The sequence below is a fragment of the Micromonospora sp. NPDC047134 genome (assembly GCF_040643455.1).
In the GTDB taxonomy this organism is placed as follows: Bacteria; Actinomycetota; Actinomycetes; order Mycobacteriales; family Micromonosporaceae; genus Micromonospora.
Genome location: NZ_JBEYUI010000024.1, coordinates 1 through 90664, shown reverse-complemented (window position 1 = coordinate 90664; position 90664 = coordinate 1). Strand labels below are relative to the sequence as shown.

Here is a 90664-nt window from a genome sequence, read left to right as displayed (position 1 = left end):
ACCGAGATCACCCGCAGCCTCAAACGCTACATAGCCCGCCAAATCTGGCGCACCCTCGAAGCCACCGCTTGACAAAAACCTTCACAGATCTTGCAGTTTTGGTCGCCGCATAAGGGGTGCATGCCGACAATTCGGCGACCGAAACTGCAAGATCGACGGGGCGGGCTGGTCCGGGCTGGTCCGGGCGAGGCGGGAGGGGGAGGGAGGGGGAGGGTGGGGGAGGGAGGGGGACGGACGTGGAAGGGCGCCCCCGGTGAACCGGGGGCGCCCTTCGTGGTGGGTCAGAGGCCCAGTTCGGCCTCGAAGTTGCCGGCCTCAAGCCGCTCCTTGACCGCGGTCAGGAAGCGGGCCGCGTCGGCGCCGTCGATGATGCGGTGGTCGTACGACATGGCCAGGTAGACCATCGAGCGGACCGCGATGACCTCGCCCAGCTCGGGGTCGTTGACCACGACCGGACGCTTGACCACGGCACCCGTGCCGAGCATCGCCGACTGCGGCGACGGCACGATCGGGGTGTCGAACAGCGCGCCCCGGCTGCCGGTGTTGGTCAGCGTGAAGGTCGCACCGGCGATCTCGTCCGGGCTGATCTTGTTGGTCCGGGTGCGCTCGGCCAGGTCGGCTACGCGCTTGGCGATGCCGCCCAGGTTCAGGTCACCGGCGTTGTGGATGACCGGCACCAGCAGGCCCCGCTCGGTGTCCACCGCGATGCCGAGGTTCTCGGCCTCCGGGTAGGTGATCGTGCCGGCTTCGAGGTCCATCTGGGCCTGCACGATCGGGTACGTCTGGAGGGCCTCGATGGCCGCCAGGGCGAAGAACGGCAGGAAGGACAGCTTGACCCCGTGCCGCTGGAGGAAGGAGTCCTTGGCCCGGGCCCGCAGCTTGGCGACCTTGGTGACGTCCACCTCGACGACCGTGGTCAGCTGCGCGGTCTCCTGAAGCGACTGGTGCATCCGCTTGGCGATGGCGGCCCGGATCCGGGGCAGCTTCTCGGTGGTGCCCCGCTTGGCGCTCGGCTGCGGCTTGGCGGCCGGCTTGGCCTGAGCGGCCGGGGCCGGGGCCGGCTGGGCTGCGGCCGGAGCAGGTGCGGCCTTGGCGGCACGGGCCTTCTCCGCCGCGTCCAGCACGTCCTGCTTGCGGATCCGGCCACCGACACCGGTGCCGTTGACCGTGGCCAGGTCGACCCCGTGCTCACTGGCCAGCTTGCGCACCAGCGGAGTCACGTAGCCGGCCGCCTCGCCGTTGGCGCTGGGCGCCGGGGTGGGCTGGGCGGTCGGGGCCGGGGGAGTGGCGGCCTGCTCGGCCTTGGCCGGCTCCGCCGAGGTCTCGGCCTCCGCGGCCGGCTCGTTGTAGGAGACACCGGGCGTCGGCTCGGAGACCTGGGACTCCGGCTCGGCCTTCGGCTCCGGCTTGGCTTCCGCCTGCGGCTTCGGCTCGGGCTTGGCCTCGGCCGGGGCGGCGCCGGCGGCACCGATGACGGCCAGGGTGGCGCCGACCTCGGCGGTCTCGTCCTCGGCGACCTTGATCTCCAGGACGGTGCCGGCCACCGGCGAGGGGATCTCCGTGTCGACCTTGTCGGTGGAGACCTCCAGCAGCGGCTCGTCCACCTCGACGGTCTCGCCGACCTGCTTGAGCCAGCGGGTGACCGTACCCTCGGTGACGCTCTCGCCCAGCGCGGGCATCTGCACCGGGGTGCCCTCGCCCGATCCGGCGGCGGCCGGGGCCGGCTGCTCGGCCGGCTCCTCGACGGCCGACTGCTCCGCCTCGGCCTGCGGCTGCGCGGCAGCCTCGGCGGCCTGCTCGGCGGGGGGTGACTCCTGGTGCTCGGCGGGGGCCTGCCGCTCGGAGGGGCCACCGGCCGACTCACCCTCGCCGGAGATCACCGCCAGTTCGCTGCCGACCTCCGCCGTCTCGTCCTCGCCCACCACGATGCGGGTCAGCACGCCGGCCGCCGGGGACGGGATCTCGGTGTCGACCTTGTCCGTGGACACCTCGAGCAGCGGCTCGTCGACCTCGACGGTGTCACCCTCCTGCTTGAGCCAGCGCGTGACGGTGCCCTCGGTGACGCTCTCGCCGAGCCGGGGCATGGTGACCGATACCGGCATGTTCTCCAGACTCCTTCATTTCCCTGGTGGGGGGATCATCGCCCGTCGCCGGACGCCGCGGATTACCTCGTGGTCAGGCGTGTGCGTGCAGCGGCTTGCCGGCGAGGGCCAGGTGCGCCTCGCCCAGAGCCTCATTCTGCGTCGGGTGGGCGTGCACCAGCTGCGCGACCTCACCCGGGTACGCCTCCCAGTTGTAGATCAGCTGCGCCTCGCCGACCAGCTCGCCGACCCGGGCGCCGACCATGTGCACGCCGACCACGGGACCGTCGGCGACCCGGACCAGCTTGACGAAGCCGGTCGTCTTGAGGATCTGGCTCTTGCCGTTGCCGCCGAGGTTGTAGTTGTAGGTCTTGATGTTGTCGGCGCCGTACTGCTCCTTGGCCTTCGCCTCGGTCAGGCCGACCGAGGCCAGCTCCGGGTCGCAGTAGGTGACGCGCGGGATGCCCGCCTCGTCGATCACCGCCGGGTTCTGCCCGGCGATCTGCTCGGCGACGAAGATGCCCTGCTGGAAGCCCCGGTGAGCGAGCTGGAGGCCGGGCACGATGTCGCCGACGGCGTAGACGTTCGGCACGCTGGTGCGCAGCCGCTCGTCGGTCAGCACGTAGCCGCGGTCCATCTTGACGCCCTGCTCCTCGTACCCGAGGTTGGCGGTGTTCGGGCCCCGGCCGACGGCGACCAGCAGCAGCTCGGCCTCGACGGTGTCGCCGCCGGCGATGGTCACCTTGACGCCGTTGTCGGTCTTCTCGACCTTCTCGAACGGCTTGCCGACCTTGAAGTTGATCTTCCGCTTGCGGAAGGCCCGCTCCAGGGCCTTCGAGGACTCCTCGTCCTCGGCGGCGACCAGGCGGGGCAGCGCCTCGATGATGGTGACGTCCACCCCGAAGGACTTCCACACGCTGGCGAACTCCACGCCGATCACGCCGCCGCCCAGCACGATCGCGGAGCTGGGTACCCGGTCCAGGACCAGGGCGTGGTCACTGGTGATCACGCGCTCGCCGTCGACCTCCAGGCCCGGCAGGCTCTTGGCGTACGACCCGGAGGCCAGCACGATGTTGCGGCCGGTGTACCGCTTGCCGTCGACCTCGACCGCGTTCGGCGCGACCAGCTTGCCGGCGCCCGCGACGAAGGTGATGGCCTTGTTGCCGGTGACCAGACCCTGCAGGCCCTTGTAGAGCCGGGAGATCACCCCGTCCTTGTACGAGTTGACCGCCGCCATGTCGATGCCCACCAGCTCGGCCTTCACACCGAACTGCTCGGACTCGCGGGTCTGGTCGGCGATCTCGGCGGCGTGCAGCAGCGCCTTGGTGGGGATGCAGCCGTTGTGCAGGCAGGTGCCGCCGAGCTTGCCCTTCTCCACCAGGGCCACCGACAGGCCCAGTTGGGCGGCGCGCAGCGCGGTCGCGTAGCCGCCGCTACCACCTCCGAGGATGACGATGTCGAAGGTTGCGTCGTTCGGCTCGCTCACGTTCAACTCCCAGGTCGCTTCGCTGCATCGGGGGTCACGGCGGGGTAACAGGGATACACCCCACCTCGGCCATCTTGTCACCACCGGGTCGAGAGCGCGTACCGAGGTGCCCAATGACACGTTGGTGCCACGTACCCTTGGCACTGCCTTCGATGACGCGGACAGGTGGGGAGACGGCTCAGTGGGACTGTTCCGGCGACGCAAGCGGGCACGAGCGGCCGAACCCGACCGTACGGCCAATCGCGCCGATCTGGAGCATCTTGAGAACTTTGTCCGCACCCGCAAAGGGGTCGAGGCGTACATCGAGCCGCGTACCACGGTTACCGAGACCACTGTCATCCTGATCGCCGACGACGGCGAGTGGACCCGGCGGCGGATCAACGGGCCGGACGGGGCGCGGCGCTTCGCCTACCGGCTGAGCATCCCGGTCTACGACGTGGCGCTGATGGGCTACCCGCAGCGCATGCGGGACTACAACGAGCGCCGCAAGCGCCGCCCGGAGCTGTACTGACCGACATGTGACAGGGCCCCCTGCCCGGCGCGATGCGTCGAGCAGGGGGCCCTTCTCGCAGCTCAGCCGTTGGCGGCGATGTCCTCGATCAGGTGCAGCAGGGTGCGCACCGGTACCCCGGTGCCGCCCTTGGTCCAGTAGCCGGTGGCCTCGCCGGAGTGGTAGGCCGGGCCGGCGATGTCGATGTGCGCCCACGCCACCTCGTCGGTGACGAACTCGCTGAGGAACACCCCGCCCTGCAACATGTGCCCGGCCCGCTCCATGCCCGCGTTGACCTGCGAGATGTCGGCTACATCGGAGTTCATGCCCTTGCGTACGTCCTCCGGCAGCGGCATCGGCCAGGCCGGCTCGCCGACGGTGTCGCCGGCGGTACGGACCCGCTCGCACAGCTCCGGGGTACCCATCACACCGGAGATCCGCTTGCCCAGCGAGACCACCTGCCCACCGGTCAGGGTCGAGGTCTCGAAGAGGTAGTCGGTGCCGTCCGCGCAGGCGCGGGCCATCGCGTCGCCGAGGATCATCCGGCCCTCGGCGTCGGTGTTGAGCACCTCCACCTTCTTGCCGTTGAACATGGTGATCACATCACCCGGCCGGTACGAGGTGCCCGAGGGCATGTTCTCCGCCATCGGCACGTACGCGGTCACCGCCACCGGCGGCTTCAGGTCGGCCACCGCCAGCATGGTCGCGGCCACCGCCGCCGCCCCGGCCATGTCGGACTTCATCTCCCACATGCCCTGAGCCGGCTTGATCGAGATGCCGCCGGTGTCGAAGGTGATGCCCTTGCCGACCAGCGCCACCCGCTTGCCGGTGCCACCCCCGGCGGGGGTGTAGGTCAGCTTCACCAGCCGAGGCGGAGCCTCCGAGCCCTGCCCGACCGCGATGATGCCGCCGTATCCCCCCTCGCGCAGCGCTACCTCGTCGAGCACCTCCACCCCCAGCCCGGCAGCCCGGGCGGCCTCGGCGACGGCCTCGGCGAAGACCGGCGGACGCTGATCGTTCGGGGCGGTGTTGACCCAGTCCCGGGTGACCCGCACCGCGTTGGTCACCGCCACGGACCGGTCCACCTCGGCCCGGGCACCGGCGTCCGCGGCGTCCGGCACGGCGATCAGCACCTCGGCCACCGGCTCCCGCCGGGCCGGCTGCGGCCGGGTCTTGTAGCCGGCGAACCGGTACCCACCCAGCAGCGCCCCCTCGGCGACGGCACGCACCGCGGCACACGCGTCGGCGTCGTCGGGCAGCGGCAGGGCCAGCGCCACCTTCGTCGCACCGGCCAGGGCCCGTACCGCCGCCCCCGCGGCCCGGCGCAAGGTCTCCGGGGCCGGCGCCGCACCGCTGGGCTCCGGGCCGAGGCCGACCGCGGCGATCACCGGGGCGGTGATGGTGCCCAGGGTCGCCAGCTTGATCACCTCACCCGGGCCGCCGGTCGTGCCGAGCAGCGCCAGGGTCTCGGTCAACTTGCCGTCGAAGGCGGCGGCGATGCTCTCCGCGCCGCTGGCGAGCAGCAGCCTGCCGGCGGGACCGGTGGTGGCGTCCTCGCCGGTCGTACTGTGCACACCGATCACGATCGCGTCGACGGCGAGTTCGGCGGGGTCGGTGTCGACCAGGCTCAGGGTGGTGCTGGACGATGTCACGGAAGCTGCTCCCGGGCAGGCCGGGCCGGTCGCATCGTGGCGTACCGGCGATGGAGTTGGCGGCGGATGGTCACCCGCCGGGCGTTCATGCTGCCCGCCGGATCATCCCCGGGGGTCCCGCCGATGCTAACCAGACCGGTGGTTCCCGGTAAGTTGCGACCCATGACCGACGTGACCACCGACGCCGTCGAGACCCGGCTGCGTCGTACCCCGCTGGCCGAGCGGCACACCGCCCTGGGCGCCAAGTTCGCCCCCTTCGGTGGCTGGGAGATGCCCCTGGAGTACGCCGGCGGCGGGGTGCTGCGGGAACACACCGCGGTACGGACCGAGGTCGGCGTGTTCGACGTGTCGCACCTGGGCAAGGTGCGGGTGACCGGCCCGGGGGCGGTGGAGTTCGTCAACTCCTGCCTCAGCAACGACCTGAACCGGATCGAGGCGGGCCGGGCGCAGTACACCCTCTGCTGCGACGAGGCCACCGGCGGGGTGGTGGACGACATCATCGCCTACCGGTACGCCGACGACCACGTCTTCCTGATCCCGAACGCCGCGAACACCGCCGAGGTGGTACGCCGACTGCGCGCCGCCGCCCCGCCGCAGATCACGATCGCCGACGAGCACGAGGCGTACGCCGTCCTGGCGGTCCAGGGACCCCGCTCGGCGGAGCTGCTGGAGGCCCTGGGCCTGCCCACCGGGCACGAGTACATGAGCTTCTCCCCGGCGACCCTGGACGGCGTAGAGCTGACGGTGTGCCGGACCGGCTACACCGGCGAGCGCGGCTACGAGCTGGTCATCCCGGCCGCCGACGCGGTAGCGGTCTGGGACGCCCTGTTCGCCGCCGAGCCGGCACCCCAGGCCTGCGGGCTGGCCGCCCGGGACACCCTGCGCACCGAGATGGGGTACCCCCTGCACGGGCAGGACCTGTCCTTGGAGATCACCCCGGTGCAGGCCCGCACCGGCTGGGCGGTGGGCTGGGACAAGCCGGCCTTCTGGGGCCGCGAGGCCCTGCTAGCGGAGAAGGCCGCCGGTCCCGGGCGTACGCTGCGCGGCCTGACCATCGCAGGTCGGGGCATTCCCCGCCCCGGCATGGCCGTCTTCCACGGCGACACCCAGGTAGGCACGGTCACCAGCGGCACCTTCAGCCCCACGAACAAGCAGGGCATCGCCCTGGCCCTGATCGACACCGCCCCGGCCCTGCCCGACGGCGCCGAACTCCAGGTGGACATCCGAGGCCGGCACACCCCCGCCCACCTGACCCGCCCCCCCTTCACCCACCCCTCCGTCAAATAACCCCGTCAGGGGGTGGGTTTCTCGCCGGCGTCCAGGACGGCCTGGGTCCAGCCGCCTTCGATGACGCCGGTGGAGTCGAGCAGGGCCCAGTCGACGATGTCGGTGGCTTCGATCACCACCGGGGAACCGATGCGTACGGTGGGGTCGGTGTTGGCGTCGCTGGCGCTGGCGCCGACCACCCGCTCCGGGGTGTCCCAGGAGGTCACCCCGGCCCAGACGTACTCGGGACCGTCCTCGCCGGGCAGCCCGTACTTGACCACCAGTTGGGTCTCCGGTGGCAGCCGGCCGGCGCGGAAGCGGGCCCGGATGTCGCGCAGGCCGGCGCGGGCGGTGGCGATCGCCCGGCTCATCGCGTCTCCGGAGCGGGCGTACCGCACATCGGGCTGGATGCCGGCGAAGAGGGTGGCGCAGGCGGCGGCGAAGTAGCGCCCGTCCGGGCCGGGGTGCCCGGCCGGTGGGCGCAGGCTGAGGAACGAGTCGGCCTCCGGATCCGTGGCCGGGTCCAGTTCCAGCCGCAGCAGCACCGGCGCGGTCGCCCCGTGCTGTTCCGGATTGCCGTACGCCACCGCGATGTCATGCCCGGTCACCGTGGCCAGTACGGGTAGCTGCACGAAGGCGGGTACCTCCTCGCCGCTGAGCCCGTCGGTCCAGTCGCGCAGCAGTCGGCGGGCGGCTCCGGTCATCACCGCGCCCCAGGCCCGGGTCAGATGGTCCGGTACCCCCTGGGTCTGCAACTCCAGCAGACCGAAACGGCGCAGCCCCTTGGTGGTGAACCACAGCCCCTCGGCGTCGGAGGAGTAGGGCACCAGCACCCAGTCGACCAGGCGGACCCGGCCCCGCTCGTCCGGCAACGACCGCAGCGCCGCCACCGGGTCCAGGAACTGCAACCCGAACACGTCGACCACGTCGCCGTCGACCGCCTCGGCGATCGCCGCGGCCACCGCCCGGGCCGCCCACTCGTGGGCCGGGGGCCACCCCGGTCGGTACTCGGCCTGCACCACCACCAGATGGGTGGCCGCGGCCAGCCGATCCAGCTGGGCCTGGCTGGCGCCGAAGGCGGTGAGCAGGTCCGGCGGTAGCTCCGGAAACTCGCTGATCGGGCGTACGTCGACACTCATCAGTGGACTGTCCAGCATCTGCTTGGCCAGCCCGTGCACCGGTTCGGCCAGCCGACCGGCCAGACCCCGTACCGCCGTGCGGGCGCTCACCGCCGGCAGCCCGGTCGTCGGCACCAGGTAGGTGGCGTTCAGCGACTCGGGGACCGGTACGGGCAGGAAGTCGTCGGTGATGAGCATGAGGTTCCCCTGCCAGGCGTGCCGGTGCTGTCGTGGGGAAACGCTACCCGCCACCGGTGGTCCGGCTCAGCCGGACAGCACCAGTCCCAGGTAGACCAGCGTGGTGACCAGTTCGACCTCGGCGCCGAGCACGTCGCCGGTGATCCCGCCGAGTCGGCGTACCACATGTCGCAGCACCGCTACCGCGACGGCGAGGGCGGTGAGCACGGCCAGCGGCCCCTGCCAGGGACGGTCCGGCACCGCGGCCACCGCCAGCAGGGTGACCCCGGCGATGCCGGCGGCCAGGGCTACCGGGCCGACCGTGCCGGCCACCAGCGCGCCGAGACCTTCCGGGCGGGCCGCCGGAACCCCCCGTCGGCAGGCGACCGTCACGCCCAGGCGACCGGCTGCGGTGGCGGTGACGATCGCCGCGAGCACGGCCGGGGCCTCGCCACCGGCCAACTCGGCCAGCGCCGCCGCCTGCACCAGCAGGACGAGCACCAGCGCGACCACCCCGAAGGGGCCGACGTCCGGCTTCTTCATGATCTCCAGGGCGGCCGGTCCCCGCCGGTACGACCCCAGGGCGTCCACCGTGTCGGCCAGCCCGTCCAGGTGCAGGCCCCGGGTGAGCAGGGCGCTGACCGCCACGGCCACCCCGGCGGCGACAAGGGGTGCGGTGAGCGCGCCGAGCAGCAGCAGAACCCCGGCGACCGGCAGTCCCAGCAGGGCGCCGACGGCCGGGGCTAGGGTCATCGCCGTACCCGCCGTGCGCCGGTCGACGCTGCCGGCGCGCACGGGTGCCACCGTGAGGGTGGTCAGGGCCAGCCGGACCCCGTCGCCGAGCAGCCGCAGGTCAGCCGGCACGCGAGCCGGAGTGGTCCGCCGAGGCGGCTGAGGTGCTGGTCGGCCCGGGCCCTTCCGGCTCCGGCTCCCGGAAGTCAGGCTCCTGGGAGTCCGGCTCGGGGAAGTCAAGCTCCTGGGAGTCGGGCTCGGGGGAGTCGGGCTCTACCGATTCGGTCGGGACCTCGGCGGCCGGGTCCGGGCGGGCCGGTAGCGCGGCGGCCAGCGTCAGCGCCGAGCGCAGCATCGGCAGTACGGTCAGCGCGTTCGCGCCCTCACCGAGGTCCAGCTTCAGCTCCGCCAGCGGGGTCAGGCCGAGCACGTCGGCTGCTAGCCGGATGCCGGGCTGCCCGCCGTGGTCGGCCAACAGGCACCAGTGCCGGGCCTGGCCGGCGAGATCCCGGCTGACCAGCCCGGCGGCCATGCCGACCGGCCCGTCCAGCAGCACCGGAGTGCGGCGGGCGGTGGCGCCCAGCAGGATCCCGGTGGCCACGGCGATGTCGCCACCGCCGACCTGGGCCAGCACGTCCTTGGCCTCCCGGGCCATCCCCCGGCAACGCTGAATGGCGTCCCGGATCGCCGCGCACCGGGCCATCCAGGCCGCATCGTCGTACTCGCCGCGGTTGATCACCCGGGCCAGCACGGCGGAGGGCTCCGCCCCGGCGGTCGCCGCCAGGACGGCAGCCGCCGCGGCCTCGGTGCCGGCGCCGCAAGCCGCCAGCACCAGCAGTTGTACGCCGGCGTCGACGGCCTCCTCGGCCAGCCGCCAGCCGTAGCGCAGCGCGGACTCGACCTGCTCGGCGGTCAGGGCCGGCCCGTCTTCGATCGGTGCGGCCGTCGGGGCCTCGATCACCTGGAGCGCCGCTCCACTCTCGGCGGCCAGCCGGGCGAGCACCCCCTGACCGGAACGGGCCTGCTCGGCGCGGCGAGCCGAATCACCGGACCGGGTACCGGCCGCCGAACCGCCCTCGTGGTCACCGTGCACCAGCAGCACCCGTACGGACTCCCAGGGTTGCGGGGTCGAAGTGCCCTGGGTGGTGGCGGCGAAGGCGACCACCTGCTCCAGCACGCCGAACCCACGGCCCGGCAGGTCCAGACCGGCCAGCCGCTCCAGGGCCTGCGGCCCGGCGTCCAGGTCGGGCATGGGCAGTTCCATCCCGGGCCCGATCTCCGGTCCATCGGCCGCCACCGGCAGCGACCCTCCGGGGATGATCGCCACAGCGGGCGCTGCGGGCCGTGCCTGCGGCGTCGTCACCGCCGGGGAGGCCGGCACACTGACATCGCCGACCGGCCCGGTCTGGGCGGGCACTCCCGCACCGGCCGGGTCGGCGGCGGGCACGGTGGCGGGCGGCTTGAGCTGGCACGGCTGGCCGGCGACCACCAGCAGCACGGTGTCGCAGACCTCCGCCACGGCCCGGTTGACCAGCCCCAGCGCATCCGTGAAGGCCCGGCCCAGCGGGGTCGTCGGCACCAGACTGAGCCCGACCTCAGGGCTGACCAGCACCAGTCGCGCCGCACACTCCCGGATGGCGGCGACCAGTTCCTCGATCGTGGTGGTGTCGTCGGCCGGCTGGTGGGCGGGGTCCAGCAGGACGGTCACCCAGCCACCCAGGTCGTCGACGAGCAGGGTCTCGTCCGCCCGGGCGGTGGCGATCACGTCGGCCAGCCGACGCGGGTCGCTCGCGGTCTCCTCGGTGCTCCAGCTTGCCGGTCGGCGATCGCGGTGCGCGGCCAGCCGGGCCGCCCACTCCGCGCCGTCGTCACCGGCTGCGGTGGCCACGTACCGCACCGTGGCCGCGTCGGCCACCAGGGATTCGGCGTACTGCGACTTGCCGGAGCGGATGCCGCCCAGCACCAGGACCCGGTTCCACCCGTCGAGGGACATGCTCGTACCTTACGACCAGCCGACCGGCTCGGTCGTCGCAGGTGCACCGCGCGGCCCCGGGCCCCTCACCGCCCGTCCGGGGGCCGGTAGTAGTAGTCGTTCGGGTTGACGTCGGCGGGTTTGGTGTCCTCCTGCCAGGCGCCCTCACCGGGCCGCGCGACCAGGGCGTCGATCAGTTCCTCCCGGTCCATGTCCCGGGCGCCCTCGATGCCGCCACGTACCGCGATGTCGCGTAGCTCCGCCGTGTCCATCTCCGGGATCGGCCTCGTCATCACCCCTCCTGTCCAGGTTCGGATGCTCAGCGACTTACCCGGCGGTGAGCAGGCGAATCGTCGGGGACCGGCATCCCCGGGTCCGGGTCCGGGGCCGCCTGCCGCCCACCGGTCGAAGGGCCGAGGCATCCACGGCCGACTACGCTGGCAAGGTCCGTCCGGGACATAGCGGTGAGGGGAGACGCGCAGATGGCGTGGAGCTGGCGGTACGAGGGCGCGAACGGCGAGACGGTCGAGGGGCCCGCCGAGTCGTTCAGCAGCCAGGCGGACGCCGAGTCCTGGATCGGTCAGACCTGGCGCGAACTCGCGGCCTCCGGGGTCACCTCGGTCACCCTTCTCGAGGACGACCGGGTGGAGTACCGGATGAGCCTGCTGCCCACGGCGCAGTGATGGCGGCCCGGGACGGCGAACCGCTGGTCCTGGGGGTGCCGCGGGCCGCCTTCCGGCCGTCCCCGATCTTCCTGGCTCTGGTCGCGCTGCTGATCGCCTGCGGGGTGTCGGCCTGGCACGGCATCGGCAGCGTCCGGCTCGCCGTCTTCGGGTTCGTGGTCACCGGCTGGGTGGTCTCGCTCTGCCTGCACGAGTACGCGCACGCGGTGGTGGCGTACCGGTTCGGCGACCGGGGGGTGGCCCATCGCGGCTACCTGACCCTGAACCCGCTGAAATACAGCCACCCCCTGCTGTCGATCGCCCTGCCGGTGGTGGTGGTACTGCTCGGCGGCATCGGCCTGCCGGGGGGTGCGGTCTGGGTGGATCGGCACGTCATCGCGGGGCGGCTGCGCCACACCCTGGTCAGCCTCGCCGGCCCGGCCACCAATGTGGTGTTCGCCCTGGTGCTGGTGGCGGTGCTGCGGATCGGTGCGCCCGGGGGTGGTCCGGTGGAGTTCTGGGCGGCCGTGGCCCTGCTCGGCTTCCTTCAGCTCACCGCCAGCGTGCTCAACCTGCTGCCGGTGCCCGGTCTGGACGGCGGCAACATGATCCAGCCCTGGCTGAACCCGCAGTGGCGGCGGATGTACGACCTGTTCGCCCCGTACGGCTTCATCCTGCTCTTCGCCCTGCTGTGGAACCCGCGGATCGGCGGCTGGTTCTTCTCCGCGGTCTTCGCGATCGCCGACTTCCTCGGCCTGCCACCGTGGCTCTACGCCACCGGCCTGGACCTGGTCCGCTTCTGGAGTTGACCCGACCGGGCCGGTCGACCGGACAGGTCGACCGGCCCGGCATCGGTCAGGGCCGCTCGGCCGGCGACTCGGTACGGGCCGGGTCGCGTTCGGTGATGGGGTCGACGATCTCGTCGATCGCCTTGAGCAGGTCGGCGTCGAGCTTGACCCCGGCCGCCTTGACGTTGTCGTGCACCTGCTCCGGGCGGGAGGCACCGATGATGGCCGAGGAGACGTTCCGGTTCTGCAACACCCAGGCGATGGCCAACTGGGCCATGCTCAGCCCGGCCTGGTCGGCCAGCGGGCGCAACTGCTGAACCCGGGTCAGCACGTCGTCGGTCAGCCACCTGGCGATGAAGTTCGCCCCGGACTTCTCGTCCGTGGCCCGGGAGCCGGCGGGCGGCGGCTGACCGGGCAGGTACTTGCCGGAGAGCGCCCCCTGGGCCATCGGCGACCAGACGATCTGCCCGACCCCAAGCTCCGCACTGGTGGGGATGACCTCGCTCTCGATGACCCGCCAGAGCATCGAGTACTGCGGCTGGTTGGAGACCAGCGGGATGCGCAGTTCACGGGCCAGTGCGTGGGCCTCGCGGATCTGCGAGGCCTTCCACTCGGAGACCCCGATGTAGTGGGCCTTGCCGGAGTGCACGACGTCGGCGAAAGCCTCCATCGTCTCCTCCAGCGGGGTGTGGTAGTCGTACCGGTGGGCCTGGTAGAGGTCCACATAGTCGGTGCGCAACCGCCGCAGCGAACCGTTGATCGACTCCATGATGTGCTTGCGGGACAGGCCCCGGTCGTTGCGGCCCGGACCGGTCGGCCAGTACACCTTGGTGAAGATCTCCAGACCTTCACGCCGTTGGCCCTCCAGGGCCCGACCGAGCACGTCCTCGGCCCGGGTGCCGGCGTAGACGTCCGCGGTGTCGAAGGTGGTGATGCCGGCGTCCAGGGCGGCTCGGACGCAGGCGAAGGCGGCGTCCTCCTCGACCTGTGAGCCATGGGTGATCCAGTTGCCGTACGAGATCTCACTGACCATCAGGCCGGAACGGCCCAGGTGTCGGAATTCCATTCCCTGAGCCTAATGCGCCCCGACCCAGGTCCGCCGGGTCGACCACCTCGCCAGGGCTCGCCGGTGGCGAACGCCTCCCCGGGTCAGAGCAGGGGAGTCGTGTCGGTGAGCAGCGCCTCGATCTCGGCGATGACTTCGTTCGGGTTGCCGAAAACCGGGTCGATCAGCGGCCCGCCCCGCCGGTCCAGGGCACCCCACCGGCCGATCCCGTTGGTGGCCAGGAAGGCCACCGGGTGGATGAGCAGCGCCGGATGGGCGGGGGTGACGATCACCTGGCCGGTCCGGTCCACCACACCCTTGCGCCCGGCCAGGTCGACCACGGCCAGGCCCTCATCGGTGAAGCCGTCGACGTACCGGCCGTCCGCGAGCAGGGTGTGGAAACCGTGGTACCGGGTCGGCACCACGATCTGGCCGGTCAGGTCGACGGCCCCCCAGCCCTCGCGGCGGACGGCCGCCACCCCCTTGCGGAAGGGCCGCACGTCCGCGAAACCAGGGGGTACGACCACCTCGCCGGTGGTGTCCACGGCCAGCCAACCGCTGTTGTCCCGTACCACCCAGGCCAGGCCGTCGGAGAACGGCCGGGCAGCCAGGTAGGTCGGCTCGACCACCACCTCCCCGGTCAGGTCGATCAACGACCAGTGCTCCGACTCCGGTCCACGCACCCAGGCCAGGCCCTCGGAGAAGGGCTGGGCCTCGGCGTACCGGGCCGGCACGACCAGGTCACCGGCGCCGTCCGCGTACCCCCACAGACCCTGATCGCCGTCGCGGGCCGGCACCGGACCGCGCTCCCGGTCCAGCACCTCGTCGGCACTGCGGGGGTACGGCCCGAAGCCCCGCAGGGCGGCTCGGGTCGCCACCGCGTCCAGTCCGATCCGGACCCGGGCGAGCAGTTCGGCGTCACCCTCCCCGCGCAGGTCGAGAGCCCGCTCGAAGTGGTGACAGGCCTCCATCAACCGGCCCTGGTCGTAGCAGCACCGCGCGGCGTGTTCGTGCAGGGCGGCCCGCAACCGGTCCGGCAGCTCTACCGAGTCAGCCTCCGCGAACAGCCGGTCGGCCTCGGCGAACTCGCCCCGCCAGCGCAGCACGTGCGCCAACCGGGCCTGGGCCAGCGCCACCCGACGCAACTCCCCGGTCGCCTCGGCGTAGGTCAGGGCCAGCCGACCGTCGTCCAGCGCATCGTCGAGGTCACCGAGCACCCGGGAGGCCACTGCCCGCAAACTCAGCAGCCGGGCGCGGGAGCGGTTGTCCAGGGCCGAGGCGAGCTTGTCGGTCAACCGGTCCCGTACCGTCCGCAGCTCCTGCGGGTCCTCCACGACCTCGCGCAGCTGCTCCGGGTCCAACTGCCAGCGGTACCCGGCCAGCACCTGCTCCGGGTCAGCCGGCGGCTCCGGCTCCTCGTCACCCGTCGACTCGGTCGCATCGTCGGCCGCTGATGCCTCGGCCACCAGGGCGTCGTCGTCCGGCGGTACGACGTCGGCTGGTGCTGCTTCGGCCGCCGAGGCGATGTCGGCAGCTGGTACATCGTCGGCCGATGGTGCGTCCTCAGCCGGTGGTGCGTCCTCAGCCGATGGTGCGTCCTCGGTCGCTGGCACGTCGTCGGCTGGCGGTATCACCTCGGCGGGAGGTACGTCGATCGCTGGTGGTGCCTCGGTGGCCGGTGCTGACGGGATCGGCGCTGCGGGTGGTGCGGGTGGTGCGGAGACCGGTGCGGTCGCGGCCGGTGTGACGGATTGCGGTGTGGCGGTGGCCGGCGGTCCGGAGACCGGTGCCATGGGGGGTGACGGCTGCTCCCAGGTGGCAGGCGGTGCGGAGACCGGTGTCGCTGCCAGCGGGGTGGGCTCCGAGGCGGAGGGTCGTTCGGGCTCGGGCGCCTCAGACGGTTCTGGTGCGTCGCCGGGCCGTGCTGTGAGCCAAGACGGCCCGGCAGGGGGTGCTGTGGGCGGTGGTGCTGCGGGCTCCCGGGTGGCAGGCGGAGTGGAATCCGGGATCGCGGGCAGAGTGGGATCGGGAGTCGCGGGCGGGATGGTCGCCGGTGTTGCCGCCGTCGGCAGACCCGCCACCGACGTGGAGGTGGCCGGCGGGGTGGCCGCAACCGACGGTGCGGAAGGCGGTGCCGATGCGGGTAGCGGTGGGATCAGGGGCGCGGAAGCCGAGGCGGGCGGCGCGGAGACCGGCGTGGTGGCGGGTGGCCCGGACACCGGCGGAACAGGCTGTGTCGGGCGGCCTGGTAGGTCCGTGCTCTCCCGGGCGACGGCAGGGCTGGGCGCGGGCGAGCCGAACCATGCCTGAGGGCCCTCCGGCGGCGAGTTGACCCCTGCGGAGGCGGCCGTCTCCGGGACATACCGGCCGGGCGGCGGGGTGACCGGCGGCCCGGAGACCGGGGTGGACCCAGGAGGGTCGTCGGTCGGGGCAGCCACGGGCGCGTCGAGGTGTTCGAATCGCGAGCCACCCAGCGGCCAGTGGCTAGGCGGCGCGGAGACCGGCCGCTGGGCGGATGGCGGGGTGACAGGTGGTGCGGAGACCGGCCGCTGGGCGGATGGCGGGGTGACAGGTGGCGCGGAGACCGGTCGGTGGCTGGGCGGTGTGGAGACCGGTCGGTAAGTGGGTGGTGGGGTGGCCGGGGGTGCTGAGGCGCCCGTCGGGGTGGGGACCGGGGGCGGGGTGGCCACCATCGGCTGGTCGTGCAGGGGTGCGGGCCGGACCTGATGGTCATGCAGCGGCGCCGGGCGTACCTCGTGCTGGTGCAGCGGTGCGGGCCGTACGGTCTCCCCGTGCGCGGCCCGGTCGGACCCGGAGGCGACGGGCCGCTCCTGGCTCGGCCGGGATGGCTGGTGCTGGTCGGGGCGCGGGAAGCCGGGGCGCTGCGAACTCGGGCCGGGGGTGCCCGGCCAGTCGGGTGCCGGGGCCGAGGGCCGGTCGGGGTGCGGGCGGAAGCTGTCGGGCCGGTCCTGGCCCGGGGCGGGGGAGACCGGACGGGCCCGCCCGGCGGCGGGGGAGACGGGGTGCTCGGGGGCCGGGGAGACCGGGCGGGCGGTCCGCTCGGGGGCAGGGGAGACGGGCTGTTCCGGCACCACGGACAGGTGCCGGCGGGACGGGTGGTCGGCGGCGGGAGAGACGGGGTGGTCGGCGTCCGGTCGCTGCGCGGCCGGGCGGTCCATGAACCGGTCCGGTCCGGGCCGCTCGGGGATGCGCCGGTCGTCGCGTCCGGGTTGGTCGCCGGGGCCCGGGGCCACCGGGCGCTGGTACTCCCGGTGGCCTCGACCGGTGCCGGGGCGCATCGGGCCGGGCTCCGGCCAGGGCAGGTCCCGGCGTGGCGGTTCAGGGTGCCGCTGCGGGTCCCGGGAAATCGGCTCGGTGCGGGACCGCTCCGGTGCGCGGGTCCACTCGTCGCGCGGCCCTCGGACCGGCTCGTCGTCGAGGTAGCCGTCCGGGTACGGGGCGGCCTCCGGGTCACCGACACCGAACTGCTCCCGGTAACCCTCCACGCGGGGCTCGTCCTCGTGGCCGGGGTGGCCGGGATGGCTGCTCCACTGGTAGCGGGGGCGTCGTGCGGGGTCGCCTGACCGGCGGTCGACCTCCTCGGCCGGCCGGTACGCGGCGGGACGCTGGCCTTCCTGACCCGGCTCGGGCACCCAGCCGCGCTCCGGCGGTCCGGCCGGCGACACGGGCGCGCCACGCCGGTACTGATCCCGATCCGGCGGCTCGGGCCGAGCCGGCCGTCGGGGGTATCGGTCGGGGTCCTGGTCGCGCCACTGTGGTTCGTGCTGCGGATACCGGTCCGGCTCTCGCCGGTCGGCCTGGCGCCGGTCGGGTTCGGGTTCACCTCGGGAGTACCGGTCGGGGCCGCGTCGCTCGTGCGAGGTGAAGCCGCCCCGATCCCGGCGGTCGTGGCGCGAGGGGTATCCCTCGGGCTGGGCGTACCGGTCGGGAGTGCGGTGGGTCGGCGCTCCGGTGCCACCGGTCGCCTGCGGACCCATGTCGGACCAGGTGACCCCGTCGCGGCCGCGTACCGGCTCGGCCGGTGCCGACCGTCGCTCCTCCGGTCGCCCCGGGTGCGGGAACCGGTCGTACGCGGGTGGGCTGTTGCCCCCGTCGGGACGGCGGTGACCGGCGGCCTCCTGCCGACCCGGCCAGCCCTCGGGCTCGTCCTCCCAGGACCGACCCACATAGGTACCGTCCGGTCTGGTCGGTGCCAGGGGTGGCACCTCGGCCCGCCCGATCGCGCTCGCCCGGCCCCTGGGCCGTGGCTGGTGATGGTCCGCGCCGTCGTCGCCCGGGTAGCGCTGGCCCGGGAACTGTGGCTGCCATTCGGTCGTCGGCTCGACCATCCAGGACGGCTCGGGGGGATCACCCCACCGGTCGTAGCCGCGACTCATCCGCCGAACCTGTCGTACCGGCCAGGACCTGGTCGGCGGGTCGGGTGACACTCGGCCACGGCCGGGCCCGGCTGCTCGGCGGCGGCCACGCGACGCCGGCGGGTCGGCGTCCGCTCACTCACGGCCGCGCCCCGATGGTCGGCTCGCGTCCGCTCGCTCACGGCGAATGTCACCTCGTCGGAAATGGTCGCTGGGCACCTGCCCGGAGTCGGCCAAACTTGCTCGTCCCGGCACCGAATGGCTGCGGATGGAGGGTAGCGGCGCGAGCTTGGTCAACGCCACTGTGGCGCTCGCGCCGGCCCCAAACGTTATCCAGTGGATCCGGGCATGTGGGTGCCTTCGGCCAGATCGGACCTAACAGGATGAGCCAGGCGGGCCCAGGCTCAGGGATGTTCCATGATCAGTACGACGAAGGTGCCCGGTTCGAGAGCCTCATAGCGGTGCGGGGTGTCCCCGGGAAAGGTGGCGTAGTCGCCCGGGCCGAGTTCCACCTGCTCGTGCTCCGGGCCGCAGAGCAGTCGGCCGGCCCCCACCACCAGGTGTTCCACCGTGCGTGGGGTGTGTGGCTCGGCGCTGCGGACCCGCCCCGGCTCCAGTTCGAGGAGGTAGACGTCCCGGCGGGCATGGGCCGCACCGGCGGTCAGCAGGGTGGCGGTGAAGTCGGCGTGCTCGGAGTGGACCCGGGGGCCGTCACCGGCCCGGATCACCCGTACGGCGTTCGCCGGTGGCTCGACCAGGCGGCTGAAGGGTATGTCGAGCGCCACACCCAGGGCCCACAGGGTCTCCACGCTCGGGTTGCCCAGCCCGGCCTCGAGTTGCGACAGGGTCGACTTGGCGATCCCGGCCCGGCGGGCCAGCTCGGTCAACGAGATGCCGACCCGCTGCCGTTCCTGGCGGAGAGCAGCGGCGATGGTGGCCAGCGGGGGCGAAGGATCCGCGGACATTGTTCGCTCCGTCGGTCAAGTTGTTCTATTTGACGAACATGAGGGGCGTGTTCATCATGATGGACTATGCGTACGTCAGAGCGAACAGCGGGGGCCGGGATGCTCCGCGACGTCGCGGCCATCGGGGCGGCGATGGTCGCCGTCGGCGCCTCGTTCGGGGCGGTGGCCGTGGCCGCGGGACTGCCGGTCTGGGCGGTCATCGCCATGTCCGTGCTGGTCTACGCCGGTGGTGCGCAGTTCATGGCGGTCGGGCTGGCGGCTGCCGGCAACCCGGTGGCCGCCGTACTGGCCGGGTTGCTGCTCAACGCCCGACACCTGCCCTTCGGGCTGGCCCTCGGCGACACCCTGGGCCGCCGACTGTGGCAACGGCTGCTCGGCAGTCACCTGATGACCGACGAGGCGACCGCCTTCACCCTCGCCCGTCCGGCCGGTGAACTGCGGCGCAAGGCGTTCTGGCTGGCCGGCATCCTGCTCTTCGTGGCCTGGAACGCCGGTACGGTGCTCGGCGCCCTGGCCGGTGGGGCGGCCGGAGACCCCGCCGCCCTCGGGCTGGACGCCGCCTTCCCGGCCGGTCTGATCGCCCTGCTGCTGCCCGCCCTGCGGGACCGGGACACCCGACGGGCGGCCGTGGGCGGGGCGGCCCTGGCGGTACTGACCACGCCGGTGCTGCCGGCCGGGCTGCCGGTCCTGCTGGCGCTGGCCGGCCCGGCGCTGCTGGCCGCGCACCGACTTCGGCGGCCTACGGCCACCCCGGAGGTCGTCGAGGAGTCCCCGGTCTCGCCCGAGCCGGTGCCGGCCGGTCGGAAGGAGTCGTCGTGCTGATCGCGGTGATCGTGGCGCTGGCCGTCGGGACGTACACCTTCCGGGTCGCCGGGGTGCTGCTGCGGGACCGGCTGGACCTGCCCACCTGGGCCCGGCAACTGCTGCCGGTCGCCGCGGCGACCCTGCTGGCGGCCCTGGCCGCGACCGCGACCCTGACCGAGTCCGGTGCCTTCTCCGGCTGGGCCCGGCCGACCGGGGTGCTGGTGGGCGTGCTGCTGGCCTGGCGGCGGGCGCCGTTCGTGCTCGTGGTGATCGCCGCGGCGGCCACCACCGCCCTGCTGCGCCTGCTCGGGGTGCCCTGAGGCGCAGCCCGGGCCGGTGGTTCCAGACCGGTCGGTGATTCTAGACCGGGTCGCCGATGGAGACCCGGGGCTCCGGGGTACGCAGCTTGCGGAAGGTGATCGCCCGCATGATCGCGTAGAGGTACAGCGACCCCATCCGCTGGGTGGACTGCGGGTAGCGGGTCCGGACCAGCTTCTTGATCTTGCGCGAGATGAAGACCGAGTCGATCACCACACCGAGGGCCAGAGCACCCCACAGCAGGTTGGCGGCCAACCGGATGCCCGGGGGCATCGCCTGGTTGGACCCGATCAGCACGATCAGCGCGCCACCGAAGAACCAGGTGCCGACGGTACGCCGGGAGTCGACCACGTTGCGGGCCAGCAGCCGCTCCGGGCCCCGGTCACGGGGGCCACCCTCACGCCGGAACTCCGCTGACGCCTCGGCCCGCCGCTGCCGCCGCAGGGCCTTGGCCTCCTCCTTGCTCAGCGGCTTGGTCGTACCCGGTGGGCGACGGCCACTGCTGGGGCGCTTCGGCGTCTCACGCCCCTTGCTGGGGGTGTAGTTGCGCGGACGACCGGCCTCGGACTCCTCTTCCTCGGCCGGGGTCAGCGGCTCGGAGGCGGGGTCGACGAGGTCGGCGGACTTACGACGAAACAGCGACGGCACGCGGCAAGGGTAGCCAACGCGCCGTGGTCGCCGCACATCGCGGGTGCGACGGCCACGGGCGTGGTGTGGCAGGGATTACGGCCGCTCGACGTGGGCGCCGAGGTCGGCCAGCTTGGCCTCGAAGTCCTCGTAGCCCCGGTTGATCAGGTCGACGCCGTACACCCGGGAGGTGCCCTCGGCGGCCAACGCCGCGATCAGGTGGCTGAAGCCGGCCCGCAGGTCCGGGATGACCAGGTCGGCCGCGTGCAGCTTGCTCGGCCCGGCGATCACCGCGGAGTGCTTGAAGTTGCGCCGGCCGAAGCGGCACGGGGTGCCGCCCAGGCAGTCCCGGTAGACCTGGATGTTGGCGCCCATCGAGTTGAGCGCCTCGGTGTAGCCCAGCCGTTGCTCGTAGACCGTCTCGTGCACGATCGACAGGCCCCGGGCCTGGGTCAGCGCCACCACCAGCGGCTGCTGCCAGTCGGTCATGAACCCCGGGTGCACGTCCGTCTCCAGCGCGGTGGCCTGGAGTTCGCCGCCGGGGTGCCAGAAGCGGATGCCGCCCTCCTGGCCCGGCTGCCCCGGGCGCGGCGGGCGGGTGTCGGTGACCTCGTACTCGCCGCCGATCGAGCGGAACACGTTCAGGAAGGTCATCATGTCGGCCTGCTCGGCGCCGAGCACCTCCACGTGACCACGGGTGGCCAGCGCCGCCGCCGCCCAGCTCGCCGCCTCGATCCGGTCCGGGATCGGCCGGTGGGTGTAACCGTGCAGCTTCGGTACGCCCTGGATCTCGATCACCCGGTCGGTGTGCACCTTGATGATCGCGCCCATCTTCTGCAGCACGCAGATCAGGTCGATGATCTCCGGCTCCACGGCGGCGTTGCGCAGCTCGGTGACCCCCTCGGCCATCACCGCGGTGAGCAGCACCTGCTCGGTGGCGCCCACACTCGGGTACGGCAGGGCGAACTTGGTGCCGTGCAGGCCGTTCGGCGCGGACAGGTGCAGCCCTTCCGGGGTCTTCTCGACCGTCGCGCCGAACTCGCGCAGCGCCTGAAGGTGGAAGTCGATCGGTCGCGGCCCGATGTGGCAGCCGCCCAGGTCCGGAATGAAGGCGTGGCCGAGGCGGTGCAGCAGCGGCCCGCAGAACAGGATCGGGATCCGGCTGGACCCGGCGTGCACGTTGATCTGGTCGGTGCTGGCGCTTTCCACGTTCGCCGGATCGAAGACCAGCTCGCCGTCCTCGACCCCGTCGCTGACCTTGACGCCGTGCAGCCCGAGCAGGCCCCGGACCACCTCCACATCACGGATCTTCGGCACGTCGAACAGCCGGCTGGGGCTGTCGCCGAGCAGGGCGGCGACCATCGCCTTGGAGACCAGGTTCTTCGCGCCGCGCACGCGGATCCGCCCCTGCAGGGGGGTGCCTCCGTGTACGACCAGGACGTCGTCGGTCAACGCAACCTCCAGCGCGTGCGTGCTGTCGTTTCGATGTGGGAACACCACGGGTCGCTACCCGGGCAACGGTCGCGCTCAAACTCACGCGGCACGTTTCTCGTCGCCCGGCAGCATAGCCCTCCGTGATGAGAATGGATCCCGTCACACCACATACGAGGGTATTTATCGGCGATCCGGCACTTTGGCGTACCAGGGTTGTTACTGAGGGTGATGGTGGTTCCGGGTCAGGCGCCGGGCAGGGCGAGCATCTGATCCAGGGCTGTACGGGCGTGGTGTGCGGTGTCGGGGTCGACCGTGATCTGGTTGACCACCCGGCCGGCGACCAGCTCCTCCAGCGCCCAGACCAGGTGCGGAAGATCGATGCGGTTCATCGTCGAGCAGTAGCAGACCGCCCGGTCCAGGAACATGATCTGCTTGTCCGGGTGGGCCAGGGCGAGCCGGCGTACCAGATTCAGTTCGGTGCCGATCGCCCACGCGGAACCGGCCGGCGCGGCCTCGACGGTCCGGATGATGTACTCGGTCGAACCGACCAGATCGGCGGCGTTGACCACCTCGTGCCGGCACTCCGGGTGCACCAGCACGTTGACCCCGGGGACCCGTTCCCGGACGTCGTTGACGCTCTCCAGGGTGAACCGCCCGTGCACCGAGCAGTGCCCCCGCCACAGGATCATGCGGGCGTCGCGGAGCTGCTCGGGGGTGAGCCCGCCGCCCGGCTTGTGCGGGTCGTAGAGCACACAGTCGTCCAGGGTGAAGCCCATCTCCAGTACGGCGGTGTTGCGGCCCAGGTGCTGGTCGGGCAGGAAGAGGACCTTCTCACCCTGCTGGTAGGCCCACTCCAGGGCCCGCTTGGCGTTCGACGAGGTGCAGACCACCCCGCCGTTGCGGCCGACGAAGCCCTTGATGTCGGCCGAGGAGTTCATGTAGGTCACCGGCACGGTCTGGGCCGCGATGCCCAGGTCGGTCAGCACCTCCCAGGCGCTCTCGACCTGGGGCAGCGCCGCCATGTCCGCCATCGAGCAGCCGGCCGCCAGGTCCGGCAGGACGACCCGCTGGGTGTCCGAGGTGAGGATGTCGGCGCTCTCGGCCATGAAGTGCACACCGCAGAAGACGATGTACTCCGCGTCCGGCCGGGCGGCGGCCTCGCGGGCCAGCTTGAACGAGTCGCCGGTCACATCGGCGAACTGGATCACCTCGTCGCGCTGGTAGTGGTGGCCCAGCACGAAGACCTTGTCGCCCAGGGCTGCCTTGGCCGCCCGGGCCCGCTCCACCAGGTCGGGGTCACTAGGTGCCGGAAGATCACCCGGACACTCCACGCCACGCTCGGTGGCGGGGTCGGCGCCGCGGCCCAGCAGCAGCAACGCGGTGGCGGTGTTCGAGGGCTCAACCCAGGTCGACGTCACGCCACCCATGGTCCCACAGCGGGACACGCGCGCAGCCCGCGCCGCTGTGGGCTGCCACACTGCCAGACATGCGCGTACTGCTCTGCCCGGACAAGTTCGCCGGCACCCTGCCCGCACCCCAGGTGGCCGCCGCCGTGGCCGACGGCTGGCGGCAGGTGGCCCCCGACGACGACCTGCTGGTCAGGCCGCTGGCCGACGGCGGCCCCGGCTTCCTCGACGTGCTCGCCGAGGCGCTGCCCGGGCGGCGGGTCCCGGTGGACACCCTCGACCCCCTGGGCCGTTCGACCGCCGGTGAGATCCTGCTCACCGACGAGGGCGCGACCGCCTGGCTGGAGAGCGCCCAGGCGTGCGGGCTGCACCTGCTGGACCCGACCGAACGCGACCCGAAGACGACCACCTCGTACGGGCTGGGGCTGCTGATCACCGCCGCGGTCGAGGCCGGGGCCCGCACGGTCGTGGTCGGGCTGGGCGGCTCGGGAACCAACGACGGGGGCGCGGGGATGCTCGCCGCGCTGGGGGCGGTGGCCCTGGACGACACCGGGGCCGCCCTGCCGTACGGGGGTGCCGCGCTGGCGGCGGTGGCCGCCCTCGACGGCACCCCCCGACTGCGCGAGGTACGCCTGATCGCCGCCACCGATGTCGACAACCCGCTGCTCGGCCTGCACGGGGCCAGCAACGTCTTCGGGCCGCAGAAGGGCGCAGACCGGGCCGACGTGCTGCTGCTCGACGCCGCGCTGCAACGCTGGGCCGAGGTGCTCCAGCAGCACCTGCCCGGCTGCCCCAGCGGATTGGGTGCGCTGCCCGGCGGGGGAGCGGCCGGGGGTATCGGGGCCGCCCTGCTGGCCCTCGGGGGCCGGTGCGAGTCCGGGATCGGGCTGGTCAGCCGGGCCGTCGACCTGAATGTCGCCCTCGACGAGGTGGATCTGGTCATCACCGGGGAAGGCAAGTTCGACCACCAGTCGCTGCGCGGCAAGGTGGTCGCCGGTGTCGCCGGTGCCGCCCGGGACCGGGGCGTACCGTGTGTCGTGCTCGCCGGTCAGGTGAGCACCGGGCGCCGGGAGGCGGCCTCGGTCGGGGTGACCGAGGCGTACAGCCTGGTGGAACACTTCGGCGGCGAGGAGCGCGGCGGCCTGGCCGCGGCGCTGGACCGCCCGGGGGAGGGGCTGCGGGCCCTGGGTGCCCGGTTGGCCCGCCAATGGAGCCGCTGACGGGTTCGGCACCGCTGCGGCTGGTCACGCCACCGGGTGGGCGGACCGCGAGCGGCCTACAATCGAAAACTGGACCACTGTGGGAATCGCTGACCGGCGACTGATGTTGGCCAGGGGAAGACCACACCTAACGCGCGCAGGGAGAATTCCACGTGACCACGCCAGCGCAGACCGAGTCGACCGAGGCCCAGGCCCCCACGTCCGTCGTCCTCACCGACGTCGCGGCGCAGAAGGTCAAGGCCCTGATCGAGCAGGAGGGCCGCGACGACCTGCGGCTCCGGGTCGCTGTGCAGCCGGGCGGCTGCTCCGGCCTGCGATACCAACTCTTCTTCGACGAGCGTTCCCTCGACGGTGACGTCGTCACCGACTACGACGGTGTAGAGGTCGTCGTCGACCGGATGAGCGCTCCCTACCTGGCCGGCGCCACGATCGACTTCGCCGACCGGATCGACGCCCAGGGCTTCACCATCGACAACCCCAACGCGGGCAACTCCTGCGCCTGCGGTGACTCCTTCAGCTGAGTCGATTTCACGACTGAGGGGGACGGTCCATCGGGCCGTCCCCCTCAGTCGTTCCTGGTCCCGGCGCAGGGCCGATGGCGAGGCTCCCGAGGATCTTGACCAGGGCCGGAGTCCGGGTCCGACGGAGTGGTCGGTCGGGGGCCGGAGGGCGATACGCTGTTCGGGCTCTGCCGCCGACCCTGAGGGCTGCCATGAAGATCGCCGTGACCGGCTCGATTGCCACCGATCACCTGATGAGTTTCCCGGGTCGGTTCGCCGATCAGCTCATCGCCGACCAGCTGCACAAGGTGTCGCTCTCCTTCCTGGTGGACGACCTGGTGCTGCGCCGGGGCGGGGTGGCGGCCAACATCGCGTTCGGCATGGGGCAGTTGGGTATGCGGCCGGTGCTGCTGGGTGCCGTCGGCGCCGACTTCGCCGACTACCGCTCCTGGCTGGAGCGGCACGGGGTGGACTGTGACTCCGTGCACGTCAGCGAGGTGGCCCACACGGCCCGTTTCGTCTGCACCACCGACACCGACATGTGTCAGATCGCCTCCTTCTACGCCGGCGCGATGAGTGAGGCGCGCAACATCGAGCTGCGGCCGGTCGCCGAGCGCCTGGGCGGTCTCGACCTGGTGCTGGTCGGCGCCAACGACCCGGCGGCGATGCTGCGTCACTCCGAGGAGTGCCGGGAGCGCGGCTACCCGTTCGTCGCCGACCCCTCACAGCAACTCGCCCGGATGGACGGCGAGGATGTGGTGGGGCTGATCGACGGCGCCGAGTACCTGATGACCAACGACTACGAGAAGTCCCTGCTGCAGAGCAAGGCCGGGCTGAGCGACGACCAACTGCTGGACCGGGTCCGGATCCGGGTCACCACCCTGGGCAAGCACGGGGTGGAGATCGCGGGGAGGGAGATCGACCCGATCCACGTGCCGATCGCCCGGGAGGCCCAGGCGGTCGACCCCACCGGGGTCGGGGACGGCTTCCGCGCCGGCTTCTTCACCGCACTGTCCTGGGGGGTGGGGCTGGAGCGCGCCGCCCAGGTCGGTTCGCTGCTAGCCGCCCTGGTGCTGGAGACCGTCGGCACCCAGGAGTACCAGGTACGGCGGGACCTGTTCGTCAAGCGCCTGGCCGAGTCGTACGGCGACGAGGCGGCCGACGAGGTCCGTCCGCACCTGCTGCCCTGACGGTTGCCGGCGCGCGTCCGGGGTGCGTTGGTCTTCAACGATCTGCACAACGATCGCGGCGTCCCGCTGGTGCAGACCTACGCCATGCCGCCCGCCACCACCTGGGATCAGGTCCGGTCCGGAGTCGCCGGTCAGCTCGACGGATGGAACGAGGTCGGGGACTGCACCGACACGGGCGAGCGGCAGGTCCAGTGCTCCTGGTCGGAGTCGACCCGCTGGTGGCCCCGCCTGGTGCGGATCGTCTTCCTCCGGCCACCCGCGCCGGGTGTCGCCGGTTCCCACCTGTGGCCCGACAACACCTTCCTGGTGATCGGCTCCGCCCGCGGCGCCAACCGCTGACAACGCGCCCTGTGGCGACGACCGCAGGCCGGATCAGCCGGCATCACGTTGTTAACAGGGGGCCCCGCCTATGCGCGAGGCGTTAATAAGGTGCCCTTCCTTTCACTGTCGGCGGCGGATGTGGTGGGCGGAGCCGGTGGTGCCGAGGAATTCCTGGTCGCGCATCCGGCACCAGGCCGGAATGTCCACCGCCGCCGCCGGGTCGTCGGCCAGCACCCGCAGCACCGCGCCGACCGGAAGCTGCGGCAGCCGGCGGGCCAGGGCGATCACCGGCAACGGGCAGCGCTGACCGAGACAGTCGAGGACCTCGTCGGGTTCGGTGGTCACAGCCCGACCACCCCGGCCTCGGCCCGCAGGTCGGCGACGATGCCGGGCAGTTCGGCGAGGAACCGTTCCACCTCAGCCTCGGTGCTGCCGGAGTGCAGCGAGACCCGGACGTTGCCGTGCGAGAGCACCCCCATCGCCTCCAGGACATGCGAGGGTCGCAGGGTCGAGGAGGTGCAGGAGGAGCCGGACGAGACCGCGAAGCCGCGGCGGTCCAACGCGTGCAGCAGCGCCTCACCGTCGACGTACAGGCAGGAGAAGGTCACCAGGTGCGGCAGCCGGTGCTCAGGATCACCGACCACCTCCACGTCCGGCACCTCGGCGGCCACCCGGGCCCGGATCCGGTCCACCAGGGGCGCCAGCCGGGCCGCCTGGGCCGCCGCGTCGGCCGCCGCCGCGCGCAGGCTGGCCGCTGCCGCGACCACCGCCGGCAGGTTAACCGTGCCGGGGGTACGCCCCGACTCCCGCTCGTCGGCCGGCCAGGGCGACTCCCACCGGGTGCCCTTGCGGATCACCAGCAGCCCCACCCCGGGCGGGCCACCCCACTTGCGGGCGCTCGCGGTCAACACCGACCAGCCCTGCGGTATCGGCAGCCGCCCCACCAGCTGAGCGGCGTCGATGTAGAGCGGCACCCCCGCCTCGCCGCAGGCCGCCGACGCCGCCTGGACCGGCTGGATGGTGCCCACCTCGTGACTGGCCGCGATCAGGGCGGCCAGCGCCACCCCGGGGCCGGTGACCGCCCTGGACCAGGTCTCCAGATCCAGTCGGCCCAGCCGGTCCACCGGCACCTCGACGGCGACCCCTCCGCCCGCCGTGTGGCGCTGCGCGGCGTGCAGCACGGCGGAGTGCTCGATCGCGGAGTGGACCAGCACCTCACCGGCCCGTCGCCGCCCCAACAGGCCCCCGAGCACGGCGGAGTGGGCCGCGGTCGTACCGCTGCTGGTGAAGGAGAGCTCGTCGGGGCGTACCCCCAGGGTCTGCGCGGCGGCCTCGCGGGCGGCGTCGAGCAACTGACGCGCCCGCCGGGCGGAGGTGTACAGGCGGTCGGGGTCGGCCCACCCGTCATCGAGGGCGGCAAGTAGCGCCTGCCGGGCGACCGGGTGCAGCGGCGCGGCGGTGGCCGCGTCCAGGTAGACCGGGGATGGAATCACATCTACCTACGCTATCGCCCCCGGCCGCGACAAGATCCCCCATCCGGGGGCGGACAGTGACCCCAACCGGGTCGAGCCCGTCATGGTCGAGTAATCTGCGACCGTCGGTGACGCCTTTGCCGCTGGTGTGGCGGCTCCGCTCGGCGGAGCCGGCCAGATCGAAAAAGACACCGCGGCGCGCTAGGGAGGCAGGACCAGGTGGTCGCAAGGAGTTCGGAGGTACGGCCGACGGCCGTACGGCGCAGCGCATCTCCGCCAGCCGGTGCGCGGCGGGGGCGTCGTGCCGGGCGTCTCGCCGGGCTCGGATTCGGTGGGGCGGCGCTGCTGGTCCTGCTCACGGGCTGTGATGTCGGAGCGGCGTTCGGGGGCTTCGGCTGGCCGCAGGGTGGCATCACCCCGGAGGCCCGGCAGATGTACGACCTGTGGATCGCCTCGTGCATCGCGGCGCTCGCGGTCGGCGTCTTCGTCTGGGGCCTGATCTTCTGGTGCGTGGTGCGGTACCGCAAGCGCGGTAACGAGCTGCCGGTGCAGACCCGCTACAACCTGCCGATGGAGTTCCTCTACACCATCGCCCCGGTGCTGATCGTCGCGGTGCTGTTCTACTACACCGCGGTCGTGCAGACCGACGTGGTGAAGACCAGCCGCAACCCCGACGTCACCGTCGAGGTGGTCGCCTTCAAGTGGAACTGGCAGTTCAACTACCGCGACGGCCAGGGTGTGGACGCCAACACCACCGCCTCGGTGCTGGGCACCAGTGAGGTCATCCCGATCCTGGTGCTGCCGAGCAACCGGTCCATCCGGTTCGAGGAGACCAGCAAGGACGTCATCCACTCGTTCTGGGTGCCGGAGATGCTGTTCAAGCGGGACGTCTTCCCGGGCAGCATCCGCAACGTCTTCGAGGTCTCCTCGCTGGAGTCCGAGGGTGCCTACGTGGGCCGGTGCGCCGAGCTGTGCGGTAGCTACCACGCCTTCATGAACTTCGAGCTGCGGGTCGTCTCGCCGGAGAACTTCGACCGCTTCCTCGCGGCCAAGCAGGACGGTGCCACCACCCAGGAGGCGTTGACCGCGATCGGCGAGGAGCCGTACGCGATCACCACCAAGCCGTTCGAGACGCGGCGTACCCAGGACAACTTCAACCGGGGCAGCGCGCCGCTGGGCGCGGGAAGCTGAGGCGGCGGCCATGAAGACCGAGTGGCGCATCTTCTTGATCATTGCCGCGTTCCTGCTCTTCGCATGCTTCCTGTACGGCGGCTGGACCTGGGCCGACTCGGGTGGCCGCGTGGAGTGGATCGGCACGGTGGCTCTGCTGCTGTCGTTCCTGCTCTGCTCGATGTGCGGTGGCTTCTTCTGGTTCGTCTCCCGCCGCATCGACCTGCGCCCGGAGGACCGGCCGGACGCTGAGATCGCCGACGGTGCGGGCGAGATCGGCTTCTTCAGCCCCGGCAGCTACTGGCCCTTCGCCCTGGCGCTGGCCGCCACGATCGCCGGCCTGGGCCTGGTGTTCTGGCAGATGTGGCTGCTCGGCCTCGGCGCGGTAGCGGTCATCTTCGCCGCCTGCGGCCTGCTGTTCGAGTACTACACCGGCACCCGCCGCACCGCCGAACACTGACCCACCCTCTCTCCGACACCACGAAGGCCCGCCTCCCCCCAGGGAGGCGGGCCTTCGCACATCTACACCTTTCCCCGGCGCCCCGCCCCTGTCCCCGCCCCACCCCGGCCCCGCGTCCTTGCCCCGCCTCTTCCGCCCCCGCGTGTCGGCGGGCAGGCACGCCCTCGCGCCGTCGATCTTGCACTTTCAGTCGCCTTTCTGCCCGTATATGAGGCTTTTGCGGAGACAGAAAGTGCAAGATCGGAGCGGCAGCGGAGGCGCGGAGGCGGGCGGAGCGCGGGGTGTGGCGGAGGGCGGGGTGTGGCGGAGGGCGGGGTGGGTGAGCGCGTGGGGGTGAGTGCCTGCGTCGGGGGTGGGGTGGGTTAGGCGGCTTGGCGGGGGGTGGTGTGGGGGAGGAGGGTGCGGGTGATCGGGGGGAGGGCGGCTAGGAGGAGGGCGGTGCCGCAGCGGGTGCAGGCCAGTTCGGGGCAGGCCGAGCCGTGGCCGTCGAGGCAGGGAGGGGCCTCGAAGAGTTGGCGGTCCCCGCAGGTGTCGCAGTGCAGCTCGCGCTCGGCCATGATGACTCCTCCGTTCGGCTGGGCCGCGACTGTGCCTGCCGCCCGGCGGGACGCTCGGGCCGGCCGTCGCGGCGACCACCGCCGACGATCGTGGGAATTACTCGCTTGTAGCTTCCCACGCGGCCCTGACACTTCTGCCGCAGCCCACCACCGTGACCAGGCCAGCCAGTGCACCCCCCCCGCAGCCCGCTGCGGATCACCCGCGGCCTGAGGCGGAAAGCGCCGGGGTCAGGCGGTGCGGGCGACCTCGATCCAGCGGTCCAGGGTGCGGGCGGCGGCGCCGGAGTCGATCGACTCGGCGGCCCGTTCCAGGCCGGGACGCAGCGCGGTGGTCAGGTCACCGTCCAGCGGTCCCTGGGTGGCCAGCGCCGCAGCGGCGTTGACCAGGACGGCGTCGCGTACCGGGCCGGGCTCACCGGCCAGCAGACGACGGGCCACCTGGGCGTTGTACGCGGCGTCACCGCCACGCAGGTCGGCCAGGGTGGCCCGGGGTACCCCCAGGTCGGTCGCGTCGACCACGGCCTGCCGGACGGTGCCGCCCTGGGCTACCCAGAACCGGGTGGGCGCGGCCGTGCTGAACTCGTCCAGGCCGTCCTCACCGCGCATCACCAGCACGGAGTCGCCCCGGGCGGCGAACACGGCGGCCATCACCGGAGCCATCGTGGCGTCGAAGCAACCGACCGCACCGGCCCGGGGACGTGCCGGATTGGTCAGCGGGCCGAGGAAGTTGAAGGCGGTCGGCACCCCCAGTTCCCGGCGTACCGGGCCGGCGTGGCGCATCCCTGGGTGGAACCGGGCGGCGAAGCAGAAGCCGATGCCCACCTCGGCCACACACCGGGCCACCTGCTCGGGGCCGAGATCCAGCGGTACGCCGAGGAACTCCAGCAGGTCGGCGGTGCCGCAGGAGGAGGAGGCCGCCCGGTTGCCGTGCTTGACCACCGAAACCCCGGCACCGGCGACCACCAGGGCGGTCATCGTGGAGATGTTCACCGTGTGAGCTAAGTCCCCGCCGGTGCCGACCACGTCCAGGGCGCCGACGCGTACCTGCTCGGGCAGTTCGACCGGGACGGCGCGGCTCAGCATCGCCTCCACCAGCCCACCCACCTCGGCCGGTGTCTCGCCCTTGGCCCGCAGGGCCACCGCGAACCCGGCGATCTGGGCGGGGGCCGCCGAGCCGGACATGATCTCGCCCATCGCCCAGGATGTGTCGGCGGCGGAGAGTTCCTCCCCGCGCAGCAGCGCGGTGAGCAGGTGCGGCCAGGTCCGTTCGCCCATAGCGGGCCTCCCGAGCAGACGAGTGCGGGTGGGGGACCGGCGCCGGCTCCTCCGGCGCCGTGGCGGTGCCGGTGTGATGCCTCAGGCGGGGGTGTGGGTCCGCAGCAGCTCGGTGACCGTGGCGGCCGCGGTCACCGGGTCGAGGGGGTGCACCAGAGTGGCGTCTACCTCGGCGTACGCGGCGAGCCAGCGATCCGCGGCGCGGGCGATCACCACGCAGGTCGGGGGGGCCTTCTCGAAGTCGTCCTTGATCTGCCGGGCGATGCCGATGCCACCACCGGGGGAGGCCTCACCGTCGAGCAGCATCAGGTCGATCTCGTAGTCGTCGACCAGCCGGACGCACTCGGCGTAGGTGGACGCCTCGACGAACTCGATGCGCAGATCGGCCGCGGGGCGGGTGCCGACGGCGAGCCGCATCCGGTCCCGTACCTGTGGGTCGTCGCTGTAGAGCAGGACGGTGCACAGACGATCGCTCATGCCGACACTCCGCTTCGCTTCCTGCCGCTCGCCACCGAGGATCGCGGCGAGCCGGGTGACCCGCCCGCTGATGGCTTCGAGACGGCTTTCACCTCGTAGCTGCGTGGCCGATCGTACCGGTCGGGGTGCCCTGCACCGCACGCCCCCCGCTGAGGTGACAGGTCAGCCGGCGGCCTCGGCGGCGCGTTCGCGGGCCTCCTGACGGTCCAGGTCGCGGTCGACCCGCCGGGCCTCCCGTTCGGCATGCCGCATCCACTGCACGACCAGTACGGCGAGCATCGTCACACTGACGAACTCGCCACCGGCCCACAGGATGCCCCCGGCGAGCACCTGGTCCTCCCAGGGATCGGCCCAGCTCAGCCCCAGGGAGGGGTACCAGTCGCCGCCGAAGAGGGTCGAGCTCTGCATGATGGTCAGGCCGAGCACGGTGTGGAACGGCACCGACAGCAGCATCAGCAGGGCCCGGGCCGGGTACGGCCAGCGGCCCGGCAGCGGGTCCAGGCCGAGCAGCGGCCAGAAGAACACGCAGCCGGTCATGATGAAGTGCGCGTGCACCAACTCGTGCGCCCAGACGTGTTCCAGGGTGTAGCGGTACAGGTCGGTGAAGTAGAGCGCGAACGGGTTGACCACGAAGATGGCGAAGGCCACCAGCGGGAAGGTGTAGATCCGCGCGATCCGGCTGTGCACCACCGCCAGCAGCCGCTTGCGGGGCACCGGCGGCAGGGTCCGCAGGGCCAGGGTCACCGGGGCGCCCAGGGCCAGGAAGATCGGCGAGATCATGGACAGCACCATGTGCTGGACCATGTGCACCGACAGCAGGGTGGTGTCGTAGGCGTGCAGCCCGCTGAGGGTGACCGAGGCGATGCCGCCGAGGCCGGGCCCGAGGAAGAAGACCGTACGCGCGATCGGCCACCGGTCGCCGCGTATCCGCAGGCGGTGCACCCCGTAGAGGTAGAGGCCGGCGGCCAGCACCAGGACCACGGCCAGCCAGTTGTCCAACTTGGCCTCGGTGAACACCGTGGTCACCGAGAAGGGTGGCGGGGTGGCCTCGGCGGCCAGCGTCGCGGCCCCACCCGGGCCGGTCAGGCCCGCCGTGAGCTGCGGCGCGGCCGGTACGGCCGGGAAGATCGGATCGACGTGCAGCACGCCAATCAGCCTAGGTCAGGCGAACCGGACGGTACCGATCGGGCCATCTGTACCTGGGTTTGGCCACCCCGCTGATCGCCTGCCGTGGTCAAGGGCAATAATGACCGCGTGACTGCGGCCCCAGCCATTGACAAGAGCCGGATCCACTCTCTGACGCGTCCCAACATGGTCAGCGTCGGGACGATCGTCTGGCTCTCCAGTGAACTCATGTTCTTCGCGGCGTTGTTCGCGATGTACTTCTCCATCCGCGCGGCGGCGCCGGAGCAGTGGGAGAAGCACACTGCGGTACTCAACGTCCCGTACGCGACGACCTTCACGGCGATCCTGGTGCTCTCCTCGATCACCTGCCAGATCGGTGTGTTCGCGGCGGAGCGGGGTGACGTGCACGCGCTGCGGCGCTGGTTCACGATCACCTTCGTGATGGGCCTGATCTTCGTGATGGGCCAGGCGAACGAGTACCGCGAGCTGGTGCACCACGGCATCAAGATCAACGAAGACGGCTACGGCTCGATGTTCTACCTGACCACCGGTTTCCACGGCCTGCACGTGATCGGTGGACTGATCGCCTTCGTGATCTTCATGATCCGTACCACGATGGGCCGGTTCACCCCGGCGCAGGCCACCTCGGCGATCGTCGTGTCGTACTACTGGCACTTCGTCGACGTCGTGTGGATCGGGCTCTACGCCATGATCTACTGGCTCCAGTGATCTTGGCGCCCGCGCGCCGTCGCTCCACCCCCTGAGACAAGGTCCAAACCGGTTAAGGACACAGCTCATGACTTCTGACAACGACCGCCGACGCGGTCTGCTCGCGCGGCTGCGCGGGCGGCCCGTGGCGCGCAGCAGGGGCCGCCGTCGGCTGGGCGCCGCGGTCCGGCTGGTGGCCGCGTTGATGCTCGCCGGCGGCGCGTACACGCTTCTCGCTCCGAGCGCGTCGGCGCAGGACAACCCGCCCTTGAGCGGTGCCGCCGCCGACGGCAAGGCGCTGTTCGACGTGAGTTGTGTGACCTGTCACGGTCGCAACGCGCAGGGGGTCGAGGGGCGCGGGCCGAGCCTCATCGGCGTCGGCGCGGCCTCGGTCGAGTTCCAGGTCAGCACGGGCCGGATGCCGATGGCCCGGCAGGAGGCCCAGGCGCAGCGCAAGCCCGAGGTGTTCAACCCCGACGAGATCGACCAGCTGGCCGCGTACGTGCAGCAGCTGGGTGGCGGTCCGACCATGCCGGCCGGTGACAACCTGCACGCCGACGGCAATGTCGCCCTCGGTGGCGAGCTGTACCGGATCAACTGCGCGCAGTGCCACGCCTTCAGCGGCGGCGGCGGTGCCCTCTCCTCCGGCAAGTACGCGCCGAGCCTCTCGCCGGCCACCGACCGGCAGATCTACGCCGCGATGCTGAGCGGGCCGCAGAACATGCCGGTGTTCGGCGACAACCAGATCACCCCGGAGCAGAAGGCGGACATCATCGCCTACATCCAGAAGTCGTTGAACAACGACGCCGACCCGGGCGGTCTGTTCAACCTGGGCCGCTACGGCCCCTCCACCGAGGGTGTGGCGATCTTCCTGGTCGGCATGGTCGCGCTGGTCTTCGCCAGCCTGTGGATCGCAGGCAAGTCGTGATCGAGCTGATCTCCCGAGTCAGTGCTGTGGTGCCGCCACGGGCCGGTGCCGAGCGGAGCGAGGTGGCGGCATGAGCACCCACACGGCCCACCCGGGCCACGAGCAGGTCGACGTGCACGACCCTCGGCTGAGTCAGTTCGACATCGTCCGTGAGGGCGCCCGCCGCGACGACATCGAGATCGTCCACTACGAGCAGCAGGTGCTGCCGGGCAGCAAGGCCGAGCGCCGGCTGGTCCGTACGGTGGCCGCGATGTTCCTGCTCACCGGCCTGGCCGCGACGGCCTTCCTGGTGGTCTACATCTGGTGGCCGTGGGAGTACGAGATGGGTCGCGGGGGCGACAAGCTCTACACCCCGCTGCTCGGTCTGACCCTCGGTGTGGCCCTGCTCGGACTGGGCTTCGGCATCCTCACCTGGGGCAAGAAGCTGCTGCCCAAGGAGGTGTCGATCCAGGATCGGCACGAGGGCGCGGTCTCCAGCGACGACCAGCGGATCACCGGGCAGACCATGGCCTACATGGCCGACGAGCTGGGCGTCAAGCGTCGTCCGCTGCTCGGTGTGTCGCTGCTGGCCGGCCTGGCGCCGGTCGGTGCGGTCGCCGCAGCGCCGCTGGTGGGTGGATTGATCTCCAACCCGCACAAGAACAACCAGATGATGACCACCGGGTTCAGCCCGCAGGACGGTCAGAAGATCCGACTGGTACGCGAGGACGGCCGCCCGATCCGGCCGGCGGACATCAGCGCCGGTGGCCAGATCACGGTCTTTCCCGGGATCGAGCACGGGGTGAGCAACCTGCACGCCGACTCGCCCACCCTGCTGATCCACCTGCGCGAGGCCGACGCGGAGATGTCGCGCCGCAACAACGAGCGGGTGGGGCACGGCGGCTACATGTGGGGCAACTACGCCGCCTACTCGAAGATCTGCACGCACGCCGGCTGCCCGGCGAGCCTGTACGAGGAGCAGACCAACCGGCTGCTCTGCCCGTGCCACCAGTCGCAGTTCCTGATCACCGACAACGCCAAGCCCATCTTCGGCCCGGCCAGCCGGCGACTGCCTCAGCTGCCCATCGAGGTGGACGCTGAGGGCTACTTCGTGGCGAAGTCCGACTACACCGAAGCTGTCGGGCCCGACTTCTGGGAGCGGCCGTGAAGCGGCGCAAGTTTGACATGGCAGCGTTGCCCGGCAAGACCGGCCGGGCGGTCGACGAGCGCTTCCAGGTGGCTACCCCGCTGCGCCGGCTGCTGAACAAGGTCTTCCCGGACCACTGGTCCTTCCTGCTGGGCGAGATCGCGCTCTTCTCGTTCATCGTCCTGCTGCTGACCGGTGTCTTCCTGACCTTCTTCTTCGAGCCGGCGATGACCGAGGTCATCTACAACGGCAGCTACGCCCCGCTGCGGGGCACCCCGATGTCGGCCGCGTACGCCTCGACCCTGGACATCTCGTTCGACGTCCGGGGTGGCCTGATCATGCGGCAGATGCACCACTGGTCCGCGCTGCTGTTCATGGCCGCGATCGTGGTGCACATGCTGCGGGTCTTCTTCACCGGCGCGTTCCGCAAGCCGCGGGAGACCAACTGGATCATCGGTTCGCTGCTGTTCTGGGTCGGCTTCCTGGCCGGCTTCACCGGCTACTCGCTGCCGGACGACGGCCTGTCCGGCACCGGTCTGCGGATCGCCTCGGCGATCATGCTGTCCATCCCGGTGATCGGCTCCTGGGTGACCTCCTCGGTGTTCAGCGGGGAGTTCCCCGGCACGATCATCATCAGCCGGTTCTTCATCGCCCACGTGCTGCTCGTACCGGGTCTGCTGGTCGCGCTGATCAGCGCCCACCTGGGGCTGGTCTTCAAGCAGAAGCACACCCAGTGGCCGGGCCCGGGCCGGACCAACGGCAACGTCGTCGGCGAGCGGATGTTCCCCCGGTACGCGATCAAGCAGGGCGGCTTCTTCATGGTCGTCTTCGGCGTGATCGCGCTGATGGGCGGTCTGTTCCAGATCAACCCGGTCTGGCTGTTCGGCCCGTACGAGGCCTGGGTGGTCTCCGCGGCCAGCCAGCCCGACTGGTACGTCATGTTCCTCGACGGCTCGACACGGTTGATGCCGGACTGGGAGATCTTCATCCCGATCGGCGAGGGTTATGTGATTCCGCCGTTGTTCTGGCCGACCGTGGTGCTACCCGGCATCCTGGTGATGCTCTCCCTGTTCTATCCGTTCATGGAGGCGCGTTACCTGAAGGACTACCGCAGCCACAACCTGCTCCAGCGTCCCCGGGACGTGCCGTTCCGCACCGCCCTGGGCATGATGGCCATCACCTTCTACGTGATCCTGACGCTGACCGGTGCGAACGACGTCATCGCCGACAAGTTCCAGATCAGCCTGAACGCGATGACCTGGGCCGGCCGGATCGGTCTGCTGATCCTGCCGCCGGTGGCGTACTACCTCACCTACCGGATCTGCCTGGGTCTGCAGCAGCACGACCGGGAGGTGCTGGCCCACGGCGTGGAGACCGGCATCATCCGACGGCTGCCGGACGGTCGGTTCGTCGAGGTGCACCAGCCGCTCAGCTCGGGCGGCGAGCACGGCGAGCTGCCGTACGTCGGTTGGGTCGTGCCGAAGAAGATGAACCGGCTGGGGGCCCTAGGCCCGGCCATCCGGGGCTTCTTCTACCCGATCGAGAAGCCCGCTGAGGCGCCGGTCTCCCCGGGACACCCCCCGGTCGAGCCCCGCGCCGAGCGGGAGGAGATCGGCAGCGGAGACAGCCGCAGCTGAGTAGAACCGCATAGTGGTACGTGGCGCCCGTCGGATGATTCCGGCGGGCGCCACGCCCGTATTCGGCCTTCTCCCGCCTCGGCGGAGCTTCCCGCCCCTCACCGGGACGCAGGAATAACCCCGGTCAGCCGGGTATCCGTGCGGTCCAACGTCTCAACGGGGAGGAAGCATGTTGGGTATCAAACGCCTCGGCCTGCTGGCCGCACTGGTGCTGGTGGGAGTCGCGCCCGCCGCAGCAGCGCAGGCAGCACAGCCGTCGGAGCAGGACACCCAGTACCTGCAGGCGATCCACCAGGTCAACCTCTACGAGGTGAAGGCCGGTGAGCTGGCGCAGAAGAAGGCCCAGGACCAGCAGGTCAAGGACCTCGCGCAGATGATCGTCACCGATCACAAGGACCTCGACCAGCAGGTGAAGGACCTGGCCGGGCAGCTGAACGTCCAGTTGCCGAAGGAGCCCACTCCCGACCAGCGGACGGCTCTCGACCAGCTGAACAACGCCAGTGGTGAGGAGTTCGACCGGCTCTGGGTGACCCAGGGTCTGGCCGGTCACCTGCAGGCCATCCAGGCCACCCAGACGGAGATCTCGCAGGGTACCGAGGCTCAGGTGGTCCAGCTGGCGCAGACCGCCCTGCCGGTCCTGCAGGCGCACTACGACGCCCTGGTGCAACTGGCTGAGGAACTCGGCATCCCGGTGCCGCAGGCCAGCGCCAGCGCCAGCGGCACGCCCAGCCCGGGCGGCACCACGCCGACTCCGGGTGGCACCACGCCGGCTCCGAGTGGGACCTCCACCGAGGAGTCCCCGGCTCCGGGCGGCACCATCACCGAAACCCCGGTGCCGCAGCAGAGCTGACGCCCGACGGTACGCAAAGCCGGCCCAGCCCACCCCGGCTGGGCCGGCTCGCCCGTGCGCCCCACGCCCCACCGCCTCTCTGCGCCCGCCCGCCCCCGCCCATCTGCGGCGATCTTGCACTTTCTGTCGGTGCAAAGCCGGATGAAGGGTGCATTTCGGCGACCAAAAGTGCAAGATCGCGGGATTCAAGGAGGGCGGGCGGGGAGGGTGGGAGGGAGGGTGGGGTGGGAGGGGTTAGTCGGCGCCGGCCAGGCCGATGGCGAAGGCTTCTTCCAGGTCGTGGCGGGAGTAGGCGCGGAAGGCGATGTGGGACTCGGTGTTGAGCACCCCGGGCACCTTGGAGATGCTGCCCGCGATCACCTGGGCGATCTGGTCGAACTCGCGGACCCGGACCATGGCGATCAGATCCACGTGCCCGGCCACCGAGTAGACCTCACTCACCCCGGGCAGATTCGCCAGGGCCTCGGCCACCTCGGGAATCGCGTCGGTGGCGCAGTCGATCAGCACGATCGCGGTGATCACTGGAGGTTCTCCGTTCGTCGGTGTTCCAGGCCCATGCTAGGGCCCGCGAGACGGGTCAGCCGCAGGGACGGTGAGGTCGTCGTCCACCCGGATCACCTCGTGCAGCCGCTCGTCGGCGCCGATCGTGGCGCCGGGCCAGAGCACGCAGCGGGTCACCGTTCCGCGTACGGTGGCCCCGGCTCCGATCACCGACTGGTGGCAGTCGCCGGTGACGGTCGCGGTGGGATCGATCAGGCTGGTGTCCCCGGCGGCGTGCAGGTTAGCGGCCAGGTAGTCGGCCGGGGTGCCGGTGTCGTAGAAGGTGCCCCGGTAGGGGACCACGGTCAACCGGCCGGCGGCCTCGGCCGGCCGCCAGAGGGCCCGGACCAGGTCACCGAAGGTCGGCGGCAACTGCCGGACCAGTCGCCAGGGCAGCAGCGAGAAGCCGGTGAACAGGTGCCCGTCGAAGGTTCCCGGTGCCTTCGGGTCGAGGGCCGGCTGGCCCAGCAGGCGTACGGAGTCGCCGTCCCAGCCGTGCAACAGTGCCGCGATGTCCGGCCCGGGTGGCGAGGTCGGGTCGGCCAGGTAGGCGTCCGCGTTGCCGACCAGTACCCCTCGACCGGCGATCCAGTCTCGCAGGTTGCCCACCCCGCCCGCGGTGCCGAGGGGGGACCCCTGCTCCACGGAGAGGTGGGCTCGGGTGCCGACCCGGTCGACCACCTGGTCACCCAGATAGCAGGCGTTGACGGCGACCCGCTGTGGCCCGGTCAGGCCCAGCCCGGCCAGCCGGGCCAGCGCGCGATCCAGCAGCGACACGTTGCCCACCGGGCAGAGCGCCTTGGGCAGCCGTTCGGTCAGCGGGCGCAACCGGGTGCCCTCTCCGGCGGCCAGCACGATCGCGCACAACTCCCCGTCGTACCGGGCGACCGGCTCGGAGCCACCACCGGACAGTCTGGAGACCGGCGGGTGGGTCACGGGAGGGTGTCCGGCAGGGGTGGCGGGAACTGTCCGGCCAGGGGGCCGATGTCGTAGTAGGCGAGCAGTCGCGCGGTGGGCCAGGTCAGCTTGGGCAGGTCGTCCAGGGGGTGCCAGGCGGCCTCGAAGACCTCCGCCCCGTCCACCGTCAGGGTGGTGCTCGACGCCGGCACCTCGGCGATGAAGACCATGTCCACCCAACCCTTGGCGTGGACGACCGCGTTGGGGGTGGCCGGGGTCAGCCGGGTGGGCGGCAGTCGTACCCCGGCCTCCTCGTGCAGTTCGCGGGCCGCGCCCACCGCGGGGTTCTCGCCGCGTTGCAGCAGCCCGGCCGGCAGCGACCAGCCCCGGCCCGGCGGCTGGCGCAGCAGCAGCAGCCGACCCGCTCCCTCGGCCTCGCTGTCATGCACCAGGGTGACCGCCCCGACGATGTACTTCGGGACGGCCAGGCGCACCAGCCGACGTCGCACCGGCAGGGGTAGCCGGTAGAAGATCTGGTAGACGGCGGCGCGACCGATGCGACGCGAGCGGGGGATCATGGCTTCAGGCTAGTGGCCCCGAGACCCCTTCGCGCCCGGGGAGCCCGGCACGTCACTGTCCGTGCCTACCTCACTGTCGATGGTCGACAAGGTCGATGAGTTGGCGTACGACGGCGTCCGGTTCGAGGACCCGGTCGAAGACCGCGACCAGCAGGGTCTCCAGGTCGGGGTAGCCGAGTTCCTCTGACAGTCGCAGCAGCGGCAGGTCGCTGGCCAGCCCTCGGTTGTGCTGACGCAGCGCCAGCCCGATGGTGGCCCGGCCCAGCCGGACCTTGTCGCTGATCGAGATGCCCGGCTCGCTGTGCTCGGCGAACCAGCGGTTGATCTGCATCTGGGCGTGCGGCGACTTGACGAAGCCGAGCCACTCGCGGCGCGGGCCCCGGGGGGCCACCTCCGCGTCCAGGGAGCATTCCTCGTCGGTCTCGGTGAAGATCTCCACCACGTCGCCCTCCTCCAGGGCGGAGGAGAGCGGCACCAGCCGACCGTTGACCCGGGCGGCCAGACATCGCTCGCCCCGGTCGGTGCCCAGTTCGTAGGCCAGGTCGACCGGGGTGGCCCCGGCCGGCAGGACGATCTGCCGGCCCTCGGCGACCACCTGGATCTGGGCCTCGGCCAGGTCGCTGCGCAGCGATTCCAGGAACTGCGCCGGGTCGGCCGCGTCCTGCTCCCAGTTCAGTACCCGGCGCAGCCAGTCGAGTTGTTCCGCGCAGGCCGTCGGGGTCGCGCCGGGGCGGGGGAAACGGAAGTCGGCCGCCACCCCGTACTCGGCTGAGCGGTGCATCTCCTCGGTGCGGATCAGCACCTCCACCGTCCGGTTCCGGGGGCCGCAGACGCTGGTGTGCAGGGAGCGGTAGAGGTTGTTCTTCGGTGAGGCGATGAAGTCCTTGAACCGGCCGGGTACCGGCCGCCAGAGGCCGTGGATGGCGCCGAGGGCCGCGTAGCAGTCGGTGGCCGGACCGTCCACCACGACGGTGATGCGGGGCAGGTCGTACGGTACGGCGTGGCCGCCGGCCACGGTGTCCTTCCAGATCGAGTAGAGGTGCCGGGGCCGGGGGGCCACGTTTGCGTCGACCCGGCTGCGCCGCAGCGCCACCTTGGCCTTGGCCACCACGTCGGCCAGGTAGTTGTCCCAGCCGGGGCGGTCGTGCACGTGGCGGGCGATGCGGGCGTGCTCCTCCGGCTCCAGGTGCATCAGCACCACGTCGTCCAGTTCCCGTTTGAGGGTCTGGATGCCCAGCCGGTCGCAGAGGGGCACCAGCACCTCAAGGGTCTTGCGGGCGATGCGTTCCCGCGAGGCCGCCGAGCGTACGCCCAGGGTGCGCATGTTGTGCAGCCGGTCGGCCAACTTGATGATCAGCACCCGGACGTCCTTGCCGGCCGCGATGATCATCTTTCGGATGGTCTCCGCCTCGGCGGCCTGGCCGTAGAACGCCTTGTCGAACTTGGTCACCCCGTCGACCAGGTGGGCCACCTCGTGGCCGAAGTCCTCGGCCAGGGCCTGCAAGGTGTAGCGGGTGTCCTCCACGGTGTCGTGCAGCAGCGCCGCCACCAGGGTGGTGGTGTCCATGCCCAGCTCGGCGCAGATCTGCGCGACCGCCAGGGGGTGGGTGATGTACGGCTCCCCGCTCTTGCGGAACTGACCGCGGTGCATGTTCTCCGCGATGGTGTACGACCGGCGCAGCACCGCCGGGTCGGCACCCGCGTGGATGCTGCGGTGGGTGCGGACCAGGTGGCCCACCGGTTCGGTGTCGTTGGTCGGCCAGGTCAGCAGCGACCGGAGGCGGCGGGCGAGCGGCAGTTCACCTGGCTGGGCGGGAAGTGCGCCCCGCAGGGCGCCGCCGCGTCCGGCGTCGACGTCCACGTGGGACACCCCCTCACTTCCGCTCCGGCAAGCCGGCGGATCGACAACCGGGAGCAGTACCTCGAAACGGGCAGGACTGCACTCCCATAACAGACTAAGTGAGTCGACGTAGTCCGATCGGACAGTTGCTCATGGGCGTTCGGACCAGAGTTGATGGGACGCTCCGCTTTCGGCCTTGGTCAACAGGTCACGGAAGCGACCCGCGCCGCGCACTGGGGAGGCCCAACCGGCCGACATCTCCACCAGCCGGGTCTCCGGTCGCTCCAGCCAGGACAGGATCCGTTCCGACTCCTCCGGGGTGGCTGCGGGGACCGGACCGTGCCCGGCCGATACCGTCTCGGCGGTCGCCCGGATGACGGCCAGGGTGGGTCGAGGATGGATCCCGGGTGGACTGACCCCCGCCCCGGCTAGTCGACCGTGCCGGACCAACGCCAGCTCCCAGCCGCCGCCCTCGGCCGGTCGGGCGGCGGCCAGCTCGGCGATCCCGGTCAGGGCGGCCAGCCGCTGCATGCGTACGGTCGCCCGCAGCACCGCCGCCAACCGGGACCGCAGCACGGCCGCCTCCTCGTAGCGCTGCCCGGCGGCCAGGGTCTCGATCCGGGCCAGCAGGGCCTCCACCACCGGCTGGACGTCGCCGGTGGTGGCCTCGGCGAACGGGGTGACCGCCACGGAGTCGTACTCCTGGGGGGTGATCCGGTGCTCGCAGGGTGCCGGGCAACGACCCAGCTCCGCCAGGGCGCAGGCCGGGGTGACCGTACGCAGGGACAACCGGTGGGTGCACTGGCGCAGCGGCACCGCGTCGTGAAAGCCGGCGGCGGCCAGCTCCGCGGCCCGCCGGGAGGAGAAGGGCCCCAGGTAGGCGCGGTCCTGGGGGGAGATCTCCCGGACCACGGACAGTCGGGGGTACGGCCCGTCGGTCAGCTTCAGCCAGACCACCCGCTCCGGAAACTTCGACCGCCGGTTGTACGGCGGCGCGTGTGCCCCGATCAGACGCAGCTCACGGACCTCCGCCTCCAGCGAGTGGGCGCACTCCAGGGCCTCGACCCGTTCGGCAGCGGCCAGCATCTCCGAGATCCGGGCCCGCTTCTCCGCCGCGGTGAAGTAGCTGCGCACCCGGGTGGCGATGTCCCGTGAGGTGCCGACGTAGAGCGGACGGTCGTCGGCGGCCCGGAAGATGTAGACCCCGGGGGAGCGGGGCAGCCCGTCGGCCAGGTGACGTTTGCGGCGCTGGGTGGGGGTGACCGCCCGGGTGAACTCGATGGCCTCGCCGATGGTGTCGACCCGGTGCCCGCCGAGCCGCCCGATCAGCCCGTGCAGCACGTCGACCGTGGCCCGGGCGTCGTCCAGGGCCCGGTGGGTCGGGGTGGTGCCGGCCCGGAAGTAGGCCGCCAGGGTGCCGAGCTTGCGGTTGGGCACCTCGTCGCGCAGCAGCACCCGCCGGGCCAGGGCGGCGGTGTCCAGCACCCGGGGGTTCGGCCACCGGTAGCCGTGCCGGGCGCAGGCCGCCTTGAGGAACCCGACATCGTACGGGGCGTTGTGGGCCACCAGCACGGCATCGGAGATGAACTCCAGGAAGCTCGGCAGCACCTGCTCGATCGGGGGCGCGGGCAGCACCATCGCCTCGGTGATTCCGGTCAGCACGGTGATGAAGGGTGGAATCGGCACCCCGGGGTTGACCAGGGTGGCCAGCACCCCCAGCTCCTCGCCGCCGCGTACCTTCACCGCGCCGATCTCGGTGATGCCTCCGCCGTCCGGTGTCCCGCCGGTGGTCTCCAGGTCGACCACCACGAAGGTCGTCGCGTACAGCGGCAGGGCCGGGTCGACGCCCTCGGTGGCCGGGTCGAGCCCGGCGAGCGTCGGCTGGAGAAACTCCTGTGCTGCCATCGGCGGCACGGTAACCGGCCGGTCCGACACTCGCGCCCCACCGGTCTCATTCGCCACCACCGGTCTAGGATGAGAGATCGGCTCACTCACCGGGCGGTGGGCCCGGTCGCGGTGGGAGACTTGCCACATGCCCCTCACCGAGCCGCACGACGACAACCTCCCTCGGGAGGAGCAGGTCGTCTCGATGCCGGCTGCCGGTGACGGCGCTGAGAGCCCCGCCGTCGTCGACCCGGCGCAGCCGCCCCACACGGAGACCACCACCGATGGCGACCCCGCCGACACCCCCGGCGCGGAGCCAGCCGAGGCAGGCGCTGACGGGGAGGCGGAACAGACCCTGGAGCCGGAGCCGATCCTGCCGGAGCCGGTGCGGCAGCGGATCGTCTCCCTCACCGCGGCCGTGCTGCCGGGCATGCCGGCCGACGAGGTGCCGGTGCCGCTGCGTCGGGTGGCCAAGTTCGCCCCCAATCGGCGGGCCCGCCTGGGCGCCTCCGTGATCGCCGCCCAACTCGCCGCCGACCCCCTGCTGCGGCAGCGGGTCACCGCCCGGGTGCTGGCCGACGCCGGTGACCTGGGCGCCGCCGTCGTCGAGGGGACCGCCCCGGCCGCCGCCGACCCCGTGGAGGTGGCCGCCCTGGCCTACCTGGCCCGGCCCCGCGGATGGCGGCGGTTGATCGAGGCCAGCGGTGCGGCCGTACGCGCCGAGGCGGACACCGCAGTGGTGGCCGAACTGGTCCGCCAGGCCGAGCAGCGGGCGACCCGGGCCGAACACGACCGCGCGGTGGCCCGGGTGGAGGCCGACAAGCTGCGCGACGAACTGGCCCGGGTCCGCGAGGAACTGGGCCAACTGCGCGAGGAGTCCCGCCAGTTGGCCCGTACGCTGCGGGAGAGCCAGGCCCGCGAACGCAAGGCGAACGAACTGCTGGCCACGGAGCGGGGCCGGGCCGCCCGGGCCGCCACGGACGCGGACGCCGAGTTGCGCCGGGCCCGGGCCCGGCTGGCCGAGGCCGAGGCGGCGGCCGGGGTGGCCCGGGCCAGCGCCAAGGAGGCCCGGTCGGTCGACGACGCCCGCCTGTGGTTGCTGCTGGAGACCATCTCTCAGGCCGCCGTAGGGCTGCGCCGGGAGTTGGCGCTGGACCCGGTGGAGAAGCTGCCGGCCGACTTCGTCGCGGACTCCTTCGCGGACTCCTCGACGGCCACCCCCACCGGGGCCGCCACCCGGGCCCGGGACACGGACGACCCGGCCCGGCTGGATCAGCTGCTCGCCCTGCCCCGCGCCCACCTGGTGGTCGACGGCTACAACGTCACCAAACGGGGCTTCGGGGAGATGTCCCTGGAACAGCAGCGCAAGCGGCTGATCACCGGCCTGGGTGGGATCGCCGCCCAGACCGGTGACGAGGTCACGGTCGTCTTCGACGGCGCCGAGCGGATGCACGGGCTGCCCCCCACCCCACGGGGGGTGCGGGTGCTCTTCTCCCGCAAGGGGGAGACCGCCGACGAGTTGATCCGCCGGCTGGTCCGGGCCGAGCCGCCGGGTCGCGCGGTGGTGGTGGTCTCCTCCGACCGCGAGGTAGCCGACGGGGTACGCCGACACGGCGCCTACCCCCTGGGCGCGGACTCGCTGCTGCGTCGCCTGTCCCGGTCCTGATCGAACCCTGTGAACCACTGCGTGGGGAGGGAGCGGGGCGGGCAATAGGATTGGCGTCCCACGGCGACAGGAGCGACGGAATGAGGCGCACAGCGGACGGCCGGTCCCGAACCGGTCGCTGCGCCGGAACGCCCCGACCGGGCGGGGTGCCCCGGTGAGCCCGCGCGGCTGGGCGGTGCTCACCCTCGCCGGTCTCGGCCTGGCCCTGCTGGTGGCGGCCCTGGTCCTGATTCCGTGGAACCGCCCACCGGCCCCCCGCGCCGACCAGTTGGCCGCCCTCCGGGAACTCCCCGCCGACCAGGTGGAACGGGCCCGGCAGTTCCGCTCCGCCCTGCGCCCCGGCAGTTGGACGGCGCTGGGCCTGGGGCTGCTGGTGGCCCTCCTGCTGGGGCTGACCCCGCTGGGCAGCCGCCTGATCGAGTTGGCCGGGCGCCCCTTCGGCGACCACTGGACCGCCCAGGCGATCCTCGGCGGGCTGGCCGTGGTGCTCGTGGCCGACCTGGTGACCCTGCCGTTGTCCGCCTGGCGGCACAGTGTGCTCAGCCGGTACGGACTGGCCACCAACGGCTGGGGTGGCTGGGCCGTCGACCTGCTCAAGTCGTACGCGGTCAGTGCCGTCATCGGCGCGGTGGCCCTGCTCGGCTTCTACACCATCGTGCGGCTGGCCCCCCGCTGGTGGTGGGCCTTCGGGGCGGCCGGGGCGGCGACCCTGGTGGCGCTGCTCTCCTTCGTCCTGCCGGTGCTGGTGGAGCCGGTGTTCAACCGGTTCAGCCCGATGGAGCCGGGCCCGCTGCGTACCCAGCTGATGGACCTGGCCGCCCGCGACGGGGTGCCGGTGCGCGACGTGCTGGTGGCGGACGCCTCCCGGCGTACCCGGGCGGTGAACGCCTACGTGTCCGGGTACGGCCCGACCCGCCGGGTCGTGGTCTACGACACCCTGCTGCGGGAGGGCACCGATGCCGAGGTGACCGCCGTGGTGGCCCACGAACTCGGGCACGCCAAGGACCAGGACGTGCCCATCGGCACCCTCACCGGCGCCCTAGGTGCCGCAGCCGCCGTGGTGGCGCTCTACCTGATCGGTTCCTGGCCGCCCCTGCTGCGCCTGGCCGGGGTCGACTCGATCGCCGAACCCCGCGCCTTCGGGTTGCTGCTGGCCCTGGTCACTGTCGCCGGGCTGGTCTTCACCCCGGTGCAGGCCCTGATGTCGCGGCGGATCGAGGCCCGCGCCGACGCGCACGCCCTGGCTCTCACCGGTGACCCGGCCGCCTACGAGTCGATGCAGCGACGGCTGTCCTCGATCAACCTCTCCGACCCGGATCCACCCCGCTGGGAGTACCTCTACTCGGCCTCCCACCCCTCCACCGTGGAGCGGATCGCCGCCGCCCGCGCGTACGCCAGAAAGGCCGGTTGATGGGTCGCACGTTGCTGGTCACGAACGACTTCCCGCCCCGACCCGGCGGCATCCAGTCGTTCGTGCACAACCTGGCGGTACGCCAGCCGACAGACTCGGTGGTGGTGTACGCGTCGAGTTGGCCGGGGGCCGACAAGTTCGACGCCGACCAGCCCTTCGAGGTGATCCGGGAGCGCACCAAGGTGCTGCTGCCGACTCCGCTGGTGGCCCGCCGGGCGGCCCGGCTGGCCCGGGAGTACGACTGCGACAAGGTCTGGTTCGGTGCGGCCGCTCCGCTGGGCCTGCTGGCCGCCGGGCTGCGCCGCCGGGCCGGGGTACGCCGGGTGGTCGCCCTGACCCACGGGCACGAGGCGGGTTGGGCGGCCCTGCCGCTGGCCCGGACCGCCCTGCGGCGCATCGGCCGGGGCACCGACGTGGTCACCTACCTGGGGGAGTACACCCGCACCCGGCTGGCCCGGGCCCTGGACGGGGTGACCGAGCTGCGGCGGCTGGCCCCCGGGGTGGACACCGAGCTGTACCACCCGGGGGTCGACGGCTCCGGGGTACGACACCGGCTGGGGCTGGCCGACCGGCCGGTGGTGGTCTGTGTCTCGCGGCTGGTGCCCCGCAAGGGTCAGGACATGCTGATCCGGGCCATGCCGCTGATCCGCCGCCGGGTGCCCGACGCGGCCCTGCTGGTGGTCGGTGGCGGCCCGTACCGGGCGACCCTCACCCGGCTGGCCCGCCAGGTCGGGGTGGAGCGGGAGGTGGTCTTCACCGGCTCGGTGCCGGCGGCCGAACTGCCCGCCCACTACGCCGCCGGTGACGTGTACGCCATGCCCTGCCGGACCCGCAACCGGGGGCTGGACGTGGAAGGGCTCGGCATCGTGTACCTGGAGGCGTCGGCTACCGGCCTGCCCGTGGTGGCCGGTGACTCCGGGGGCGCGCCGGACGCGGTGCGGCAGGGGGAGACCGGCTATGTCGTCAACGGTCGGGATCTCAGCGAACTCGCCGACCGGGTGGGCACCCTGCTGGCCGACCGGGACCTGGCCCGTACCCTCGGCGCGGCCGGTAGGGCCTGGGTGGAACGCGAGTGGCGCTGGGAGACCCAGGCCGAACGCCTGAGCGCCCTGTTGCACGGCTGACGGTCTGCCTCAGCGGAGGCGGGCGAGGATGTGTTCGGCGGGGGCGGGGCGGCCGAAGTGCCAGCCCTGACCCGCGTCGCAGCCGATCGCGCGCAGCCGTTCGGCCTGCCCCACGGTCTCCACCCCCTCCGCGGTCACCGTCAGGTCCAGGGCGTGGGCCAGGGAGACCAGTGAGGCCAGGATCCGTTCGTCCGGGGCCTCCGGTGCGCGCAGCCCCCGGACGAACTCCCCGGCCACCTTCAACTCGGTCACCGGCAGATCCCGCAGGTACGCCAGGTTGCTGTAACCGGTGCCGAAGTCGTCGATGGCGATTCGGACCCCGAGGTCGGCCAGGGCCCGCAGGGCCCGCACCGGCTGCTCGGCGCTGCTCATCATCATGCTCTCGGTGATCTCCAACTGGAGCCGGTCCGGTGGCAGGCCGGTGCGTTGCAGCAGACCGCACACCTCCTGCACCAGGTCAACCTGGCGGACCTGACGCACCGCCAGGTTGACGCTGACGTACGGGGGTTCCCCGGTCCTGGCCGACCAGCCGACCGCCTCCCGGCAGGCCTCGGCGAGCACCCAGGAGCCCAGCGGCACGATCAGGCCGGTCTCCTCGGCCAACCCGATGAAGCGGTCCGGACGCAGCACCCCCAACTGCGGGTGCCGCCAGCGCACCAGCGCCTCGACCCCGAGCATCGAACCGTCCTGCAAGGAGGTCAGCGGCTGATAGTCGAGGTAGAACTCGCCGCGTTCCAGCCCGCCGGGGATGGCGGCGCTCAACGCCTGCCGGGCCTGTTCCCGGCCGTCGCGTTCGGCGTCGTACAGGGCCCATCCCGCGCCACCGGCGTGCTTGGCCCACTGGAGGGTGCTGCCGGCCGCCCGCAGCAGGTCGTCCGGGGTGGTGCCGGCCACCCGCCGCTCCACCACCCCGACGCTGGCGGTGACCGTGATGTCATGCCCGCCGACCAGCGCCGGCTCCGCCATCGCCGCCAGGGCGGACTCGGCGACGGCCACCACGTCCCCGGTGCCGGTGGAGCGTTCCACCAGGATCATGAAGGCGTCCCCGCCGAGGCGGGCCACCAGGTGGGGTTCCACGGCGCGGCTGAGCCGGTGCGCGGCCGCCACCAGGGCCCGGTCACCGATCTGGTGGCCGTAGGAGTCGTTGATGCGCTTGAACCGGTCGATGTCCAGGAAGCACAGCCCGACCCGCTGGTCACCGGCGGGATGCCCGGCGCAGACCGCGGCCAGCCGGTCGGCGAACAGCGTCCGGTTGGGCAGGTCGGTGAGGGGGTCATGGGTGGCCTGGTGCCGGAAGCGGGCCTCGCTGGCCCGCAGCGCCCGCTCCGCCTCGGCGCGGGCGGTCTGCGCGGCCCGCCGGATCGCCTCCTGCTCGTCCAGGGTCCGGTCGCGCAGCGCCCGGGCGTAGCCGGTGGCGATCGCCGCGATCAGCCGGGCCATCCGGTCGGCGATGTCGTCGGTGACCAGGTCCAGGTCGCGGACCAGCCGGAGCTGGATCACCTCGACGGTACGACCCAGGGCCTCGGCGGAGCCGATGTGCGCGGCGACCAGTTCGGCGGCCACCCGATGCCCGGCGCGCAGGTCCAGCGGTTCGCTTCGCAGCGCCTCGGCCAGTTGATCGGTGAGCCGCTGCAACAGCGTCTCCAGTTGGGCGTGGGTCAGCGGAAAGTAGCTGGTGCCCGTCAGCGCCTTGGCCCAGGCCCGAGCGAACACCCCCACCCGGGCGAGGTCGTCCGCCGGCTCAGCCACCGAGCCGCCCGACCCCACCGAGGAAGACCGCCCGCTCGGCGTCCTCGACGCTGTCCGGGGTCTCCGGACGCCACTGCGGCACCCACACCACCCCGGGCTCCACCAGGTCGAACCCCTCGAAGAAGGCCGTCAGCTCGGCCCGGCTGCGTACCCACAGGGGGTTGTCGGTGCGCTGGTAGACCTTCTGCGCCTCGGCCCGTTCGGCCTCGCTGCGGCCGTCGTCGCTGGCCTGGGAGAGCACCAGGTAGCTGCCCGGCGCCAGCGCCGCCCGCAGGGTGGCCAGCAGCTCGGACGGCCGGTCCTGGTCGCCGACGAAGTGCAGCACCGCCACGACCAGTACGGCGACCGGCTGGGAGAAGTCGAGCAGGGCGCGGATCTCGGGGTGGCCGAGGATGCGCTCGGGGTGGCGCAGATCCTCCTGGATCACGGTCGCACCCTCGTTGCCGGCCAGGATCTCCCGGCTGTGGGCCACCGCCACCGGGTCGACGTCGACATAGACCACCCGGGAGTCGGGGGCGTGCCGCTGGGCGATCTCGTGCACGTTGCCGGCGGTGGGGATGCCCGAACCGATGTCCAGGAACTGCCGGACGCCGGCCTCGGTGAGGAACTGCACGGCCCTACGCAGGAAGGCGCGGTTGGCCTGGGCCATCAGCGGGGCCTCCGGCACCGCGGCCACCATGGCCTGGGCCGCCGCCCGGTCCACCGCGAAGTTGTGCGAACCGCCGAGGTAGTAGTCGTACATCCGAGCGACGCTGGGCCGCTCGACATCGATCGTCTCGGGCGCCCAGTCCGGCCGCTGCATCCTGCTGTCTCCTCCGCGCACCATGTCGGGCATCAGTGCCCAGGCGGGGATTCTGCCCCACTTTCGTCACCGAAACCATAGTGTGTCGCAAGATGGCGGTCGATACAGATGATCCGTGCCCGCACAGTGGCGGACACGGATCATCCGTGCACTCTGGGTTACCTAGAACTTGGGCGCGTCCGGGGCCTCCAGCAGACCGAGCCGCAGGGCGGTCATCAGGGCCTGGGCCCGGTTGGCCGCGCCGAGCTTCTCGTAGAGCTTGGAGATGTGGGTCTTGGCGGTCGACTCGCTGACGAACAACTGCTTGGCGATGCCGGCGACGCTCATGCCGTCGGCCAGCAGCCGCAGCACCTGACCCTCGCGCGGCGACAGCTGCGGGCCGGAGGGGGCCAGTCGACGCTTCATCGCCTCGGCCAGGTCGGCGGCGGTGAAGGCGCTGGGGGAGGAGGCGGCGTGCCGGGCGGCGGCGACCACCTCGTCGGCCGGCGCGGTCTTCGGCACGAAGGCGCTGGCCCCGGCCTCCAGGGCGCCGAAGAGCTGGTCGTCGCCGGCGTACATGGTGAGCACGACGATGCCCATCGAGGCGCTGGACTTGCGCAGCGCCCGGGTGGCCTCCAGGCCGCTGCCGTCGGGCAGCCGCAGGTCCATGATCACCACATCCGGCTGCAACGCGCCGGCCTGCCGTACCCCCTCCGCCGCGGTCGCAGCCTCACCCACGACCTCGAACTGCCGGTCGCGCTCGAAGGCGTGCCGCAGGCCTTTCCGGATCAAGTCGTGGTCGTCGACAAGGAGGACCTTGGTACGGGTAGCCGGTGTCGGACTTGTGGTCATCCTCGGGTTACTCCCCTTCTGCTGCGGCGGCGCTACCGCGAAGGTTATCGCGCCGGGGCGACGAGCCGACCACCACCGCCACGGTCGTCCCGCTGGGCTGACGTGGTCGAATCTCCAACCGGCCCCGGATACGTTCCGCTCTCTCGGCCATGATCGCAAGCCCATAGTGCCCGTCGGAACGTTGGTCACCTATGCCGTGACCGTCATCCGACACTTCGATCTGGGCGTACGGGGGGTCCACCTCGCAGGTGACCCAGAGGTTGGCGGCACCGGCGTGCTTGCGGGCGTTGGTTACCGCCTCCTGGGCGATGCGCAGCAACTCGGCCTCGGTGGCGGCGGGCAGCCGGGCGGTGGACTCGTCGAGGGACAGGTGCACCCGCAGCCCGCCGGAGGCGCCGACCGTGCGGGCGTACTCGGCGATGGCGGCGGCCAGGCCCCCGTGCCGGTCCACCTCACTGCGCAGCTCGAACAGGCTCAACCGCAGCTCGGTGATGACCCGGGTGACCTCCTGCCGCAGGGTGCGCAGGCTCTCGGCGGTCTCCTCGGTGTCCTCGTGCACGGTGGCCAGGGCGTTGTCGATGCCGTAGCCGACCATCACCAGCTCCTGGGCCACCCCGTCGTGGATCTCCCGGGCCAGGCGCTGCCGCTCCTCGTTGGTGGCCAGCGACCGCACCTCGTCGAAGAGCAGGGCGGCTTCCAGGCGCAGCGCCGCCGGGCCGGTCAGCCCGGTCACCTCGGCGGTCACCGAGGGCGGGTAGGCGTGGCCGGCGTCGGCCTCCAACACCACCAGACCGACCGTACGGACCCCGGCGACCAGCGGCACGATCAGCGCGGAGACCTCCCCGCCCCGGTGGGACCGGGACTGGGACCGGGCCGCGGTCTGCGGCTGCTGACTGGCCCAGGCGTCGGCGATGGCGGAGTCCGCGTCCAGGGTGGTCTCCCAGTCGACCCGGTCCGCGCCGATCTGGGCCAGCACCACCAGCCGCCCCCCGCCGCTGGCGGACAGCACTGCCCCCCGGTCGGTACGGGCCACCGTGCGCAGCTCCTCGAGGAGGTGCTCGGATATCCCCCCGGGGTCCAGGGTCGCGCCGGGCAGTTGGCGGGCGACCGTACGCAGCTGGGTCAGCAGCCGGGTCGCCTCGGCGTACGGCTGGGGTTTGGCGTCGTGTCGCAGCTGCATCACCCGGTGCAGGGTCTGTGCCGCGTAGAGGCCGAGCACGGCCAGGATCAGCCACTGGGCGCAGACCACGAGGTAACCGGTCTGGGTCAGCTGCCGGACCCCGCCGACCAGGGTCAGCCCGCCGGTGATCAGCAGGGTGCCCGCCAGGGTGGCGATCAGCAGGGCCCCCTCGCGGAAGCGGCGCCGCAACGCGGTGACCGTCACCGGCACCGCCAGGTACGGCAGCACCGCGGAGGCCCCCAGCCCGTCGATGTGCCCCCCGATGGTGGCCACCGCCGCCACCTGGCTCGCCGCCAGGCCCAGCACCACCACCTCCGCCGTCCGGCTGATCGGCCCGATCAGCCAGTGCTCGGGGGCCAGCGAGGCCGGCATGCCGGCGACCGCCAGCAGCACGATCCACCAGAGCTGGGTCAGGTCACGGGTGGCCAGCAGGGTCAGGACGGCGACCAGTGCGAGCACGACCACCCGGGTCGCCGAGGCGAGCGGATGGGAACGGGCCAGGGCGGTTGTCGAGGCGGACACGTGACGGATCGTAGTCAGCCGCGGTAGATGTCCGCGATTTCCGCCGCGTACGTCTTGTGTACGACCTGACGCTTCACCTTCAGCGAGGGGGTCAGCTCGCCGGTGGCCTCGGTGAAGTCCTGGGGCAGGATCCGGAACACCTTGATCGCCTCGGCCTTGGAGACGGACTGGTTGGCCAGGTCCACCGCGCCCTGGATCTCCGCGCGCAGCCCCTCGTGCTCGCGCAGCTTCTCGGCGCTGGTGTCGGCGGGCAGGCCGACCGAGGCCAACCAGGCCGGTAGCGCCTCCTCGTCCAGGGTGATCAGGGCGGCGATGAACGGCTGCCGGTCGCCCACCACGACGCACTGGCTGACCAGTTGGTGCGCCCGCACCTGGTCCTCCAGCATGGCCGGGGCGACGTTCTTGCCGCCGGCCGTCACGATGATCTCCTTCTTCCGGCCGGTGATGGTCAGGAAGCCGTCGCCGTCGAGCTGACCGAGGTCGCCGGTGGCGAACCAGCCGTCGGAGCTGATCGCCTCGGCGGTGGCCTCCTGGTTGCGCCAGTACCCCTGGAAGACGATGTCACCGGCGATGAGGACCTCGCCGTCGTCGGCGATCCGGATGGTCACCCCGGGCAGCGGCCGACCGACCGTACCGATGCGGGTGAAGCCCGGCAGGTTCGCCGAGGCGGCCGGGGAGGTCTCGGTGAGCCCGTACCCCTCGTAGACGGTCACTCCGACACCCCGGAAGAAGTGCCCTAGCCGGGCACCGAGCGGGGCCCCACCGGACATCGCGTCGCGGCAGCGCCCGCCGAGGGCGGCCCGCAGCTTGCCGTAGACCAGCTTGTCGAAGAGGGCGTGCTGGACCCGCAGCGCCAGGCCGGGCCCGGCCGAGGTCTCCAGCGCCTCGCTGTAGGCGATGGCGACCGCCTCGGCCCGAGCGAAGATCTTGCCCTTGCCGGCGGCCTCGGCCTTCTGCTTGGCGCCGTTGTAGACCTTCTCGAAGACCCGGGGCACGGACAGCACGAAGGTCGGCTTGATCTCCTGGAGATCAGCGACCAGGTTCTTGGGGTCCGGGCAGTGCGCCATGGTGGCCCGGGCCTGCACCACACCGATCTGGATGAGCCGGGCGAAGGCGTGCGCCAACGGCAGGAAGAGCAGGGTGGAGGCGTTCGGGCCGAACAGGTTCGGCAGCACCGGCACCGCGTTGGCGATGTCGGTGTACATGTTGCGGTGGGTCAGCACGCAGCCCTTGGGCCGACCGGTGGTGCCGCTGGTGTAGATGATCGTGGCCAAGGCGGAGGAGCGCAGTTCGGCCCGCCGTCGGTCGATCTCGGCGGGTTCCACCGTCGCGCCCGCCCTGATCAGGTCGTCGACCCCGCCGAGGTCGATCTGCCAGGTGTTGGCCAGCTCCGGGGTCCGGTCCCGGACCCCGGCCAGCAGGGTGGCGTGGGCGGTGGTCTCCACCACGGCGGCCACCGCGCCGGAGTCGGCCAGGATCCAGGCGGCCTGTTCGGCGCTGGAGGTCTCGTAGACCGGCACGGTCACCGCGCCGGCGGCCCAGATGGCGTAGTCGACGAGGGTCCACTCGTAGCGGGTGCGGCTCATCAGCGCCACCCGGTCGCCGGGCTTGACGCCGGTGGCGACCAGGCCGCGGGCGACCGCGATCACCTCGTCGCGGAACTGGCGGCAGGTGACCTCCACCAGGGCCCCGTTGGAGTCACGGCGGAGGAACTGCACCGCGTCCGGCGCCACCTCGGCGTTGTCCCAGACGGGATCGGTGAGGTTGGCCGAATCGCCGACGGTGACGATCGGCGGGACGGAGAACTCGCGCACCTGCACTCCCTCGTGCTTGCACTGGCCGGTCGGGGGCGCCACCGGCGGGTCTGCTCATTCCGAAACCTACCTGGCCCACCCTCGGCCGGCACATCGCAGGTGGGGCGGCGCGGCGCGACCGCCCGGTCGGGGCGGTAGCCTCCCCCCATGGCGGACTCCTCCACCCAGTCGATCATCATCGGCGCGTCACCGGATCAGGTGGCGGCGGTCATCTGCGACTTCCCGAGCTATCCCCGCTGGACCGACGCGGTACGGCAGGCGGAGGTCATCGAGGAGTACGAGGACGGTTACGCCAGCCAGGTCCGCTTCGTCCTAGACGCCGGGGTGATGGCCGACGAGTACGTGCTGGAGTACGCCTACGCCGAGGACCTGTCCCGCATCGAGTGGCACCTGGTGGCGCCGTCGAAGATGCAGAAGCTCCAGCGCGGCTCGTACGACCTGGTCGGCAACGCCGACGGCAGCACCACCGTGACCTACACCCTGGAGGTGGAACTCGCGGTCGGGATGCTGGGGATGTTTCGGCGCAAGGCCGAGAAAATGATCATGGATGCCGCGTTGAAGCAGCTCAAGCGCCGGGTAGAAGCATCTGGCTCGGCGCACTGAGGCGTCCGGCGGCGCGGTCGCTCACGGCAGAGGAGCCCACGATGGGTGCAACGGATCCGGGTTCGGCCCGGCAGGAGGCGGAGCGGCTGGTCGCCACTCTGCTGGCCAGCGCGCGGTTGGCCGCCGCCAGCCCCGGTGGGGGACCCCTGGGCGCCCTGGGCGGGATGGTGACCAGTGTCCTCGGTCACAACGGCCCGTCGGACTCCTCCGACCAGGCCACCGGGGCGGGTTTCGCCACCGGTACGGCGGAATGCTGTGTCTGCCCCGTCTGCCGAGGAATCGCCGCGTTGCGTGATCCGAGTCCGGAATTCGCGGAGCGGTTGGCCACCGGTGCCGGTGACCTGGCCGCCGGCCTGGCCAGCTTCCTGCGGGCCTTCGCCCCCACCGAGACCCCCGAGGACCCCTATCACGAACCGGGCACCGGCGCCGATGGTGACCACGTGTGGCGCGAGGCGACCCGTACCGGGCATGATTCTCAGCCGGCACCGGATCGGGACGTCTGGACCGCCGCTACCCGGGCGGAGGAGGGCGCCGTCCCGGCCGTCCCGCCCGTCGACGCCGCCGGGCCGGTCGCGGACGCCGCAGGCCCGACGCCGGAGGTCGGCCGCCCGGTGGTGCCCACCTCACGGACCCCGGACGGCGACGGCCGGGTCGTGTCCTCGGACGCCGCGGTGCCCACCGGCGCCGAGCAGCAGGGCGCACCAGGCGACGACGCCTGACTTCAGGGACCACCCGCACCACCGGCCCAGAGCAGGTGTGCGCGGGGCACAGCAGAGGGGAGTGGCAGCGGTGACGCTGACCATCGGAGTCGACGTGGGTGGCACGAAGGTGGCCGGCGGTGTCGTCGACGACACCGGCACGGTGCTGGTGCAGACCCGACGGGACACCCCCGCCGACGACGTGGGCAAGACCCGCGACGTCATCATCGAACTGGTCGCCGAACTGGCCACCGGGCACGACATCCAGGCGGTCGGCATCGGGGCGGCCGGGTGGATCGACGCCAGCCGCTCCACCGTGCTGTTCGCCCCCAACCTGGCCTGGCGGGACGAGCCGTTGCGGGCGTACGTCAGCGCGGCCGTCGGGTTGCCGGTGATCGTGGAGAACGACGGCAACGTGGCCGCCTGGGCGGAGTTCCGCTACGGCGCGGCCCGGCAGGCCGAGGACTCGATGGTCATGTTCACCATCGGCACCGGGGTCGGCGGCGGCATCGTACTCGGCGGTGGCCTGGTTCGTGGCGCCAACGGCATCGCCGCCGAACTGGGCCACATGCTCGCCGTCCCGGACGGGCACCAGTGCGGCTGCGGTCGGCTCGGCTGCATCGAGCAGTACGCCAGCGGCAGCGCCCTGGTCCGCTTCGCCCGGGCCGCGGCCCGACAGGAACCGCAGCGGGCGACCGCGCTGCTGGAACTGGCGGCCGGCGAGGCCGAGGCGATCACCGGCCCGATGGTGACCGCCGCGGCCAAGGCCGGTGACCCGGTCGCCACGGAGGCCTTCGCCCAGGTCGGGCGCTGGCTCGGCACCAGCCTGGCGGACATGGCCCAGATGCTCGACCCCCAGGTGCTCGTCATCGGCGGTGGCGTCATCGAGGCCGGTGACCTGCTGATGGGCCCGACCCGGCGGTCCTACACCGAGTCGCTGGCCCAGCGCAGCCGGCTGCCGGTGGCCGAGATCCGCCCGGCCGAGCTGGGCAACGCCGCCGGAGTCATCGGCGCGGCCGACCTGGCCCGGCGGATCTGACATGGCCGACTCCGCCCCCGGGGTGCCGCTGCGCGTCGTGTCCTACAACGTGCACGGCCAACGCGACGACACCACCGCCCTGGCCACGGTCGTCCGCCAACTGGCACCGGATGTGCTGATCGTCCAGGAGGGCCCCCGCCGCTTCGGGTGGCGGTCCAAGTCGGCCTCCCTGGCCGCCTCCCTGGGTCTGGTGGTCGCCGCCGGTGGACTGCCCTCGCTGGGCAACCTGCTGCTGGTCAACCTGCGGGTACGGGTGACCGGGGTGCGTCACCAGCGGTTCCCGCTGACCCCAGGCCGACACATGCGGGGTGCCGCGTACGCCGACTGTCTGGTCGGCGGCGGCGCCCGGTTCACGGTGGCCGGGTCGCACCTGGCCACCGACCCGGTGGAGCGGCCGGAGCAGGCGAGACTGTTCAAGAAGGAGGTGCAGGCCGCGCCGTGGCCGGTGATCGCGGCGGCCGACCTCAACGACGAACCGGACGGGTCGGCCTGGTGCGTCCTGGCGGACGGGCTGACCGACGCCGCGATCGCCGCAGACCGGGCCGACCGGCTCACCTACTCCTGCGCGAACCCGCGGCGGCGCATCGACGCGGTCTTCGTCGACCCCCGGATCACCGTGGTCGACTACGACGTGCTGGACACCCCCCTGACCCGGCGGGCCAGTGACCATTTTCCGATCGTCGTCGATCTGCTCCTGCCGACGACCGGCTGACCTGCGACGCTCGGACGGGCTGGACATACCGCGCGGATGTGGAGAAGATTTCGCGCGACCCGGCATGCGTGCCGAGACGAAGGAGATCCCCGGTGCCCACCCCCACCGAGCACGGCCGGCCCGATCCGGAGACGACCACGCCAGCCCGCAGCCACGACGGTCGCCCGGTCGCCGACCGGGGTGACACCGTCTGTGTCATCGGCGCCGGAGCCAGCGGCCTGACCGCGATCAAGAACCTCGCCGAGCACGGCTTCGGGGTGGACTGCTACGAACGCGAGACCGGCATCGGCGGCGCCTGGAACTGGCGACACGACCGCAGCCCGGTGTACGCCAGCACCCACCTGATCTCCTCGCGGCCCTTCACCCAGTTCCCCGACTTCCCGATGCCGGACGACTGGCCGGACTACCCGCACCACAGCCGGCTGCTGTCCTATTTCGAGCGGTATGCCGACCACTTCGACCTGCGTCGGCACATCTGGTTCGGCACCGAGGTGGTGCGGATCGAACCGGTGGCGGACGACCGTTGGGACGTCACGACCCGCAGCACCGGCGGCTACGGCCCCGAACGCACCTCCCGGTACGCCGCCGTGCTGATCGCCAACGGGCACAACTGGTCCCCCAAGCTGCCCCGCTACGAGGGGCTGGAGCAGTTCCGGGGCGAGGTCATGCACGCCTCCTCCTACCAGGACCCGGCCCAGTTGCGCGGCAAGCGGGTGCTGGTGGTCGGGGCCGGCAACACCGGCTGCGACATCGCCGTGGAGGCCGCCCAGCAGGCCTCGCACTGCTGGCACTCCACCCGGCGCGGCTACTGGTACGCCCCCAAGTACGTCTTCGGTCGCCCGGCCGACCAGGTCAACGACACCCTGCTGGCCCTGCGGGTGCCGCTGTGGCTACGCCAGTGGCTCTACCACCGCACCCTGCGGCTGACGGTCGGCGACCTGACCCGCTTCGGCCTGCCCGAGCCGGACCACCGGGTGTACGAGACCCACCCGATCGCCAACAGTCAACTCGTCTACCACGTCGGTCACGGCGCGATCACCCCCGTGCCGGACATCGCCCGGCTGCACTCCCACTCCGTGGAGTTGACCGACGGCCGACAGATCGACCCGGAACTCGTCATCTTCGCCACCGGCTACCTGCCGCGCTTCGAGTTCCTCGACGCGAAGATCCTCGGCGACGACGAGGGGGTGGGCCGCCCCCGGCTGTGGCTCAACGCCTTCGTCCCGAACTATCCGACCCTGGCGGTCGCCGGCCTGCTCCAACCGGACTCCGGTCTCTTCCCGCTGGTGCACTGGCAGGCCGTGCTCTTCGCCCGCCTGCTGCACGCCCGGATGACCCGCCCGCAACGCGCCGCCGCCTTCGCCGCCCGGGTGACCTCCGGGGCGGGTGAACGCTACTCGGGTCGGGTCAAGGACTCCACCCGGCACTGGTTCGAGGTCGGCCATGTCGACTACCTGCGCGCCCTGGAGCGTGCGCTGCGCGACCTGGAGGGCAAGTGACGCAGTTGAGCCGGCAGCCACGGATGGTGCGCGGTTGGGAGTGGGCGCGTCCGGTCCGCCCGGTCCGACGCGAGGTGCTCAGCGTGGTCCCGGAATTGGAGCAGGGGCACCCGCCGCTGCTGTTCGTACCCGGCTTCGGGCACGGGGCCTGGGCGTACGCCGAGCACTGGCTGGGGCACACCGCCGCCCGGGGTTTCCCGGCCTACGCGGTCAGCCTGCGCGGGCACGGCGGCAGCGGCCCCGCGCCGGACGCCGACCTGCGGGCGTACGCCCACGATGTGGTCCAGGCGGCGGCGGGCCTGCCCCGCCAGGCGGTGCTGGTGGGGCACGGCGCCGGGGCCCTGGTGGTGGCGCACGCCCTGGCCCGCTACCCGGCCCGGGCGGCGGTGCTGGTGGCCCCGGTCCTCGGCGGCTGGGCGAGCCTGGGTGCGGCGCTGCGGCACAACCCCGTCGGCACCCTGCCGGCGGTGTTCGGCGCCGGGCTGCGGCTGAGTCGGAGCCAGCTGTTCAGCCGGGAACTGCCCGAGGCCGAGGCCCGGCGGCACACCGCCCGGCTGGGTCGGGCCGCCCGGCGGGCCCAGTGGCAACTGCTCACCGGCGGGGATCCGGAACCGGCCGTGGGCCGCCCGCCGGTGCTGGTCCTGGGCAGCCCGGACGACCGGGTGGTGCCGGCGGCGGCGCTGACCCGCGCGGCCCGGCGGTACGGCTCGGCTCCCCTGCTCTTCCCGGGCATGGGACACGACCTGATGCTGGACGCCCGGTGGCGGGAGCCGATCGACGCCATCCTGGACTGGCTGCTCAAGCAGCCCAACCGGCCCTGACGGGCGGCGGACCCCCGTCCGCCGCCCTCAGCCGCCGAGCCGGGTCAGCAGCGATCCGCTCTGATCCAGGGCGGACAGGTAGGACCGGGCCCAGGCCCGGATGTCGTGTTCCCGCAGGTGGGCGCGCATGGCCTGCATCCGGGCCCGGACATCGGCCGGCTCGGCCCGCAGGGCCGCCAGCAACCCCTGCTTGAGCCCCTCCAGGTCGTGCGGGTTGACCAGGTACGCCTGCGACAACTCGGCGGCGGCCCCGGCGAACTCGCTGAGCAGCAGGGCACCGCCGTCATCCACCCGGGCGGCCACGTACTCCTTGGCGACCAGGTTCATCCCGTCCCGCAGGGGAGTCACCGCCATCACGTCCGCCACCCGGTAGAGGGCGGCCAGTTCGGTCCGGTCGAACGGCTGGGTCAGGTAGTGGATCGCGGGCTCACCCACCCGACCGAACTCGCCGTTGATCCGGCCGACCTCCCGCTCGACCCGGTCGCGGAGGATCTGGTACTGGCCGACCCGTTCCCGGCTGGGCACCGCCACCTGCACCAGGACGGTGTCGCGGACCTTGACGTGCCCGTCCGCCAGCAGTTCGCTGTACGCCTTGAGCCGCTGCTCGATGCCCTTGGTGTAGTCCATCCGGTCCACACTGAGGATCACCTGCTCCGGGCTGCCCAGGTCGTGCCGCAGCCGACCGGCCCGGTCGGACACCTCCGGCCGCCCGGCCAGCGCCGCCATCTCGTTGGTGTCGATGGAGACCGGGAAGGCCCCGATGCGCACCATCCGGTCCTCGACCGCGATCCGCCGGTCGGTGGCCGGCAGCCCCAGCACCTTGGTCACCAGTTGGGAGAAGTTGTGCGCCGCCTGGGCTCGCTGGAAACCGACCAGATCCGCGCCGAGCATCCCGCGCAGCAGTTCCGCCCGACGGGGCAACTGCATGAACAACTCCGGGGGCGGGAAGGGCACGTGCAGGAAGAAGCCGATGCGCAGGTCGGGCCGCAGGGCACGGAGCATCCCCGGCACCAGTTGCAGGTGGTAGTCCTGCACCCAGACCACCGCGCCGGCCTCGGCGACCTGGGCGGTCGCCTCGGCGAAGCGCTGGTTGACCCGCTGGTACGCGTCCCACCAGCGCCGGTGATGCTCGGGCTGCTCCACCGCGTCGTGGTAGATCGGCCAGAGGGTGGCGTTGGCGAAGCCCTCGTAGTGGTCGCGCAGGTCTTCGCTGGTCAGGGGGACGGTGTGCATACGTACCCCGTCGACGTCCGGCAGGGTGGGCGCGGGGCCGGTCCCGCCGGCCCAGCCGACCCAGGTGGCCGGGGTGTGTCTCAACAGGGGGTGCAGGGCGCTCACCAGCCCACCGGGACTGCGTCGCCACTCGCAGGCGCCGTCGAGCGCCACGTTGTCGTTGATGGGGAGGCGGTTGGCTACCACCACGAGGGAACTCTGTCGCATCTCGGGCATTCCGATCAGCAGGGGAGTGACCGCCACGAGGAGGAACAACCGGGGCAGTCAGGGGGGTGACGTGACGTACTACGGTATTCCTACTGACAGTAAGTTACACCACTGTTACATGCCTCGGAGCAGGCGGTCTCCGTCCCGGTATCCGGGCGGCTGCTGTGCGACGGCTCAGACGACCGCCCCATCGTCGGGATCGCGTTCCTCGTCGCCCGGGCGCAGCCGCCACACCAGGGTGACGAAACCGGCGAGGATGCCGGTGAACCCGAGCAGGGTGACCACCCCCCGGTCGGCCGGGATCAGGTCCGGGAAGAGGAACAACACGAACCCGAATATCACCGCTAGCACCCCGGCGGCGGCGTACTTCGAGACCCGGGGCAGGGGTGGGGGCGGCGGCGGCACGTAGCGCTCGTCGGCGTCCGGGTCGTCCGGCAGGTCCGCGCCGAAGGTGTCCAGGCCGTCCAGCAGCGAGGGGCCGTCCCCGTCGCGGGGGCCACGCCCCACGGAGACACCGGAGATGTCCCCCGCGTACGGCAACCGGCGCAGCGGGGTGGTGGTGGTCGGTCCGGCCGGCTCCTCCGTGCTCGGCAGCGTCGCCGTGGCGGTGCCGCCGGGGCGAGCCGGCGGATCATCCACGTCCTCCGCGGCCGGCCAGGGGTTCGCCCCGGTGCTGGGGGAGCTGTGGAACCCGGCGACGATCTGGGCCCACTCGGCGTCGATGTCCGGTTCCCTGGGGGCGGCCCCGGGCGGATTCTCGTCGGACAGCTGGTGCAGGTAGTCCCGGGCGGTGCTCAGGTGCGAGCGGTCCACGTAGAGCCGGTCGACCGGTCGAGAAGGCACCGTGGTGGTGCGGGTGACCGGGTTCAGATCCGCCGAGGGTTGCAGATAGGCGGCGATGCCGCCGGCCGCCAACACGTCGAGCAGGTGCTCGCCGACGCGTGGGTCGACGTCGCCGGCCACGGCGTACTCGCTCGCGTCGATCCCGTTGTCCCGTCGCCCCCGACGGGCTCCACCCGCTGACACCCGGACACCCTCCTCATCGCGCCGCGGCGCGCCCCGCGTCCAGCCCTGGGCGCCACTCACACGCCGTGCTCTGAATCGTGACACGTCCGGACCAGGTTCGGGGAGTGCCTTGTGGCGTGGGTACCTCGGCGCGTCCCGCACTCCTGGTCGAAGCGAGGCTCTTTGTCCTTTTGTGCGGGCCGTGCCAGGTGTGGGGTGTGCCGGAAGCAGGGCGTTCAGGCGCAGAGGTTGGCGACCGCTACCCGGACCGGGTCGGGGTTGGCCCAACTCCAGTTGGGGTGGGCGCGGTTGGTGAGCAGCACGAGCACGAGTCGGCGGCCGGGATGCACGAGCAGCGAGGTGCCGGTGAAGCCGGTGTGTCCGAAGGTGCCCTTGGTGGCCAGTCTGCCCATGAACCAGGGTTGGTTGAGCACGACGCCGAGACCGTGGTCGGAGGTGCGGTTGGGGCGTTCGGCGTCGACCGCGGGCAGACCGGCGTTGACGTTGGTCAGCATCCGCTGGGTGAGGGCCTCCGACAGGATCCGGGTGCCGCGGTAGGTGCCGCCGTTGAGCAGGAGCTGTCCGATGACGGTGAGGTCGGCGGCGGTGGAGAAGATGCCGGCGTGTCCGGCGATCCCGCCGAGGTGGTTGGCGACATCGTCGTGCACGATGCCGCGCAACAGCCCGCGGGAGGACCGCGCGTCGGTGGCGACGAGCCGGGCGGCCTGATCGGTGTTGCTGAGCCAGGTCTTGGGGTTGAAGCCGGTGTCGTGCAGGCCGAGCGGGCCGGTGATGCCGGACTTGAGGGCCTTGTCGAGTCGTTGGCCGGTGAGATTCTCGACGAGTTGGGCGGCGACCATGAGCCCGACGCTGGAGTAACGGAAGACGGTGCCGGGGGTGGCGCCCTTGATCAGCGGGGTGGCGAGTACGGCGGCGCGTCGGGCGGCGTCGTCGGGCAGACCGGTGACCTTGGCGCCGACGGGCAGCCCGCTGGTGTGGGCCAGCAGCATGGCGACGGTGATCTTGTTCTTGCCGGCACCGGTGAAGCCGGGCAGGTAGTCCACCACGGGGGCGTCGAGGGCGATCCGGCCGGCGTCGACCTGTTGCAGGGTCAGGATGGCGGTGAAAACCTTGGTCAGCGAGGCGGTGTCGAAGATCGAGTCGTGGCGCATGGCGACCTGTTTCGACTCGGGTAGCAGCACCGGGCCGGCGTCGTAGCGCAGGGCCTTGCCGACCGCGGCGCGGGCGAGGAGTTTGCCGTCGACCTGCACGTAGGCCACCGCGCCGGCGTACGCGGGGTGGTTCGGGTTCGCGCTGGTCGGTTTGAGGTGTCGGGTCAGCTCAGCGGTCAGGGCTCGGCTCAGCGGCGAGGGCGTACCGATACCGGCCTGCCCGCTCAAGCTGCCGCCGGCCGCCGCCTCGGCCGAGCTGCCGGGTGCCGCGCCGAGCGCCTCGCTAGCCGCCGCCGAGGGGGCTCCTGACGACGGCACCCCCGACGTGCCGGCGCCGGGACCGTGCGTTGCGGCGGGGCCGGCGGGTGAACCGGTGGCAGCAGCGGCATCCACCGTGGACGGCGAAGCCGGCTCGCGGCAGCCGGTGACGACAGCGGTGACCGCGGCCAGGCCAGCCCCCAGCACGGTACGGCGGTGCACAGACATGCGCCGCATCATGACAGGCGTGGATCGCCGGGCAAAGTCGACGCCCGGCTCGCCTGGTCCGTCCGCCGAACGGATAGTGATCATTGCCACACGTCCTGCTATTGACTAGGGGGCTGGGCCGTGTCGATAGCCGCAAGGCGGGCTTCACGGTCGGTGATCGGCGGGCGGTGTCGGACGCCCTCGTCCGAGGGGCGGACGGTCGAACGATTCCCCTCGTGACCTGCCCGGTGGGCCGAAAACGAAGTTGTCCTGCCGTGACATCGCCGACAGTTACTGCCTGATCGACTGAGGGTAGTCTGTCCGATTTGCATCATCGGTCGTTTGTGGTGCCCCTGGGGTGGCATTGCGCCGCCCTTAATGGTTCACAACGTCATCCGTCAATGTGTTGATCCCATTCGCCGCTCTCCATAGGCTGCGCTGACTTTCGCTGGGTTCTGCCTTACGGGGAGGCTGACTGTGCCGGAACAGTGGGTGCGTGGCGGCGTGTTCGTCGCGTTCGCGGGCAACGGATCCGTCCGCTGGGCGAGACGGATCGTGGTGGTGGCGCTGGCGGTGCTGCTGGCGATGACCATGTCGGACGTGCCTGTTCGGCCTGATCGAGCGGTGGCCGCGCCGGCCGCCGAGCCGAAACCGATCACACAGCCGAAGTCGGCGTGTCCGGAGGACCGGCCGGACGAGGTGTCGGCGGCGGTGGCCGCGCGGTTGTGCGGTGAGCGGGTCGAGGTGGCGAACCGGCGGTCGGAGACCGTGCAGGTCTTCGCCAACCCGGACGGCACCATGACGCAGGAGCAGGCGCTCGCCCCGGTGCGGGTGCGCCGGGGGGACAGCACCTGGGTGCCGGTGGACCTCACGCTCGAGCGCCGGGCCGACGGCACGGTGGCGCCGAAGGCACACGCCCGCGACCTCACTTTCGCCGGCGGCACCTCGGCCGAGGGCGAGCACGAGGTGGTGTCGTTGGGCTCCGGCGCGGAGCAGTCGGCGCTGGCCTGGAACGGTCCGCTGCCCGAGCCGGTCCTCGACGGCCGGACCATCACCTACCCGCAGGTCCGCCCCGGGGTCGATCTGGTGTTCCACGCGCACGCGAGTGGCTTCGAGCAGCACTTCGTGGTGAAGGAGCGGGCCGGGCTGGCGCAGGTGCGCAAGCTGACCCTGTCGATGCGGACGGGCAAGCTCACCGTTGCCGGTGACGGCATGGGCGGTCTGGTGCTGCGCAACTCCCGGGGCAAGCAGGTCGGTCGGGCGCAGACGCCGATCATGTGGGACGCGGAGGTCTCGCCGCACTCCGCCCAGCACCTCAACGTGGCGCCGGTCAAGCTGCGTACGAAGGCGGCCGGCAAGGGCCGTACGGTGCTGGAGTTGACCCCGGACGCGGAATTCCTGGCCCGCGAGGACCTGACCTTCCCGGTGACGATCGACCCGCCGACGTCGTTGTCGCCGGCGTTCGACGCGTTCGTGCAGAACTCGTTCTCCAGTGACCAGTCCGGGGCCAGCGAACTGCGCCTCGGCTACTCCAACGACGGCGGTTCGTTCACCGCGCGTTCGTACCTGCGGTTCAACACGACGGGCTTCGCCGGCAGCAAGATCATCACGGCGAAGTTGCGGTTGTGGAACTTCCACTCCTGGTCGTGTACGGCGGCGTCGTGGGAGGCGTGGCGTACCGACAACGTGACCTCGACGGTGCGGTGGACCAACCAGCCGACGGCGCGGGCGAAGGTCGGTACGTCGACCGAGACCAAGGGTTACAACTCGTCCTGCAACGACGGCTACGTCTACATCGAGGTGGGCGGGGCGTTGCAGCATAGTGCCGACAACAGCCTGTCCAGTGCGAGCGTGATGCTGCGCGCCACCTCCGAGTCGGCCACCGCCGGCTGGAAGAAGTTCGACTCCGCCGAGGGCACCCGTCCGCCGCTGGTGACGATCACCTACAACAGCACGCCGACGGCGCCCACCGCGCTGGCCGTCGCGCCGTGTTACACCGCCTGCGGGGCGGGGGCGCGGACCGCGTCGTTGCGGCCGACGTTGTCGGCGAAGCTGGCCGACGCCAACGCGGGGCAGACGTTGCAGGCCGAGTTCGAGGTACGCAACAAGAGCACCCTGGCCGTGGTGTCGACCTCGGGGCTGCGGTCGGGTAGCCCGGCGTGGACCAACGGGTCGACCGCCTCCTGGCAAGTGCCGGTGAACCTGGTCAACGGCACCGAGTACGAGTGGCGGGTGCGCGGCAAGGACCCGCACACCTACGGTGCCTGGACGGGGTGGACCACGTTGACAGTGGACACCACCAAGCCCGGGGTGCCGTTCGTATCGGCGACGATCTATCTCGACGACGGGCAGCCGCACGGTGGTGCGGAGGCACCTGACACGTTCACGTTCACTCCGGCGGCCGGCACCACCGACCTGGCCGCGTTCGTCTACAAGCTCGACTACGAGGCGAGCGCGACGACGGTCGCGGCCACCGGCGCCAAGTCGGTGACCCTGCGCCCCCGCGACGGCCAGCGCACACTGACGGTGCAGGCCAAGGACTCGGCGGGCAACCTGTCGGATCCCAACATGTACGTCTTCTCCGCCGGTGATGCGGCACTGGCGCAGCCACTGCCCGGCGCGACCATCGTCAAGCGCACCAAGCTGGAGGTCACCACCCCGGTGACCGGCTACACCCGGGCCTACTTCGAGTACCGGCGAGGACCGGGCGGTGCGGTGCTGCCGATCCCGTCGGCGAACCTGACCTCGGCCACCGGCGCGCCGATCTTCGCGACCGCCGCCAGCCCGGTCGCCCTGTCATCGCTGGGCGGGTACGCGATCTGGAACGCCACCGACACCCTCGGCCTCACCGGTGGTGTGGTGGAGGTGCGGGCGCGGCTCTACACGGCCAGCGGTAGCACCCCCGCGTACACGATTCCGTGGGTGCAGGTGACCGTGGACTCCAGCGGAGCCAGCGCGGCCACCACTGAGGTCGGTCCGGGATCAGTCAACCTGCTCTCCGGCGACTATTCGCTGTCCGCCACCGACGCCGACGAGTTGGGCCTGTCGGTGTCCCGGGTGTCCTCGTCACGCAAGCGTGGCGATGGCTATCTGCCGATGGCCGAGCGGCTGACGCCGAATCAAGAGCAGATCTCCACCAACCTGACCGGCTTCACCGTGCCGACCACCTCGTCGGCGGTCCGCTCCACCGCACGCGGTCAGGGCGAGACCACCCCGGCCGACTCGTTGGAGATCACCCCGGTCACCACCAGCAGCAACGACACCTACGTGGCGGTCGGCGGTGACGGCGGCGCGATGCGGCTGGGCATGACCGCCGGCAAGACGTACCGGATGACCGGGTGGATCTTCGTGCCCGCCGCGACCGGCCTCGTCCCCGAGAACACCCATCGGGGGCTGCGGATCGTCGGTATCCACCGGGTCGGCAGCACCTACACCGAGGTCGTTTCGCCGATGGCCGCCTACACCGAGGGGTGGCAGGAACTGTCGGTGGACATGACCGTCCCCGTCGGCGCCACCGAGGCGTTCTTCCGGCTCTACAACGGCGCCCAGGGCGGCTCCGGCCGCAGGGTCTACTGGGACAACCTCTCCTTCACCGAGATCGTCGCCCCCTTCGGGCCGGCCTGGAACGGCGGTGCCACCGGTGGCGCGGCGGACGTCGACTACACCACGCTGGAACTGCCCGAACCGTCCCTGGCGATCGTAAACACCTCGGACGGTGGCTGGATCACCTTCGCCAAGAACGCCGACGGGACGACGTTCGCTCCGGAGCCGGGTGCGGAGGGCATGGAGTTGAGCCGAGTGGGCAGCACCGTGTACCGGCTGTCCGAGCTGGACGGCTCGATCACCGAGTTCACCCAGCAGGGCGGGGTATGGGCGGCCACCTCATCGTGGACGGCGGAAGCCGACACCACCACCCGCTACACCTACGAGACCAGCGGTGATCGGCTACTGCTGAAGAAGGTGATCAACCCGGTCGAGCCGGGCGTCGACGACACCAACAGTTGCGCCGCCGCCACCTTGGTCCGCGGCTGCGAGGTGTTGGAGTACGAGTACGCCACCGCCACCACCCCAGGGCTGAGCCCGACCGTCTTCGGTGACCACATCGACCGGGTCACCGGCGTGAAACTCTGGGCCTGGGATCCGGACACGTCCGCGGTGACCGCCACCCATATCGCCCGCTACGCCTACGACAACCTGGGCCAGCTCCGCGAGGTCTGGGATCCCCGCATCACCCCGGCACTGAAGACCAGTTACGAGTACGCCGACGGCCGAGTCGTCAAGGTCACCCCGGCCGGTCAATTGCCGTGGCACTTCGATCACGGCAACCCCGACGTCGACTCGGCGGCACTGCGCTGGGATCTCGACGCCGGATCCGGCACCGCCGTCGCCGACTCCTCGGGCAACGGACGCAACGGCACCATGGCCAGCGGCGTGATCTGGGGTCAGGGCAACGATCCTGACAACCCCGCCGACCGGGCCGCAGTCTTCACCGGCGGCTCCGGCCAGCAGATCAGCGTCTCCGGATCGGCGCTTTCCAACACCTCCTCCTATACCGTCTCGGCCTGGGTACGCCTGAAGAACAAGACCGCCAACCGCACCGCCGTGTCCAAGGACGGGTCGCGTACCAGCGGCTTCTTCCTCAACTACGTCGCCGCCGACGACCGGTGGGCCTTCTCCCGGGTCAGCGCCGACAGTGACAGCGCCACCCCGATCCGGGCCACCTCCAACACCGCGCCCGTCGCCGGCCGGTGGACCCACCTGACCGGCGTCTACGACACCGCCAGCGGCCGGATGAAGCTCTACGTCGACGGCGTACTCCAGAGCACCACCGCCGCGGTCGGCGGCTGGAACGCCACCGGCAACTACGTCATCGGCCGCGCCAAGTGGGCCGGCGCCGCCGCCAACGTCTGGGACGGCGAAATCGACGACGTACGTATCCACGGCAAGGCCCTCACCGACGACCAGGTCGCCGACCTGGCCGGCGACGAGAACGCCGGCCGACTACTCCGCGTCCGTCGCACCGCCCTGCAACAAGGTTCCAAGACCGTCACCGACGGTGAGATCGCTGCCAACATCGTCTACAACGTCCCGCTGACGCAACTCGGCGGTGGTCCGTACAACCTGAACGCCACCGCCATCGCGGCGTGGGGCCAGGTCGACCTGCCCACCGACGCCACGGCCATCTTCGGACCGGAGGACGACCCCGGCCGCAACAGCGCCACCCCGGCCGCGCCGGGCAGCATCGGCTACCCATACGCCACCGTCCACTACCTCGCCGCCGGCGGCAAGGAGGTCAACACCGCGACCCCGGGGGGTCACATCGACACCCAGGAGTACGACCGGTTCGGCAACGTCATCCGCACCCTGGAAGCCACCGACCGGGCACTGGCCCTCGGCGTGCTGCCGAACGCCGACACCTACCTCGCCGAGCTGGGCCTGGCCGGCTCCGACACCGCCACCCGGGCCCTGGCCCTGTCCACTGTCAATACCTACAGCACCGACGGCATCGATCTGCTGGAGACCGTCGGGCCGACCTCGACACTGGTGTTGGAGAACCCGCTGGCAGACCCCGACGGCAGCGGGCCGCTGGAGGCCATTCCCGCTGGCGCGACGGTCATCGGCCGAGCCCGCACCGTCAACACCTACGACGAAGGCAAACCGGACGGAGCCACCTATCACCTCGTCACCACCGAGAAGTCGGGTGTCCAGATTGTCGGCTACCCCGATGGCGATGTACGAATCACCGCGACGAGCTACGGTGCCGAGTACGGCGGGGTGTCCGGCTGGACGCTGAGGAAGTCGACGAGGCAGACGGTCGACGCGACGCCGGGTGGCAACAACCTGAGTTCCGGGGTCGTGTATGACGCCACCGGCCGGACGGTCAAGGTGGTGGGGGTCGGCTCGTCCGGATCAGATGCCGGGACGCGGGAGGCGATCCACTACACGGCCGGCCCGAACGGCAAGGACAGCGCGTGCGGCAACAAGCCGGAGTGGAGCGGCAAGCCGTGCGTGACCCGGGCCGCCGGTGCGGTGACCGGGCACGACCCGGCCCGCATGACCACCAACCTCCCGGTCCGGCGGATCGTCTCCTACACGCGCTATGGCGACGAGGCCGTCGTGACCGAGACGGAGGCCGGCAAGACCCGAACCGTCACCACAACGTTCGATGCCGCGAACAGGGTGATTGGCAAGGCGATTACCTCCGACGAGGGCGTACCGATCCCGACGGCGACGATCACCTACAGCCCGACCTCGGGTGACGCCACGGTCACCACAATGGATGGGGCGACCATCAGTCGGGAGTACGACCTGCTGGGCCGGCTCGCGTCGTACACCGACGCCGACGGTGGGACCACCGTCACCGAGTTCGACCGTTTCGGTAAGCAGATGAAGGTGTCGGACCCGACTGGTTACAACACGTTCGCCTACGACCGGGTGGCCGAGCCACGGGGTCTGCTGACCAGCGTCACCGACAGCATCGCGGGCACCTTCTCGGCGAAATACTCGCCGGACGGTCAGATCATCGAGCTGAAGTACCCCGGTGGGCTGACCCGGACAGACCGGCTGGACGTGAACCTGCAGCCGGTGGAGCGAACGTACACCCGCGATTCCGACGGCGAGATCATCTTCTCCGAGTCGGTGATGACCAACGCTACTGGTCAGTGGCTGGAGCAGACCTACACCGGTGGCAGCAAGACCTACCGCTATGACCGGCTGGGGCGTCTGATCCGGGCGCAACACGACAGCGCGATGACCGAGGGCTGCGTTACCCGGGCGTACGCCTATGACGATCGGACGAACCGGACCGGCAGTTCGCTGTTCGCTCCGACCTCGGAGGGCGAGTGTGACGAGTCGACGGCGATTGCGACGCGTAGCCACACGTACGACACTGCGGACCGGTTGACTGACGACGGGTACGTGTACGACACCTTCGGCCGCGTCACGGGGCTTCCGGGGGGTCTGGCCCACAGCTACTACACCAACGACCTGGTGCAGCGTCAGCAACTGGACGACGCGCGCCAGACCTGGACCCTGGATCCGGCGCACCGGTTCCGAGCCTTCACCACCGAGACGTTCGTCGACGGCAACTGGGTGGGCGCGACGTCGAAGCTGAACCATTACGGCGACGACACCGACAACCCGCGCTGGATCATCGAGGACACTACTGCGGGCACCCTGACCCGAAACGTGTTCGGTCCGGACAACGACCTGGCCGCTACCACCTCGGCGACCGGCGATGTCGTACTGCAACTGATGAACCTGCACGGTGGCATCGTGGCGACGGTGAACACCGAGCTGACCGAGCCGGAGCTGTTCGATCACGACGAGTTCGGCGTGCCAATGGCTGGCCAGGCCAAACAGCGGTACGGCTGGCTGGGTGGCAAACAACGCTCCGGTGAGGCGATGGGGGACGTCATCCTGATGGGCGTCCGCCTTTACCACACGGTCACCGGCCGATTCCTCCAGATGGACCCCATCCAGGGGGCAAGTTGCAGTGCGTATGATTATGTGTGCGCTGATCCGGTGAACCGGACGGATATCGGCGGTGCGAGGCCGGACGACGGTGGCGCCAAGAAGAGGAGTCCATGTTGTGCCACCAAGAAGAACAAGAAATGGCGCCACTTCGCGTACGATACCTGGAGTTATTCGAGGTGGATCTCGTCGCGTTACGACAAGCTGAATTCCCGGATGAAGGCCTTTATCAAGGAGACCGTCGGTAGGTATGGTGGCTTCGGTGTCGTTACCATCGACAGTATCAAATACCAATACCGGTCCCGTCGCAAAATTGAGCGTCGATGCAGGGGTGGATACTGGGAGTACCGGTACTTCAACCAGCGTCAGGAGAGAGTTCGTTCTGTGCTGAGCATCGTGTTCTGGGGTGATCAAACTGTCACCAGTCGGTGGGGTAGTGGTAGTTCCAGTGGCTGACGGAGCGGGGCAACGACTGGAGGAACTGTGACTGGAAGACCTCTCGTCAGTGGCATATTGCTCATTGTGAGCATCGTGTGTGCCTACGTCAGTGACCGAATCGCTCGACAAAAGGGCGTTCGACACGCAGGATTCGCTGTGCTCGGCTTCGTTGTTGGCCCGATCGGCATCCTTGCGGCATGGCTGAAGAAACCCCGAGGTTGGGGGCGTTGACGATGGGTGCCTCCGGGCGCAACTTGACGCTTGAGGACGATGGCAATCGATCGTAGGCGTCGATCCATCAGTCAGGTTGGACGAAGCTCCGGCGCTGGGCGGGTCCCGGGTAGGTAGCCCGGGACCCGCCCAGCGCAGCGAGAGTGGCTGGGCGGCGTCCGGTGGCGGTCAGCTGGCGAGCGGTTGCGCGCCGGCCGGGGGGTGAGCCAGGGCGAGCAGGCCCGGCGCGGCGTTGCGGTGGGCGAAGGCGCGTAGCTCGGTCAGCAGCGGGCCGGCTGCGACCGGGTCGTCGCCCGCCGTCAACTCCCGTACCGCGAAGGTCAGCGACAACATCCGGTCGGTGACGTCGGGGATACCGGCGTAGATCTCGGCGGCGGCCAGGTGCAGCTCGGCGGCGTGCCGGTGGTCGCCGTCGGCGCCGGCCAGGGCGGCCGTCACGGTCCGCAGCGTCGCCTCCGACCAGGGTGTACGGTGACCCACCTGGCCCAGCATGGCGCGTACCCGCGCGGCGGACCTGCGACCGGCGAGGGTGGCCGCCCAACCGGCCGCGGCGATCCACTCGCCGCTGGCCAGCGCCGGGACCTTCGTCCACGCCTCGGCCAGCTCGTCGACCAGGGCGGCGGCCTCGTCGGTGCGCCCCTGCACCGCCCGGCACAGCGCGCCCATCGCCAGCATCGTCCAGTGCAGCCGGTGGAAGCCGCTGCGCCGAGCGGTGTCCAGCGCGGCCGCCACATCGTCGTACGGCGGCGGGGCCTGTCCCGCCGAAAGCGGTGTGGGGCCGGCGACGTCGGATGGTGAGGCTGCGGCATCGGCAGCCGGCTGCGGGTCCGCCTCCGGTCTGGCGGGCGGACCGGCGGGCGGCGGTACCGGTCGGCCGCGCAGCACCAGCAGGCACGACCGTAAGCCCCGGACCTGCATGTCCCAGCTGCCGGTCGGGGTGTGCACGAACGCCTCGGCGGCGGTGAGCAGCCGGCCGAAGTCACCCTCGAACCAGGCCCGCATCGCCTCTCCGGAGTAGCTGGTGGTCAGCGTCTGCCCGCTCGCGGTTCGCGCCGGGGCCGCCGAGAGCAGGGCGTCGGAGCGCAGCCAGTCGCCCTCCTCACGGACCGCGTACGCGAGGTTCTGGGTGGCCCGGGGCAGCGCCAGCAGTTGCTGCGCCCGGCTGAACTCCACGATCGCGTACAACTCGTCCAGGCCGGACCGGTCGCCGGCCTGGTAGCGGGCGGTGGCGGCGGTGATCCGGGCGTTGGTGCGGGTCTCGGTCAGCCCGAGCCGTTCGCCGATCTCGGCTGCGGTGTCGGCCGCCGCCACCGCCGGGTCACGCTCGTAGTTGAGCATGTGCAGTCGGCCCAGCTCGGCGAAGGCGTCCGCCTTCTGGGCGCTGTCCGGCAGCGGATCGAACAGCCGTACGGCGTGGTTCAGGCAGGCCAGCGCCGCCTGCCGGTCGGCGCGCAGCCACGCCGCCTGGCCCAACAGCGTCCAGGCCCGCGCCGCGCACGCCTCGTCGCCGTAGGCCAGCAGCCGGTCGGCCAACGTCTGCATCTGCTCGGACCCACCGCCGGAGAGGAACGCGTTGCCGTCGCGGTAGAACGAGATCTCGGTGCTGAGCAGTTCCAGTTGGAGCCGTCCCACCGGGTCGGAGTCGTCGGCCAGCCCGAGCGCCCGGCCCGCATGACCGGCGGCGGCGTCCAGCCCGTGCAGGGCGTACGCCCGACGGGCCGCCCGGTGCAGCGCGGCCCGTGCGGGGCCGGCGTAGCGGGTGGTGTCCATGCCCAGCGACCGGGCGATCTCGTGTGCTGCCCAGCGATGATGGGCCAGCACCTCGGCCAGGTCGGTGTCCCGGCTCTGCGACAACGTGTCCAGCCAGTCGGCTGTGCGGTCGTGCCGGGCCACCCGCTCGGTACGCGGCAGCCGCTGGTAGCAGACGTCGCGTACCAGCACATGCCGGAAGCGGTACTCCGGCTGACCGGCCATGGTGGACGCAGCCTGCTCGTGGACGAAGTCGCGCTGTTCCAGCCGGCGCAGGGCACGTTCGACGGCCTCGACCGGCTGCCCGACCGCCGCCGCCACCGCCCCCGGCCAGAACTGCACGCCGACGACGGCCGCCGCCAGCAGCACCGCCCGGTCCTTCGCGTCGAGCAGGTCCACCCGGTTGGCGATGACCGCGTGCACGCTCTCCGGCATCGGCAGGTCGAGATGCTTCTCCAGCGACCAGCCCCGCCCCGACTGGCGCAACGCACCCTGCTCGATCAGCATCCGGACGTACTCGTGGGCGTAGAGCGGGTTGCCGCCGGCCACCTCGATCAGCGGGGTGAGCAGGTCGGCGGAGAACGCGGCCTGGCCGAACATGTGCGCGTACAGCGCGGCGATGCCGGTGTCGCGCAGCGGCGGCAGGGTGATGGTCACCGAGCCGGTGATCGTCCCCGCCCAGCTCGGGTCGCGGTCGACCAGTTCGGGGCGGGCGGTGCAGAGCAGCAGCAGCGGCACGTCCCGGGCCGCCGCGCCGAGCAGTTCCACGAAACGCAGCATCGCGTCGTCGGCCCAGTGCAGATCCTCGAAGACCAGCACGGTGGGGCGGCGGGTCGCCAGCGCCAGCAGGAACCTTCGCCACGCCGATTCCGCCTCCTCGGCCGGCAACGACGTGCCGGGCAGACCGACCAGCGGGCGCAGTGCGTCGGCGACCCGGTCCCGCTCGCCGGGGCCGACCAGTTCACCGACGGCTGCGGCGAGCCGCTGGGCGGCGGTGCCGGCCGGGTCGGTGTCGAGGATGCCCGCCTCGGCCTTGACGATGTCGGCGAGCGCGGCGAAGGTGACGTTCTCCCCGAACGGCGGGCAGCGCCCGATGCGCCAGGTCAGCGGCTCGTCCACCAGCCGGGCGGTGTGCCGGTGCAGTTCCCGGACCAGCCGGCTCTTGCCGATGCCGGCCCGCCCGAAGACGGTGACGACCTGGGGACGGCGGTCGCGCAGACTGCGGTGCAGGGCGTTGACCAGCATGCCCAGCTCATGTTCGCGGTCGATCAACGGGGTGGCGTCCGGTTCCCGGTCGGCGGGCTGCTGGCGTACCGCGGCCAGGGCCAGCCACACCTCCGTCGGGGCGGAGCGCCCGCGCAGGGTGACCGGGGGCTGCTCGTCGTAGCGGATGGTGTCCCGGGTCAGCGCGTACGTGGCGCCGTCGACCAGCACCCCGCCCGGCGGGGCCACGGACTGCAACCGGGAGGCGGTGTTGACCACGTCCCCGGCCACGATCGCCTGTCCGCCGTCGCGGGCGGCGGCCACGTCGACCAGGGCCTCACCGGTGGCCACCCCCACCCGGAAGCGCAGCCCGTCGGTGCCGGTGGGCGCGAAACGGGTCAGCACCCGTTGCAGCTCCAACCCGGCCCGTACGCACCGCAGCGCGTCCGTCTCCGTGGCCACCGGCGCGCCGAACAGGGCCATCACCGCGTCGCCGATGTACTTCTCGACCACCCCGCCGTACTGGCCGACCACCCGCCGGGCGGCGGAGAAGAACCCGGTCTGCATCCCCCGGACCAGCTCCGGGTCGGCCCGCTCGACGTACGGGGTGAAGTCGATCAGGTCGACGAAGAGCACACTGACCCGACGGCGGTCCTCCTGGGGGATGGCCGGGGCCCGACCGCTGCCGGCCCGGGGCGCCCCACACGAGGTGCAGAAGGCGACATCCGTCGCCAGCGGGCGCAGGCAGTGTGGACAGACCGCACCCAGCTCCGCTCCGCAGCCACCGCAGAAGCGGTCACCGTCGGCGGCGGTGCGTCCACAACGATCACACTGAGTGGCGATGACACCCTCCACTGGTGAGCCCTGATTGCCGGGGGCAGGACCGAGTATCGCTGCCCAGAGGAGTGTCGGGTACCGGGCTGTTGGTTTGTGGACACTCCTCCGAGCAGTGCGTTGTGTGGCGCAACGGCTAGATTCAGAAGCCGATTCGTTGATCGTTTATCTGGGGGGACAGCCTCATGGTGTACGTCATGTTGAGCAGCGACTGGACCGACGGTAACGGCGTCACCCACTCGGCCGGTGACTCGGTGGACGTGGACGCCGCGACCCTGGCTCAGCTTCAGGCCCAGGGAATCGTCGGAGAGGTGCCGGGCAAGGGCAAGGACGGCACCGACTGGGCCGGACCGGGCGGCACCGACTGGGCCGGGCCGGGAAGCACCAAGCCCTGATCATCGCCGAAACGGGCGATCTGCCCTGGTCACAGCAGAAGTCGGTGGCGTCGGAAACCCAGTTTCCGACGCCACCGCTTCGTTCCGGGCCTGCTGTTGCCGGTCAGCGCTCGCTCATGCCGGCGCGGCGACGCAGCGCCGGCACGTCGGTGACCACGATCCGACGGCCCTCGGTACGCAGCCAACCCCGGTTGGCGAACGAGCCGATCGCCTGGTTGACGCTCTGCCGGGAACCCCCGGCCATCTCCGCCAACTGGCTCTGGTTCAGCTCGATGGTGATCATCGGTGCCTGCGACTCGCCGGCCAGTCGCACCAGGGTCTTCGCGACCCGACCGGGCAGGTCCAGGAAGACATGATCGGCGTTCTGCTCGGTCAGGCGGCGGATCAGCCCACCCAGGGAGCGCATCACCGCGTCCAGGATGCGCGGGTTCGAGTGCACCAGCTCCATGAAGGCGCCCCGGGACAGGGCCAGGGCGGTGCAGTCCTCGATGGCCTCCGCCGAGGCGGACCGGGTGGAGGCGTCGAGCAGGGAGACCTCGCCGAGCACATCCGGCGGTCGGATCACCGACAACACCGCCCGCTCACCGGTCGGTGCGGTGCGGAACACCGCCACCGCGCCCCGGCGCAGCACGATCAGCGATTCGCCCGGGTCGTTCTCCACGAACAGGAGTTGACCCTTGCGGTACGTCCTCGGCACGGCAGCGGCTATCACCCGCTGGCGTACCTCGGGTTCCAGGCCGGCGAACATCTCCACGCCCGTGAGCGCGTCGCCCGGCTCCGGCAGGCGCATCTCCACGGCCCCACCCCTCCCCCGGTCAAGGACCACATCGCTCACCGGGAGAGCCTGGTGGCCCCTGACTAGGCGAATCGACACCCGTTCGGCGTCCGGCAGCGGTACACATCAGATCATGACGGTCCGGTCGCGTGCTGTACACCCCTGAAGTCACTTCTGTGACAGCTTAAGCTGCGATGTCGCCGTTGCAGATGGTGTGGTAGCGCTCCCGGCTCGCCCCGCCCGCCGGGGCGACAGGGGCGTCAGCGAGGATGGCCGGGATGGTCTACCGCTATTTCTACGACTGCGAATTCATCGAGGACGGCCGTACGGTCGAACTGGTGTCGATCGGTGTGGTCGACGAGCAGGGCCGCGAGTTCTACGCGGTCTCCACCGAGTTCGACGCCTCCCGGGCCGTGCCCTGGGTTCGCCGCAACGTGCTGGACAAGCTGCCCTCCCCGGCGGACCGCGCCTGGCGCTCCCGCGAGCGCATCCGCGACGACCTGTACGACTTCCTGGTCGAGCCGATCCAGACCTGGGCGGCCGGGGAGGAGTTGGAGCTGTGGGCCTGGTACGCCGCGTACGACCATGTGGCGCTGGCCCAACTGTGGGGCGCCATGCCGGCCCTGCCCAGGGAGATTCCCCGGTTCACCAAGGATCTGCGCCAGTTGTGGGACGACCGGGGGCGGCCACGGCTGCCGAACGCCGAGTCCGGGCGGCATGACGCCCTGGTCGACGCCCGGCACAACCTGGCCCGGTGGCGGGCGATGACCGGATCGTAGGTTTGGCCGGCCACGCAGCGGGCACCGGTTCGCCCTGACGGTGGTCGACCCGAGGGAGCATCGCCATGAGGCGGGCGTCAGCATGAGTGACGAGCCGTACGCCGTCCGCGCGGCCCGGCAGCGGATCACCGAGCTGATCCGGGCCGCGGGCACCTGCACCCTCACCACGATCTCGCTGGACGGCCGGCTGGTGGGCCGGCCGATGCTCCTGCAACGGGCGGCGTTCGCCGGTGAGCTGTGGTTCTTCGCGTACTCCCGGTCGGCTACGGTCCGTCAGCTCCGGGTCAACCCGGAGGTCGAGGTCAGCCTCACCGACCCGGGGGAGCAGGTCCGGGCCTCGCTGTCCGGCACCGCCCGCGACGACCACGACCCGGCGCGGGCGGCCCGGCTCTGGCGGCCCGAGCTGGCGGTGTGGTTCCCGCAGGGGCCGGCCACGGCGGGACTGACCCTGGTGGCCGTGCACGTCACCGCGGCCCGCTGCTGGGACCGCGCGGGTCTGCGCGGAACGGACCTGCTCGGCACCGCCGGGTCGGCACCGGCGGTGGTCGGTGTGCACCCTGATGAGGCTACTGGCCGGTAGTGGGGCGCGGTGTCCGGTCGTACCAGCGCCGACTACAGTCGCAGTGACGGCCCGCCCCGGGCCGGCAACGGCGCCGAAGGTCTGACGTGACGCATATCCTGGGGCTTGATCGGGCTTGACCAGATGCTCCCAGGAGGATGAGCGATCATGCGTATCGGCGTGCTCACCGGCGGCGGCGACTGCCCCGGCCTCAACGCGGTCATCCGGGCGGTGGTCCGTAAGGGCGTCGCCAGCTACGGCCACGAGTTCGTGGGTTTCCGGGACGGTTGGAAGGGTCCGCTGGAGGGCCTGTCCCGCCCGCTGGGCATCGCGGAGGTCCGGGGGATCCTGCCGCGCGGCGGCACCATCCTCGGCTCCTCGCGGACCAACCCCTTCAAGATCGAGAACGGCGTCGAGCGGATCAAGGAGAACCTTGCCGCCCAGGGCGTCGACGCGCTGATCGCCATCGGCGGTGAGGACACCCTGGGTGTCGCCACCAAGCTGCACGAGCTGGGCGTCCACGTCATCGGGGTGCCGAAGACCATCGACAACGACCTCGGCGCCACGGACTACACCTTCGGCTTCGACACCGCGGTCAACATCGCGATGGAGGCGATCGACCGGCTGCACACCACCGCCGAGAGCCACCACCGCACCCTGGTGGTCGAGGTGATGGGTCGGCACGCCGGCTGGATCGCCCTGCACGCCGGCCTGGCCGGCGGCGCCAACGTGATCCTGCTGCCGGAGCGGGCCTTCGACGTCGAGCAGGTCGCCGGTTACGTCGAGAAGCGCTTCCAGCACCAGTACGCCCCGATCGTCGTGGTCGCCGAGGGCGCCCAGCCGATGGAGGGCCAGATGGTCCTGCAGAACCAGGAGCTGGACGCGTTCGGCCACGTCCGGCTCGGCGGCATCGGCCAGTGGCTGGCCGAGCAGTTGGAGGCCAAGACCGGCAAGGAGGCCCGCACGGTCGTGCTCGGGCACATCCAGCGCGGCGGCACCCCGACCGCCTTCGACCGGGTGCTGGCCACCCGGCTGGGTCTGCAGGCGATCGACGCCGCCCACGAGGGCGACTGGGGCAAGATGGTCGCCATGCAGAGCACGGACATCGTCCGGGTTCCGCTGGCCGAGGCCACCCGGGAGCTGAAGACCGTCCCGCTGGAGCGCTACCTCGAGGCCGAGGTCTTCTTCGGCAGCTGATCGTGGTTCCGGTGTCGCGGCGGGCCACCCGGTCCGCCGCGACGCCGATCTTCAGAGGGGGTGCCACAGGTGTCAGCCGGAGTGCGCACGGTCGCGGTGATCGGGGCAGGCAAGATCGGCGAGTTGATGCTGTCCGGGCTGCTGCGCTCCGGCTGGCCGGTGGACCGCCTGCTGGCCACCGCCCGTCGACCGGCCCGCGCCGAGGAACTGACCGCCCGCTACGGCGTACGGGTGGTGGACAACCTCACCGCGGTCGAGGAGGCCGAGGTGCTGGCCGTGTCGGTCAAGCCCCAGGACGCGGCGGTACTGCTCGACGAGATCGGCCCGAAGGTGCCCGCCGGCAAACTGGTGATCTCCCTCTGCGCCGGCCTGCCCAGCAGCTTCTTCAGCCGCCGACTGCCCGAGGGCACCCCGGTAGTGCGGGTCATGACCAACACTCCCGCCCTGGTGGACGAGGCGATGACGGCCATCTCCGCCGGGGCGTACGCCACCGGGGAGCACCTGGCGCTGGCCGAGGAGATGTTCAAGCCGCTCGGCTCCACCATCCGGGTGCCGGAGAGCCAGCAGGACGCGGTGACCGCCCTGTCCGGCTCCGGCCCGGCCTACTTCTACCTGCTGGTGGAGGCGATGACCGACGCCGGCATCCTGCTCGGCCTGCCCCGCCAGGTGGCGCACGACCTGATCGTGCAGACCGCGATCGGCTCGGCGGTGATGCTGCGTGACTCCGGCGAACATCCCGTGAAGCTGCGCGAGGCGGTCACCTCACCCGCCGGCACCACCATCTCCGCCGTGCGCGAGCTGGAGAATCACGGCGTACGCGCCGCACTGCTGGCCGCCCTGGAAGCGGCCCGCGACCGGGCCCGCGAACTGGCCGCCCAGGCCGAATAGCGGCCCCCGGCGGCCCACGGTGATCCACTCCGTTACGCCGATACGGCGGGTTCCCCGCGCCGACGAAACCGCCAGATCGGCGAAACGGAGTCGATCATGCCCCAGCGCCGGTACCGCGGAGGTATCCGGGTGACGCATACTGGCGCGGTGTTCACTCTCGCCCAGGCCCGGCACCTGGTGGCCACCCTGCGCCCCCGGATCGACGAGCTGATCCGGGTCCGTGCCGACCTGACCGAGCTGCAGTGCGATCTGGCCAACCACGGGCTCAGCGCACTCGGCGGACGGCCCGAGGCCAAGGCCCTGGAGGCACGGCTGCACGCCATCTGCGACGAGATCGGGCAGCACGGCATCGAGATCAAGAGTGTCGCCCCGGTGCTGCTCGACTTCCCCGGTGAGCGCGCGGGCCGCCAGGTCCTCTGGTGCTGGCTGGAGGGGGACACCGACGTGCGCTGGTACCACCGCGCCGACTGCGGCTTCGGCGGCCGCCGCCCCGCCTGACGGTCAGTCGGACGAGGGGCGGCCGGCCGAGGCTCAAGCTGGGGGACGTCATCGGCGTCGGCGGGTCTCCAGCGGCCATTCCAGGCTGACCGTCTCGTCGCGGCCCTGCCGGTCGAAGGCTGCCTGTAGCTCCCGCTTCTGCTCGGCGTACCAGGTGATCTGTGCCTGGTGCAGGGTCTCGGGGTGCAGCCGGGCGATCCGCTCGTGCCGGGCGGCGATCGACACCGCCATCTCGGCAGCGGCGCGGGCGTCGCTCGCGGCGTCGTGAGCGGAGACGAGGTCGACGCCGTAGTACCGGCACAGATCTTCGAGCCGTCTGCCGCCGTACCAGCGGGGTTCCACCTCGCCGTGCAGGACCGAGGGGTCGATGATGACGGCGCGGTCCCAGTCCAGCGGTGCGAGGGCGTGCCGGGCCAGCTCGGTGTGCAACGCCGTGACGTCGTAGGGGGCGCAGAAGGCGACGAGCGGGGTCCCGTCGGCGATCACCTTGTCGATGGCCGTTCTCAGCTCGGTCAGCGCCTCGGTGGCCGGCTGCCCGGAACTGCGTACCATCTCGTCGGTGATCCCGTGGATCTCGGTGGAGCGGGGCGGGATCGGCACGCCCGGGTCGATGAGCCACCGCGCGGTGGTGCCGTCGGAGTGGACCAGCGCGGCGGAGACGATGCGGGCGTCCATGGGTTCGGCCTCGGTGGCCTCGATGTCGAAGCCCACCATGGGCAGGTCGTGCCACCCGCGGTGGGTCCCCGGCGGCGGAGCCGTCCTGACCGGTACGCATTCGTCGTGGTGGGGACTCCAACGGCCGCCGAGATTGATCGCCTGTCCGGCGCCGGCTTCGACCCACTTCTGGCACTTGCCGCAGCTTCCGGGGTACCTGTTGATCACGCTACGGGCTCCTGGTTCGGTTGGGTGGGCGTACTCATGCCTGTCGGCCGTCCGCTGACGAGGCGGGACCGGCAGCGCCGGTAATCCTGAGCCATCGGTCAGAGTGTCGGCACCCACCGGCCGCGCCGTTCAGTGACCTTTGTGGACATTCGGCGACAACCCTTTGTTCGGTGGCGTTTGCCGGGTGGCCTCTTCGTGGCAGCGACACGGGCATCTCCGGCGACGACAAGGCGACAGGCGGCATGCGTCGTGGCGCTCGCTGGTGGCGGCCCATCCGCCGGGCTCGTAGGGGCGGAGGATGATCTATAGGCTCCAAGCGCCACCGAGAGGACGCCCTCTCGGTGGCGCTGCGCGCACCGCCACCGGCGTACGGTGGCACGGCCCTGTCGCCGGCGCAGCATGATCGGATGGCTCAGGTGGCCGGCGAGATCACGATCAGTGAGCAGCCGGCCGTTTACGGGGAGGGTGCTGATGTTCGCCATTTCGTTGACCGAGGACGCGGAACTGCGTCCGCTCAACCCGTGGCATGCCGAGGAGTTTCTGGCCAACCTGGACCGGGCCCGGCAGAGCATGACCCCCTGGGTGCCGGCGGCCTTCATCGCCACCGACCTGGAGAGGGCGCGGCATGTGCTGCAGCGGTACGCCGAGCGGTGGGCCCGCGACGACGGCGGCATCTGGGGCATCTGGTCCGACGGCAGGCTGGTCGGTGGGGTGCTGCTCGTGTCGCTCGACGCCGATACGGGAGTCTGCGAAGCCGGCTGTTGGCTTGAACCGGCCGCCGAGGGACGCGGGCTGGTCACTCGCGCGGTCAGCCGGCTCATCGACTGGGCGGTCGACGAGCGGGGACAGCACCGGGTCGAGTGGCGGGTTCTGGCCGGCAACGTACGCAGCATCGCGGTGGCCCGTCGGCTAGGGATGCGCCGCGACGGCGTGTTGCGTGAGGTGTCACCGGGGCCGGAGGGACGACGCGATCTCGAGATCTGGTCGCTGCTGGCACCCGAGTGGCGGGCCCGCCGGGCCGGTGCCTCCGAGGATTGAGCCTGCGGGTCGGCCTACTGGCCGATGAGCCTCTACCTGGGGGGTCCCGCGTACGCGGTCTCCTGGATCGCCGCCGCGGTCTTCATCGTCCGGCTGGCCAAGGGCCGCGCCGGGGTGTTGAACCTGATCGGCGCCTTCCTGGTGGGTCTCGGTGGGGTGGTGTTCGCGCTGGCGATCACCGCAGAGGTGCTCCCCTTCGCCTACGCGGCCGATCCGGCCGTGCTGGCGGAACCGCAGGGACGGGCGCTGTTCGAGGTCCTCAACGACCGGCTGGACTGGGTGATCCCGGCCATCATCGGCAGCCAGTTGGCGATCGTCGTGGGCATGGTGCTGGCCCTGGTCGGCGCGCTGATCGCCCGGACCATGCCCCGGCCGGTGGTCGTCGCCGCCCTGGTCTACGCGGTGATCTTCGTGGTGCTGCCGTTGGCCGAGTTCGGCCGCGCGGTCGTCATCATCGACTATCTGTTGCAGGTCTCCCTGGTGGCCGCGATCGGCTGGTACGGGCTGCGGGCCGCCGCCGACGACAGGCCGGTCACCGCCTGAGGTCGGCGGCGGCCACCGGTCAGCCCCGTTTGGCCTCGGCCAGGGCGGCACGCACCGTGTCGGCGTCGCCGGGCGCCTCCCGCTCCCAGTTGACCGGGTCGGCGGCGTAGATGGTGCCGTACGCCGGGGTGTCCGGCTGGAACCGCCAACTGTCGGCGAGGCTGCCGGCATCGACCGCGTCGTAGCCGATCCGGTCCAGGAAGCCGGTGACGACCGCCTTGGCCTCGGCGTCGTCACCGGCGATCGGCAGGGCACTGCGGTCCGCCGCACCGGCGGGTCGGGCCAGGGTGAGCAGGTGCTTGAAGAAGATGTTGTTGAACACCTTCACCACCCGGGCCTCGGGCAGATGCTGTTGCAGCAGCTCACTGCTGGTGACCCGGTCCTCGTCCAACTCGGGGATCTGGCCGTCGCGCTGCGGGTAGTAGTTGTTGGTGTCGATGACCACCTTGCCGGCCAGCGGCTGCGCCGGCACGGACCGGTACGACTTGAGCGGGATGCTGACCACCACCAGGTCACCGGCCCGAGCCGCCGCGTCGACCGTGCCGGCGCTGGCCCTCGGCCCCAACTCCTCGACCAGGCCGGACAGGGTCTGCGGCCCACGCGAGTTGCTCAGCACGACCTCGTACCCGGCGGCCACCGCCAACCGCGCGAGGGTGCCTCCGATGTGTCCACTTCCGATCAGGCCCACGACCGACACGTCCACCTCCATCGACTCGGCTCTCCCCGTCGAACCTACGCCCCTGGTGGAGGGTCAGGGCAGGATCTTCTCCAGAGTGGTGCGCAGGGTGGGGTCCTCCGGGGTGACCGTCGGATCGAAACGGGCGGCCACGGTGCCGTCCGGGGCGATCAGGAACTTCTCGAAGTTCCACCGGATGTCCCCGGTGTGGCCTTCGGCGTCCGGGGTGTCCACCAGGGCGGCGTAGAGGGGATGACGGTCGGGGCCGTTGACCTCGACCTTCTCCGTCAGCGGGAAGGTGACGCCGTAGTTGACCTGGCAGAACTCGCTGATCTCCGCAGCGCTGCCCGGTTCCTGGCCGCCGAACTGGTTGCACGGGACGCCGAGCACCACCAGCCCACGGTCGGCGTACTCGTCCTGAAGGGCCTGTAGACCGGCGTACTGGCCGGTGAGGCCGCAGCGGGAGGCGACATTGACCACCAGCAGGGCCTTCCCGCGGTACTGCGCGAGATCGGCCGGGCCGCCGGTCAGGGAGTTGATCTGGGTGTCGAAGACGGACATGGCGCGAGGGTACCGCCGATGCCGCCGTACCGGATCATGCCGCGCGGCGGCGTCTACCGCCAGGTAACAGCGAACGACGTGGTTTCTCTCCGGGTCAGCAATCGATACATCTACATCTTGACGAAGTGTGGTCGCGTGAGTAGCGTCTCCTCAACAATTTGGAAAGTTTCCTAACTGTTTGGAGGCGCCACATGAAGAGATCGCTCCGCCGGGCCCTCTGGGTCGGCGCCGCGGTCGCGGTGACCGTCGCCACGGTCCCGATGGCCTCGGCGTTCGGCGCCGGAAGTGTCACCACCTCGTTCGCCCGGGTGCAGGATTGGGGCACCGGTCACGAAACGAGGGTCACCATCACCAACGGTTCCAGTGCCAGCGTCAGCACCTGGCGCATCGAGTTCGAGCTGCCCTCGGGCACCAGCATCAGCAGCTCCTGGGACGCCGACGTCACCCGTAACGGCAACCGCTACGTGGCGGTCAAGAAGAGCTGGGCCGGTGCCCTGGCGCCGGGCGCCTCCTTCAGCTGGGGCTACAACGGCACCGGGGGGTACCGGGCGCCGCTGAACTGCACCGTCAACGGCGTGGCCTGCGGCGGCGGCACCCCGCCCCCGACCACCCCGCCGCCGACGACCACGCCTCCACCCCCGCCGACCACCCCGCCCCCGACCACCCCGCCGCCGAGCGGCCAGAAGGTGGTCGGCTATTTCGTCCAGTGGGGGGTCTACGCCCGCAACTACCACGTCAAGAACATCCACACCAGCGGCTCGGCGTCGAAGCTGACCCACATCCTGTACGCCTTCGGCAACACCACCGGCGGCCGGTGCACCATCGGCGACAGCTACGCCGACTACGAGAAGGCGTACACCGCGGCGGAGAGTGTCGACGGGGTCGCCGACACCTGGGATCAGCCGCTGCGGGGCAGCTTCAACCAGCTGCGCAAGCTCAAGCAGATGTACCCGCACCTCAAGGTGATCTGGTCCTTCGGCGGCTGGACCTGGTCCGGCGGCTTCACCCAGGCCGCGCAGAACCCGGCCGCCTTCGCCGAGAGCTGCTACAACCTGGTCGAGGACCCGCGCTGGGCGGACGTCTTCGACGGCATCGACATCGACTGGGAGTACCCGAACGCCTGCGGTCTGACCTGTGACGCCAGCGGCCCGAACGCGTTCAAGAACGTGGCCGGCGCGCTGCGTACCCGGTTCGGGTCGTCGGCCCTGGTCACCGCCGCGATCACCGCGGACGGCAGCAACGGCGGCAAGATCGACGCCACCGACTACGCCGGTGCCTCCACCCACCTCAACTGGATCATGCCGATGACGTACGACTACTTCGGCGCCTTCAACCCGCAGGGCCCCACCGCCCCGCACTCGCCGCTCTACTCGTACTCCGGCATCCCGCAACAGGGCTTCTGGTCGGACGCGGCCATCCAGAAGCTCAAGAGCAAGGGCATCCCGGCCAACAAGCTGCTGCTCGGCATCGGCTTCTACGGTCGGGGCTGGACCGGGGTGACCCAGACCGCACCGGGCGGCACCGCCACCGGCCCCGCCCCGGGCACCTACGAGCAGGGCATCGAGGACTACAAGGTGCTCAAGAACACCTGCCCGGCCACCGGCACCGTCGGCGGCACGGCGTACGCCAAGTGCGGCAGCAACTGGTGGAGCTACGACACCCCCTCGACCATCGGGGGCAAGATGACGTACGCCAGGAACCAGGGCCTCGGCGGCGCCTTCTTCTGGGAACTCTCCGGTGACACCAGCAACGGCGAATTGATCACCGCCATCCGCGGCGGCCTCGGCTAGATGTAAGGAAGGGCCCCCTGTTAACGCCTGCGGTAGAGCAGGGGCCCCTTGTTAACACTCCGGCAGTCCGATCTTGCCGCGTGTTAATAGGGGGCCCTTCCTATGCAAAAGGCGATAATAAGGGGCCCTTCCTTGCATCCGAGGCGGGTGTGACAGACTCGCCGGTCGGACGGTGCAAAGTCCGCAGATCGGGAGGTGACGATGCGGGTTCACCGGCGCTGCGCCGCCCTCGCCCTGCTCACGACCGTGCCGTTCGCCCTGGTCGGTTGCGGACTGATCGGCGGCGACAAGGAACCGGCGGAGCAACCCGGTCGGGCACCCGCCGAGGAGGCCCTGGCCAAGTCCCGCGAGCGGGTACAGGCGTACCTGGACGCGATGGTGGTCAAGGACGTGGTGGCCGGGCGCAGCCAACTCTGCACGGTGCTGCACGAGTCGTTCGACGAGGCCGCGACCGGGCCGAACGGTGACTTCGCCGACCACTTCACGGTGGCCCAGACCGAGATCACCGACATCCGCCCGGGCCCCCTCGGGCAGGAGGTGAGCACTGTGGTTACCGTCACGGTGGGTAAGCGCAAGGCGGACCGGGGACTGTTGTTCACAGTCACCCGTGAGGGGCTGGACTGGTGCATCTCGGGCGAGCGCCCCGGTGGGCACAGCCCGGCACCCGCCCCGACGCCCTGACCTGCGACAACGTTCACGGTCGTCCAGTTACCGGAACCCGGCCCCTCGATGGGCGGTAGGCGCGCAGGCCGCCGTACGCTTCTTGTCATGCGGCATGAGTGGCATCAGTTGAGTCATCCGGCGGTGGGCAGCCCGGTGTTGCAGACCAGCCGTCCGACCGTCGACTCCGCCGAGGACGAGGCCCTCGGCCTGGACCGCTGGCGAGAGTTGCCCCGCGCCCAGACCCCACCCTGGGAGGACCCGGCCCAGGTGGCCGAGGTCTGCAAGGTGCTCGACCGGGTCCCGTCGGTGGTCGCCCCCTACGAGGTTGACCAGTTGCGGCAGCGCCTGGCCCTGGTCTGCGAGGGCAAGGCCTTCCTGCTGCAGGGCGGTGACTGCGCGGAGACCTTCGCCGACAACACCGAGAGTCACCTGCTGGCCAACGCCCGCACCCTGTTGCAGATGGCGATCGTGCTCACCTACGGCGCCTCGCTGCCGGTGGTGAAGGTGGCCCGGGTCGCCGGGCAGTACACCAAGCCCCGGTCGCTCCCGACGGACGCCCGGGGCCTGCCGGCCTACCGCGGCGACATGATCAATTCCCTCGAGGCCACCCCGGAGGCCCGGGTCGCCGACCCGCAACGCATGATCCGGGCGTACGCCAACTCGGCCGCCGCGATGAACATGCTCCGCGCCTACCTGGCCGGGGGACTGGCCGACCTGCACGCCGTGCACGACTGGAACAAGGGCTTCGTACGCAATTCCCCGGCCGGGGAACGGTACGAGGCGATCGCCCGGGAGATCGACCGGGCGCTGGCCTTCATTCGGGCCTGCGGGATGACCGACGACGATGCCCTGCGTACGGTCACTCTCTACTGCTCCCACGAGGCCCTGGCCCTGGAGTACGACCGGGCGCTGACCCGGGTCTCCGACCGTCGGGCGTACGGGCTGTCCGGGCACTTCCTGTGGATCGGCGAGCGCACCCGGCAGATCGACGGCGCCCACATCGACTTCATCTCCCGCATCGCCAACCCGATCGGGGTCAAACTCGGCCCGACCACCACCCCGGACGAGGCGATCGAGCTGTGCGAGAAGCTGAACCCGGAGAACATCCCCGGGCGGCTCACCCTGATCAGCCGGATGGGCAACCACAAGGTACGCGACGCCCTGCCGCCGATCGTGGCCAAGGTGACCGCCGCCGGGGCGAAGGTGGTGTGGCAGTGCGACCCGATGCACGGCAACACCCACGAGTCCTCCAACGGCTACAAGACCCGGCACTTCGACCGGATCGTCGACGAGGTGCTGGGCTACTTCGAGGTGCACCGCAGCCTGGACACCCACCCCGGCGGCCTGCATGTCGAGCTGACCGGTGAGGATGTCACCGAGTGCCTCGGCGGCGCCCAGGGCATCGAGGACCTGGACCTGCCCGACCGGTACGAGACCGCCTGCGACCCCCGCCTGAACACCCAGCAGTCACTGGAACTGGCCTTCCTCGTAGCGGAGATGCTCCGTGGCTGACGCGAGGAGTGAGCTTGCGAGCCCCGCAGTCGGCAGCCGGAAGGTGACACTGTGGCTGACGCGAGGAGTGAGCTTGCGAGCCCCGCAGTCGGCGGCCGAAAGGAATGACCGTGGCTGAGAATCTCATCGATCTGCGTTCGGACACGGTCACCCGGCCCACCCCCGGGATGCGGGAGGCGATGGCCGCCGCCGAGGTCGGTGACGACGTCTACGGCGAGGACCCGACCGTCAACGCACTGGAGGCCGAGGTCGCCGCGCTGTTCGGTCACGAGGCAGCGCTGTTCTGCCCGACCGGCTCGATGGCCAACCAGATCGCCCTGCAACTGCTGGTGCCGCCCGGGGCGGAGTTGCTCTGCGACGCCGACGCCCATGTGATCACGTACGAGATGGGGGCGGCTGCCGCGTACGGCGGAATGACCTCGCGGACGTGGTCGGCGGTGGGCGCGGACGTGGACCCCGACGTGGTCGCCGGCATGATCCGTCCCGACGGCTACTGGGCGGTGCCCACCCGGGCGATCGCGGTGGAGCAGACCCACAATCGTGGCGGCGGCGGGGTGATCCCCCTCGACACGCTGCGGCGGTTGCGGCAGGTCGCCGACGAGGCGCAGGTGGCGCTGCACTGCGACGGGGCCCGGATCTGGCACGCTCATGTAGCCGACGGGGTGCCGCTGGCCACCTACGGTGGGCTGTTCGACACCCTCTCGGTCTGCCTGTCCAAGGGGCTCGGCGCGCCGGTCGGCTCGCTGGTCGTCGGCGCCGCCGACAAGATCGAGCGGGCGCGGGTGATCCGTAAGCGGATGGGTGGCGGGATGCGCCAGGCCGGCATCCTGGCCGCCGCCGGCCGGTACGCCCTGGCCCACCACATCGACCGTCTCGCCGAGGATCACGCCAAGGCGGCCCGGCTAGCGGAGGCGATCGCCCCGTTCGGGGTGCTGGCCGCCCCGGTACGCACCAACCTGGTCCCCCTGGACCTGGCCAAAACCCCCCTGGACGCCCCCACCCTGGCCGCAGCGGCCCGCGCCGAGGGCCTGCTGATCTCCGTCCTGGGCCCCCGCACCGCCCGCCTGGTGACCCACATGGACGTCCCCGACCCCGCCATCGACCAAGCCATCACCACCCTCACCCACCTCCTCCGCGCCTAGCCCCGTTGATCATGAGGTTGGCGGCACTGTGGAGATGGCGGATTCTAGGGTTCAGTGCAACTGATCTTGGTTGTGCTGGAGGTGTTGGTGGCGAGGCCGGGTGTGGTGACGTTCGGGCATCGGCAGGTGTT

General features: G+C 71.4%; 76 protein-coding genes. 39 read left to right on the top strand and 37 right to left on the bottom strand.

The genetic code is table 11. The features are described 5' to 3' along the window. Positions 1 to 281: 281 nt before the first annotated feature. Complete coding sequence (sucB, locus tag ABZ795_RS24210; RefSeq protein WP_357531978.1) at positions 282 to 2102, bottom strand: 2-oxoglutarate dehydrogenase, E2 component, dihydrolipoamide succinyltransferase; 1821 nt, start codon at positions 2100 to 2102, stop codon at positions 282 to 284. Between the two features lie 73 nt (positions 2103 to 2175). Next, positions 2176 to 3567, bottom strand: a complete 1392-nt coding sequence (lpdA, locus tag ABZ795_RS24205; protein WP_357531977.1) for a dihydrolipoyl dehydrogenase — start codon at positions 3565 to 3567, stop codon at positions 2176 to 2178. A gap of 181 nt (positions 3568 to 3748) precedes the next feature. Here lpdA and ABZ795_RS24200 point away from each other — a divergent pair, with 181 nt between their 5' ends. Next, positions 3749 to 4078 (top strand): hypothetical protein, encoded by a 330-nt coding sequence (locus ABZ795_RS24200; RefSeq protein ID WP_327024740.1) that lies wholly within the window; start codon positions 3749 to 3751, stop codon positions 4076 to 4078. A gap of 62 nt (positions 4079 to 4140) precedes the next feature. Here the strand turns inward: ABZ795_RS24200 and ABZ795_RS24195 are convergent, their stop codons facing one another. Then, entirely contained in the window at positions 4141 to 5709 is a 1569-nt protein-coding gene (locus ABZ795_RS24195; RefSeq protein WP_327024741.1) for a leucyl aminopeptidase, read from the bottom strand. A gap of 162 nt (positions 5710 to 5871) precedes the next feature. Between ABZ795_RS24195 and gcvT the strand changes: the two genes are divergently transcribed. Next, positions 5872 to 6996: a glycine cleavage system aminomethyltransferase GcvT gene (gcvT, locus tag ABZ795_RS24190; protein WP_357531976.1), complete on the top strand. Its 1125-nt coding sequence runs from the start codon at positions 5872 to 5874 to the stop codon at positions 6994 to 6996. Positions 6997 to 7001: 5 nt separating this feature from the next. On the opposite strand, the gene ABZ795_RS24185 is transcribed toward gcvT, so the two are convergent. From ABZ795_RS24185 to ABZ795_RS24170, 4 genes are all read right to left on the bottom strand, one after another. After that, a complete protein-coding gene (locus ABZ795_RS24185) occupies positions 7002 to 8291 on the bottom strand; it encodes a DUF2314 domain-containing protein (protein ID WP_357531975.1) in 1290 nt (429 codons plus the stop codon). Positions 8292 to 8357: 66 nt separating this feature from the next. Further along, the gene (locus ABZ795_RS24180; protein WP_357531974.1) at positions 8358 to 9134 is read right to left on the bottom strand and encodes an adenosylcobinamide-GDP ribazoletransferase; all 777 of its coding nucleotides are present in this window, start codon (positions 9132 to 9134) and stop codon (positions 8358 to 8360) included. Beyond that, positions 9124 to 10995, bottom strand: coding sequence for a bifunctional adenosylcobinamide kinase/adenosylcobinamide-phosphate guanylyltransferase (gene cobU, locus ABZ795_RS24175; RefSeq protein ID WP_357531973.1), 1872 nt, complete (start codon positions 10993 to 10995; stop codon positions 9124 to 9126). The genes ABZ795_RS24180 and cobU overlap by 11 nt, the downstream gene beginning before the upstream one ends. Before the next feature lie 65 nt (positions 10996 to 11060). Beyond that, on the bottom strand, positions 11061 to 11267 hold the full coding sequence (locus ABZ795_RS24170; RefSeq protein ID WP_327024746.1) for a hypothetical protein: 207 nt from the start codon (positions 11265 to 11267) through the stop codon (positions 11061 to 11063). A 189-nt stretch (positions 11268 to 11456) separates the two neighbouring features. Here ABZ795_RS24170 and ABZ795_RS24165 point away from each other — a divergent pair, with 189 nt between their 5' ends. Further along, positions 11457 to 11657 (top strand): hypothetical protein, encoded by a 201-nt coding sequence (locus tag ABZ795_RS24165; RefSeq protein ID WP_327024747.1) that lies wholly within the window; start codon positions 11457 to 11459, stop codon positions 11655 to 11657. Beyond that, positions 11657 to 12445, top strand: coding sequence for a site-2 protease family protein (locus tag ABZ795_RS24160; RefSeq protein WP_357531972.1), 789 nt, complete (start codon positions 11657 to 11659; stop codon positions 12443 to 12445). The genes ABZ795_RS24165 and ABZ795_RS24160 overlap by 1 nt, the downstream gene beginning before the upstream one ends. A gap of 46 nt (positions 12446 to 12491) precedes the next feature. Here ABZ795_RS24160 and ABZ795_RS24155 read toward each other — a convergent pair whose 3' ends face one another. From ABZ795_RS24155 to ABZ795_RS24145, 3 genes are all read right to left on the bottom strand, one after another. Then, entirely contained in the window at positions 12492 to 13490 is a 999-nt protein-coding gene (locus tag ABZ795_RS24155) for an aldo/keto reductase family protein (protein ID WP_357531971.1), read from the bottom strand. 83 nt (positions 13491 to 13573) lie between these two features. Then, positions 13574 to 17866, bottom strand: coding sequence for a WG repeat-containing protein (locus tag ABZ795_RS24150; RefSeq protein WP_357531970.1), 4293 nt, complete (start codon positions 17864 to 17866; stop codon positions 13574 to 13576). A 383-nt stretch (positions 17867 to 18249) separates the two neighbouring features. Beyond that, positions 18250 to 18810 (bottom strand): helix-turn-helix domain-containing protein, encoded by a 561-nt coding sequence (locus ABZ795_RS24145; protein ID WP_327024752.1) that lies wholly within the window; start codon positions 18808 to 18810, stop codon positions 18250 to 18252. 66 nt (positions 18811 to 18876) lie between these two features. Here ABZ795_RS24145 and ABZ795_RS24140 point away from each other — a divergent pair, with 66 nt between their 5' ends. Both ABZ795_RS24140 and ABZ795_RS24135 read left to right on the top strand, forming a co-directional pair. Then, positions 18877 to 19632, top strand: a complete 756-nt coding sequence (locus ABZ795_RS24140) for an AzlC family ABC transporter permease (protein ID WP_357531969.1) — start codon at positions 18877 to 18879, stop codon at positions 19630 to 19632. Further along, positions 19626 to 19934: an AzlD domain-containing protein gene (locus tag ABZ795_RS24135; RefSeq protein WP_327024754.1), complete on the top strand. Its 309-nt coding sequence runs from the start codon at positions 19626 to 19628 to the stop codon at positions 19932 to 19934. The genes ABZ795_RS24140 and ABZ795_RS24135 overlap by 7 nt, the downstream gene beginning before the upstream one ends. Positions 19935 to 19974: 40 nt before the next feature. On the opposite strand, the gene ABZ795_RS24130 is transcribed toward ABZ795_RS24135, so the two are convergent. From ABZ795_RS24130 to nadA, 3 genes are all read right to left on the bottom strand, one after another. Continuing rightward, positions 19975 to 20580 (bottom strand): DUF3043 domain-containing protein, encoded by a 606-nt coding sequence (locus ABZ795_RS24130; RefSeq protein ID WP_327024755.1) that lies wholly within the window; start codon positions 20578 to 20580, stop codon positions 19975 to 19977. A 75-nt stretch (positions 20581 to 20655) separates the two neighbouring features. Next, positions 20656 to 22011, bottom strand: coding sequence for a UDP-N-acetylglucosamine 1-carboxyvinyltransferase (murA, locus tag ABZ795_RS24125; RefSeq protein ID WP_013735182.1), 1356 nt, complete (start codon positions 22009 to 22011; stop codon positions 20656 to 20658). Positions 22012 to 22235: 224 nt separating this feature from the next. Beyond that, on the bottom strand, positions 22236 to 23411 hold the full coding sequence (nadA, locus tag ABZ795_RS24120; protein ID WP_327024756.1) for a quinolinate synthase NadA: 1176 nt from the start codon (positions 23409 to 23411) through the stop codon (positions 22236 to 22238). A gap of 68 nt (positions 23412 to 23479) precedes the next feature. On the opposite strand from nadA, the gene ABZ795_RS24115 reads away from it, so the two are divergent. From ABZ795_RS24115 to ABZ795_RS24100, 4 genes are all read left to right on the top strand, one after another. Further along, the gene (locus ABZ795_RS24115) at positions 23480 to 24619 is read left to right on the top strand and encodes a glycerate kinase (protein ID WP_357531968.1); all 1140 of its coding nucleotides are present in this window, start codon (positions 23480 to 23482) and stop codon (positions 24617 to 24619) included. Positions 24620 to 24771: 152 nt separating this feature from the next. Then, the gene (gene erpA / locus ABZ795_RS24110) at positions 24772 to 25140 is read left to right on the top strand and encodes an iron-sulfur cluster insertion protein ErpA (RefSeq protein WP_327024758.1); all 369 of its coding nucleotides are present in this window, start codon (positions 24772 to 24774) and stop codon (positions 25138 to 25140) included. Positions 25141 to 25331: 191 nt separating this feature from the next. Then, positions 25332 to 26309, top strand: coding sequence for a carbohydrate kinase family protein (locus ABZ795_RS24105; protein WP_327024759.1), 978 nt, complete (start codon positions 25332 to 25334; stop codon positions 26307 to 26309). A gap of 27 nt (positions 26310 to 26336) precedes the next feature. Next, positions 26337 to 26648 (top strand): hypothetical protein, encoded by a 312-nt coding sequence (locus ABZ795_RS24100; RefSeq protein WP_357531967.1) that lies wholly within the window; start codon positions 26337 to 26339, stop codon positions 26646 to 26648. Between the two features lie 102 nt (positions 26649 to 26750). Here ABZ795_RS24100 and ABZ795_RS24095 read toward each other — a convergent pair whose 3' ends face one another. Together ABZ795_RS24095 and ABZ795_RS24090 are read right to left on the bottom strand one after the other, a co-directional pair. After that, positions 26751 to 26975, bottom strand: a complete 225-nt coding sequence (locus tag ABZ795_RS24095; RefSeq protein WP_357531966.1) for a sulfurtransferase TusA family protein — start codon at positions 26973 to 26975, stop codon at positions 26751 to 26753. Next, a complete protein-coding gene (locus ABZ795_RS24090) occupies positions 26972 to 28123 on the bottom strand; it encodes an aminotransferase class V-fold PLP-dependent enzyme (protein WP_357531965.1) in 1152 nt (383 codons plus the stop codon). Before ABZ795_RS24090 ends, ABZ795_RS24095 begins: the two co-directional genes overlap by 4 nt. Positions 28124 to 28321: 198 nt before the next feature. On the opposite strand from ABZ795_RS24090, the gene coxB reads away from it, so the two are divergent. Both coxB and ABZ795_RS24080 read left to right on the top strand, forming a co-directional pair. Next, positions 28322 to 29293: a cytochrome c oxidase subunit II gene (gene coxB, locus ABZ795_RS24085; RefSeq protein ID WP_357531964.1), complete on the top strand. Its 972-nt coding sequence runs from the start codon at positions 28322 to 28324 to the stop codon at positions 29291 to 29293. Between the two features lie 10 nt (positions 29294 to 29303). Then, positions 29304 to 29732: a cytochrome c oxidase subunit 4 gene (locus ABZ795_RS24080; RefSeq protein ID WP_357531963.1), complete on the top strand. Its 429-nt coding sequence runs from the start codon at positions 29304 to 29306 to the stop codon at positions 29730 to 29732. A 362-nt stretch (positions 29733 to 30094) separates the two neighbouring features. Here ABZ795_RS24080 and ABZ795_RS24075 read toward each other — a convergent pair whose 3' ends face one another. The 4 genes from ABZ795_RS24075 to ABZ795_RS24060 form a co-directional block, all read right to left on the bottom strand. Then, positions 30095 to 30289 (bottom strand): hypothetical protein, encoded by a 195-nt coding sequence (locus ABZ795_RS24075; RefSeq protein ID WP_327024764.1) that lies wholly within the window; start codon positions 30287 to 30289, stop codon positions 30095 to 30097. Between the two features lie 228 nt (positions 30290 to 30517). Beyond that, positions 30518 to 31564, bottom strand: a complete 1047-nt coding sequence (gene trpD / locus ABZ795_RS24070) for an anthranilate phosphoribosyltransferase (RefSeq protein WP_357531962.1) — start codon at positions 31562 to 31564, stop codon at positions 30518 to 30520. 81 nt (positions 31565 to 31645) lie between these two features. Next, the gene (locus ABZ795_RS24065) at positions 31646 to 32041 is read right to left on the bottom strand and encodes a hypothetical protein (RefSeq protein WP_327024766.1); all 396 of its coding nucleotides are present in this window, start codon (positions 32039 to 32041) and stop codon (positions 31646 to 31648) included. 162 nt (positions 32042 to 32203) lie between these two features. Continuing rightward, positions 32204 to 33127, bottom strand: coding sequence for a cytochrome c oxidase assembly protein (locus tag ABZ795_RS24060; protein ID WP_357531981.1), 924 nt, complete (start codon positions 33125 to 33127; stop codon positions 32204 to 32206). Between the two features lie 168 nt (positions 33128 to 33295). Here ABZ795_RS24060 and ABZ795_RS24055 point away from each other — a divergent pair, with 168 nt between their 5' ends. From ABZ795_RS24055 to ABZ795_RS24035, 5 genes are all read left to right on the top strand, one after another. Next, complete coding sequence (locus tag ABZ795_RS24055) at positions 33296 to 33895, top strand: heme-copper oxidase subunit III (protein ID WP_327024767.1); 600 nt, start codon at positions 33296 to 33298, stop codon at positions 33893 to 33895. Between the two features lie 67 nt (positions 33896 to 33962). Next, the gene (locus tag ABZ795_RS24050) at positions 33963 to 34802 is read left to right on the top strand and encodes a cytochrome c (RefSeq protein WP_327024768.1); all 840 of its coding nucleotides are present in this window, start codon (positions 33963 to 33965) and stop codon (positions 34800 to 34802) included. Between the two features lie 70 nt (positions 34803 to 34872). Then, positions 34873 to 35949 (top strand): Rieske 2Fe-2S domain-containing protein, encoded by a 1077-nt coding sequence (locus ABZ795_RS24045; protein ID WP_327024769.1) that lies wholly within the window; start codon positions 34873 to 34875, stop codon positions 35947 to 35949. Beyond that, the gene (locus ABZ795_RS24040) at positions 35946 to 37565 is read left to right on the top strand and encodes a cytochrome b N-terminal domain-containing protein (RefSeq protein ID WP_357531961.1); all 1620 of its coding nucleotides are present in this window, start codon (positions 35946 to 35948) and stop codon (positions 37563 to 37565) included. Before ABZ795_RS24045 ends, ABZ795_RS24040 begins: the two co-directional genes overlap by 4 nt. Before the next feature lie 169 nt (positions 37566 to 37734). Then, complete coding sequence (locus tag ABZ795_RS24035) at positions 37735 to 38415, top strand: DUF4142 domain-containing protein (protein WP_357531960.1); 681 nt, start codon at positions 37735 to 37737, stop codon at positions 38413 to 38415. 234 nt (positions 38416 to 38649) lie between these two features. On the opposite strand, the gene ABZ795_RS24030 is transcribed toward ABZ795_RS24035, so the two are convergent. From ABZ795_RS24030 to ABZ795_RS24010, 5 genes are all read right to left on the bottom strand, one after another. Beyond that, positions 38650 to 38937 carry an Lrp/AsnC ligand binding domain-containing protein gene (locus ABZ795_RS24030; protein WP_327024772.1) on the bottom strand — a complete coding sequence of 96 codons (288 nt, stop codon included), beginning with the start codon at positions 38935 to 38937 and terminating at the stop codon, positions 38650 to 38652. A 36-nt stretch (positions 38938 to 38973) separates the two neighbouring features. Further along, entirely contained in the window at positions 38974 to 39867 is an 894-nt protein-coding gene (locus tag ABZ795_RS24025) for a sugar phosphate nucleotidyltransferase (RefSeq protein ID WP_357531980.1), read from the bottom strand. Positions 39868 to 39887: 20 nt separating this feature from the next. Then, positions 39888 to 40430 carry an NUDIX domain-containing protein gene (locus ABZ795_RS24020; protein WP_327024773.1) on the bottom strand — a complete coding sequence of 181 codons (543 nt, stop codon included), beginning with the start codon at positions 40428 to 40430 and terminating at the stop codon, positions 39888 to 39890. A 70-nt stretch (positions 40431 to 40500) separates the two neighbouring features. Next, on the bottom strand, positions 40501 to 42291 hold the full coding sequence (locus ABZ795_RS24015) for a RelA/SpoT family protein (RefSeq protein WP_327027028.1): 1791 nt from the start codon (positions 42289 to 42291) through the stop codon (positions 40501 to 40503). Between the two features lie 129 nt (positions 42292 to 42420). Next, positions 42421 to 44175: a DEDD exonuclease domain-containing protein gene (locus tag ABZ795_RS24010; RefSeq protein ID WP_357531959.1), complete on the bottom strand. Its 1755-nt coding sequence runs from the start codon at positions 44173 to 44175 to the stop codon at positions 42421 to 42423. Positions 44176 to 44302: 127 nt separating this feature from the next. Between ABZ795_RS24010 and ABZ795_RS24005 the strand changes: the two genes are divergently transcribed. From ABZ795_RS24005 to ABZ795_RS23995, 3 genes are all read left to right on the top strand, one after another. Then, positions 44303 to 45820 carry an NYN domain-containing protein gene (locus ABZ795_RS24005; protein WP_357531958.1) on the top strand — a complete coding sequence of 506 codons (1518 nt, stop codon included), beginning with the start codon at positions 44303 to 44305 and terminating at the stop codon, positions 45818 to 45820. Positions 45821 to 45974: 154 nt separating this feature from the next. After that, positions 45975 to 47231, top strand: a complete 1257-nt coding sequence (locus ABZ795_RS24000; RefSeq protein WP_327024776.1) for a M48 family metallopeptidase — start codon at positions 45975 to 45977, stop codon at positions 47229 to 47231. After that, positions 47231 to 48355: a glycosyltransferase family 4 protein gene (locus tag ABZ795_RS23995; RefSeq protein WP_327024777.1), complete on the top strand. Its 1125-nt coding sequence runs from the start codon at positions 47231 to 47233 to the stop codon at positions 48353 to 48355. The genes ABZ795_RS24000 and ABZ795_RS23995 overlap by 1 nt, the downstream gene beginning before the upstream one ends. A 9-nt stretch (positions 48356 to 48364) precedes the next feature. Here the strand turns inward: ABZ795_RS23995 and ABZ795_RS23990 are convergent, their stop codons facing one another. The 5 genes from ABZ795_RS23990 to ABZ795_RS23970 form a co-directional block, all read right to left on the bottom strand. After that, positions 48365 to 50104: a bifunctional diguanylate cyclase/phosphodiesterase gene (locus ABZ795_RS23990; protein WP_357531957.1), complete on the bottom strand. Its 1740-nt coding sequence runs from the start codon at positions 50102 to 50104 to the stop codon at positions 48365 to 48367. Next, positions 50097 to 50906, bottom strand: coding sequence for an SAM-dependent methyltransferase (locus ABZ795_RS23985; protein ID WP_357531956.1), 810 nt, complete (start codon positions 50904 to 50906; stop codon positions 50097 to 50099). The genes ABZ795_RS23990 and ABZ795_RS23985 overlap by 8 nt, the downstream gene beginning before the upstream one ends. A 162-nt stretch (positions 50907 to 51068) precedes the next feature. Then, the gene (locus tag ABZ795_RS23980; RefSeq protein WP_007072219.1) at positions 51069 to 51737 is read right to left on the bottom strand and encodes a response regulator transcription factor; all 669 of its coding nucleotides are present in this window, start codon (positions 51735 to 51737) and stop codon (positions 51069 to 51071) included. 7 nt (positions 51738 to 51744) lie between these two features. Further along, positions 51745 to 53439, bottom strand: coding sequence for a GAF domain-containing sensor histidine kinase (locus ABZ795_RS23975; RefSeq protein ID WP_327024780.1), 1695 nt, complete (start codon positions 53437 to 53439; stop codon positions 51745 to 51747). Positions 53440 to 53453: 14 nt separating this feature from the next. Next, entirely contained in the window at positions 53454 to 55253 is a 1800-nt protein-coding gene (locus tag ABZ795_RS23970) for an AMP-dependent synthetase/ligase (protein ID WP_357531955.1), read from the bottom strand. A gap of 147 nt (positions 55254 to 55400) precedes the next feature. Here ABZ795_RS23970 and ABZ795_RS23965 point away from each other — a divergent pair, with 147 nt between their 5' ends. The 6 genes from ABZ795_RS23965 to ABZ795_RS23940 all read left to right on the top strand — a co-directional run bounded on the left by ABZ795_RS23965 (position 55401) and on the right by ABZ795_RS23940 (position 60625). Next, the gene (locus ABZ795_RS23965) at positions 55401 to 55856 is read left to right on the top strand and encodes an SRPBCC family protein (protein WP_327024782.1); all 456 of its coding nucleotides are present in this window, start codon (positions 55401 to 55403) and stop codon (positions 55854 to 55856) included. A gap of 41 nt (positions 55857 to 55897) precedes the next feature. Next, the gene (locus tag ABZ795_RS23960) at positions 55898 to 56575 is read left to right on the top strand and encodes a hypothetical protein (RefSeq protein WP_327024783.1); all 678 of its coding nucleotides are present in this window, start codon (positions 55898 to 55900) and stop codon (positions 56573 to 56575) included. A gap of 61 nt (positions 56576 to 56636) precedes the next feature. Beyond that, positions 56637 to 57593, top strand: coding sequence for an ROK family glucokinase (locus tag ABZ795_RS23955; RefSeq protein WP_327024784.1), 957 nt, complete (start codon positions 56637 to 56639; stop codon positions 57591 to 57593). Position 57594: 1 nt separating this feature from the next. Beyond that, a complete protein-coding gene (locus ABZ795_RS23950) occupies positions 57595 to 58305 on the top strand; it encodes an endonuclease/exonuclease/phosphatase family protein (protein ID WP_327024785.1) in 711 nt (236 codons plus the stop codon). A 92-nt stretch (positions 58306 to 58397) separates the two neighbouring features. Then, a complete protein-coding gene (locus ABZ795_RS23945) occupies positions 58398 to 59804 on the top strand; it encodes an NAD(P)-binding domain-containing protein (protein ID WP_357531954.1) in 1407 nt (468 codons plus the stop codon). Positions 59805 to 59809: 5 nt separating this feature from the next. Further along, a complete protein-coding gene (locus tag ABZ795_RS23940) occupies positions 59810 to 60625 on the top strand; it encodes an alpha/beta fold hydrolase (RefSeq protein WP_357531979.1) in 816 nt (271 codons plus the stop codon). A gap of 27 nt (positions 60626 to 60652) precedes the next feature. Here the strand turns inward: ABZ795_RS23940 and ABZ795_RS23935 are convergent, their stop codons facing one another. The 3 genes from ABZ795_RS23935 to ABZ795_RS23925 form a co-directional block, all read right to left on the bottom strand. Beyond that, positions 60653 to 62065 carry a trehalose-6-phosphate synthase gene (locus ABZ795_RS23935; protein ID WP_327024787.1) on the bottom strand — a complete coding sequence of 471 codons (1413 nt, stop codon included), beginning with the start codon at positions 62063 to 62065 and terminating at the stop codon, positions 60653 to 60655. 174 nt (positions 62066 to 62239) lie between these two features. Further along, entirely contained in the window at positions 62240 to 63091 is an 852-nt protein-coding gene (locus tag ABZ795_RS23930; RefSeq protein ID WP_357531953.1) for a DUF308 domain-containing protein, read from the bottom strand. Between the two features lie 215 nt (positions 63092 to 63306). Then, on the bottom strand, positions 63307 to 64728 hold the full coding sequence (locus tag ABZ795_RS23925) for a serine hydrolase domain-containing protein (protein WP_357531952.1): 1422 nt from the start codon (positions 64726 to 64728) through the stop codon (positions 63307 to 63309). Positions 64729 to 65184: 456 nt separating this feature from the next. Here ABZ795_RS23925 and ABZ795_RS23920 point away from each other — a divergent pair, with 456 nt between their 5' ends. Next, positions 65185 to 72636 (top strand): LamG-like jellyroll fold domain-containing protein, encoded by a 7452-nt coding sequence (locus tag ABZ795_RS23920; protein WP_357531951.1) that lies wholly within the window; start codon positions 65185 to 65187, stop codon positions 72634 to 72636. Positions 72637 to 73017: 381 nt separating this feature from the next. Here ABZ795_RS23920 and ABZ795_RS23915 read toward each other — a convergent pair whose 3' ends face one another. Next, a complete protein-coding gene (locus ABZ795_RS23915; RefSeq protein ID WP_357531950.1) occupies positions 73018 to 76656 on the bottom strand; it encodes an adenylate/guanylate cyclase domain-containing protein in 3639 nt (1212 codons plus the stop codon). 176 nt (positions 76657 to 76832) lie between these two features. Between ABZ795_RS23915 and ABZ795_RS23910 the strand changes: the two genes are divergently transcribed. Then, positions 76833 to 77030, top strand: coding sequence for a hypothetical protein (locus ABZ795_RS23910; protein WP_327024794.1), 198 nt, complete (start codon positions 76833 to 76835; stop codon positions 77028 to 77030). A gap of 103 nt (positions 77031 to 77133) precedes the next feature. On the opposite strand, the gene ABZ795_RS23905 is transcribed toward ABZ795_RS23910, so the two are convergent. After that, positions 77134 to 77826, bottom strand: a complete 693-nt coding sequence (locus ABZ795_RS23905) for a Crp/Fnr family transcriptional regulator (protein ID WP_327027030.1) — start codon at positions 77824 to 77826, stop codon at positions 77134 to 77136. Between the two features lie 257 nt (positions 77827 to 78083). Here ABZ795_RS23905 and ABZ795_RS23900 point away from each other — a divergent pair, with 257 nt between their 5' ends. The 5 genes from ABZ795_RS23900 (at position 78084) to ABZ795_RS23880 (ending at position 81726) form a co-directional block, all read left to right on the top strand. After that, on the top strand, positions 78084 to 78584 hold the full coding sequence (locus ABZ795_RS23900) for a polyadenylate-specific 3'-exoribonuclease AS (RefSeq protein ID WP_357531949.1): 501 nt from the start codon (positions 78084 to 78086) through the stop codon (positions 78582 to 78584). Positions 78585 to 78666: 82 nt separating this feature from the next. After that, entirely contained in the window at positions 78667 to 79164 is a 498-nt protein-coding gene (locus ABZ795_RS23895; RefSeq protein ID WP_357531948.1) for a pyridoxamine 5'-phosphate oxidase family protein, read from the top strand. Positions 79165 to 79311: 147 nt separating this feature from the next. Continuing rightward, on the top strand, positions 79312 to 80340 hold the full coding sequence (locus tag ABZ795_RS23890) for a 6-phosphofructokinase (RefSeq protein WP_327024797.1): 1029 nt from the start codon (positions 79312 to 79314) through the stop codon (positions 80338 to 80340). 69 nt (positions 80341 to 80409) lie between these two features. After that, positions 80410 to 81228, top strand: coding sequence for a pyrroline-5-carboxylate reductase (gene proC, locus ABZ795_RS23885; protein WP_327024798.1), 819 nt, complete (start codon positions 80410 to 80412; stop codon positions 81226 to 81228). A gap of 129 nt (positions 81229 to 81357) precedes the next feature. Further along, entirely contained in the window at positions 81358 to 81726 is a 369-nt protein-coding gene (locus ABZ795_RS23880) for a DUF2203 domain-containing protein (RefSeq protein ID WP_357531947.1), read from the top strand. 48 nt (positions 81727 to 81774) lie between these two features. Here the strand turns inward: ABZ795_RS23880 and ABZ795_RS23875 are convergent, their stop codons facing one another. After that, positions 81775 to 82608 (bottom strand): exonuclease domain-containing protein, encoded by an 834-nt coding sequence (locus tag ABZ795_RS23875; protein WP_327024800.1) that lies wholly within the window; start codon positions 82606 to 82608, stop codon positions 81775 to 81777. Between the two features lie 471 nt (positions 82609 to 83079). Between ABZ795_RS23875 and ABZ795_RS23870 the strand changes: the two genes are divergently transcribed. After that, positions 83080 to 83646, top strand: coding sequence for a GNAT family protein (locus tag ABZ795_RS23870; RefSeq protein WP_357531946.1), 567 nt, complete (start codon positions 83080 to 83082; stop codon positions 83644 to 83646). A gap of 24 nt (positions 83647 to 83670) precedes the next feature. After that, positions 83671 to 84189: a hypothetical protein gene (locus ABZ795_RS23865; protein WP_357531945.1), complete on the top strand. Its 519-nt coding sequence runs from the start codon at positions 83671 to 83673 to the stop codon at positions 84187 to 84189. 19 nt (positions 84190 to 84208) lie between these two features. Here the strand turns inward: ABZ795_RS23865 and ABZ795_RS23860 are convergent, their stop codons facing one another. Both ABZ795_RS23860 and ABZ795_RS23855 read right to left on the bottom strand, forming a co-directional pair. Continuing rightward, on the bottom strand, positions 84209 to 84898 hold the full coding sequence (locus tag ABZ795_RS23860) for an NADPH-dependent F420 reductase (RefSeq protein WP_357531944.1): 690 nt from the start codon (positions 84896 to 84898) through the stop codon (positions 84209 to 84211). Between the two features lie 42 nt (positions 84899 to 84940). After that, positions 84941 to 85426, bottom strand: coding sequence for a glutathione peroxidase (locus tag ABZ795_RS23855; RefSeq protein ID WP_357531943.1), 486 nt, complete (start codon positions 85424 to 85426; stop codon positions 84941 to 84943). A 191-nt stretch (positions 85427 to 85617) separates the two neighbouring features. Between ABZ795_RS23855 and ABZ795_RS23850 the strand changes: the two genes are divergently transcribed. From ABZ795_RS23850 to ABZ795_RS23835, 4 genes are all read left to right on the top strand, one after another. Beyond that, positions 85618 to 87216: a glycosyl hydrolase family 18 protein gene (locus ABZ795_RS23850; protein WP_357531942.1), complete on the top strand. Its 1599-nt coding sequence runs from the start codon at positions 85618 to 85620 to the stop codon at positions 87214 to 87216. Positions 87217 to 87417: 201 nt separating this feature from the next. Further along, positions 87418 to 87897, top strand: coding sequence for a hypothetical protein (locus ABZ795_RS23845; RefSeq protein WP_357531941.1), 480 nt, complete (start codon positions 87418 to 87420; stop codon positions 87895 to 87897). An 87-nt stretch (positions 87898 to 87984) separates the two neighbouring features. Next, positions 87985 to 89391 (top strand): class II 3-deoxy-7-phosphoheptulonate synthase, encoded by a 1407-nt coding sequence (locus ABZ795_RS23840; protein ID WP_327024809.1) that lies wholly within the window; start codon positions 87985 to 87987, stop codon positions 89389 to 89391. 110 nt (positions 89392 to 89501) lie between these two features. Next, on the top strand, positions 89502 to 90533 hold the full coding sequence (locus ABZ795_RS23835; RefSeq protein WP_357531940.1) for a GntG family PLP-dependent aldolase: 1032 nt from the start codon (positions 89502 to 89504) through the stop codon (positions 90531 to 90533). Positions 90534 to 90664 lie beyond the last annotated feature (131 nt).

Excerpts from the sequence above, each read along its gene's own strand:
- ABZ795_RS24065 (WP_327024766.1), bottom strand. The coding sequence starts at position 32,041 with ATGAGCGATCGTCTGTGCACCGTCCTGCTCTACAGCGACGACCCACAG.
- ABZ795_RS24010 (WP_357531959.1), bottom strand. The coding sequence starts at position 44,175 with ATGGCAGCACAGGAGTTTCTCCAGCCGACGCTCGCCGGGCTCGACCCG.
- ABZ795_RS23845 (WP_357531941.1), top strand. The coding sequence starts at position 87,418 with ATGCGGGTTCACCGGCGCTGCGCCGCCCTCGCCCTGCTCACGACCGTG.
- ABZ795_RS23935 (WP_327024787.1), bottom strand. The coding sequence starts at position 62,065 with ATGCGACAGAGTTCCCTCGTGGTGGTAGCCAACCGCCTCCCCATCAAC.
- ABZ795_RS23895 (WP_357531948.1), top strand. The coding sequence starts at position 78,667 with ATGAGTGACGAGCCGTACGCCGTCCGCGCGGCCCGGCAGCGGATCACC.
- ABZ795_RS23965 (WP_327024782.1), top strand. The coding sequence starts at position 55,401 with ATGGCGGACTCCTCCACCCAGTCGATCATCATCGGCGCGTCACCGGAT.
- ABZ795_RS23855 (WP_357531943.1), bottom strand. The coding sequence starts at position 85,426 with ATGTCCGTCTTCGACACCCAGATCAACTCCCTGACCGGCGGCCCGGCC.
- ABZ795_RS23890 (WP_327024797.1), top strand. The coding sequence starts at position 79,312 with ATGCGTATCGGCGTGCTCACCGGCGGCGGCGACTGCCCCGGCCTCAAC.
- ABZ795_RS23840 (WP_327024809.1), top strand. The coding sequence starts at position 87,985 with ATGCGGCATGAGTGGCATCAGTTGAGTCATCCGGCGGTGGGCAGCCCG.
- ABZ795_RS24080 (WP_357531963.1), top strand. The coding sequence starts at position 29,304 with ATGAAGACCGAGTGGCGCATCTTCTTGATCATTGCCGCGTTCCTGCTC.
- ABZ795_RS23850 (WP_357531942.1), top strand. The coding sequence starts at position 85,618 with ATGAAGAGATCGCTCCGCCGGGCCCTCTGGGTCGGCGCCGCGGTCGCG.
- ABZ795_RS24185 (WP_357531975.1), bottom strand. The coding sequence starts at position 8,291 with ATGCTCATCACCGACGACTTCCTGCCCGTACCGGTCCCCGAGTCGCTG.
- ABZ795_RS23860 (WP_357531944.1), bottom strand. The coding sequence starts at position 84,898 with ATGGAGGTGGACGTGTCGGTCGTGGGCCTGATCGGAAGTGGACACATC.
- ABZ795_RS24150 (WP_357531970.1), bottom strand. The coding sequence starts at position 17,866 with ATGAGTCGCGGCTACGACCGGTGGGGTGATCCCCCCGAGCCGTCCTGG.
- ABZ795_RS23995 (WP_327024777.1), top strand. The coding sequence starts at position 47,231 with ATGGGTCGCACGTTGCTGGTCACGAACGACTTCCCGCCCCGACCCGGC.
- ABZ795_RS24145 (WP_327024752.1), bottom strand. The coding sequence starts at position 18,810 with ATGTCCGCGGATCCTTCGCCCCCGCTGGCCACCATCGCCGCTGCTCTC.
- ABZ795_RS23980 (WP_007072219.1), bottom strand. The coding sequence starts at position 51,737 with ATGACCACAAGTCCGACACCGGCTACCCGTACCAAGGTCCTCCTTGTC.
- ABZ795_RS24105 (WP_327024759.1), top strand. The coding sequence starts at position 25,332 with ATGAAGATCGCCGTGACCGGCTCGATTGCCACCGATCACCTGATGAGT.
- ABZ795_RS24115 (WP_357531968.1), top strand. The coding sequence starts at position 23,480 with ATGCGCGTACTGCTCTGCCCGGACAAGTTCGCCGGCACCCTGCCCGCA.
- ABZ795_RS24050 (WP_327024768.1), top strand. The coding sequence starts at position 33,963 with ATGACTTCTGACAACGACCGCCGACGCGGTCTGCTCGCGCGGCTGCGC.
- ABZ795_RS23960 (WP_327024783.1), top strand. The coding sequence starts at position 55,898 with ATGGGTGCAACGGATCCGGGTTCGGCCCGGCAGGAGGCGGAGCGGCTG.
- ABZ795_RS24005 (WP_357531958.1), top strand. The coding sequence starts at position 44,303 with ATGCCCCTCACCGAGCCGCACGACGACAACCTCCCTCGGGAGGAGCAG.
- ABZ795_RS24140 (WP_357531969.1), top strand. The coding sequence starts at position 18,877 with ATGCGTACGTCAGAGCGAACAGCGGGGGCCGGGATGCTCCGCGACGTC.
- ABZ795_RS24075 (WP_327024764.1), bottom strand. The coding sequence starts at position 30,289 with ATGGCCGAGCGCGAGCTGCACTGCGACACCTGCGGGGACCGCCAACTC.
- ABZ795_RS24020 (WP_327024773.1), bottom strand. The coding sequence starts at position 40,430 with ATGATCCCCCGCTCGCGTCGCATCGGTCGCGCCGCCGTCTACCAGATC.
- ABZ795_RS23985 (WP_357531956.1), bottom strand. The coding sequence starts at position 50,906 with ATGCAGCGGCCGGACTGGGCGCCCGAGACGATCGATGTCGAGCGGCCC.
- ABZ795_RS23865 (WP_357531945.1), top strand. The coding sequence starts at position 83,671 with ATGAGCCTCTACCTGGGGGGTCCCGCGTACGCGGTCTCCTGGATCGCC.
- trpD (WP_357531962.1), bottom strand. The coding sequence starts at position 31,564 with ATGGGCGAACGGACCTGGCCGCACCTGCTCACCGCGCTGCTGCGCGGG.
- ABZ795_RS23950 (WP_327024785.1), top strand. The coding sequence starts at position 57,595 with ATGGCCGACTCCGCCCCCGGGGTGCCGCTGCGCGTCGTGTCCTACAAC.
- ABZ795_RS24160 (WP_357531972.1), top strand. The coding sequence starts at position 11,657 with ATGGCGGCCCGGGACGGCGAACCGCTGGTCCTGGGGGTGCCGCGGGCC.
- gcvT (WP_357531976.1), top strand. The coding sequence starts at position 5,872 with ATGACCGACGTGACCACCGACGCCGTCGAGACCCGGCTGCGTCGTACC.
- ABZ795_RS23900 (WP_357531949.1), top strand. The coding sequence starts at position 78,084 with ATGGTCTACCGCTATTTCTACGACTGCGAATTCATCGAGGACGGCCGT.
- cobU (WP_357531973.1), bottom strand. The coding sequence starts at position 10,995 with ATGTCCCTCGACGGGTGGAACCGGGTCCTGGTGCTGGGCGGCATCCGC.
- ABZ795_RS23925 (WP_357531952.1), bottom strand. The coding sequence starts at position 64,728 with ATGTCTGTGCACCGCCGTACCGTGCTGGGGGCTGGCCTGGCCGCGGTC.
- ABZ795_RS24170 (WP_327024746.1), bottom strand. The coding sequence starts at position 11,267 with ATGACGAGGCCGATCCCGGAGATGGACACGGCGGAGCTACGCGACATC.
- ABZ795_RS23910 (WP_327024794.1), top strand. The coding sequence starts at position 76,833 with ATGTTGAGCAGCGACTGGACCGACGGTAACGGCGTCACCCACTCGGCC.
- ABZ795_RS24155 (WP_357531971.1), bottom strand. The coding sequence starts at position 13,490 with ATGGAATTCCGACACCTGGGCCGTTCCGGCCTGATGGTCAGTGAGATC.
- sucB (WP_357531978.1), bottom strand. The coding sequence starts at position 2,102 with ATGCCGGTATCGGTCACCATGCCCCGGCTCGGCGAGAGCGTCACCGAG.
- ABZ795_RS24165 (WP_327024747.1), top strand. The coding sequence starts at position 11,457 with ATGGCGTGGAGCTGGCGGTACGAGGGCGCGAACGGCGAGACGGTCGAG.
- ABZ795_RS24035 (WP_357531960.1), top strand. The coding sequence starts at position 37,735 with ATGTTGGGTATCAAACGCCTCGGCCTGCTGGCCGCACTGGTGCTGGTG.
- ABZ795_RS24045 (WP_327024769.1), top strand. The coding sequence starts at position 34,873 with ATGAGCACCCACACGGCCCACCCGGGCCACGAGCAGGTCGACGTGCAC.
- ABZ795_RS23870 (WP_357531946.1), top strand. The coding sequence starts at position 83,080 with ATGTTCGCCATTTCGTTGACCGAGGACGCGGAACTGCGTCCGCTCAAC.